The sequence below is a fragment of the Dyella sp. C9 genome (assembly GCF_003332825.1).
Lineage (GTDB): Bacteria > Pseudomonadota > Gammaproteobacteria > Xanthomonadales > Rhodanobacteraceae > Dyella.
Window position 1 is genome coordinate 57,672 of record NZ_QIRF01000009.1, and the last position, 96,100, is coordinate 153,771.

At 66.1% G+C, this 96,100-nt stretch carries 77 protein-coding genes and 1 riboswitch (1 of these 78 running past the window's edge); of the genes, 49 read left to right on the plus strand and 28 right to left on the minus strand.

Features of this window, described 5'->3' with window-relative positions; translation table 11 throughout:
• Together DVU99_RS12120 and DVU99_RS12125 are read left to right on the plus strand one after the other, a co-directional pair.
• A protein-coding gene (locus DVU99_RS12120; protein ID WP_114240475.1) for a methyltransferase domain-containing protein crosses the window boundary here: on the plus strand, nt 1-435 show its 3' portion. The gene continues 309 nt to the left of window position 1, outside the view; 435 of the gene's 744 nt are visible here — the last part of the coding sequence; the start codon falls outside the window, past its left edge; the stop codon is at nt 433-435.
• A gap of 97 nt (nt 436-532) precedes the next feature.
• Entirely contained in the window at nt 533-1,786 is a 1,254-nt protein-coding gene (locus tag DVU99_RS12125) for a polyhydroxyalkanoate depolymerase (RefSeq protein WP_114240476.1), read from the plus strand.
• A 124-nt stretch (nt 1,787-1,910) separates the two neighbouring features.
• Here DVU99_RS12125 and ltaE read toward each other — a convergent pair whose 3' ends face one another.
• Nucleotides 1,911-2,930: a low-specificity L-threonine aldolase gene (gene ltaE / locus DVU99_RS12130; RefSeq protein ID WP_114240551.1), complete on the minus strand. Its 1,020-nt coding sequence runs from the start codon at nt 2,928-2,930 to the stop codon at nt 1,911-1,913.
• A 150-nt stretch (nt 2,931-3,080) separates the two neighbouring features.
• On the opposite strand from ltaE, the gene DVU99_RS12135 reads away from it, so the two are divergent.
• Nucleotides 3,081-4,829, plus strand: a complete 1,749-nt coding sequence (locus DVU99_RS12135; protein ID WP_114240477.1) for a glucan ABC transporter ATP-binding protein/ permease — start codon at nt 3,081-3,083, stop codon at nt 4,827-4,829.
• Between the two features lie 465 nt (nt 4,830-5,294).
• On the opposite strand, the gene lptG is transcribed toward DVU99_RS12135, so the two are convergent.
• Together lptG and lptF are read right to left on the minus strand one after the other, a co-directional pair.
• A complete protein-coding gene (gene lptG, locus DVU99_RS12140) occupies nt 5,295-6,395 on the minus strand; it encodes an LPS export ABC transporter permease LptG (protein ID WP_114240552.1) in 1,101 nt (366 codons plus the stop codon).
• Nucleotides 6,395-7,495 carry an LPS export ABC transporter permease LptF gene (gene lptF, locus DVU99_RS12145; protein WP_232823588.1) on the minus strand — a complete coding sequence of 367 codons (1,101 nt, stop codon included), beginning with the start codon at nt 7,493-7,495 and terminating at the stop codon, nt 6,395-6,397. Before lptF ends, lptG begins: the two co-directional genes overlap by 1 nt.
• Nucleotides 7,496-7,710: 215 nt before the next feature.
• On the opposite strand from lptF, the gene DVU99_RS12150 reads away from it, so the two are divergent.
• Both DVU99_RS12150 and DVU99_RS12155 read left to right on the plus strand, forming a co-directional pair.
• Nucleotides 7,711-9,198, plus strand: coding sequence for a leucyl aminopeptidase (locus tag DVU99_RS12150; protein ID WP_114240553.1), 1,488 nt, complete (start codon nt 7,711-7,713; stop codon nt 9,196-9,198).
• Nucleotides 9,199-9,366: 168 nt separating this feature from the next.
• Complete coding sequence (locus DVU99_RS12155) at nt 9,367-9,789, plus strand: DNA polymerase III subunit chi (RefSeq protein ID WP_114240479.1); 423 nt, start codon at nt 9,367-9,369, stop codon at nt 9,787-9,789.
• 72 nt (nt 9,790-9,861) lie between these two features.
• On the opposite strand, the gene DVU99_RS12160 is transcribed toward DVU99_RS12155, so the two are convergent.
• Nucleotides 9,862-13,422 (minus strand): hybrid sensor histidine kinase/response regulator, encoded by a 3,561-nt coding sequence (locus DVU99_RS12160; protein WP_114240480.1) that lies wholly within the window; start codon nt 13,420-13,422, stop codon nt 9,862-9,864.
• A gap of 243 nt (nt 13,423-13,665) precedes the next feature.
• Here DVU99_RS12160 and DVU99_RS12165 point away from each other — a divergent pair, with 243 nt between their 5' ends.
• The 3 genes from DVU99_RS12165 to DVU99_RS12175 are packed head-to-tail and all read left to right on the plus strand — an operon-like array spanning nt 13,666 to nt 15,364.
• Entirely contained in the window at nt 13,666-14,226 is a 561-nt protein-coding gene (locus tag DVU99_RS12165) for a YceI family protein (protein WP_343126327.1), read from the plus strand.
• Nucleotides 14,223-14,801: a cytochrome b gene (locus DVU99_RS12170; protein ID WP_114240482.1), complete on the plus strand. Its 579-nt coding sequence runs from the start codon at nt 14,223-14,225 to the stop codon at nt 14,799-14,801. Before DVU99_RS12165 ends, DVU99_RS12170 begins: the two co-directional genes overlap by 4 nt.
• Nucleotides 14,801-15,364, plus strand: a complete 564-nt coding sequence (locus tag DVU99_RS12175) for a YceI family protein (RefSeq protein WP_198670294.1) — start codon at nt 14,801-14,803, stop codon at nt 15,362-15,364. The genes DVU99_RS12170 and DVU99_RS12175 overlap by 1 nt, the downstream gene beginning before the upstream one ends.
• Before the next feature lie 70 nt (nt 15,365-15,434).
• Here the strand turns inward: DVU99_RS12175 and DVU99_RS12180 are convergent, their stop codons facing one another.
• Nucleotides 15,435-15,674 carry a glutaredoxin family protein gene (locus DVU99_RS12180; protein ID WP_114240555.1) on the minus strand — a complete coding sequence of 80 codons (240 nt, stop codon included), beginning with the start codon at nt 15,672-15,674 and terminating at the stop codon, nt 15,435-15,437.
• Between the two features lie 217 nt (nt 15,675-15,891).
• On the opposite strand from DVU99_RS12180, the gene DVU99_RS12185 reads away from it, so the two are divergent.
• Together DVU99_RS12185 and DVU99_RS12190 are read left to right on the plus strand one after the other, a co-directional pair.
• On the plus strand, nt 15,892-18,300 hold the full coding sequence (locus DVU99_RS12185) for a TonB-dependent siderophore receptor (protein WP_114240483.1): 2,409 nt from the start codon (nt 15,892-15,894) through the stop codon (nt 18,298-18,300).
• Nucleotides 18,301-18,535: 235 nt separating this feature from the next.
• Nucleotides 18,536-19,918 carry an L-serine ammonia-lyase gene (locus DVU99_RS12190; RefSeq protein WP_114240484.1) on the plus strand — a complete coding sequence of 461 codons (1,383 nt, stop codon included), beginning with the start codon at nt 18,536-18,538 and terminating at the stop codon, nt 19,916-19,918.
• 185 nt (nt 19,919-20,103) lie between these two features.
• On the opposite strand, the gene DVU99_RS12195 is transcribed toward DVU99_RS12190, so the two are convergent.
• Nucleotides 20,104-21,096, minus strand: a complete 993-nt coding sequence (locus DVU99_RS12195; protein ID WP_198670295.1) for a tetratricopeptide repeat protein — start codon at nt 21,094-21,096, stop codon at nt 20,104-20,106.
• Nucleotides 21,097-21,325: 229 nt separating this feature from the next.
• Here DVU99_RS12195 and DVU99_RS12200 point away from each other — a divergent pair, with 229 nt between their 5' ends.
• Entirely contained in the window at nt 21,326-22,933 is a 1,608-nt protein-coding gene (locus tag DVU99_RS12200) for an APC family permease (RefSeq protein WP_114240486.1), read from the plus strand.
• A gap of 120 nt (nt 22,934-23,053) precedes the next feature.
• Here DVU99_RS12200 and DVU99_RS12205 read toward each other — a convergent pair whose 3' ends face one another.
• The 4 genes from DVU99_RS12205 to DVU99_RS12220 form a co-directional block, all read right to left on the minus strand.
• Entirely contained in the window at nt 23,054-24,127 is a 1,074-nt protein-coding gene (locus tag DVU99_RS12205; protein ID WP_114240487.1) for a homoserine dehydrogenase, read from the minus strand.
• Nucleotides 24,124-25,314: a cystathionine gamma-synthase gene (gene metB / locus DVU99_RS12210; protein ID WP_114240488.1), complete on the minus strand. Its 1,191-nt coding sequence runs from the start codon at nt 25,312-25,314 to the stop codon at nt 24,124-24,126. Before metB ends, DVU99_RS12205 begins: the two co-directional genes overlap by 4 nt.
• 37 nt (nt 25,315-25,351) lie before the next feature.
• A complete protein-coding gene (locus DVU99_RS12215) occupies nt 25,352-26,380 on the minus strand; it encodes a homoserine O-succinyltransferase (RefSeq protein ID WP_114240489.1) in 1,029 nt (342 codons plus the stop codon).
• Nucleotides 26,381-26,466: 86 nt separating this feature from the next.
• Nucleotides 26,467-26,584, minus strand: a riboswitch (SAM riboswitch).
• Nucleotides 26,585-26,734: 150 nt separating this feature from the next.
• A complete protein-coding gene (locus DVU99_RS12220) occupies nt 26,735-27,529 on the minus strand; it encodes a hypothetical protein (protein WP_114240490.1) in 795 nt (264 codons plus the stop codon).
• A gap of 218 nt (nt 27,530-27,747) precedes the next feature.
• Here DVU99_RS12220 and DVU99_RS12225 point away from each other — a divergent pair, with 218 nt between their 5' ends.
• From DVU99_RS12225 to DVU99_RS12265, 9 genes are all read left to right on the plus strand, one after another.
• A complete protein-coding gene (locus tag DVU99_RS12225) occupies nt 27,748-28,104 on the plus strand; it encodes a DUF1304 domain-containing protein (RefSeq protein ID WP_114240491.1) in 357 nt (118 codons plus the stop codon).
• 75 nt (nt 28,105-28,179) lie between these two features.
• Complete coding sequence (locus DVU99_RS12230; RefSeq protein ID WP_114240492.1) at nt 28,180-28,842, plus strand: M24 family metallopeptidase; 663 nt, start codon at nt 28,180-28,182, stop codon at nt 28,840-28,842.
• A gap of 11 nt (nt 28,843-28,853) precedes the next feature.
• Entirely contained in the window at nt 28,854-29,354 is a 501-nt protein-coding gene (locus DVU99_RS12235) for a GFA family protein (RefSeq protein WP_114240493.1), read from the plus strand.
• 181 nt (nt 29,355-29,535) lie between these two features.
• The gene (locus tag DVU99_RS12240) at nt 29,536-31,137 is read left to right on the plus strand and encodes a peptide chain release factor 3 (protein WP_114240494.1); all 1,602 of its coding nucleotides are present in this window, start codon (nt 29,536-29,538) and stop codon (nt 31,135-31,137) included.
• Between the two features lie 108 nt (nt 31,138-31,245).
• Nucleotides 31,246-32,157, plus strand: a complete 912-nt coding sequence (locus DVU99_RS12245; RefSeq protein ID WP_232823583.1) for a CPBP family intramembrane glutamic endopeptidase — start codon at nt 31,246-31,248, stop codon at nt 32,155-32,157.
• A 93-nt stretch (nt 32,158-32,250) separates the two neighbouring features.
• Nucleotides 32,251-35,904 (plus strand): response regulator, encoded by a 3,654-nt coding sequence (locus DVU99_RS12250; RefSeq protein ID WP_114240556.1) that lies wholly within the window; start codon nt 32,251-32,253, stop codon nt 35,902-35,904.
• Nucleotides 35,905-35,930: 26 nt separating this feature from the next.
• On the plus strand, nt 35,931-36,770 hold the full coding sequence (locus DVU99_RS12255) for a protein-glutamate O-methyltransferase CheR (protein ID WP_232823584.1): 840 nt from the start codon (nt 35,931-35,933) through the stop codon (nt 36,768-36,770).
• A 1-nt stretch (nt 36,771) separates the two neighbouring features.
• Nucleotides 36,772-37,341, plus strand: coding sequence for a chemotaxis protein CheB (locus DVU99_RS12260; protein WP_114240497.1), 570 nt, complete (start codon nt 36,772-36,774; stop codon nt 37,339-37,341).
• Nucleotides 37,338-38,312 carry a diguanylate cyclase gene (locus tag DVU99_RS12265; protein ID WP_114240498.1) on the plus strand — a complete coding sequence of 325 codons (975 nt, stop codon included), beginning with the start codon at nt 37,338-37,340 and terminating at the stop codon, nt 38,310-38,312. The genes DVU99_RS12260 and DVU99_RS12265 overlap by 4 nt, the downstream gene beginning before the upstream one ends.
• 3 nt (nt 38,313-38,315) lie before the next feature.
• Here DVU99_RS12265 and DVU99_RS12270 read toward each other — a convergent pair whose 3' ends face one another.
• From DVU99_RS12270 to DVU99_RS12280, 3 genes are all read right to left on the minus strand, one after another.
• On the minus strand, nt 38,316-38,786 hold the full coding sequence (locus tag DVU99_RS12270; RefSeq protein WP_114240499.1) for a hotdog fold domain-containing protein: 471 nt from the start codon (nt 38,784-38,786) through the stop codon (nt 38,316-38,318).
• Between the two features lie 104 nt (nt 38,787-38,890).
• Nucleotides 38,891-41,362, minus strand: coding sequence for an acyl-CoA dehydrogenase (locus tag DVU99_RS12275; protein ID WP_114240500.1), 2,472 nt, complete (start codon nt 41,360-41,362; stop codon nt 38,891-38,893).
• Nucleotides 41,363-41,405: 43 nt separating this feature from the next.
• The gene (locus DVU99_RS12280) at nt 41,406-42,299 is read right to left on the minus strand and encodes an alpha/beta fold hydrolase (RefSeq protein ID WP_114240501.1); all 894 of its coding nucleotides are present in this window, start codon (nt 42,297-42,299) and stop codon (nt 41,406-41,408) included.
• A gap of 126 nt (nt 42,300-42,425) precedes the next feature.
• On the opposite strand from DVU99_RS12280, the gene DVU99_RS12285 reads away from it, so the two are divergent.
• The 5 genes from DVU99_RS12285 to DVU99_RS12305 all read left to right on the plus strand — a co-directional run bounded on the left by DVU99_RS12285 (nt 42,426) and on the right by DVU99_RS12305 (nt 47,050).
• Nucleotides 42,426-43,004: a TetR/AcrR family transcriptional regulator gene (locus DVU99_RS12285; RefSeq protein ID WP_114240502.1), complete on the plus strand. Its 579-nt coding sequence runs from the start codon at nt 42,426-42,428 to the stop codon at nt 43,002-43,004.
• Between the two features lie 243 nt (nt 43,005-43,247).
• Entirely contained in the window at nt 43,248-45,011 is a 1,764-nt protein-coding gene (locus DVU99_RS12290; protein WP_114240503.1) for a phosphoenolpyruvate carboxykinase (GTP), read from the plus strand.
• Nucleotides 45,012-45,137: 126 nt separating this feature from the next.
• Nucleotides 45,138-45,686, plus strand: a complete 549-nt coding sequence (locus tag DVU99_RS12295; RefSeq protein ID WP_114240504.1) for an RNA polymerase sigma factor — start codon at nt 45,138-45,140, stop codon at nt 45,684-45,686.
• The gene (locus DVU99_RS12300) at nt 45,683-46,129 is read left to right on the plus strand and encodes a hypothetical protein (RefSeq protein WP_114240505.1); all 447 of its coding nucleotides are present in this window, start codon (nt 45,683-45,685) and stop codon (nt 46,127-46,129) included. Before DVU99_RS12295 ends, DVU99_RS12300 begins: the two co-directional genes overlap by 4 nt.
• A gap of 18 nt (nt 46,130-46,147) precedes the next feature.
• The gene (locus tag DVU99_RS12305) at nt 46,148-47,050 is read left to right on the plus strand and encodes a DUF4097 family beta strand repeat-containing protein (protein WP_114240506.1); all 903 of its coding nucleotides are present in this window, start codon (nt 46,148-46,150) and stop codon (nt 47,048-47,050) included.
• Nucleotides 47,051-47,115: 65 nt separating this feature from the next.
• On the opposite strand, the gene DVU99_RS12310 is transcribed toward DVU99_RS12305, so the two are convergent.
• A complete protein-coding gene (locus DVU99_RS12310; protein WP_114240507.1) occupies nt 47,116-48,036 on the minus strand; it encodes a hypothetical protein in 921 nt (306 codons plus the stop codon).
• Nucleotides 48,037-48,294: 258 nt separating this feature from the next.
• Between DVU99_RS12310 and DVU99_RS12315 the strand changes: the two genes are divergently transcribed.
• Entirely contained in the window at nt 48,295-51,192 is a 2,898-nt protein-coding gene (locus tag DVU99_RS12315) for an EAL domain-containing protein (RefSeq protein ID WP_114240508.1), read from the plus strand.
• Nucleotides 51,193-51,290: 98 nt separating this feature from the next.
• Here DVU99_RS12315 and DVU99_RS12320 read toward each other — a convergent pair whose 3' ends face one another.
• Nucleotides 51,291-52,190, minus strand: a complete 900-nt coding sequence (locus tag DVU99_RS12320) for an Hsp33 family molecular chaperone HslO (RefSeq protein ID WP_114240509.1) — start codon at nt 52,188-52,190, stop codon at nt 51,291-51,293.
• 118 nt (nt 52,191-52,308) lie between these two features.
• Here DVU99_RS12320 and mtgA point away from each other — a divergent pair, with 118 nt between their 5' ends.
• The 3 genes from mtgA (at nt 52,309) to DVU99_RS12335 (ending at nt 54,709) form a co-directional block, all read left to right on the plus strand.
• The gene (gene mtgA, locus DVU99_RS12325) at nt 52,309-53,049 is read left to right on the plus strand and encodes a monofunctional biosynthetic peptidoglycan transglycosylase (RefSeq protein ID WP_114240510.1); all 741 of its coding nucleotides are present in this window, start codon (nt 52,309-52,311) and stop codon (nt 53,047-53,049) included.
• A 64-nt stretch (nt 53,050-53,113) separates the two neighbouring features.
• Complete coding sequence (locus tag DVU99_RS12330; RefSeq protein ID WP_198670296.1) at nt 53,114-54,055, plus strand: glycosyltransferase family 2 protein; 942 nt, start codon at nt 53,114-53,116, stop codon at nt 54,053-54,055.
• Nucleotides 54,056-54,280: 225 nt separating this feature from the next.
• Entirely contained in the window at nt 54,281-54,709 is a 429-nt protein-coding gene (locus DVU99_RS12335) for a CBS domain-containing protein (protein WP_114240512.1), read from the plus strand.
• A 10-nt stretch (nt 54,710-54,719) separates the two neighbouring features.
• On the opposite strand, the gene DVU99_RS12340 is transcribed toward DVU99_RS12335, so the two are convergent.
• Complete coding sequence (locus DVU99_RS12340; protein WP_232823585.1) at nt 54,720-56,036, minus strand: NTP/NDP exchange transporter; 1,317 nt, start codon at nt 56,034-56,036, stop codon at nt 54,720-54,722.
• Nucleotides 56,037-56,104: 68 nt separating this feature from the next.
• Here DVU99_RS12340 and DVU99_RS12345 point away from each other — a divergent pair, with 68 nt between their 5' ends.
• Nucleotides 56,105-57,703, plus strand: a complete 1,599-nt coding sequence (locus tag DVU99_RS12345) for a GMC family oxidoreductase (protein WP_114240514.1) — start codon at nt 56,105-56,107, stop codon at nt 57,701-57,703.
• A gap of 172 nt (nt 57,704-57,875) precedes the next feature.
• A complete protein-coding gene (locus DVU99_RS12350; protein ID WP_114240515.1) occupies nt 57,876-59,189 on the plus strand; it encodes a serine hydrolase in 1,314 nt (437 codons plus the stop codon).
• Between the two features lie 99 nt (nt 59,190-59,288).
• On the opposite strand, the gene DVU99_RS12355 is transcribed toward DVU99_RS12350, so the two are convergent.
• The 6 genes from DVU99_RS12355 to cysD form a co-directional block, all read right to left on the minus strand.
• On the minus strand, nt 59,289-60,332 hold the full coding sequence (locus tag DVU99_RS12355; RefSeq protein WP_114240516.1) for an energy transducer TonB: 1,044 nt from the start codon (nt 60,330-60,332) through the stop codon (nt 59,289-59,291).
• Nucleotides 60,333-60,671: 339 nt separating this feature from the next.
• Nucleotides 60,672-61,238, minus strand: a complete 567-nt coding sequence (gene metJ / locus DVU99_RS20235; RefSeq protein WP_114240517.1) for a met regulon transcriptional regulator MetJ — start codon at nt 61,236-61,238, stop codon at nt 60,672-60,674.
• A gap of 599 nt (nt 61,239-61,837) precedes the next feature.
• Nucleotides 61,838-62,233, minus strand: a complete 396-nt coding sequence (gene gcvH, locus DVU99_RS12365; RefSeq protein ID WP_114240518.1) for a glycine cleavage system protein GcvH — start codon at nt 62,231-62,233, stop codon at nt 61,838-61,840.
• Between the two features lie 102 nt (nt 62,234-62,335).
• Nucleotides 62,336-63,436 carry a glycine cleavage system aminomethyltransferase GcvT gene (gene gcvT, locus DVU99_RS12370; RefSeq protein ID WP_114240519.1) on the minus strand — a complete coding sequence of 367 codons (1,101 nt, stop codon included), beginning with the start codon at nt 63,434-63,436 and terminating at the stop codon, nt 62,336-62,338.
• Between the two features lie 405 nt (nt 63,437-63,841).
• Nucleotides 63,842-65,731 carry a sulfate adenylyltransferase subunit CysN gene (cysN, locus tag DVU99_RS12375; RefSeq protein WP_114240520.1) on the minus strand — a complete coding sequence of 630 codons (1,890 nt, stop codon included), beginning with the start codon at nt 65,729-65,731 and terminating at the stop codon, nt 63,842-63,844.
• Nucleotides 65,731-66,645, minus strand: a complete 915-nt coding sequence (cysD, locus tag DVU99_RS12380) for a sulfate adenylyltransferase subunit CysD (protein ID WP_255412915.1) — start codon at nt 66,643-66,645, stop codon at nt 65,731-65,733. Before cysD ends, cysN begins: the two co-directional genes overlap by 1 nt.
• 178 nt (nt 66,646-66,823) lie before the next feature.
• Between cysD and DVU99_RS12385 the strand changes: the two genes are divergently transcribed.
• Genes DVU99_RS12385 through DVU99_RS12400 form a run of 4 tightly spaced genes read left to right on the plus strand, consistent with a single transcriptional unit; the run spans nt 66,824 to nt 70,341 of the window.
• Entirely contained in the window at nt 66,824-67,969 is a 1,146-nt protein-coding gene (locus tag DVU99_RS12385; protein ID WP_114240522.1) for an ABC transporter permease, read from the plus strand.
• Entirely contained in the window at nt 67,966-68,781 is an 816-nt protein-coding gene (locus tag DVU99_RS12390; RefSeq protein WP_255412914.1) for an ABC transporter ATP-binding protein, read from the plus strand. Before DVU99_RS12385 ends, DVU99_RS12390 begins: the two co-directional genes overlap by 4 nt.
• Nucleotide 68,782: 1 nt before the next feature.
• A complete protein-coding gene (locus DVU99_RS12395) occupies nt 68,783-69,721 on the plus strand; it encodes an MlaD family protein (RefSeq protein ID WP_114240523.1) in 939 nt (312 codons plus the stop codon).
• Nucleotides 69,718-70,341, plus strand: a complete 624-nt coding sequence (locus DVU99_RS12400; RefSeq protein WP_114240524.1) for an ABC-type transport auxiliary lipoprotein family protein — start codon at nt 69,718-69,720, stop codon at nt 70,339-70,341. The genes DVU99_RS12395 and DVU99_RS12400 overlap by 4 nt, the downstream gene beginning before the upstream one ends.
• A 6-nt stretch (nt 70,342-70,347) precedes the next feature.
• Here the strand turns inward: DVU99_RS12400 and DVU99_RS12405 are convergent, their stop codons facing one another.
• Both DVU99_RS12405 and DVU99_RS12410 read right to left on the minus strand, forming a co-directional pair.
• The gene (locus tag DVU99_RS12405) at nt 70,348-70,971 is read right to left on the minus strand and encodes an alpha-ketoglutarate-dependent dioxygenase AlkB (protein ID WP_232823589.1); all 624 of its coding nucleotides are present in this window, start codon (nt 70,969-70,971) and stop codon (nt 70,348-70,350) included.
• A gap of 47 nt (nt 70,972-71,018) precedes the next feature.
• Nucleotides 71,019-72,416: an amidase gene (locus DVU99_RS12410; protein ID WP_114240525.1), complete on the minus strand. Its 1,398-nt coding sequence runs from the start codon at nt 72,414-72,416 to the stop codon at nt 71,019-71,021.
• 166 nt (nt 72,417-72,582) lie between these two features.
• Here DVU99_RS12410 and DVU99_RS12415 point away from each other — a divergent pair, with 166 nt between their 5' ends.
• The 14 genes from DVU99_RS12415 to DVU99_RS12480 all read left to right on the plus strand — a co-directional run bounded on the left by DVU99_RS12415 (nt 72,583) and on the right by DVU99_RS12480 (nt 91,280).
• Nucleotides 72,583-74,202 carry an electron transfer flavoprotein-ubiquinone oxidoreductase gene (locus DVU99_RS12415; RefSeq protein WP_114240526.1) on the plus strand — a complete coding sequence of 540 codons (1,620 nt, stop codon included), beginning with the start codon at nt 72,583-72,585 and terminating at the stop codon, nt 74,200-74,202.
• Nucleotides 74,199-75,494, plus strand: a complete 1,296-nt coding sequence (locus tag DVU99_RS12420; protein ID WP_114240527.1) for a glycosyltransferase — start codon at nt 74,199-74,201, stop codon at nt 75,492-75,494. Before DVU99_RS12415 ends, DVU99_RS12420 begins: the two co-directional genes overlap by 4 nt.
• Before the next feature lies 1 nt (nt 75,495).
• Nucleotides 75,496-75,723: a hypothetical protein gene (locus tag DVU99_RS12425; RefSeq protein ID WP_114240528.1), complete on the plus strand. Its 228-nt coding sequence runs from the start codon at nt 75,496-75,498 to the stop codon at nt 75,721-75,723.
• Nucleotides 75,720-78,701, plus strand: coding sequence for a glycosyltransferase family 1 protein (locus tag DVU99_RS12430; protein WP_114240529.1), 2,982 nt, complete (start codon nt 75,720-75,722; stop codon nt 78,699-78,701). The genes DVU99_RS12425 and DVU99_RS12430 overlap by 4 nt, the downstream gene beginning before the upstream one ends.
• A gap of 75 nt (nt 78,702-78,776) precedes the next feature.
• On the plus strand, nt 78,777-79,523 hold the full coding sequence (locus tag DVU99_RS12435) for an electron transfer flavoprotein subunit beta/FixA family protein (RefSeq protein WP_114240530.1): 747 nt from the start codon (nt 78,777-78,779) through the stop codon (nt 79,521-79,523).
• Nucleotides 79,524-79,603: 80 nt separating this feature from the next.
• Nucleotides 79,604-80,548: an electron transfer flavoprotein subunit alpha/FixB family protein gene (locus DVU99_RS12440; RefSeq protein WP_114240531.1), complete on the plus strand. Its 945-nt coding sequence runs from the start codon at nt 79,604-79,606 to the stop codon at nt 80,546-80,548.
• A gap of 216 nt (nt 80,549-80,764) precedes the next feature.
• Nucleotides 80,765-82,225, plus strand: a complete 1,461-nt coding sequence (locus DVU99_RS12445; RefSeq protein ID WP_114240532.1) for a UbiA family prenyltransferase — start codon at nt 80,765-80,767, stop codon at nt 82,223-82,225.
• On the plus strand, nt 82,222-83,526 hold the full coding sequence (locus DVU99_RS12450) for an FAD-binding oxidoreductase (RefSeq protein WP_114240533.1): 1,305 nt from the start codon (nt 82,222-82,224) through the stop codon (nt 83,524-83,526). Before DVU99_RS12445 ends, DVU99_RS12450 begins: the two co-directional genes overlap by 4 nt.
• A 2-nt stretch (nt 83,527-83,528) precedes the next feature.
• Nucleotides 83,529-84,266 (plus strand): SDR family oxidoreductase, encoded by a 738-nt coding sequence (locus DVU99_RS12455; protein ID WP_114240534.1) that lies wholly within the window; start codon nt 83,529-83,531, stop codon nt 84,264-84,266.
• Nucleotides 84,267-84,277: 11 nt separating this feature from the next.
• The gene (locus DVU99_RS12460; RefSeq protein ID WP_114240535.1) at nt 84,278-85,222 is read left to right on the plus strand and encodes an NAD(P)-dependent oxidoreductase; all 945 of its coding nucleotides are present in this window, start codon (nt 84,278-84,280) and stop codon (nt 85,220-85,222) included.
• A gap of 22 nt (nt 85,223-85,244) precedes the next feature.
• Nucleotides 85,245-86,546, plus strand: a complete 1,302-nt coding sequence (locus tag DVU99_RS12465) for an NAD(P)/FAD-dependent oxidoreductase (RefSeq protein ID WP_198670300.1) — start codon at nt 85,245-85,247, stop codon at nt 86,544-86,546.
• A complete protein-coding gene (locus DVU99_RS12470) occupies nt 86,536-86,967 on the plus strand; it encodes a GtrA family protein (RefSeq protein ID WP_232823586.1) in 432 nt (143 codons plus the stop codon). The genes DVU99_RS12465 and DVU99_RS12470 overlap by 11 nt, the downstream gene beginning before the upstream one ends.
• 74 nt (nt 86,968-87,041) lie before the next feature.
• Nucleotides 87,042-89,066, plus strand: a complete 2,025-nt coding sequence (locus DVU99_RS12475; RefSeq protein WP_114240538.1) for a hypothetical protein — start codon at nt 87,042-87,044, stop codon at nt 89,064-89,066.
• A 225-nt stretch (nt 89,067-89,291) separates the two neighbouring features.
• Entirely contained in the window at nt 89,292-91,280 is a 1,989-nt protein-coding gene (locus DVU99_RS12480) for a hypothetical protein (RefSeq protein ID WP_114240539.1), read from the plus strand.
• A 169-nt stretch (nt 91,281-91,449) separates the two neighbouring features.
• On the opposite strand, the gene DVU99_RS12485 is transcribed toward DVU99_RS12480, so the two are convergent.
• From DVU99_RS12485 to gmd, 4 genes are all read right to left on the minus strand, one after another.
• Nucleotides 91,450-92,235: a methyltransferase domain-containing protein gene (locus DVU99_RS12485; protein WP_114240540.1), complete on the minus strand. Its 786-nt coding sequence runs from the start codon at nt 92,233-92,235 to the stop codon at nt 91,450-91,452.
• Nucleotides 92,236-92,635: 400 nt separating this feature from the next.
• The gene (locus tag DVU99_RS12490; protein ID WP_114240541.1) at nt 92,636-93,979 is read right to left on the minus strand and encodes a phosphomannomutase; all 1,344 of its coding nucleotides are present in this window, start codon (nt 93,977-93,979) and stop codon (nt 92,636-92,638) included.
• A 33-nt stretch (nt 93,980-94,012) separates the two neighbouring features.
• On the minus strand, nt 94,013-94,888 hold the full coding sequence (locus DVU99_RS12495) for an NAD-dependent epimerase/dehydratase family protein (RefSeq protein WP_232823587.1): 876 nt from the start codon (nt 94,886-94,888) through the stop codon (nt 94,013-94,015).
• A gap of 13 nt (nt 94,889-94,901) precedes the next feature.
• Entirely contained in the window at nt 94,902-95,936 is a 1,035-nt protein-coding gene (gmd, locus tag DVU99_RS12500) for a GDP-mannose 4,6-dehydratase (protein WP_114240543.1), read from the minus strand.
• Between the last annotated feature and the right edge of the window lie 164 nt (nt 95,937-96,100).

Sequence of the window (96,100 nt, forward strand, 5' to 3'; positions counted from 1 at the left end):
TTCGACCTGATCTGCGCGCTGGACATCGTGGAGCACGTGGCGGACGACGACCGGGCCCTGCGCGAGCTGTCGCGCGTCGCCGCACCCGAGGCGCGACTGCTGCTGTCGGTGCCATTGCACCCCGAGGCCTGGACCGCGTTCGACGACTTCGTTGGGCACTATCGCCGCTATCCACCCGAGCAGATCGCCGCCCGGCTGGCCGCCAACGGCTGGACCATCGAACGCAGCGCCGTCTACGGCATGCAGCCCTCGTCGCGCACCCTGCTGAGCCTGGGCCAGTGGTATCTCACCAACCAGCGCGACCGCGCGCTGTGGTGGTACAACCGCGTGGTGATGCCGCTGGGACTGCGCCTGCAAAAGCCGTTGCACTGGTATGCCGGACTGGGCCCCACTGAGGGTGTGGATGAAATCATCCTGCTTTGCCGGCGCCTGTAAGCAACTGATTCAACAGGCCTGAGATCCATGCGGCATTGCAGCACGCCTGCGCCAAACCGGGTAAGATGCGACCTTCTGACGCCTCCGGTTGCACCGCATGCTTTACCAGATCCATGAGTGGCAACGCGCCATCCTCGGCCCGTTGAGCCACTACGCCGAAGCCAGCGCGAAGATGTTCAGCGACCTCACCAGCCCGCTGTCTCACCTGCCGGGGGCGCCGCGGCTGGCGGCCGGCTATGAGCTGCTGCACCGACTGGGCAAGGAATACGAGAAGCCCGCCTTCAACCTGCCCCAGGTCACCGCCCATGGCGAGGAAATCGCCGTGATCGAGCGGGTGGTGCTGGACAAGCCGTTCTGCCAGCTCAAGCGGTTCAAGCGCTTCAGCGACGATCCGGTGATCATCGAGAAGCTCAAGAACGATCCGGTGGTGCTGGTGGTGGCGCCGCTGTCGGGCCATCACGCGACCCTGCTGCGCGACACGGTGCGCACGTTGCTGCACGACCACAAGGTGTACATCACCGACTGGGTCGACGCGCGCATGGTGCCGGCCAGCGAAGGCCCGTTCCATCTGGACGACTACGTCGCCTACATCCAGGAATTTATCCGGCACATCGGCGCCGAACGCCTGCACGTGATCTCGGTGTGCCAGCCCACCGTGCCGGTACTGGCCGCCGTGTCGCTGATGGCCGCGCGCGGCGAGCGCACCCCGCTCAGCATGACCATGATGGGTGGCCCGATCGAACCGCGCAGCAACCCCACCGGCGTCAACAACCTGGCGACCACGCGCCCGCTGAGCTGGTTCAAGGGCAACGTGATCCACACCGTGCCGCCGAACTATCCCGGCAGCGGCCGCGAGGTGTATCCCGGCTTCCTGCAACACGCGGGCTTCATCGCTATGAACCCGGGCCGCCACGTGAACTCGCACTGGGACTTCTACGAAAACCTGCTGCGCGGCGACCAGGACGACGCCGAGGCGCACCGCAAGTTCTACGACGAATACAACGCCGTGCTGGACATGCCGGCCGAGTACTACCTGGACACCATCTCCACCGTGTTCCAGCAATTCCTGCTGCCGCGCGGCCTGTGGGACGTGGCGGGCGAACGGGTGAAGCCCGAGGCCATCACCGACACCGCGCTGTTCACCGTCGAGGGCGAACTGGACGACATCGCCGGCCTGGGCCAGACCGAAGCCGCCCATGACCTGTGCAGCGGCATCCCAGCCGACCATCGCGCCCATCGCGTGGTCGAGGGCGCGGGCCACTACGGCATCTTCAGCGGCCGCCGCTGGCGGCAGACGGTGTACCCGCAGGTGCGCGACTTCATCCGCAAGTTCGACACGCAGAAGGCCTAACCGGCACGCAGCAGCGTGCCCATGCAGGAGTGCACCCTGTGCGCCATGGACCGGGGCGAACGGCCGTCGCGTACAGGGGGCGCGGCTGCAGCGCCTCCCATGGCCGTTGCCAGGCAAGAGGCCGTTAGCGCCTGGCAAAGAATCCCTTGAACGCCTCGATCACGCGCGCGACGCCATCGTCGTTCACGTCCAGGTGCGTCACCAACCGCAGCGTGGGCAGATAACCGATGCTGATGCGCACGCCTGCCGCGCGCAAATGGACGTCCAGATCACGCAGCCGATCGGCTGGCACGTCGATGAACACCATGTTGGTGTAGTGGCCCAACAGCTTCACGCCGGAAATGCCGGAAAGCCCCATCGCCAGCGTCGCCGCACGGGAATGGTCGTCGGCCAGGCGCGCCACGTGGTGATCCAGCGCGTACTGTCCCGCCGCCGCAAGCATGCCGGCCTGGCGCCAGCCGCCACCGGCCACCTTGCGCCAGCGGCGCGCCTTGTCGACCAGCGCGGCCGAGCCCACCAACACCGAACCTACCGGCGCACCCAGGCCCTTGGACAGGCACACCGACACGCTGTCGAAATGCCGGGCGATCTCGCGCGCCGGCACACCGCTGGCCACTGCTGCGTTGTAGAGACGGGCGCCGTCCAGGTGCAGGCCCAGCCCACGCTCGCTGGCGAAGTCGCGCGCCGCCTTGAGATAGTCCAGCGGCAGCACGCGCCCGTGCCATGTGTTTTCCAGCGCCAGCAGGCGCGTGCGGGCGAAATGCGGATCCACCGGCTTGATCGCCGCCGCCACCTTGTCCAGTGGCAGGCTGCCGTCGGCCTCTTGCGGGATGGGCTGGGGCTGGATGGAGCCGAGCACTGCCGCGCCGCCGCCCTCGAACTTGTAGGTATGGGCGTCGGCACCGACCAGGTATTCGTCGCCACGCTCGCAATGCGACATCAGCGCGAGCAGGTTCGACTGCGTGCCGGTGGGCACGAACAGCGCGGCCTCGAAACCCAGGTCATCGGCCACGCGGCGCTGCAGGGCATTGACCGTGGGATCCTCGCCGTAGACATCGTCGCCTACCGGGGCATCCAGCATGGCGGCGCGCATGGCCGGGGTGGGACGGGTGACGGTATCGCTGCGCAGGTCGATGGGTTCCACGGTGTTCGCTCGCTGGAAGAACAAAGACCCAGCTTGATCGCTGGGCGCCGCCGGGGCAAGCCTCCATGCACTGCACGACGACATGGGCATCGGCTAGCCTCTGTCGCAGGGCTGGCCGTCGAGACGGCCGCGCGCCATGAGGGCCACGGCATGTCGTTCCTGCGTCTGTACCTGCGCGTCATCGGGCTGCTCGCCCCCGAGCGGAAGCTGGCCATCACGCTGGCGCTGGCCAATCTCGCGCTGGCCGGCGTGTTTTTCCTGGAACCGGTGCTGTTCGGCAAGGTGGTGGACGCACTGGCCGGCAACGGTGGCGCGGCGCCACGCCTGATCGCCCTATGGGCCGGCGTGGGCTTTGCCGGCGTGCTGGCCAACGTGTGGGTATCGCTGCATGCCGATCGCCTTGCGCATCGCCGGCGCCTGGCGGCCATCGCACTGTTCTTCGAACATGCCGCGTCCATGCCGCTGTCGTTCCACGGCGAGTACCACACGGGACGCCTGTCGCGCATCATGAACGTGGGCGTGAGCAACCTGTTCAACCTGTGGCTGAGCTTCTTCCGCGAGCACCTGGCCACGTTGCTGTCGATCATCGTGATGGTGCCGGTGGCGCTGTGGCTGAACTGGAAGCTGGCGCTGCTGATGATCGCCTTGCTGGTGTGCTTCTCGGTATTCAACGCGATCGCCGTGCAACGCACGCACAAGGCCCAGGGCGAAGTGGAGGAACTGCACCACGAGATCGCCACCCGCGCCGGCGACGTGTTCGGCAATGTCACCGTGGTGCAGAGCTTCACGCGACTGGCGGCCGAGTCACGCGCGCTGCGCGAGCTGATGTCGCGCACGCTCAATGCACAGTATCCCGTGCTGCGCGGCTGGGCGATCCTGTCCGTGCTCAACCGCGCGGCCAGCACGCTGACCATCGTGGCGATCTTTGCGGTGGGCGCTGCGCTGCACGCACGCGGCGAAATCAGTGTCGGCGGCATCGTCAGTTTCGTGGGCTTCTCGATGCTGCTGATCGGGCGACTGGAACAATTCGCCACCTTCCTCTCCAACCTGTTCTTCCAGTCGCAGTCGCTACGTGATTTCTTCACGGTGCTGGACCGCACCTCGGAGATCGCGGATAAACCCGGCGCGATGGTCCTGCCGCGCGTGCGCGGCGAGGTGGTGTTCGACCATGTGAGCTTCGGCTACGACCCGGTGCAGCCCGCGCTGCACGACCTGAGCTTTCGCGCCGCACCCGGCAGCACCATCGCGCTGGTCGGCCCGACCGGTGCCGGCAAGAGCACCGCCCTCAGCCTGCTCTATCGCGCCTACGACCCGAGTGCGGGCCGCGTGACCATCGATGGCCACGACGTGCGTGACGTGACGCTGGAATCACTGCGGCAGAACATCGGCGTGGTGTTCCAGGACGCGGGCATGTTCTACCGCTCGATCCTGGACAACCTGCGCGTGGGCAACCCGGCGGCCGACGATGCCGCCATCGCGTCTGCGGTAGCCGCGGCCGAGGCGGCCACCTTCATCGCGCGCAAACCCGAAGGCCTGGAGACCATGGTGGCCGAACGCGGCCGCTCCCTCTCCGGCGGTGAGCGCCAGCGCCTCGCGATTGCCCGCGCCATGCTCAAGGATGCTCCGATACTCATCCTGGACGAAGCCACCAGCGCACTGGACAACGCCACCGAGGCACGCATCCAGCGCGCGCTGGACCGGCTGACCATCGACCGCACCACCTTCGTCATCGCGCACCGTCTTTCCACCGTGCGCGATGCCGACCTCATCCTGGTGCTGGACCAGGGGCGACTGGTGGAACAGGGCCGCTTCCACGAACTGCTCGCCCGCGGCGGCCTGTTCGCGCGCCTGGCCGAGGAAGGAAAGTTCGTGGCCGATGCGCAGGCCCCGACGGCGTGATGAAGCGATGGCTGCGTTGGTACGCGGCGGCTTGATGATGCCCGCCCCACTCATCGCCTGACGGCACGGGTAACGCCACCGCGAGCACCCGCCCCTCACCCCAACCCTCTCCCCGGAGGGGCGAGGGAGTGAAGAGCACGCCGCTCCCAGGCCTCAAGTGTTCAGCGCCACGCCGCGCTGCGGTGTAGCCACAGTCCTCGGGATAGTACCCAGCCGAGCCGGCTGGCACCGTTCAACAGGCTCATATCCATCGTATTGCTGCCTGCTCTTGAAGCCAGTCCCCCTGGGATCTTTGGCCCAGCACGGAAAAGTGGCTTGGCATCCCACGAGGATTAGCTTTGCGTCGCCGGCAGGACGTCGAAACGTCCGGCACGCTGGCGGTACGGCAGCAAAAGGCGGTCGCGCACAGGGTGCGCTCCTACAGCGTAAGTGAAGGCCCTCTCCCATCCGGGAGAGGGCCAACCGCTAGCCGTGCTTGCGGAAATACAGCCAGGCGATCAGCGCCAGCACCAGCGCCGGCAACAGGTTCGCCAGCAGCGGCGGCACGCCGTAAACGGTGCCGAAGTTCACCATCGCCTTCTGCAGGAAGTACCAGCCGATCGCCAGCAGCATGCCGATGAACATGCGTTTGCCCAGGCCACCCGAGCGCAGCGTGCCGAACGAGAACGGCATGGCGCACAACACCAGCACCAGCACGTTCAGCGGGTACAGCGCGCGGGTCCAGAACGCCGAGGCGTACACGCCCGGGTTCTGCCCGTTCTGCTCCAGGTACGCGATGTTGCGGCGCAGGTCGCGCATCGGCAGGTACTGCGGCTGGATCACCGACTGCTCCAGCACCTGCGGGTTGAGGCGGGAATCCCAGCGCTTGGTATCGGTGGTGATCGAATGCGTGCCCGCATCGTCGAGCGTGGTGCTGCGCACCTTGCTCATCACCCACTGGCGTCCATCATGCTCGGCCGTCTGCGCCCAGTCGAAGCGGCTCACCTGGCCGTCGGGCGTGAGCGTGAACACGCGCACATCGTGCAGCTGCACGGTGCTGTGGGTGCCGGTGTGCTTGGCCGTCCAGCCCTTGGCGTTGATGACCAGGTTGCCGTCGCGCGCCCACAGGCCCGAGGCACCGCCGAGGCCCACGTTGTTGGACTTCAGGCGCAACTGCATGGCCTGGGCCTGCTGGTCGCCCCACGGTGCCGCGGTTTCGCCCAGGATCACCACGCCCACGATCAGGATCGCCACCACGCCCACCGCCGATGCGGCGATGCGCAGCTTGGACAGGCCGCAGGCGCGTAGTGCAGTCAGCTCGTTGGTGGCGGCCAGGCCGCCCAGGCCGAGCAGGCCGCCGATCAGCGCGGCATTGCCGAACATCTCGTAGAGGCGGCGCGGGAAGGTCACCAGCACGTAGACCACGGCATTGGTGACGGTATAGCCGTTCTTGCCGACATTGCCGAGCTGGCGCAGGAACTGGAACACCGCATCGAGGCCGGTGATGACCAGCCACACCATGAGCATGGCGCCCAGCACGGTGGTGCCGACCAGCCAGTCGACGCGACGGATGCGCAACGAGGCCATCATGCGTCCGCCTTGCGCGGTTTGCGCTCTGCATACTGGTTCTGGAACATCCGGACGGCCACCGCGAACACGAGGAAGGTCACGATCCACATGGGGAACGAATGGTGCCAGTGGCCCTTGATGATCTGGCCGCGGCAGATCGCCAGCAGCAGGTAGTAGAAGTAGAAGCTCAGCACGGCCAGGAACAGGCGGCCGAAGCGCGGCTCACGCGGACTCTGGCGCGACAGCGGCAAGGCCAGCGCCAGCAGCACGACGGTCATGAACGGGGAAATCGTGCGCCAGGCGAACTCGGCGCGCGTATCCGGGTTGTCCGTTTTCAGCAGCTGGGCCAGGGTCAGCGAGTGCGCGGGATCCTCCTCGTCGTCCTCGTCGGACTGGATGCTGTCCAGCGAGGCATCGTTGCGCTCGTACTTCATGCGGCGCCAGTTGTCCGCACCGAGCGGGATGTCGTACTGCCAGCCGTCCCAGATCGCCAGGTAGCGGCCGCTGCCATCGGTTTCCTGGTACAGCTGGCCGTGCTTGCCGGTGACCAGCTTGAGGTGCGGCACGTTGTCGTGGCCGGTGCGCTCGGTGGCGATGAAGGTATTGCCCAGCGTGCTGCCGTCGCGGCTGAGCTCATCCACGAAGATGATGCCGCCCTTGCCCGGCAGTTCGGTAAAGCGGCCGGCATCGAGGCCCGCGGCGATCACCGAGCGGTTGGCCGCCGCCACCAACTGGTCGGAGGTGCGGGCCGCCCACGGGCCCAACCACAGCGACACCACGCCCACCAGGATGGCCACGCCCAGGGCAAGCAGGGACACCGGGCGCAGCAGGCCGGAGGCACCCATGCCGGACGAGGCCAGCACGTGCATCTCGCTTTCGCGGTACATGCGGCCCAGCGCCTGCAGCACACCCAGGAAGGCCGCCAGCGGGACCAGGGTCGACAGGCCGTCGAGCATGTTCAGGCCCAGCACCTGGAACATCACGCTGGCCGGGAAACTGCCGTTGGCCACCTGCTGCAGCACGTGCGCAAACGAGGTGCCGGCCATGATGGCCAGCAGCACGATGGCGGTGGCGGCTACGGTCTGTGCCAGCTCACGCAGGAAATAACGATCGAGGATGCTCAGAACAGGTCCTCACGCACGCAAGAGCCCGCACGGCGAGTAAGCGCGCGGAGCGAGAAACAACGGTGAAGTGTACGGTCTAACACCCCGCTCATGGGGACAGTTTCTCGACATGCGATAAGATGAAGGGCTTGGCGCCGCCCTTTTTGGGGCCGGCAAACCCCAAGTCTAGCCTGTCCGGACCTTTCCGGACCTTTCCGCAGGACATGTTCATGACTCTCCAGTTCAGCCTTGGCTCCGCCGCTCCCGAAACCGCCGAGACCCCCTGCGTGGTGGTCGGCGTCTATGAGAACGGGGTGCTCACCAGCGCCGCCGCCCGCGTGGACACCGCCGCGCACGGCGCCATCAAGCGCCAGGTGGAGAGCGGCGACATCACCGGCAAGGCCGGCACCACCGCGCTGCTGTTCGGCCCGGAGGGCGTCGCCGCCAAGCGCGTGCTGGTGGTGGGACTGGGAACGCAGAAGACCTTTGATGGTGCACGCTACCAGAAGGTGGCCCTCGAAGCGGCCCGCGCCCTGGGCCGCCTGCCGATCGACAGCGCGGTGTCCTACCTGACCGAAGTGGATGTCCCCGGCCATGACCAGGCCTGGCGCGTGCGCACCGCGGCCCTGGCCGCCGACTACGCCGCCTACCGCTACACCGCCACCTTCAAGCCGCGTGAAAAGGCCGCCCAGCCCGAGCTGGCCCACGTCACCTTTGCCGCCGGCGACGACGCCCAGGCCGCCCTGGCCCAGGCCGCGGCCATCGCCGAAGGCGTGCGTTTTGCCCGAGAGCTGGCCAACCTGCCGCCGAACATCTGCAACCCGGCCTACATCGCCGCGCAGGCCGAGCAGTTCGCCGACGCGAACGACAAGGTGAGCTGCAGCGTGCTCGACCACGAGAAGATGGGCGAGCTGGGCTTCGGCTCGCTGCTGGCCGTGGGCCGCGGCTCGGCCAACAAGCCCAAGCTGGTGGTGCTGGAGTACAAGGGCGGCGCCGAGGGCGACAAGCCCTACGCCTTTGTCGGCAAGGGCATCACCTTCGACACCGGCGGCATCAGCCTCAAGCCCGGCCCCGGCATGGAAGAAATGAAGTTCGACATGGGCGGCGCCGCCGGCGTGCTCGGCAGCTTCGTGGCCACGGTGAAGCTGGGCCTGCCGGTGAACCTGGTGTGCGTGGTCCCGGCCGTCGAAAACATGCCCGACGGCGACAGCTACCGCCCGAGCGACGTGCTGACCAGTTTGTCCGGCCTCACCATCGAGGTGCTCAACACTGACGCCGAAGGCCGCCTGATCCTGTGCGATGCGCTGACCTACACCGCGCAGACGTTCCAGCCGAAGGTGTTGATCGACGCCGCCACCCTGACCGGTGCCTGCGTGATCGCGCTGGGCAAGCACGCCAGCGGCCTGATGAGCAAGCACGACGACCTGGCTGCCGAACTGATCGCCGCCGGCGAACAGACGCTGGACCGCGCGTGGCGCCTGCCGCTGTGGGACGACTACCAGGTGCAGCTGGAATCGGGTTTTGCCGACGTGGCCAACATCGGCGGCAAGAACGCCGGTGCCATCACGGCTGGCTGCTTCCTGGCGCGCTTCACCGAGGGCCAGCGCTGGGCGCACCTGGACATCGCCGGCACCGCGTGGGACGAAGGCCGCAAGGGCCTGGCGACCGGTCGCCCGGTGCCGCTGCTGGTGCAGTGGCTGATCGACCGCGCTGCGTAACCACACGGCGCGTCATCCCCCAGCCGTCGTTCCGGCGCTGGCCGGAATCCGCTGAAACGGTGGGCTTTTGCGATACAGCCAGGCAGCATGGCCATCCATCGCGAAAACCCTATGCTTCCGTCACCGGATTCCGGCCAACGCAATGACGAGAACAGAAAGGCCCCTGCCATGCCTCGTGCCGACTTTTACCTGATCGACAAGCCGCGTTTCCGCGAGCAGCCACTGCTGCTGGTGTGCGAGCTGGCCAAGCGCGCCTTTGCCGCGCAACAGCCCACGCTGGTGCTGGCGCGCGATTTCGCGCAGGCCGAGGCCATCGAGGAGCTGCTGTGGGATTTCGATCCCGACGGTTTCGTCACCCACCAGCTGGCGGGCGACGACGACGACCAGCACACCGCGGTGCTGATCGTGCCGCCCGGCATCGACACGCCGGACCGCCCCATGGTGATCAACCTGCGCGAAGACTGCGCGCCCGGCCAGTACGAGCGCGTGCTGGAAGTGGTCGCCGCCGATCCCGACGAACGCACCGGCTCGCGCACGCGCTGGGCCGAATACAAGCGCCGCGGTTTCGACGTCAACAAGTTCGACATGTAACCCAGCCCCTGTGCTGGAGCAATCTGCGGCACGATGAAACCCCGACAGCGCGGCCGTGCACGGGATGCGCGGCTACAGCTGGGGCTCCAGTAGCGGCGGTGCCAGCTGCGCGTTGATCGCATCCAGCAACTGCTCGCCGCTCAGCGGCTTGCGCAGGAATCCATCCATGCCGGATTCGCGCGCCCGTGCCTCCTCGTCGCCGCCCGAGCGCGCCGTGATGGCGATGATCGGCACGCGGCTGCCGACCTCCTCGCGCTGGCGCACCAGTCGCGCGATCTGGAAACCGTCGATGCCAGGCAGGTCCAGGTCGAGCAGGATCACATCGCATGGGGCCTGTGCCAGCTCGGCCAACGCGGCCAGTCCGTTGCCGACGTAACGCACCTCATGGCCAGCGCGTTCAAGCAAGCCGCGGATCACCGCCGCCACGATGGCATCGTCTTCCACCAGCAACACATGCAATCTGCGTGTGATGACATCGCCCGCGCGCACTGCCACGACGGCCGGAGGCTCCTGCGCCACGGTCAGCGGCAGGCGCACGTGGAAGCTGCTGCCGAACGCCACGCGCGATTCCAGTTCGATGCTGCCGCCCATCATCGCCACCAGCTCGCGGCAGATCGCCAGGCCCAAGCCGCTGCCTGAGCGTCGTTGCGGACCGGTGGCCTGCTCGAATCGCTGGAACAGGCGCGCCTGGCTGGCTTCGGGAATGCCCGGGCCGGTATCGATGATGCTGAAGCGCAGGCCATCGTCGGTACGCTGCGCACACAGCGTCACGCTGCCGCGCTCGGTGAACTTCAACGCGTTGTTGGCGAGATTGAGCAGCACCTGCTTGATGCGCACGGCGTCGCCGATCATGCGATGCGGCAGGTCTGGCGCCAGCTCCACGTTGAAACGAAGCCCCTTGGCACGCGCCTGCCCCAGCTCCAGCTGAGCGACGTCGTTGACCAGCGAACACGGATCGAACGGTGCGTACTCGAGCTCCAGCCTGCCCGCCTCGATGCGGGCGAGGTCCAGTGCGTCGTTGAGCAGCTTGAGCAGCATCCCGCCGGATCGCTGCATGGCCTCGGCGTAGTCGCGCTGGATGTCACTGAGCGGCGTGCTCAACAGCAGTTCGGCCATGCCCAACACGCCAGTCATCGGCGTGCGGATCTCATGACTCAGCGTGGCGAGGAACTGGGTCTTGGCCGCGCTGGCCTGCTCGGCAAGGCGGCTGCGCTGTTCCGCCAGCTGGATCTGGTGGCGCTGGGCCAGGCGCCGGCGCCAGGCCTGCAGTCCCAGCCACACCAACAGCGCCGCCAGCAACACATAACCACACCAGGCCCACCAGCGCGCCCACGGTGGCGCCTGCACGTGGATCTGCAGCGGCTGCGCCAGATGCGCCCAGGTGCCATCGGCACCCGCGCCCATCACGTCCAGCGTGTAGTCACCCGTGCCCAGGCCAGCAAACTCGCGGTCGCCGCGGCCGCCGTTGTCCACCCAGGCCGTGTCCAGCCCATCCAGGCGGAAGCGATAGCGATTGGCGGCGGGGTCGACGTAGGAGAACACCCTGGACTCGACGTCCAGCCCGGTGTCCTTCCAGCCGAGGAACAGCTCGCCCGACGCAGGCACCGGCACCTCCTCGATGCTGCCGTTGCGACGCACGCTCACGCGGGTGATCGCGACCTGCGGCGGGCTGACCTGCTCGTTGATACCGTCGGGGTTGAAGCCCATCACGCCACCCAGCGTAGGCGCATAGATGGTGCCGTCATGGGTGCGGCCAAAGCCGCGCAGGAATTCGCCGTTGCTGAGGCCATCCTGCAGCCCCAGTTCGCGGAAGCGCTCACTGGCCGGATCGAAACGCCACAGGCCATCGCGACCGAAGATCCACACGCGGTGACGCCGGTCCACCGCCAGGTCCACCACATTCACCGACGGCCAGCCATGCGCGGCATCGACCTTGCGATCCAGTACCAGGGTGTCCGCCAGGTACCGGTAATGCTCCAGGCCATCCGGCCGCGCCAGCCACAGGCCATCCTCGGCGAAGTCGAATGCGTCGACCGCCTGGTCGCCCTTCACGCCCGGCACCGGTTCGAAATGGTCGAAGTTACGACTCAGGCGCATCAGGCCGTCATCGCTGGCGTAATAGAACGTGCCGTCCTTGAGCGTGAGCTGGCTGCCCCAGCGCGCCTTTTCATCGCTCGGCAAGAACGGCACCGGCGTCACCGACAAGGTGTCCTGGTCGATCCGGAACAGCCCCTCGCCGAAGGTGCGTGCGTACAGCTTGTCGTCCGGACCCAGCTCCACTTCGAGCGGATGCTTCATGACCTGCGCCGCCGGATCCACCTGGTCCAGCTTGCCGTTGGTGCCGTAGCGGAACAGTGCGCCCTGCACGGTGATCCACAGGCGACCTTGCTTGTCCTCGGTCATGCCGAGCACGTCGCCACGCAGGCCCGACAGTACGTGCTCGACCTCTCCCGTGGTCGGCCACAGGCGGTCCACGCGACCCTTGCGCTCACCGACCCAGATGCTGCCGCCACTGCCACGCGCCACAGCGTAGGCCACCGAGTCGCGCAGGCTGCCTTCATCATCGGGCACATGAGTGAAGCGGCTGACGTTGTTCCAGCCCGGCGCCAGATAAGCCACGCCACCATCGAACAGCGCGATCCACAAGCCTCCCTCGTTGTCGGCCTGGATCTGCCATACCCAGGTGCCCGGCAGGTTGCCGTACAGCACCGGCTGGTCCGCCACCGGACTGATCGGCTTGCCCGGGCCGTCCTGGAAAAACAGTCCCCGCTGGGTGCCGACCCACAGGCGCCCGGCGCGGTCGAACACCGAACTGAGCACATTGATCTCGGGCAGCTGCCCACGCCCGACCGGGCGGGCGATGTCGTCGGTACCGACCGCGTACAGGCCATGCGTCGATGCCACCCGCACCTGGCCACCGCCACCCTCGATGCGCCAGGCGTCGAGTACCTGCCCGGGCGTCTCGGTGCGGATCGGATGGAAATGGCCGGCCTCGTCGCGCCGAAAAATGCCGTTGTCACTGCCCACCCACAGCTGGCCCTGCTCATCCACGAACAGCGAACCCACCGTGCCCAGCGCAGCGGGATCCTTGCCGGTCACCTCGATATGGTCGAAGCCGCGCCCGTCCTGGCGCATGCGGTCCAGGCCCGCCGCGGTACCCACCCAGATCACGCCATCACCGGTGTGCGCAATCGACCAGGCCTTGTCGCTGCTCAGGCTGGTGGGATCATTCGGATCGTGTCCCCAGTGGCGGAAGCTGTTGGAACGTTCGTCGTAGCGGTTGAGCCCGGCCTCCAGGCCGGCCGCCCACAGGCGACCGCCGCGATCGAACATCAAGGCCGAGATGCCATTGTTGAACAGTGACTGTGGATCGCCGGCGACGTGGCGGAACACCTTGAACGCCACGCCGTCATAACGTGCGATGCCGCTCTTGGTACCGAACCACATGGCGCCATCCGGCGCCTGCACCACCGTGTACACGCTGCTGCTGGGCAGTCCTTCGGCCGTGCCGAAACGACGAAACTGCGGCGTCGGCAGGGCAGCCGTGGTCGTCGCTGCCACCGGTGGAGGCAGTGCCGCGGGCGCCTGAAGGCTGGCAAACAGGAAAGCGCTGAGCAGCAAGGACGGCAGCATGGTCTCCCCCAAGACGCAAGATCATGCCAGAGCCAGGCCCGCAGAACGAGCACGACCACGCCCATGACCCGTGCCACCGCTGCGGCACAATCGCCATCAACGACCGGTGAAGGCATCTTCGGGAAACAATCCGTTCCTGCTCCGGCCGCTGGCGCCACCCGGGCGGATCATCCAGACTTGCGACCCATGTCCACGTCACGCCTCACAAGCCGGCTTCTGTTTGCGATGGCGGCCGTGCTGCCCGTGACGGCAGTGCGTGCGGCAGCGGACAACTACCGCTTCGATACCACGCACAGCCAGATCGTCTTCAGCATCGACCACAACGGTTTTTCGCGGCCGTTCGGACGCCTGCACATCGCGCAGGGCTGGCTGCATTTCGACCCAGCCGACTGGAGCCAGTCAGCCACTGAACTGGACATCGACCTCACCAGCCTGGACATGGGCGACGCGGAGTGGAACGCAGCCGTGCTCAAGCCGGCCTTCCTCGACGCGCAGGCATCGCGCTACGCGCATTTCGCCAGCACCTCGGTGGAGCGCAGGGACGACACGCACGGCGTGCTGCACGGCAACCTCACCCTGCGCGGCGTGACTCGGCCGGTGTCGCTGGACTTCACCTTCAATCGCCGTGGCTCGACCATCTACGGCATGCATACGGTGGCCGGCTTTTCTGCCAACACCCTGCTCAACCGCGACGATTTCGGCATCACCTCCAACGCCAGCTCGATCGGCCACAGCGTCAGCGTGTGGCTCGAGCTGGAAGCGATCCAAGACGACAAAGCCCAATCGAACAAGGAGTCTCCATGAGCCTGCGCAGCAACGACCGCCAGTGGGGATCGGTCGCGAAGTTCTTTCACTGGATCATGGCCCTGGCCATCATCGGCAACGGCATCTTCGGCCTGATGATGGACCTGGCCAGCTCGCCCATGCAGAAGATCAACTGGCTGGCGCTGCACAAGTCGATCGGCCTCACCGTGCTCGCGCTGTTCGTGCTGCGCCTGCTGTGGCGCGCGGTGGACAAGCGCCCCCGCGAAGAGCCCGCACCGCGCTGGCAGCAGCTGGCCGCGCATGTGGTGCACGGCATGCTTTACCTGCTGATTCTCGCGCTGCCGCTCAGCGGCTGGTGGTTCAACTCCATCACCGGCAAGCCGCTGCAGTTCTTCAAGCTGTTCAACCTGCCCGCGCTCAGCGCGGCCAATCCCGACCTGCGCCACTTCTCGCACGAGCTGCACGAATACCTGTACTGGATCCTCCTGCTGGTGCTGATTCCCCACGTCGGCGGCGCGCTCAAGCACCACCTGTTCGACCGCGACAACGTGCTACGTCGCATGCTGCCGTTCGGCCGTGCCCGTTCCGGCTCCGTTCCCCAAGGAGAACACTGATGAATCGCCTTACCCTCCTGCGCTTCACCCCGCTGCTGCTCGCGCTGGCATTGCCCGGCCTGGCCAGCGCCGCCGACTATGCCGTGCAGCCCGGTGCCAGCAAGCTGGGTTTCACCAGCAGCTTCCAGGGCCAGTCCTTCGACGGTACGTTCGGTTCGTGGACGGCAGCCATCAGCTATGACGCCGCCAAGCTCGCCAGCTCCAAGTTCGACGTGGAAGTGGACCTGGCCAGCGCCAAGACCGGCGACAGCGACCGCGACGGCGCGCTGCCGGGCGCGGATTTCTTCAATGTGGCGAAATTCCCCAAGGCCCATTTCGTCACCACCGGCTTCCGCCAGAACGGCGCGCAGGTGATCGCCGACGGCAACCTTACCCTGCGCGGCGTGACCAAGCCAGTGAGCCTCAATGTCACCTTCAAGCCGCAGGGCAATGGCGCCACGCTCGACGTGACCGGCAGCGTGAAGCGCCTGGACTTCGGCGTGGGCGGCGGCGAATACGCCGATACCTCGGTGATCGGCGCCGACGTGAAGGTCACCGCCCACCTGGTTCTTACCGCCAAGTAGGCATATAGGAGCGCACCTTGTGCGCGATCGCGCGACCGGGTCCCGGGCCGGTCGCGCACAAGGTGCGCTCCTACAGAGTCTCTGCCAGAAACTGGCGCACCGCGGCCGCATCGAACGGCCAGTCGATCTCCCGGCCGTCCTGGCTGTCGCGCAGCACCGGCACGCGCGTCCCGTAGCGGACTTCCAGCGCGGCGTCGTCATCCACCCACAGGCTGTCGAAATCGGGCGCCCGGGCCTCGGCCATGACGGCCAGCGCCTGGTCGCACAGGTGGCAGTAGTCGCGTTGGAACAGCACAAATCGCATCGGCATGGCCGCCGAACCATACGCGATCGCCCCCTTGGCCGGCGAGCCCAGGCTGCCGCCCTGCCCGCCCCAACCCTTCTCGCCAGGGCATCGCGCCATCTCGCCGCACGTTAAATAACTGGAAAGAACAAATGATAATTACTATCATTTGCATGCTTGCCGCGACAGCGATTGCTGGGCGCGGCCCCGATTTCCAATAAAAACTTGTCCAAGGCTCCCCCCGATGCACCACCCAGCTCCGTCTTCGCGCCTGCGCCGCCAGGCGTATCGCGGCCTCGCCGTTGCACTCGCCCTCGCCCTCGCCACGCCGGCCATCCAGGCGCAACAGGTCCCGACGGCCAGCCAGCAGGCGCACCGTTACGACATCCCGGCAGGCTCTCTGGCCCAGGCGCTGGCCGCCTACACCACGCAGAGCGGCGTGGCGGTAGATCACGGCAGCCTGTCGCTGGAAGGCAAGCACAGCAACGGCCTCAAGGGCAGCCATGGTGACGCGGAGGCGCTGGACGCCCTGCTCGCCGGCAGCGGCGTGGCGGCCGTGGCCCAGGGCAATGGCGGCTACCGGCTGGTGGCCGGCAACGGCCCCTCGGGCGTGAAGAACCTGGAAGGCGTGCAGACCACGGCCAACGTGGTGGGCGACGGCGATTCCTACACCACCCGCTCCACCTCCAGCGCCACGCGCCTGCCGATGTCGCTGCGCGAGACGCCGCAGTCGGTGAGCGTGGTGACGCGCCAGCAGATGAACGACTTCGGCCTCAACAACATCAATGCCGTGCTGGACACCACCACCGGCGTGAATGTGGAGCGCGTGGAGACCGACCGCACCTACTACACCTCGCGCGGCTTCGACGTCACCAACTTCCTCGTCGACGGCATCGGCATGCCGTTCTGGACCGGCAACCAGCAGGGCGACCTCGACACTGCGGTGTACGAGCGCGTGGAAGTGCTGCGCGGCGCCAACGGTCTGCTCTCGTTCACCGGCAACCCGTCGGCCACCATCAACTTCGTGCGCAAGATGCCCACCGATGACTACCAGGGCAGCGTCGGCGTCACCGTCGGCAGCTGGGACGACCGCCGCGTCGACCTGGACCTGTCCGGCCCGCTCAACGACTCGCACAGCGTGCGTGGCCGCCTGGTGGTGGCCGACCAGGATACCGACAGCTACCTGGACCGCTACAACCTGCGCAAGCAGGTGGTGGACGGCGTGATCCAGGCCGACCTGACCTCCTCGACCGAACTGACCGCCGGCGTCACCTACCAGAAGGACAAGTCGCACGGCGGCATGTGGGGCGCGCTGCCGCTCTACTACACCGACGGCACGCCGACCGACTACAGCCGCTCCACCAGCACCTCGGCGGACTGGTCGTACTGGAACACCGCCGACACGCGCAGCTTCGTGCAGCTCAACCAGCAGTTGGGCAACGACTGGAGCATCAAGGGCGAGCTCGACTACCGCCGCGTCACCCAGGACAGCAACCTGTTCTACGTGTCCGGCACGCCCGATCCGGCCACCGGCCTGGGCCTGTACCCCTTCCCATCCGCCTACACCAGCAACGAGAAGCAGTACGTCGCCGACGTGTACGCCAGTGGCCCGTTCTCGCTGGCCGGCCGTACCCACCAGTTGGTGATCGGCGCCAATTGGGCCAAGGATGACGTGCGCCAGCTGTCCAGCTACGGCCAGGTCAACGGCACGGAACTGCCGTCGCCGCTCAACGACTGGACCGGCGACTATCCGGAACCGCCGTTCGACGCCTCCTACGGCAGCGGCGTGACCTCGACCAAGCGCAAGGCGCTGTACGCCACCGCGCGCTGGAGCCTGGCCGATCCGCTGACCCTGATCACCGGTGCCAGCACCGTGCACATCGAGCAGGACGGCGTGAGCTACGGCGTGCCCAGCAGCTTCGACAAGACCGAAACCACGCCGTTCGTGGGCCTGGTGTACGACTTCGCCAGGAACTACTCGGCCTACGCCAGCTACACCAAGCTGTTCAACCCGCAGACGCAGACCGACATCAACAACAAGATCCTCGATCCGGTCACCGGTGCGAACATCGAGCTGGGCGTGAAGGGCGAGTGGTACGACGGCCGCCTGAATGCCTCGTTCGCGCTGTTCCGCTCGCGTCAGGATGGCCTGGCCGAATATGCCGGCCACAGCCTGGTGACCAACCAGGACTACTACACCGGCATCGACGCCACCTCGAAGGGCTACGAGTTCGACGTGAGCGGCCAGATCACCGACAACTGGCAGGTGAGCGGCGGCTGGACCCAGCTGGGCATCGTCGATCCGCAGGGCAACAACGTGCGCACCTATGTGCCGCGCCGCATGTTCCGCCTCAACACCACCTACCGCATCGCCGCGCTGCCGGGCCTGCGCGTGGGCGGCACGTTGCGCTGGCAGGATCGCATCTACCTCGACCAGGATGCGGTCTCCACCAGCGGCAACGAGATCTACACCTACCAGGGTTCGTATGCGGTGCTCGGCCTGATGGCCGGCTACGACTTCGGCCAGCACTGGAGCACCACGCTCAACCTGGACAACGTAACCAACCGCAAGTACATCGCGAGCCTGTACTGGCAGCAGGGCTTCTACGCCGCGCCGCGCAGCTACATGTTGAACGTGAGGTACTCGTTCTGAGGCAACACCGGCCGGCATGACGGGCGAAGGCTTCGCCCTGTCATGCCGGCCGCCTGCGATGCCGTGGCCACGGCCTGGCAGGGGCGAAACGGCGAAACGGCCTTCATCCCTACCTTGGCGTTGCCTGCGCATGCACCATACGGCGGCGCACCGTAGATATCGCTGCGCCGCCGCAAACATCGCGCATCAGCCTGCGTAGAATAGGCAATTCTCCCCGCCCATTCCGCGTGTGTCCATGGCTGTCAGCGTATTCGACCTGTTCAAGATCGGCATTGGCCCTTCCTCCTCGCACACCGTCGGCCCCATGCGTGCCGCGGCGCGTTTTGCCGAGCGCTGGCTGGAAGAAAAAGGCGTACTCGATCGCGTGGTGCGCGTGCGTGCCGAGCTGTATGGCTCGCTGGCCATGACCGGCCGCGGCCACGGCACCGACAAGGCGGTGCTGCTGGGCTTCGAGGGTGCCCACCCGGATACGGTCGATCCCGATCTCATTCCCGAAACGCTTTCGCGCATCCGCAGCACGCATCGCCTGCGCGTGCTCGGCAAGCACGAGATCGAGTTCGAGGAAAAGCGCGACTTGGTGTTCAACAAGCGCCAAAAGCTGCCGTTCCACACCAATGGCATGCGTTTCTCCGCCTATGACGCCGAAGGCCATGAGCTGGCCACGCGCGACTACTACTCGGTGGGTGGCGGCTTCGTGGTCAATCACGACGAGGCCGCGGAAGACCGCATCGTCGCCGATACCACCGAGCAACCCTATCCGTTCTCCACCGGCGACCAGCTGCTGGAACTGTGCGAGAAGAACAAGCTCAGCATCGCCCAGCTGATGATGGAGAACGAGAAGGTGTGGCGCAGCGAAGCGGAAACGCGTGCCGGCCTGCTCACCATCTGGAAGGCTATGCAGGACTGCGTCAATCGCGGCCTGCGCTCGCCCGGCGTGCTGCCCGGCGGCCTCAAGGTGACGCGCCGTGCGCCGCAGATGGCCGAGGACCTGCGCTCGCAGCCGGAGGCCTCGCTCAAGGATCCGCTGACCATCCTCGACTGGGTGAACCTGTACGCACTGGCGGTGAACGAAGAGAACGCCGCCGGTGGCCGCGTGGTCACCGCGCCGACCAACGGCGCGGCCGGCATCGTGCCGGCGGTGCTGCACTATTACCACCGCTTCATCCCGAAGGCCGACGAGAACGGCATCGTGGACTTCATGCTCACGGCCGGCGCCATCGGCATCCTCTACAAGGAAAATGCCTCGATCTCCGGCGCCGAAGTGGGCTGCCAGGGCGAAGTGGGCGTGGCCTGTTCGATGGCCGCCGGCGGCCTCACCGCCGCACTGGGCGGCAACGTGCTGCAGGTGGAGAACGCCGCCGAGATCGGCATGGAGCACAACCTGGGACTCACCTGCGACCCCATCGGCGGCCTGGTGCAGATCCCCTGCATCGAACGCAACGCGATGGCCTCGGTCAAGGCCATCAATGCCAGCCGCATGGCACTCAAGAGCGACGGCAAGCACCGCGTGTCGCTGGACAAGGTGATCGCCACCATGCGCGACACCGGCCGCGACATGAAGGACAAGTACAAGGAAACCTCGCGCGGCGGCCTGGCGGTCAACGTCATCGAGTGCTGATGGCCTGACCAGGCCCAGGAATGACACGCCCGTCCGGACGAAGACGGGCGTGGATCTCATCCCCGCCCCTTAGGAGCGCACTCTGTGCGCGAAAATCCACGGCGCGGTCACGCCTTGGCCAGACGGTCGCGCACAGGGTGCGCTCCTGCAGAGGCTCTCCGTGAGCCACTGCCGCCCCTGTGGGGTCATCCCGTGCCCAGGCTGGCCACGGCGGCATCGACCCGCGCCTTCAGCTGCTGCAGTTGCGCGGGTGTCAGTTTCGCAGCCGCCTTGCTGAGGTAATCATGCGCGGTCTTCAGCTGCTGCTGGCTGTCCATGCGCTGGGCCAGCGAGATCTGGTACCAGCCTTCGGCGGGGTTTTCCGCCACGCCGGTGCCGGTGACATAGGCCACGCCCATCGCGTAGTGGCCGAGCATGTCGTTGCTGGCCATGGCCTTGCGCGCCAGCGCCACGCCGCGCGCGGCATCGACCGGCACGCCATCCTTGCCGGTGATGAGGAAATAAGCCAGCGTGCCGGCCGCGCGCGCACTGCCGCCGTCGACAGCGGCCTGCATCCAACGCACGGCGGCGGCAGGATCCTGGCGACCGAACAAGCCCGAGACATAGAACTGCCCGAGCGACAGCTGCGCGTCGGGGTCGCCTTTCTGCGCGGCGAGCAGCAGCCAGTGCTCGCCGGCGGCAACATCCTTGGGCAAGCCCATCTCGCCGGAGAGTCGGGCCATCGCCACCAGTTCCATGCCCTTGGGAGCGCCCTTGTCGGCGGCCTGCTGTGCCCACTGCAGGGCTTCCTGGGCGCCACCGGTGGCCAGCAGAGCCACCGCGAGCACCGCCATGTGGTCGGGGTTGTGGTCGCCATTGACGCTCTTGCGCATCCAGTCGATGGCCGTGGGCACATCGCGATTCACGCCGACGCCGGCCATGTAGGCGGAGCCCAGCATCCACGCGCCCTCGGCATCACCGGCCTGTGCCGCCTTGCGGTACCACTCGGCGCCGGTCGCCTTGTCTTCGGGCTTGCCATCGTCCTGCAGCAGCCGCCCCAGCGCGACCTGCGCCTTGGCGTCACCGGCGGTGGCGCGCCGCTGCAGGTCGGCACGGGAGGCCTCATCAGGGCCCGCTGCCAACGCGGGCAATGTGCCAACAGCGAGGGCGAGGGCCAGCAGCAGCGCGGCACGAACCATGGCGCGGGCACCTTCAAATGGGGGCCTGGCGATACTAGCGCCGCGGGGCAAGCGCGCGCCAATGCATCGACCGAACCGATTTTTCGGCCACGATTCAAGCACCTGCCTGCTGCGCCGCGCCATGGCCCCTGACTCTTGGCGGGCTGACAGGCCCGTGACCGGTCTGTCATCATCCGCCCCTTGTGTCGCCCAGGGAGGCGGCTTTCGGTTCAACGACCTGGGGACCTGCATGTCTCAATCTCCGATCCGCCGCGATGTCGGCCCATTCGCCCTCATGCTTACCGGCCTGGGCTCCATCATTGGCTCCGGCTGGCTGTTCGGCGCATGGAAGGCCGCCGGCCTCGCCGGCCCCGGCGCGGTCTGGGCGTGGGTGCTCGGCGCGGCCATCATCATGACCATCGCGCTCACCTACGCGGAGCTGGGCTCGATGTTCCCCGAGTCCGGCGGCATGGTCCGCTACAGCCACTACTCGCATGGTTCGCTGGTCGGCTTCATCGGCGCCTGGGCCAACTGGATCGCCATCGTCTCGGTGATCCCGGTGGAAGCCGAGGCCTCGGTGCAGTACATGGCCTCGTGGCCATGGCAGTGGGCGCAGGACCTGTACATGCACATGCCCGATGGCCACGGCGAGCTCTCGCACGCCGGCTTGGCCATCGCCGCCGTGCTGGTGATCATCTACTTCCTGCTCAACTTCTGGAGCGTGAAGCTGTTCGCCCGCTCCAACACGCTGATCACCGTGTTCAAGCTGGTGGTGCCGGCCGCCACCGGCCTGGCACTGATCGCCAGCGGCTTCCACAGTGACAACTTCTCGGTCGGCATCCATGGCGATGCGCACGCGATCGACCTCGCCGCCGTGCTCACGGCCGTGGCCACCGCCGGCATCGTGTTCAGCTTCAACGGCTTCCAGAGCCCGGTGAACCTCGCGGGTGAAGCGCGCAACCCGGGCAAGAGCATCCCGTTCGCGGTGATCGGTTCGATCCTGCTGGCCACGGTGGTCTACGTGATCCTGCAGGTGGCCTACCTCGGCGCGGTACCGCCGGAGATGCTGGCCAAGGCCGGCTGGCATGGCATTGATTTCCGCTCGCCGTTCGCCGAGCTCGCCATCATCGTCAACCTGCATTGGCTGGCGATGCTGCTGTATGTCGATGCCTTCATCAGCCCCAGCGGTACCGGCATGACCTACACCGCCACCACCGCGCGCATGATCTACGGCATGGAACGCAACGGCACCATGCCCAAGATCCTGGGCCGCATCCATCCGAAGTGGGGCGTGCCGCGCCCCGCCATGTGGTTGAACCTGGCGGTGTCGTTCCTGTTCCTGTTCTTCTTCCGCGGCTGGGGCACGCTGGCGGCGGTGATCTCGGTGGCCACCATCATCTCCTACCTCACCGGCCCGGTGAGCGCGATGACGCTGCGCCGCACTGCGCCGAACCTGCACCGACCGCTGCGCATCGCCGGCCTGCCGATCCTCGCCGGCGTGGCCTTCATCATGGCGACCGAGCTGCTGTACTGGGCGCGCTGGCCGCTCACCGGCGAGATCATCCTGCTGATGGTGGTGGCGCTGCCGGTGTACCTGTTCTACCAGTTCAAGGCGAACTGGAACGACTTCGGCCGCCAGCTGAAGGGCGCATGGTGGCTGATCTGCTACCTGCCCACGCTGGCGCTGGTGTCCTGGCTGGGCAGCACCGATTTCGGCGGCCAGGGCTACCTCACCTATGGCACCGATCTGGCCGTCGTCGCGGTGATCGGCCTGGTGTTCTACGTCTGGGGCGTGAAGTCGGGCTGGCGCACGCCGTCGGTGGAAGAAGCCGAAGCCAATCCGCACGTGCACGACTGAGCGACACGTACGGTGAAAACAGAAAACGCGCGGTGATGAGCCGCGCGTTTTTTTATGGGCCATGCGTTGAGTCAGCGTGGGTTGCGCACAGGGTGCGCTCCTACACTCCCTGGCCCTGCGTCATGCCAAGGCCAGCACGTCGCCCAGCAGAGCCTGCGCCGTCACCTCCGGCCCCGCGCCCGGCCCCTGGATCACCAGCGGCTGCGTGTTGTAGCGCGTGGTGCTCAGGGCGAACTGGTTGTCGGTGCCGTAGAGGCGCGTGGCCGGATGGTTGGCCGGCACCTCGACCAGGCCCACGCGGGCACGACCGCGCTGGTTGAGGCGGGCGAGGAAGCGCAGTGCACCGCCGCGGGCTGCAGCCTCCGCATGGCGCGCGGCCAGCGGTTCGTCGAGTTCTTCCAGGCGTGACAGGAAGCTCTCGACATCCACCCCGCGCAGCCCCTCCGGCACCAGGCTTTCCACTTCCACCTCGTCGGGGCGCAGCGCAAAGCCGGCGCAACGGGCGAGGATCAACAGCTTGCGCGCCACGTCCTCGCCGGAAAGATCGCTGCGCGGATCCGGTTCGGTGTAGCCCAGCTCGCGTGCGCGACGCAGCAGTGCCGAGAACGGCTGGCTGCCGTCGTACTGGTTGAACAGGTACGACAGCGAACCGGAGAACACGCCTTCCAGCGTAAGCAGCGAGTCGCCGCAATGACGCAGCCTGCGCAAGGTGGAGATCACCGGCAGGCCCGCGCCCACCGTGGCCGAATCGCCATAACGCCCACCGGTCGCCAACGCCGCCTGCAGCGTGCGCCAACCCGGCAGGTCGCCACCGGCCAGCGACTTGTTGGCGGTGACCACGTGGTAGCCGCGCGCGAGCCATTCGGCATGGCGCGAAGCCAGCACGCCGCAGGCCGTGGCGTCGACGATCACCTTGACCGACGCCTCGTCTGCATCGAGCGCCCCCAGCAAGGCGGTGTCGTTGCGCGGGTCGCCGTGGCTCCTCAGCTTGTCGCGCAGCGCCGGATCGGCCAGTTGCGCAGACTGGGTCTGCTGGCGACGCGAGTTCGCCGCACCCACCAGCCGGATCGACGAAGCGGCCGGCGTATTGAGCAGCTTGAGGAAGGCGCCACCCACCACGCCCGTGCCCAGCAGCACCGTTGCGATGGACGAGCCGGCACGCGTGCGGGCCTCGACCGAAAGCACCGCGCTCATGCGCTCACCCGGCGTTTGGCCTCGCCCGCCTTCTCCGCACGCTGCAGCGCGGCGTCGAGGTCGCGCAACAGGTCGTCGCCATCCTCGATGCCCACCGACAGGCGCAACAGGCTGTCGGCGATGCCGGCGGCGCGGCGCGCTTCCGGCGCCATCGACGCGTGGGTCATCGACGCGGGATGCGCCACCAGGCTCTCCACGCCGCCCAGCGATTCGGCCAGCGAGAAATAGCGCAGGCCGTCGACGAAGGCCTGGATGTGCGCCACGTCGCCTTCGACCTCGAAGCTAAGCATGGCACCGAAGCCCTGCTGCTGGCGCGCGGCCAGGGCGTGGCCGGCATGGTGCTCCAGGCCCGGGTAGTACACCTTGCGCACGGCCGCATGGCCGTCCAGAAGCTCGACGATGCGCGTGGCGTTTTCCTGGTGCTGGCGCAAGCGCACATTGAGCGTGCGCAGGCCACGCAGGGTGAGGAAGCTGTCGAACGGCGCGCCGGTGAGCCCATTGCAGTTGCCCCACCACTTCAGCTGCTCCGCCACCGCCGGATCACGGGCCACCACGGCGCCACCCACCACATCGCTGTGGCCGTTGATGTACTTGGTGGTGGAGTGCACCACCACGTCCGCGCCCAGTGCCAGCGGCTGCTGCAGCGCGGGCGAGAGGAAGGTGTTGTCCACTACTACCAGCGCGCCCACCGCATGCGCGGCCTGCGCCACGTGGCGGATGTCGGTGATGCGAAGCAGCGGGTTGGACGGCGTCTCCACCCACACCAGCGAAGGCTTGAGCGCCAGGCCGTCGGCCAGCGCGTGGCTGTTGGTGAGGTCGACGAACTTCACCTGGAAGCGGCCCTTCTTCGCCCAGGCATCCAGCAGGCGCCAGGTGCCGCCGTAGCAATCGTGGGCGGCCAGCACCAGCGAACCGGCCGGCACCAGCTCCAGCGCCAGTGCCACTGCCGCCATGCCGCTGGCGGTCACCACGGCGCCCGTGCCCTGCTCCAGCTCCGCCAGCGCTTCGCCCAGCAGGTCGCGCGTCGGATTGCCACTGCGCGAGTAGTCGTAGGCCCGCTTGTTGCCAAACCCGGCAAAAGCGTAGTTGGTGGACAGGTGCAACGGCGGCACCACGGCACCGTGCTGGGTATCCGATTCGATGCCGGCGCGCACGGCGCGGGTACAGGGGGCGGGGGTGTCGCTCATGGGTGGATCTCCGTGCGTATCGCGTCTTGGTATCGAATCAACAACCGGCCAGGGCTTCGCGCAGCAGCGGCGCGAGGCGGTCGGTTTCCTTGAGGAAGGCGTCGTGGCCGTAGGGTGACTCGACCACTTCCAGCGTGGCCGGGCCGTACAAGCGGCGCTGCAGTTCGCACAGATCGGCCAGCGGCACCAGGCGATCGGACGGGAAGCCGATCAGCGTGGCAGGCGCGGCGACCCGCTCGGGTGTCACGTCGTGCAGGTCGATGGATTCGGACAGCGCCAGGAAGCGCTCCACGTCGAAGCGTTCGACGAAGCGGCGGCCGGCATGCTCGAGGTAGTCCTCGACCGGGAAGTGGAAGCGACCGTCGCGGAATTCCGGCGCGGCATTGAACCGGCGCGCGAATTCCTCGCTGCCGCGATAGGTGGTCATGGCCAGCTGGCGAGCCAGCGCCAGCGCCTGGTCGGGCTGGCCGCAATCCAGGCCCAGCCGCACGATGCCGCGCTGCACCGAGCGCTGGGCAGTGGCCAGCGGATGCGGGCGATGGGCTCCCGCCAGCAGCACCAGGCGATCCAGCGCGTAGGGGTGGCGGGCGGCAAAGGCCAGCGCGGCCATGGCGCCGTAGGAGGAACCCACGAACGCATGCACGCGGCCAATGCCCAGCGCTTCCACCAGCGCGGCCAGCGCATCGGCCTGATCTTCGCTGGATACCGCCTGCACGCCGCTGAGATCGGCCGGAGTCAGCCAGTCGATCGAGAGCACGCGGTAGCGATCCAGGTCCACCGGCAGGCCCGCGCCCACCTGGGTCTGCCACCAGCCCGGCGCGGCCTCGCCGTCCAGCGCCACCACGTCACGGTTGGCGGAGATGCCGCCCTGAACGATCACGGTGGGCGCATCGGGTGCGCCGCACCACAGGTAGCGTACGTCCACCTCGCAAGGGGCACTGCCGTACTTGGGGGCGAGGGTCAGGCGGCGCGTGCTGCGCTGGGTGGTCAGGTCCGGCCGCATGATGCCGGCCACCGCTGCAGAAGCGGATGCGGCGGGGGCGAAGGTTTGCGGCTGGCTGCACATCTGGGCTCTTCTCCGGTCGGCATCGACCCGCGGACCGGAGGAAGAGAGCAAGGCACGGCCAGCGGACGCGTGGCGGTGCGGATCTGCCCTCATCTCGCGGCTTGCGCCCAGGGGCGCCTCCGCAGGAATTGGCACCGTCGCGGAACTGCTCCGCAGGTTGCCCCGGCTTCAAAGGGCCTGTCCCTCCGCCGGTCTCGATGAGTGTTCGGAGAATCTAACCACCATGAAACGCGATGTCAATAGACGTCTAAACGTCTATGCCTCTTCACGTCCCGTGTCTTCATTCAAGATAGCCCAAGCAAGACGCACCAAAGGTTGCGCCCGAAACCAGATGTCCCGGGCGCCAGTCCTTGCCTACTGCCTGGTGGCCACGAAGGACATCGTGCGATCGCGCAGCTTGTCGTCAAAGAGCACCTTCATGGTCTTTCCGTCCGCCGACACCGTGGAAGTGGCCACGGATACCACCCTGCCATCGCGCTTATCAGTCTCCACCAGCACGTTCTTGCCGTTCTGCCTGACGGTCACGCTGCTGATGCCCGGGTCGCCCTTGTAGGGCGCCTCGGTGCCGTCGGTCCTGGCCTGGTACGACTGGCCGGTGGGCGTGGTCATGCTCAACGTCCCGTTCGCTTCCTTGTAGGTGAAGAAGATGGCGTTATCGGACAGGTTGGCGAGGTTCGAGGTGACCCATGAGCCGGAGACGGCGTGGGAGCCCGCCGGACCAGGCGCCACCCTGGCCAGATCGCCACTGCCCGTCACCGGTGCACTGCTGGTGTTGCTGCTGTCGGAGAACTCGAAATGCGCTGTCTTGCCGTCGGGCGCCACGGTCGTGGTGGAGGTGGCCACCACCTTGCCGGCCTTCTTGTCGGTTTCCTTGATGGCATGCGCGTCGACCACCTCGATCGCGACGCTGTCGTAGTAGGGGTGGCCGGATACCGCATGGTCCTGCCCGTCCGCCTTGACCTGGAAGGCCGGCGCGCAGGTCTTGCAGTCGTACGTGCCGTTTTGCAGCACCAGCACATCGGGCTTCTTGGGCATCTGGACCTTGCTCATGTCGACCTTCCAGGTGCCATCGAAGGCACTCTGCGCCATGGCGCATGGCGGACACAGCAAGGCCACCAGCAACAGACCCGGATACAGTGGCTTTTTCATGGTTGCGACTCCCCGAAGATGGATGGAGCCAGGTAAGGCCCGTCGCCCCCGGATCGACCTCGCTGTCTTTCAGGCTCGCCTCCCTTCCAGACCCAGCCGCCTGAACCTACGCCCGCCTCCGAGGGCCATCCACTGGCCGAAAGTGTTAACGGACGGGGATTTGCGGACAGGCGGGCCGGCTGCAACACTGCGCGGCCCGTTTCCATCGTCCATTGCCGATGCCTCTCCTCGCCCAAGCCGTCGTCGTCCTGATCGCCCTGCTGCACCTGTGGTTCCTGGTGTTGGAGATGTTCCTGTGGACCCGCCCGTCGGGCCGCCGGGCCTTCGGCCTGACCGAGGAATTCGCCCACCAGTCCAAGGTGCTGGCCGCCAACCAGGGCCTGTACAACGGCTTCCTGGCCGCCGGCCTGCTGTGGGGCGCGGCGCTGGGGCATGACGGCCGGGCCATCCAGCTGTTCTTCCTGGCCTGCGTGCTGGTGGCTGGCCTGTTCGGCGGCCTCACGGCCACCCGCAAGGTCCTGTGGATCCAGGGCCTGCCCGCGCTGGTGGCCATCGTGCTGGTGCTGGCCAGCTGAACGGGGACCTGTGGCACCGGCCCGCGCGACGGGCCTGTGCGATGCTTGTCGCTCCGCCTCCATAACGGCCTGTCCATGACATCCACCCCTCAGGAAGCGGTCGGTGACCGCTTTGATCCCCAGTTGATGGCGCACGCGCGCGAGCGCAGCTGGGCGGCCCTGCAGGGCATTCGTGAGCGCATGCGCCCCGGCATGAACGAGGACGAAGCCAGGAGCATGGCCGCCGGGGTGTTCGCCGAGCTGGGCATGGAGCGCCTGTGGCACCCGGTGATCATCCGCATCGGGCCCAACACCACCAAGATCTACCGTGAGCGCTCCGACGCCGACGTGCGACTGGGCGAGAACGACATCTACTTCATCGACCTGGGCCTGGTGTTCGACGGGCACGAGGGCGATGTGGGCGACACCTTCGTCACCGGCCACGTCCCCGAGAAGCAGGCCTGCGCCGCCGCCGCGCGCGAACTGTTCCAGCGCGTGGCCAGCGCCTGGCGCAGCCAGGGCCTCAGCGGGGAGGCGCTCTATGGCTACGCCGAGCAGCAGGCCGAGGTGATGGGCTGGCGCCTCAACCATGAGATCAAGGGCCACCGGGTCAGCGATTTCCCACATGCCGTGCACAAGGCTGGCGACCTGGGCGAGCTGGGCGAACGTCCTTCCAGCGGGCTGTGGATCCTGGAGATCCAGATCGCCCATCCGACCGAGCCCTATGGGGCGTTTTACGAGGATCTGCTCACCGCCTGAGGAGGTGGCACATGATGACCGGCTACCCCGTGCTGGAAGGCGGCTGCGATTGCGGCCGGATCCGTTACCGGATGTTGGGGCCACCGCTCATCGTGCACTGTTGCCACTGCCGCTGGTGCCAGCGCGAGACCGGGGCCTCGTTCGCCCTCAACGCCATGATCGAAACCGACCGGATCACCCTGCTGCAGGGCATGCCCGAGGTGATCGTGACGCCTTCCCACAGCGGGCGCGACCAGAAGATCCTGCGCTGCCCCGATTGCCGACTGGCCCTGTGGAGCCATTACGCGGGCGGCGGCAACGACGTGGCCTTCGTACGCGTGGGCACACTGGATGAACCGGACCGGCTGAGCCCGGACATCCACATCTACGTGGAGTCCAAGCAGCCGTGGGTGGTGCTGCCCGAAGGCGCCCGCTGCACGGCGCAGTTCTACGACATCGACCAGGTCTGGTCGCCCGAAAGCCTGGTGCGTCGGCAGCACATCCGCGAGAAGCGGGCCCAGCACCCCGGCTGACCCACCTCCCCCTGTAGGAGCGCACCCTGTGCGCGACACGGGCGATACGGCACGCCCCATTCCTCGGGCTCCCTGCCGCACGGTCGCGCACAGGGTGCGCACCTACAGGGAGGGGAAGGACTTGGAAACGGCGACGGCCCGGCCTTGGTACAATGGCCGGTTCGCGAGCCCAGAAACCACCATGTCCACGCATCTCACCGAAACCCGCCGCCGCCGTACCTTCGCCATCGTCAGCCACCCTGACGCGGGCAAGACCACGCTGACCGAAAAGCTGCTGCTGTTCGGCGGCGCGATCCAGATGGCCGGCTCGGTGAAGGGCCGCAAGGCCGCCCGCCACGCCACTTCCGACTGGATGGCGCTGGAAAAGGAGCGCGGCATCTCGGTGACCTCCTCGGTGATGCAGTTCCCCTACGAGGGCCGCATCGTCAACCTGCTCGATACCCCTGGCCACGCGGACTTCTCCGAGGACACTTACCGCGTGCTCACCGCGGTGGACTCGGCGCTGATGGTGATCGACTGCGCCAAGGGCGTGGAGGAGCGCACCATCAAGCTGATGGAGGTGTGCCGCCTGCGCGACACGCCCATCATGACCTTCATCAACAAGCTCGACCGCGAGGGCCGCTCGCCGATCGAACTACTGGACGAAGTGGAGTCGGTGCTGGGCATCGCCTGCGCCCCGCTGACCTGGCCGATCGGCATGGGCAAGCGCCTGAAGGGCGTGTACCACCTGCTGCTCGACGAAGTGCACGTGTTCGAGCAGGGCAAGAACTTCACGCGCCAGGACTCCACCATCTTCAAGGGCCTGGATGCGCCGGGCCTCGAAGCCGCCATTGGCGCCGAAGCGCTGGCCGAGCTGCGCGACGAGCTGGAGCTGGTGCAGGGCGCCTCGCATCCGTTCGATGCGGAGCAATACCTGGCCGGCAAGCTCACCCCGGTGTTCTTCGGCTCGGCAGTGAACAACTTCGGTGTGCAACTGCTGCTGGACTTCTTCGTCGAGCACGCGCCTTCGCCGCGCTCGCGTGCCACGCTGACGCGCGAAGTGAAGCCGGAAGAGGAAGCGCTCACCGGCTTCGTGTTCAAGATCCAGGCGAACATGGACCCGGCGCACCGTGACCGCATCGCCTTCATGCGCGTCTGCTCGGGCACCTACAGCGCCGGCATGAAGATGATGCAGACGCGCACCGGCAAGGACGTGCGTATCGCCAACGCACTGACCTTCATGGCCAGCGATCGTGAAATCGTCGAGAACGCCTATCCGGGCGACGTGATCGGCCTGCACAACCACGGCACCATCGGCATCGGCGACACCTTCACCGAAGGCGAGATGGTCAGCTTCACCGGCATCCCCAACTTCGCGCCGGAACTGTTCCGCCGTGCGCGCCTGCGCGACCCGCTGAAGATGAAGGCGCTGCAGAAGGGCCTGGCCCAGCTGTCCGAGGAAGGCGCCACGCAGTTCTTCCGCCCGCTGATGAGCAACGATCTCATCCTGGGCGCGGTGGGCGTGCTGCAGTTCGACGTGGTGGCCTATCGCCTCAAGGACGAATACGGCGTGGATGCTACCTTCGAGCCGGTCACGGTGGCCACCGCGCGCTGGATCCATTGCGACGACGCCAAGAAGCTCGAGGAATTCCGCGAGAAGAACGCCAACAACCTGGCCATCGACGCGGCCGGCGAATTGGTCTACCTGGCGCCCTCGCGCGTGAACCTGCAGCTGGCGCAGGAGCGCTCTCCAGCGGTGCGCTTCTCGGCCACGCGCGAGCACGCCACGTCGGTCGATCTCTGACCCACGGCGGCGCCCTGGACTCCGGGCGCCGCTTGCCATGACTGCAGGCCCGTGTCGGGGCAGCGTGCACGCTGCTACCCTCCCCGCGTCCACAGGGAGTCCAACGACGTGCCAGCCGCCCCGATCGCCTTCACCACACCCATCACGGCATCCCCCTGGCAGCGCTGGATGGTGTTTTCGCCAGTGGCGCGACTGGCCTTCTTCACGGCCCTGTACATCCTGCTGTTCGTGCTCAGCTCGAAGGCGGCCGGCGCCCTGGGCTTCTTCGCCGACGGCACCTCGCGCCTTACGCATGCCATGGGCAATCTGGGCGTGCAGCTGGCCTCCTCGATTCCGGCCTACCTGATCCTGGTGCAGGCTGTCGAGCGCCGCCGCGTCGACGAACTGGCCGCCAAGGACGCGCTCACGCTGCTGCCCGCGGGCCTGCTGGGTGGCGCCCTGCTGTTCAGCCTGGTCGTGCTCGTGCTCTGGCTGGCCGGCAGTTACCACGTCACGGGCACGGACCTTGGTGCGGACTGGCTGCCCGGCGTGCTCACCGCCGGCGTCGGCGCCGGCATCGCCGAAGAGATCATCACGCGCGGCGCACTGTTCCGCATCGTCGAAGAGGGCCTGGGCACCTGGTGGGCACTGGCCATCTCTGCCCTGTTCTTCGGCATGGCCCACATCTTCAACCCCGGCGCCACGCTGTGGAGCTCGCTGGCCATTGCCATCGAGGCCGGCGTGCTGCTCGCGCTGCTGTACCACGTGACGCGCTCGCTGTGGCCCTGCATCGGCCTGCACGCGGCGTGGAACATCATGCAGGGTACGGTCTATGGCATTCCCGTCTCGGGCACCTCCGCCCGGGGCGTGCTGGTGTCCACCCGTACAGGCCCCGACTGGCTGAGCGGCGGCGTGTTCGGCGCCGAAGCCTCGGTGGTGGCGCTGGTGCTGTGCTCGTGCTGCTCGGCGCTGCTGCTGGTGATTGCACTGCGTCGCGGCACCATCGTGCCGCCGGCATGGCGTCGCGCGCCGCGCGGCTGAGGACTGCTGTCGCCTTCACAAAGTCACGAATACGCTGACTCGGCCGTTCCGGCACGGCAGAATGCCTGTGCCACCCCGATGGACGACCGACGCATGGCTTCATCCCGCCCCCGCCCGCGCTACAACTGGCTGGCCCACCAGCCGATGCAGCAGAAGATCCTGCTGGCCATCGGCACCCTGCTGTCGCTGTTCGTGATTTCGGGCACGGTGACCCTGCTGTCGCTGTCGCGGCAAAACACCAGCTGGGAATGGGTGCGCCACTCCCATGCCGTCCAGCGGAAGCTGGACGACGTGACGCAATCCCTCGAGGAGAGCCAGATCGGGGCGCGCGGCTTTGCCCTGAGCCAAGGCCAGGGCGAGCTCGACGCCTTCCATGCCTCGACCCGTGCCTTCGGCGACAACATCCGTGACCTGCGCCAGCTGACCTCGGACAACCCGTTGCAGCAGGCTCGCATCGACCAGCTTCAGTCGCTGGGCACCCGCTGGGAGCAGGAGGTAAGCAGCAAGGTCATCGATGCGGTCAAGGACATCCCGCGCAACGACCCGGTGGCCGCAGCCGCCGCGCTCGAACGCGTCCAGGCCGGTTACGTGAGCAGCCTGACCGTCTCCGCCAATGACCTGCATGCCCTGATCCGTAAGATGAACGACACCGAGCAGCAACTGCTCGACCAGCGCGATGCCACCCAGCATCGCGACGTGGAGATGGTGCGCATCGTGACCTGGGCCACCTTGCTGCTCAGCCTGATCATGGGCGCATCGGTGATCGGCTGGACCTTCCGCCTGATCACCCGCCCGATCCGCCGCATGACGGACCTGATGACCCGACTGGCCAGTCACGACCACGGCGTGGAGATCCGCCAACTGGAGCGCCGCGACGAGATCGGCGAAATGGCGCGGGCGCTGCAGGTGTTCAAGCAGATGTCGATCGAGACCAGCGAACTGACCTGGGTAAAGAGCCAGGTGTCGCGGATCTCCAGCGAATTGCAGGCCGTCACCGATCCCCATGAGTTCGCCGACCGCCTCACCGGCATCCTGGTGCCGCTGCTCAAGGGTGGCCTCGGCGTGTTCTATCGCTACGACGAGAATGGCGGACGGCTGCGCCTGCTGGGCAGCTATGGCTTCCCGCAGGCAGAGGCCGCCGACACGGACTACGCGCCGGGCCAGGGCCTGGTCGGCCAATGCGCGCTGGAACGCAAGACCATCACGCTGCGGGATATCCCGGGGGACTATGCGCGCATCCGCTCCGGCACCGGCGACGCCGTGCCGCGCACCGTGACAGTGCTGCCGCTGCTGCTGCGCGACAAATTGCTGGGCGTGCTCGAGCTGGCCAGTTTCCAGGACCTCAGCGAGCCGCAACAACGCCTGCTGGAAGAGCTGCTTCCGATCGCCGCCTTGTCGCTGGAAAACCTGCAGCGCGCACAACGCACCCAGGACCTGCTGCGCCGTACCAGCGAGCAGGCCGACGAGCTGCGCGCCTCGGAAGACATCCTGCGGCGCCAGCAGCAGGACCTGCAGGTCACCAACGAGGAACTCAACGAAAAGACCCACGCACTGCAGGAGCAGTCGCAACGCCTGCTCGCCTCGGAGGAGGAGCTGCGCGTGCAGACCGAGGAGTTGCAAGCCTCCAACGAGGAACTGCGGCAGAAGACCGACACGCTCAACCAGCAGAAGCAGATACTGGAGGCGTTGCAGCGGGAAACCGAGGAGAAGGCAGAGGAGCTGGCACGCGCCAGCCAGTACAAGTCCGAATTCCTCGCCAACATGTCGCACGAGCTGCGCACGCCGCTCAACAGCCTGCTGATCCTGTCGCGCAGCCTGGCCGACAACCGCGAGGGCAACCTCGATGCCGAGCAGATCGAATCGGCGCGCATCATCCACGACTCCGGCAGCAACCTGCTGAGGCTGATCAACGACATCCTCGACCTGTCCAAGGTCGAGGCCGGCAAGATGGAAGTGACCTTCGAAGACTTCCCCCTGGCGGACCTGGAGCGTGCCCTTCGCCGCACCTTCGCCCATGTGGCCCAGGAGAAGCAGCTGGGCTTTCACGTCGAGATCGAGCCTGACCTGCCGCCTGCCATCCACACCGACGCGCCCAAGCTCGAGCAGGTGGCCAACAATCTCATCGGCAACGCGTTCAAGTTCACCCACCAGGGCACCGTCAGCGTGCGCATCGGCCGCCCCTCCCCGGCACTGGCGCTGCCACCAGCCCTGCAAGGCAGGGATGTCCTCGCGATCGCGGTAAGCGACACCGGCATCGGCATCCCCCCGGACAAGGTGCAGAAGATCTTCAAGGCGTTCGAACAGGTCGACGCCAGCACCAGCCGGCAGTACGGCGGCACCGGCCTGGGCCTGACCATCTCCAAGCGCATCGTCGAGCTGCTGGATGGCGACATCGTGTTGCACAGCGACGTTGGCCAGGGCAGCACCTTCACCATCCTGCTGCCCCTGCGCGGCCCGTCCTCGCCGGTCGCCACGCCGGGTGCAGCCTCCGCCGCGGCGCCGGCGCCGGCGCCGCGCGCCACCACCAGCGCCCTCCTGCCGGACAGCATCGAAGACGACCGCGACCAGGTCCAGGCCGGCGATACGAGCATCCTGATCATCGAGGACGATCCGGTGTTCGCGCGCATCCTTGCCGACATGGTGCGGCGCAAGGGCTACCGCGTGCTGGCCGCGGCCGACGGCGAGTCAGGCCTGCAACTGGCCCATCGCTATCGTCCCACCGGCATCCTGCTCGACGTGATGCTGCCGGGCATGGATGGCTGGACCGTGATCGAGCGGCTGAAGGACGATCCGGCTACGCGGCACGTGCCCGTGCATTTCATTTCGGCCGTGGATGAAGCCAATCGTGGCCGCGAACTGGGCGCCGTGGGCTTCCTCACCAAGCCGGTGAGCCGCGAGGCCATCAGCAGCGCCTTCGACCGGCTGCTGCACTTCGCCAACGGGCACACGCGCCAGTTGCTGATCGTGGATGACGATGCCGATTCGCGTGCCGCCCTGCGTACCCTGCTGCGGCATGACGACGTTGCCATCGACGACGCCGCGAGCGCGGAGGAGGCCCTGCAGCGCATGGACGGCACCCGCTACGACTGCATCGTGCTCGACCTGGGCCTGCCCGGCATGTCCGGCATGGAATTCCTCGAACGCCTCTCGGCCAGCGGGCAGATTCCACCGGTGGTGATCTACTCCGGTCGCGAACTGAGCCGGGAGGAAAGCCTCAAGCTACGCCAGTACACCGATAGCATCGTGATCAAGGGCGCACGCTCGCCGGAGCGCCTGATGGACGAGGTCAGCCTGTTCCTGCACAGCATCCGCTCGCAGGGCCACGCGCGAACTCCGGCTGCGGCCTCGTCCGGCCCGATCGACGCCGGCGAACTGCAGAACCGCAAGGTGCTGCTGGTGGATGACGACATGCGCAACCTGTTCGCGCTGTCCAAGGTGCTGCGCGGCTGGGGCGTACAGGTCACCATGGCGCAGGACGGACAGAAGGCGCTGAAGGTGCTGGCCGACCAGGACGACATCGAACTGGTGCTGATGGATGTGATGATGCCGGTGATGGATGGCTACGACACGATCCGCGCCATCCGCGCACAGCCGCAGATGACCCGGCTGCCGATCATCGCCCTCACCGCCAAGGCCATGCGCGGTGACCGCGAGCGCTGCCTGGAGGCGGGCGCGAACGATTACCTGTCCAAGCCGATCGACGTCGACAAGCTATCGTCGATGATGCACGTGTGGCTGCACCGATGAGCCCCTCCGCCGGACAGGCGCCCCCCGTGGATCACGCCCTTGAGGACATCGAGGTCGACCTGTTCGTGCGGGCGCTCAAGCTCCGCCATGGCTACGACTTCAGCCAGTACGCACCGGCGTCGCTGAAGCGCCGCGTGCTGCAGTTGGTGCACAGCCAGCACACCGGCACCATCAGCGGCCTCACCCACCGGGTACTGCATGAGCCCGCCTTCCTGCCGGAGGTGCTGGAGGGCCTGTCGGTGCCGGTGTCGGAAATGTTCCGTGACCCGGAGGTGTTCCGCGCCCTGCGCGAACAGGTCTTCCCCGTGCTTGCCTCCTATCCCCAGATCAATATCTGGCAGGCGGGCTGCGCACACGGCCAGGAGGTCTATTCGCTCGCCATCCTGCTGGAAGAGGCCGGCCTGTACGAGCGCACCCAGATCTACGCCACCGACTTCAACGAAGCCGCCCTGCGCCACGCCCAGGAAGGCATCTACCCGGCCCGCGAGGCGCAGCTGTGGTCGCGCAATTACCTGGCCGCGGGCGGCAGCCATACGCTGGCCGACTATTACAGCGCGCGCTACGAGTTGATCAAGCTCGACCAGCGACTGCGCCGCCACGTGATCTTCGCCAACCACAACCTGGTCACCGACGAGGTGTTCTGCGAAGCCCATCTGGTGCTCTGCCGCAACGTGCTGATCTATTTTTCCGATCCGCTGCAGGACCGCACGCTGGCGCTGTTCCGCGACAGCCTGGTGCGCGGCGGCTACCTCTGCCTGGGCACGCGCGAGAGCCTTGATTTCGCACCTTCCGCGATCGATTTCACCCCGGTCAACAGCGCACTGCGCATCTACCGGCTGGGTTCCCGCAGCGAAGGTGTCGACTGACGTGGATGCACCCCGGGCCATCGTGATCGGCTGCTCCGCGGGTGGACTGTCCGCCCTGGAGCAGCTGTTCGCGCAGCTCTTGCCCTCCCTGCCGCAGCCCATCGTGGTGTGCTGTCACACCGGTTCGTCCACGGTGGACCTGATGTGCGAGCTGCTCGCCCGGCACAGCACGCTGCCCGTGGTCGAGGCGACAGAGCGCTCCACGCCGCTGGGTGGCACCATCCATGTGGCGCCCAGCGGCTACCACCTGCTGGTGGAAGCCACCGGACGTTTTGCCTTGTCCGTGGACGAGCGTGTGAGTTTCGCGCGACCTTCCATCGACGTCCTGTTCGACTCGGCGGCCGAGGCCTACGGCGACGCCCTGATCGGGGTCGTGCTCACCGGTGCCAACCGCGACGGTGCCGAGGGCCTCGCATGCATCCGCCACCACGGCGGCCTGGCCGTCGTGCAGGATCCCGGCGATGCCGAAGCCCCGACCATGCCCCAGGCCGCACTGGAACTCGCCGGTGCCGACCACTGTCTCCCGCTGGCGGCCATCGGGCCGCTGCTCAACCGCTTGTGCCTGCCATGAATGTCCCTCTCCCCAAGATCCTCGTCGTCGATGACACCCCCGCCAACCTGGTGGCCATGCGCCACCTGCTTGCCGACAGCGGAGCCGACGTCCATGAAGCCAGCAGCGGCAATGAAGCGCTCGCACTGTGCCTGGACCACGAGTTCGCGCTGATCCTGCTCGATGTGAACATGCCCGACATGGACGGCTTCGAAGTGGCCTTCCTCATCGGCGAGGACGAACGACTGCGTGAGACCCCGATCATCTTCGTCACCGCGGCCTACGCCGATGACATCAATCGCGTGCGTGGTTACCACTTCGGCGCGGTGGACTACATCGCCAAACCGATCAACGACATGATCCTGCAGTCCAAGGTGCGCGTCTTCCTCGAGCTGTACCGTGCACGCGCCGAGCTCAAGGACACGCTGGCCGCCTTGCGCGCGGAGATCGCCGAACGTCAACGCATCGAGGCGCAGATCCGCTACCAGGCCACGCACGACATGCTCACCGGCCTGCCCAACCGCGTGCTGTTCCACGACCGCCTGGTCACGGCCATGCAGCGCGTGCCGCGCCATGGCCCGGGCTTTGCGCTGGCGCTGCTGGACATCGACGGCTTCAAGGGCGTGAACGATACCCATGGCCACCCGGCCGGTGACGCCTTGCTCAAGGAGATTGCCGTTCGCCTGACCGAAGGCGTACGCGCCAACGATACGGTGGCACGACTCGGCGGCGATGAGTTCGCCGTCATTCTCGAGGATGTGAGCGACGGCGACTCCCTGCTGCGCCGCTGCGAGGAGTTGTGCCAGGCGCTCTCACGCCCCTACGACCTGCATGGCAGCAAGGGCCGCTTTGAGGCCCGGGTCAGCGCCAGCATCGGCATCGCCTCGTGGCAGGGCGAAGCGCAGAGCGACGAGGCGCTGATCCAGGCTGCGGACCGCGCGCTCTACCGCGCCAAGGACGAAGGCAAGAATCGCTGCGTGCTGGCGATCTGAACGCTAGGCCGCCTTGCGCGGCGACACCCACATGTCGATGCGCGCACGAAACACTTCGTCGCCGGCATCGTTGCGCACGCTCACCCGCACCGGCCAGGCATAGCCACTGGCCTCCTCCACCGCCGGCTGCTCCGGCGTTGCCACCGCGTGCTGGGTACCCGTGGCCTTGGCCAGATACTCCACCGTCATGCCGCGGGGAATCCATCGCATGCTGGATGGAATGCTCACGTCGGTCATCATGCCCGCGGTGAGTTCGGCCACGTTGCACAGCGCGATCGCATGCACCGTGCCGATGTGGTTGTGCACGCGACGACGGTCACGGATATCCACCGCGCAGCGATTGGGCTCCAGCGCCACGAAACGCGGCGAGATGGTGGCGAAGTAAGGCGCCTTGAAGCAGATAAGGCGGCCGTACAACCAACGGCCGCCCGGCAGGGATACCAGCTTGCGATACAGGGACAGGGCTTGGCTCATGCAAAACTCCCATGCAGACCAGGCAGATGCCTCGCCTTGGATGTGCCAGCGGGCTCCTGGCTCCTGAGGCGTCATCCCGGCGCGAGCCGGGATGACGATCTCGATCAGGCCGCGTCGGCCAGCTTCTTCTTGCGATCGGCGCGCGTCACCGCCGCACCCAGCTCGGACGGATCGAAATCGTCCACCGAGATGAACTCGAACACGCCCTCGCGCACGCGCTTGAGCAGATCGAATTCGGCGGCATTGATCACGCCCGCCTGCAGCGCCTCGGCCAGCTGGCCGTTGTAGTCGTGCGACTTGAACTGGCCGGCCTTCTGCGCCTTGCCGAACTTGCGCTCCACCGGCTCGGCCGCGATCACGTCCGGCAGCAGCGCGTTCATGCGGCCGATGGTGTTGTTCGCGGTCGGGGTGAGGTAAGCCCACTCGGTGAGGCGATCGCGGGCTTCGCCCGGCGCGGTGATGATGGCGGCCACGCGGCGACCCAGGCGATCCGACGGCGGCACTTCGCGGCGACCGAACGGGAACACCAGCGCACGCAGCAGCCAGGACACCGGCTTCACCGGGAAATTGCGGATCGCGCCATCCAGCGCCATCTGGGTGCGCCACATGCACTCGTGGAAGGCCCAGGCCAACAGCGGACGGTCCGCTTCCGGTCGACCCGTGTCCTCGTAGCGCTTCAGCATCGCACTGGTGATGTACAGGTAGCTCAGCACGTCACCCAGGCGGGCGGACAGCTTTTCCTTGAACTTCAGCTTGCCACCCAGCACGCCCATGAAGGTGTCGGCGCACAGCGCCAGCGCCGCCGAGTAGCGGTTGAGCTTGCGGTAGTAACGGCGCGTGTAAGCGTCACCGGCGGTATCACCGATGCGCGAACCGGTGAGGCCCAGGGTGAACGCACGCACGGCATTGGAGATGCCGAAGCCGATATGGCCGAACAGCGCGCGGTCAAAGGTCCTCAGGCGATCGCCATAATCGGCGATCGACAACGACTGCATTTCCTTCAGCACGTAGGGATGGCAGCGGATGGCACCCTGGCCGAAGATCATCAGGCTGCGCGTCATGATGTTCGCGCCTTCCACCGTGATGGCAATCGGCACGCCCTGCCATGCACGACCGGCATAGTTCTTCGGACCCAGCTGCACGCCCTTGCCGCCGTGCACGTCCAGCGCGTCGCCCGCGATCACGCGGCCCCACTCGGTGGCGTGGTACTTGGCGATCGCCGACGGCACCGCCGGCTTCTCGCCACGATCGACCGCCGCCGCCGTGGCGCGCGACAGCGCGGCCGTCGCGTAGGTCAGGCCGCCGATGCGTGCCAGCGCTTCTTCCACGCCCTCGAAGCGGGCGATCGAAAGACCGAACTGCTTGCGCATGCGCGCATAGGCGCCGGTGGCAGCGACGGCGGCGCGCACGCCGCCGGTGGCGTTGGACGGCAGCGAGATCGCACGACCCACCGACAGGCATTCCACCAGCATGCGCCAGCCGTGGCCGGCCATGTGCGGACCGCCGATCAGTACCGACAGCGGCACGAATACGTCCTTGCCGTGCAGCGGACCGTTCTGGAACGGGATATTGAGCGGGAAGTGGCGGCGGCCGATTTCCAGGCCCGGGGTCGAACGCGGCAGCAGCGCCAGCGTGATGCCCAGATCTTCCTTGTCGCCCAGCAATTTCTCGGGGTCATACAGGCGGAAGGCCAGGCCCACCACCGTGGCGATCGGCGCCAGCGTGATGTAGCGCTTGTCGAAGGTGAGCTTCATGCCCAGCGTCTCGACGCCATCGACCACCTGCTTGCAGACGATGCCGAAGTCGGTGATCGAGGTCGCGTCGGAACCGGCGTACGGGCCGGTCAGCGCGAAACAGGGGATCTCTTCGCCAATGGCCAGGCGCGGCAGATAGTGGTTCTTCTGCTCGTCACTACCGTAATGCAGCAGCAATTCGGCCGGACCCAGCGAGTTGGGCACCGCAACGGTGGAGGCAACCGTCGCCGACATCGTCGCCAGCTTCTGCAGCACCGCTGAATGCGCCAGCGCGGAGAAGCCCAGGCCGCCGTACTGCTTCGGGATGATCATGCCGAAGAACTTGTGCTTCTTCACGAAGGCCCAGACTTCCGGCGGCAGGTCGGCCAGCTCGTGGGTGATCTGCCAGTCGTCGAGCATGCCGCAGAGTTCTTCCACCGGGCCATCCATGAAGGCCTGCTCTTCCACGCTCAGCACCGGCTTGGGCTGCTTGAGCAGCTCGTGCCAGTCGGGCTTGCCGGAGAACAGCTCGCCCTCGAAACCCACCGTGCCTGCTTCCAGTGCGGTCTGCTCGGTCTCGGACAGCTTCGGCGTCACTTTGGCGAACATCTTCAGCAGCGGCGCACTGATCTGCTTGCGGCGGAAGCCGTCCATCAGCAGCGGCACGGCGATGAGCAGCTCGATCACCAGCAGGATGAACATGGTCCAGGAAGCGCCCGTCAGCAGGCCGACCACGACGGTGATGACCACCGTGGCGATCGCCCATGTGCGCAGGCTGCTGCGGTGGTAGGCACAGGCGCCGGTGGCAATGAGCGCCGCCAGCAGGGTCAGGATCACGGACATCAGCACACCTCGTTACGAAGGACGACCAGGCAGTTCTTGGGGTTCATGCGGAAACCGCGTCACGGCGGTCGGGAGCGGCAAGCGTCTCCACGAATCGTGCGATCTCGCGGGTGAATGCGTCGTTGGCGTCACCCGCCACCATGTGGGTGGCGCGCGGCAGCTCCACGTGCTCGGCATGCGGCACCAGACGCAGGAATTCATCGACGTTGTCGCGCGACACCACGTCGCTGCGACCGCCGGACAACAACAGCACCGGCACGCGCACCTTGGCGGCGGCGGCCATCAGGCGCGGCTGGTAACGCTCGCTCTCGCGCACCAGGTCGCCGCCCAGCAGGGCCGGGTCCCAGTGCCAGCGCAAGCGTCCGTCGGCACCTTCGCGCAATAGCGGACGCAACTGGTCGGCGCTCTTGCGCTCGGCCCGATGCGGCAGGTACTTCGCGATCGCCTCGGCCGCTTCGTCGTAGCTGGCGAAGCCATCCGGATGGGCCTGCATGAAGGCCAGGATGCGCTCGACGCCTGCCGTCTCCCAACGCGGGGTGATGTCCACCAGCACCAGCGCGCGGAACGCGTCAGGGTCCACCTCGCCGGCGATCACCAGCCCGAGCAGGCCGCCCATCGATGCACCGACCAGGATCGGCTTGCGCAACTCGGCATGCGCCAGCAGGCGCAGGTCGCCGACGAACTGTTCCATGTGGTAGTCGCCGAGCGGGACGCGGCCGCTCTCGCCATGGCCGCGGCTGTCGAAACTCACGCAGCGGTACCCGGCCTGCGCCAGCGCCGCCGCCGTGCCACGCCAGGCGCCACGCGTCTGGCCAAAGCCATGCGCGAACAACAGCGTGGGCGAACCATCGGGGTTGCGCACCTCGACCGACAGCTCCAGGCCATCGGCCGCGCGGACCTGTTCGACACACTTTTTGATAGGGGGGTGCTGGACCATACGCATGAGTATGTAGGCCTGCCCCGACGCCGTCAATACGCACCGCAAGGCTTGCCGCCCCGCCGAATTTCAATGACTTGCGGGACCGGCGATTACAAAACAGCCAACTAGGGCTACCATACGTTTATGAATGTGAGCGCCAAACCCGAACGCACCCGCCTGTCTGCCGAGGACTGGGAAGACGCCGCCCTCAGGCTGATCGCCGACCAGGGCGTGGGCGCACTGGCCGTCGAGGCCCTTGCCCGCCAGCTCGGCGTCACCAAGGGAAGTTTCTACTGGCATTTCCGCACCCGGGAAGCCTTGCTGCAGGCTGCACTGGAACGCTGGGAGCAGTACGGCGAAAAGGAAGTCATCAGCCAGATCGAGGCCATGCCCGACCCGCGCGCGCGCCTGCCGGAGCTGTTCCGCCGTGTGGCGCACGAACTGGCGCCGCACCGCGTCTACGCCGCCCTGCTCAAGGCGCTGGACCACCCGCAGGTGGTGCCGGTGATGGCCCGCGTGTCGCAGCGGCGCATGGAGTTCCTCACCAACATCTATCGCGAGGCTGGCCTGCCCGCCGACGAAGCACTCAATCGCGCGCGCCTCACCTACGCCGCCTATGTCGGTTTCCTGCAGCTCAATTTCACCCTCGGCCTGCCGCGGATCAGCCATGAGGAGTTCGACGCCTACGTCGAACACATGATCCGCACCCTGACGCCGGCCTAAGCCCTCGTTACATCAAGGTTTTCGACTACAAAAAACGCCACCTTTGGGTGGCGTTTTTTGTGGCTCAACGCCTCTATCAGTCCACTTACAAAAGTGGTCTGCAACCACCTCTCTAACTGCCGGCCAGCGCGGTGTTTTGGGGTGCGCCCAGTTGTCTTTTGCTGCGCTCATCCTTGTCATGCCAGTCAGCGTAAGTTACCGTTTTCACTCTTTTTTGGCCTAAGACCAGAAGTGAGGAACGTGATGTCGAGCAAGCTGGAAGCCCTGCAGCGCTGGGTTGACGAAGTGGCGGCCCTGACCCGCCCTGCCAAGATCCACTGGTGCGATGGCTCCGATGCCGAATACCAGCAGCTGGTCCAGCAGATGTTGCAGTCAGGCGATCTGATCGAGCTCAATCAGGACACCCACCCGGGCTGCTACCTGCACCGCTCGAACCCGTCCGACGTGGCCCGCGTGGAGCACCTCACCTTCGTCTGCACCGAAACCCAGGATGCGGCAGGCCCCAACAACCACTGGATGGCCCCGGCCGAGGCGCACACCAAGATGGATGCGCTGTTCGACGGCTGCATGGAAGGCCGCACCATGTACGTGATCCCCTACTGCATGGGCCCGATCGATTCGCCGCTGGCCCGTTGCGGCGTGGAGATCACCGACAGCCCGTACGTAGTGGTCAACATGCGCACGATGACCCGCATGGGCGCCGCCGCACAGGCTCGCATCGAGCGCGAAGGCCGCTTCGTGAAGGGCCTGCACTCCACCGGCGAGCTGGATCCGGAGCGTCGCTTCATCATGCATTTCCCCGAGGAGCTGACCATCAAGTCGTATGGCTCCGGCTACGGCGGCAACGCGCTGCTGGGCAAGAAGTGCCACGCGCTGCGCATCGCCAGCTACCAGGCCCGTACCGAAGGCTGGCTGGCCGAGCACATGCTGATCGTGGGCATCGAGAACCCCAAGGGCGAAACGCATTACATCGCCGCCGCGTTCCCGTCGGCCTGCGGCAAGACCAATCTCGCCATGCTGATTCCGCCCGAAGGCTATCGCCAGGATGGCTGGAAGGTGTGGACGGTGGGCGACGACATCTGCTGGATGCGTCCGGGTGCGGATGGCCGCCTGTATGCCATCAACCCGGAGGCCGGCTATTTCGGCGTGGCGCCGGGCACCAGCGATGCCACCAACCCGAATGCACTGTCGACCATCGCGCGCGACACCATCTTCACCAACGTGGCCGTCACCGCCGACAACCAGCCGTGGTGGGAAGGCCTGCCCGGCACGCCCGTCACCGACTGGCAGGGTCGCCCGTATGACCCGGCCAATGGCCCGGCCGCACACCCTAACTCGCGCTTCACCGTGAGCGCGAAACAGTGCCCGACCTGGTCGCCGCGCGCCGAGGATGCGCAGGGCGTGCCGATCAGCGCCATCGTGTTCGGTGGCCGCCGTCCGTCGCTGATCCCGCTGGTGTTCGAGGCGAAGGACTGGAAGCACGGCGTGCTGGTCGGTGCCGCGATGGGTTCGGAAACCACCGCCGCCGCCACTGGCGCAGTCGGCGTGCTGCGTCGCGACTCGATGGCTATGAAGCCGTTCGCCGGCTATCACTACGGCGACTACTTCCGTCACTGGCTGTCGTTCGACCAGCCGGGCGCCAAGTTGCCGAAGATCTTCCACGTCAACTGGTTCCGCAAGGGCGAAGACGGCCGCTTCCTGTGGCCGGGCTTCGGCGACAACCTGCGCGTGCTGGAGTGGATGATCGACCGCGTCGATGGCCGCGCCGCCGGCAATGAAACGCCGATCGGCATCCTGCCGGCCAACGGCGAACTCCGCCTCGACGACCTGGCACTGGATCGCGCCACTGTCGATGCCCTGCTCGACGTTGACCACGCGGGCTGGACGGCCGAACTGGCCGCCATCGGCGAGTACCTGGACAGCTTCGGCGAACGCATGCCCGAGCAGTTGCACGTCGAGCAGCAGCGCGTCGCCAAGGCGCTGGACGCGGCCGCCGTCGCCTCCTGATCCACCGGCCCCGCCAGCCACGCGCTGGCGGGGCCATCTTGCAGCACGACCCTTCTAAACCTTGCCGCGCGCGGGCGCATCCAAGCTGGCAAGATGATTGCTGCCTGCCCCGCCACCGGAAACCTGATGCCGCCTGCGCCTGCCGCGGACTCCACCGACACGGACGACGTACGCGCGGCCGCGGCTGGTGACCGGCAAGCGTTCCAGCGGCTGTATCGACTGCATGTGGATCGCGTCTACGGCGCGGTCTACCGCCTGGCCGGCTACGACCATGCCCGCGCCGAGGACCTCACCCAGGATGCCTTCGTGCGCGCCTGGCAGAAGCTTTCCGGCTTTCGCGGCGAAAGCGCCTTCGGCACCTGGCTGTACCGGCTCGCCGTCAACGTCGCGCTGATGGATATCCGTTCACGCGGTGCCGATCCCGTCAACGTGATGGACGAGGACGACATCCCCGATCATGGTGAAACGCCGTTCTGCGCCGCCGAGCGCGACGAACTGGAACGCGCCATCGCCGGCCTGCCGCCGCGTGCACGCGCCGTGCTGGTGCTGCATGACATCGAAGGCTGGAGGCACGAGGAAATCGGCACCGAGCTGGGCATGGCCGTAGGCTCGTCGAAGGCACAGCTGCATCGCGCGCGTGGCCTGCTGCGCAAAGTTTTGGGAGAACGCTCATGAACGAATTCGAATGGCTCCGCCAGACCCGCGCACTGCGCGAACCGGTGTCGCCGCGCCGGGACCTGTGGTCCGGCATCGATGCCGCGCTTGGCCAGGCGGCCAACGGGACCACCGCACCGGCACCACGCCGCGCATCGCATCGCCTGCAGGGCTGGCTGGTCGCGGCAAGTTTCGCGGGACTCTCGCTGTTTGCGGGCAGCCTGGCCGTGCACCTGCGCGAACAGCCCGTCAACGACCAGATGGCAGCAAGCACGACGGGCGCGGCCCGCTGGCACCCCGCCGACCCGCGCCTTGCCGGCGCCGCGGTGGAACTGGACGCAGCCAGCATGGAACTGCACCAGGCCATGGAACAGGCCCCGCACTCACCCGCGCTGCAACGCCTGCTTGAACGCACCCACAAGCAACAGACGCAACTGCAACAGATGGAACACCAGGCTGGTTGAGTCCAGCGGAGCCTTCACATGAAAACCGCACGCATCATTCCACTCCTGCTCAGCCTGTCGATCGGCCAGGCCCTGGCCGACACGCCCATCAACCTCAGCCGCGACGCGGCGCCCAACGTGCACGTCAACATTGGCAACGTGAAGGGCTCGGTCACCATCACCGCCTGGGACCGCAACCAGGTGCAGGTGGCCGGCCGGCTTGGCGACGGCGCCAGGCCGCTGACCATCGATGGCAGCGCCAGCGACATGACCATCAAGGTGCAGTCCCAGGGCAAGTCCGGCTGGTTCAACTGGAACGCCGACACGTCCATGGGCGCGACCACCCTCGACGTCCGCGTGCCCAAGGGCGCCGCGCTGGACGTGGACGTGGTGAGCGCCCCGATCAGCATCGACGGCATCGACGGCGGCAAGATCAAGGTCAACACCGTCAGCGGCCGGGCCCGGGTCAATGCACGCACCCCGCTGGCCGAGATCGACAGCGTCAGCGGCAGCATCGAACTGGCCGGCAGCGCCGATCGCGTCGAACTGCAGACGGTAAGCGGCGACATCCTTGCGCCCAACGTGGGCAGCGACGCCGAGCTGCAGACCGTGTCCGGTCGCATCCGCGTCAACGGCGGGCCGTGGCGCAAGCTCAACCTGAGCACCGTCTCCGGCGACGTGCAGTTGTCCGGCGGGCTGGCCGCGGGGGGTACTTTCGATGTCGACAGCATGAGCGGCGACGTGCAGGTGCAGATGCCTTCCACTCTCTCGGCGGCCATCCACGCCAGCACCTTCAGCGGCGACCTACGCAGCGACTTCGGCGCGGTGTCGAAGGTGGAGCGCGGCCCCGGCAGCGAGCTGCGAGCGACAGCAGGCGCGGGCAACGGCAAGGTCAACATCGAAACCTTCAGCGGCGACCTGCGCATCCGCCAGCAGGACTGAAACCGACCTCAGGCACCAACGAAAACGCCGGGCGATGCCCGGCGTTCTGCTGTCTGGCGCAGCGCTTACAGATCCTGGTGATATTGCACGTAAGGCGTGCGGGACTGGTCGGGCTCGGGTCCCACCGGGGTATTCAGTCCATTGCCCGAGGTCCACACATTCTGCGCACCGATGCTCAGCTGGCCTTGCCATGGCAGGCGCCAGGTCACCCCGAGGTCGATACTGCTCCAGCGGCGGTCGGGGCTGTAACCACTACCCGGCAAGCCCGCTTCCGGCTGCATGGTGCGGCCGACGATGCTGCCGCTCAGCGCGCCACGATCAACGCCGAAGCTCAACGCCTTCTGGTCGAGCGTGCTGATGCCCAGCAGATTGCCCGGCAACAGCCGCACGCGCCCCACGCTGGCGCCAAGGTCGATGCCGCTCTTGTTGTCGAGCGCAAGCCGGCCGTTGGCATTGACCTGGGTGCTGCTGTCGAAGCCTGGCAAGCCGTTCACGCCAGGCATCGCGCCCGGCAGCAGGCGCGGCAGCGTGGCATTGTTGCCAGGCACGCTGTCGGTGCCGACGCTCAGGCCCACGCTGTAGCGACCCGCGTTGTAGGTGGCCCCCACTTCGCTGCCGACCACGCGTGGCGCCTGGTTGTTCGCCCAATTGTGCTCGGTGACCCCGACATGCGCCTGCAGGTTCGGGCCCATGCCGTATTGGATGGTGCTGGAAAGCACCGTGGCGGCATCGACGGCGCGGAACTGCAGTGGCGCATCGGCGCGCTGCGCGGCCGTGAGGCTGTCATCGTTGGCCTGCAAGGCAAGCCAATGGCCATCCGCCCCACGCCACAGCGGGACTGCGACACCAGGTGCCACCTGCGCAATCTCGTCGGGCTGCTGCAGGAGCATGCGACTGGCGGCGTCGTAGGAATCATTGGCCGCAGTCTGCCCTGCCGCGATAAACGGCATGCACAGCAATGGCAATGACAGCAACAGACGACGCATGTACGCGAAAACCCCCGCGGTACGTGAGCAGGAAAGGTCGCCCCCTCCCAGAGACGATTGCGGTTCACGATACCACGTTTTACTTTTTACTAACACCCTGGCCACGTCCCAAAATCGGTGTCCAGGACCCTGGAATCACATTTTTTTGACATCCCGAAAGGCCAAGGGTTCCCTCTTCAGTGAATCGGCCAGCGACAAAGCTGAACGGAGGCGCTATATAGTCCGCCTTGTCGACAACGCACGGATCCGCTGCGACCGATGACCTCGCCGTTTACCAGCAGTACGCCAGCGCCCTGGCCTGCAGGCAGCAACGTTGCTGCCCTGCACGCCGCCGTGGAACGCCTGTTCCGCGCGACGGATGCTGCCAGCGTGTTGGAGATCTGCGAGGGCATGCTGGTCGAGCTGGGCGTGCGCGGGCGCCTGCACTGGCGGTTGCTGGGCGATCCTCCGCCCGCGCACGGGGAGCGCTGCCTGGATCTCGCCGAGGATCCGCAGGGCCTGCGCTCGCTGGTGCTGGAACTGGCGGAGCTGGCGATACCGGCCAATGTGCAGGATCACCTGGCCTGGCTGGGCCGCCTGGCGGCCACGCGCCTGCGCCAGCTGGCGGAGACCTCCCGCCTGTACGAGGCGATCTCGCGCCTGGCGCTGGCCGAACGCCTGCAGCGCGCGCTCTACGCCATCGCCGACCAGGCGAGCGCCGAGCACAACATGACCGAGATGATGCATCAGCTGCACGCCATCCTTGGCAGCCTGATGTACGCCGAGAACTTCTACATCGCGCTGTACGACGCCGCCACCGACACGGTGCGCTTCCCGTACTACGTCGACACCATGGACAAGGACCCACCGCTGCCCGACGCGGCGGTGCCGCTGCAGGAGATGCGCCACAGCCTCACCTGGAACCTGCTGCAGTGCGGTCAGGCCATCATGGGCTCGGTGGCCGAGCTCACCGAGCAGTTCAAGGGCCGTTTCGTGCTGATGGGCCCCATCTGCGAGCACTGGCTGGGCGTGCCGCTGCTCCGCGACGGTCGCGTGGTGGGCGGCATCGTGATGCAGAGCTATCGCGAGGACACCCACTACACGCAGCATGATCGCGAGCTGCTCAGCTACGTGGCCAAGCACGTGCAGACCGCGCTGGAACGGCGCGAGGCGCACGAGGAGCTGGAGCGTCGCGTATCCAGCCGCACCGCGGCCCTGCGCGAGGCCAACCGCGTGCTGCGCCAGCAGGTGCTGCAGCGCCAGCGTGGCGAGCGCCTGCAGGCGGCGCTGTTCCGCATCGCCGAGCTGGCCAATGCCTCGGAGAGCCTGGACAACTTCTACGCCGCGGTGCATCGCGTGATCGGCGGCCTGCTGTACGCGCGGAACTTCTACATCGCGCTGCTCGACGAAGAGCAAAAGACGCTGAGCTTTCCCTATTCCGTCGACGAGTTCGACACCGTGCGCCTTCCGCGTGCGCATGGCCGCGGCGTCACCGAATACGTGCTGCGCCATGGCAAGCCGCTGCTGGCCGACCCGGAGGAGTTCGAACGCCTGCAGGGCCAGGGCGAGCTGACCCACCGCGGCTCACGCTCGGTCTGCTGGCTGGGCGTGCCACTGATCTGGGGCGACCGCGCCATGGGCGTACTGGCCGTGCAGAGCTATTCGCCCGAGCACACCTACGACGTGCGCGACCAGGAGCTGCTGACCTTCGTGGGTTACCACGTGGCCAATGCACTGCAGCGCAAGCACACCACCGAATCGTTGAAGCAGGCTTACGCCAGCCTGGAGCGCCGCGTCACCGAGCGTACCCGCGCGCTGGCCCTGGCCAACCGCGACCTGCGCGAGCAGATCGCCGAGCGCGAGCGCGTCGAGCGCCGCCTGAAGTACGAAACCCTGCACGACTCGCTCACTGGCCTGCCCAACCGCACGCTGCTGCTGCAGCGGCTGGAGCAGGCCCTGCAGCGCTACCACGGCGACACGCAGGAACTGTTCGCCGTGTTGTTCATCGACCTGGACCGCTTCAAGGTCATCAATGACTCGGTGGGCCATCTGGTCGGCGATGACCTGCTGTTCCAGGTCGGCGGCCGCATCCGCGCCTGCCTGAAGACGCGCGACGTGGTGGCGCGCCTGGGCGGCGACGAGTTCGCCGTGCTGGCCGAGGGCATCACCGACCCCAAGATGGCGCTGCTGATCGCGGAGCGCATCATCGACGAGCTGCAAACGCCGTTCCGCCTGGGCGCCAAGGAGATCTTCACCTCCGCATCCATCGGCATCGCCTTGCCCAGCCCGCACTACCAACGTCCGGAAGAACTGCTGCGCGATGCCGATGCGGCGATGTATCGCGCCAAGGACGAGGGCCGCCATCGCGCCGCGGTATTCGACGACCGCCTGCGCCGCGAGGCGCTGTCGCTGCTGGAAATGGAAGGCGACCTGCGCCGCGCACTGGGTCGCAACGAGTTCGTGCCCTTCTACCAGCCCATCGTCGCGCTGCAGACCGGCCGCACCGTGGGCTACGAGGCGCTGCTGCGCTGGCGCCACCCGGACCGCGGCCTGTTGACGCCGGCCGACTTCCTGGCGGTGGCCGAGGAAAGCGGGTGTGCCGAGAGCATCGACTGGCAGCTCTTCGACCAGGTCTGCGCCCAGGCCGAGGCCCTGGCCGGCGGCGACGGTTTCGTCAGCATCAACGTGTCCGGCCGCCATTTCCGCCAGCCCGATCTGGACAAGCGCCTGCTCGACCTGATCGAAGCGCATCGCCTCCCCGCCCGCTGCCTGCGCATCGAAGTGACCGAGCGCGCGCTGCTGGAGAACGCGATCCAGGTGAAGCGGATGCTCGACAACCTGCGCACGCACGGGGTCAGCATTGCCCTGGACGATTTCGGCACGGGCTATTCGTCGCTGAGCTATCTGCACCAGTACCCGATCGAGACGCTGAAGATCGACCGCTCCTTCATCGTGGAGCTGCCGCGCGAGGGCGGCCACGGCGCAGCCGTGGTGCGGGCGATCCAGGCCCTGGCCAATTCACTGCAGATGCAGGTGATCGCCGAAGGCATCGAGGACGAGGAGCAGCGCCAGGCCCTGCTGCGCATCGGCTGCCGCTACGGGCAGGGTTTCCTGTTCGCCACGCCGAAGATGGCCGAGGTTTGGCTGCAGCGCGAGCATCACTTCGCGCTGCCCTAGTCCATTCCCGGCCCCGCCGGCAGGTAGGCTCCCACACAGAGGGAAACCAAAGAAAACGGGCCGCAAGCGGCCCGTTTCTGCATGCCGAGGCAGCCGGACTATTGCGCCGTCGTCGGCGCGCTGGCTTGCGGACTCGCGCTAAGCAGGTGCTCGGCGTCGATGCGGTCGAAGGTGTAACGCTGCGCGCAGAACTCGCAGATCACCTCGATCTCGCCGTCGCGAGCCTCCAGCGCCGCCTCCACTTCGTTACGCCCCAGCGAACGCAGCACGTTCTCCACGCGTTCGCGCGTGCAGCTGCAGCCGAACGACAGCGGGCGCGGCTCGAACAGGCGCACCGACTCCTCATGGTACAGGCGGTACAGCAACTGCTCCGGCGGCGTGGCCAGCAGTTCCTCCTTGCCCAGCGTGGCGGTGAGATGCTGGATGCGGGTCCAGGCGTCCTCGTCTTCCACGGCATCGTGGCCACCTTCGTCAGGCAGCTTCTGCAGCATCAGGCCAACCGCATGCTCGCCATCGGCCGCCAGCAGGATGCGCGCCGGCAACTGCTCGGACTGGCCAAAATAGTTCTCCAGCGCGGACGCCAGGTCCGGATGCTGCAGGTCGACCAGGCCCTGGTAACGCTGGCCACGCTCGGCGTGGCCGATGGTGATAGCCATGATGGCGTTGGGCATCTCGGCCAGGTTGAGCGTCTCCGGCAGCGGGTCCGACCAGCGCGCGAGGCCGCGCAGGCGCCCCTGGTCGGTGCACTCGGCGAACAGCAGCCGCAGCGGACCGACGCTCTTGAGCTCCACCGAGAGCGCGCCCTCCAGCTTGATGTTACCGGTCAGCAATGCGCTGGCGGCCAAGGTCTGGCCCAGCACCGAACGCAGAATGCCTGGATAGGCCGAACGCCCGGCGACCTCGCGCCAGGCCGGGCCGAGCCGGACCAGCACGCCGCGCACGCCGGCGCGTTCGAGCATGAAGCGGTGCAGCACATCTTCAACAAGCACGGTTTCCACGGATCGGACCTCTCAAGAGCAATTACCTCATATGGGGTCGTCCTCGCCGGGGCTCAACGACCAGCGTCCGGACAGGTGGGCGACCCTATACTGCCGCCATCCCCGTCCAAGCGCCGCCATGACCACCCCCCGCCCGCCGTTCGTCCGACTGCTTCGCCTGTTCATCCTGCTCGCGGTTTCCTGGCTGGTCCTGACCTGGCTGGCGGTGCTGGTGCTGCGTTTCGTACCGCCGGTGACCTCGGCGGTGATGGTGGAGCGCAGGATCGGTGCGCTGCTCCACGGCGAGAAGGACTTCCACCTGCAGCATCGCTGGGTGCCGTGGGAACAGGTTTCGCCCTTCGTGCCGCTGGCGATGGTGGCCGGTGAGGACCAGAAATTCCCGTTCCACCACGGTTTCGACTTCGATTCGATCCACAACGCGATGGATGCCGCCGATGAGGGCAAGCGTCTGCGCGGCGCCAGCACCCTCAGCCAGCAGACGGCCAAGAACCTGTTCCTGTGGAACGGCCGTAGCTTCGTGCGGAAAGGGCTGGAAGCCTATTTCACCGTGCTGATCGAACTGACCTGGCCCAAGCAGCGCATCCTCGAGGTCTACATGAACATCGCGGAACTGGGCGACGGCATCTATGGCGTCGGTGCAGCCAGCGACGCGTTCTTCCACGTACCGCCGTACCGCCTGAGCGCGCCGCAGGCCGCGCGCCTGGCAGCCGTCCTGCCCAGCCCCCGCCGATTCCACGCCGACCACCCCAGCGCCTACGTGGAGAGCCGCGCCAACTGGATCCTGCGGCAAATGTCCCAGCTGGGCGGACCGGCCTACCTGCAAAGCCACACACCGCCACGCGACACAGTGCGACGCTGATCCTCGCGGCGTCGCGGCCCATGCACTAGCATGCGGCGACCTTCCGGGGAAACAACTGCTGCCCATGCCTCGCCTGACCGTCGTCGTGCCTGCCTACAACGAAGTTGCGGTGCTGGAGACCTTCCACGCCCGGCTTACCCAGGTCATGGGCCCCCTGCCATTGGAATGGAACGTGCTGTACGTCGATGACGGCAGCCGCGACGCCACCTGGGCACTGATCGAGGAACTGGTGGCGCGCGATCCGCGCACCACGGCGCTCAAGCTCTCGCGCAATTTCGGCAAGGAGGCCGCCCTCACCGCGGGGCTCGACCATGTCGACGCCGATGCCGCCGTGGTGATCGACGCCGACCTGCAGGATCCGCCCGAACTGATCCCCACCCTGATCGAGCGATGGCAGGAGGGATTCGACGTGGTCTACGCGACGCGCACTGCGCGCGCCGGCGAGACGCGCCTCAAGCGCCTCACGGCCGCCCTGTTCTACCGCAGCATGGAGCAGCTTTCCGACACCCGCGTGCCGCGCGATACTGGTGACTTCCGCCTGCTTTCCCGCCGCGCGCTTGACGCCCTGCGTCAGCTGCGCGAGCGCCAGCGCTTCATGAAGGGCCTGTTCACCTGGATCGGCTACCGCCAGACCGCCGTCTACTACCTGCGTGAGCCACGCCAGGCGGGCACCACCAAGTGGAATTACTGGCGCCTGATCAACCTGGCCATCGAGGGCATCACCTCGTTCTCCAATGCGCCCCTGAAGCTGGCCACCTGGATCGGCATCCTGTCATCCATCGCGGCTTTCCTGTTCGCCTTGTGGACTTTCGGCAAGGCCATCGTGTTCGGCAACCCGGTGCACGGTTACCCCTCGCTGATGGTGGTGATCCTGTTCCTCGGCGGCATCCAGCTGCTGGCCCTGGGCGTGATCGGCGAGTACCTCGGGCGCAGCTACACCGAAAGCAAGCAGCGGCCGCTGTATTTCGTCGAGGAGCAGCGGCCGCCTCGCCCCAGGGCGCCGTAAAGCCGGTTCAAAATCCCGTTCTACCGCCGCATGCCATGCAGGCTCGTGGTTGTCGTTCCGGCGAAGGCCGTGATGACTGCTTCGTCCGACGCGGCTTCTCGACGATTTTGAACAAGCCCCGGACCCGGATCATCGCAGCGCTTCACATCCGCCCAACACTGTGCGCGCGTGGCGGCGCTAGACTTCGGCCATGTGGCCGGTTCGCGGCCCCTGGGAGGTTCAAGCATGCGCCAGGTCAAGCATTTGCTGGAAGGCAAGGGCAACGACATCTTCAGCATCGCACCGGACGCGCCCGTACTCGAAGCGATCAAGCACATGGCAGAGCACCGCGTCGGCGCCCTGCTGGTGATGCGCGGCGAACGGTTGGTAGGCATCGTCTCCGAGCGTGACTACGCACGGAAGGTGATCCTGCAGGGCCGCTCCTCCGCCCAGACCGCCGTCTCGGAGATCATGAGCAGCCCGCCCCTCACGGTGGGGCCCGACACCGACGTGTTCGACTGCATGCGCCTGTGCACCGACAGCCGCATCCGCCACCTGCCGGTGGTAACGGGCGAGCGCGTGGTGGGCGTGATCTCGATCGGCGACCTGGTGAAGGAAGTGATCGACGCCCAGGCCGAACAGATCGAGCAGTTGCAGCGCTACATCACCAGCTGAGCCCGTCGTTTCAGGCCTGCGCGGCGCTTGCCCGGGTGGACTCGCCGGCCGGGCCGGACTGCTCGGGCGCCAGGTCAGGCGAGCGGCCCGCGCGCGCAGCCACCCAGGTGGCCAGCATCGAGACGCCCACGCCGATCGAGGCCATGCCCGCCACGGCGACACCAGCCTTACCCAGCAGGGTGACGCCACTGGTGACCAGCACGTCGCCGAAGCGCCAGATCGCCGTCTCGACGAAATTCTTGCCCTTGTAGCGAGTCTCGCGGGGCACGCGCGTATAGAGCGCATCTGCCGAAGGCTTGGTCATGCCGTAGGCGAAACCCCGCGTGCCGACCATCATCAGCGAAAGCATCGGCACCATCACCCCGAGCACCATCACGTTGCCCACGCCGAACAGCGCCACCAGGACCAGTAGCACCAGGTTCACCAGCGAAGGCACCACCAGGCCCCAGCCGGCGCCCTTGCGCATCAGCAGCCAGCGGGTGAACGTCAGCTGCAGCACCGCTCCCAGTACATTGGTGGCCAGGTCCAGGTCGTTGTAGAAGGCCGTGCGCGCGATCTTGTCGGTGAGGTGCACCTTGGCGTAGTCGGCAATCAGCGCGTAGGCCAGCGTGCCGATGCCGTCGCCCAGCACCATCAGGATAGCCATGTAGCGCAGGAACGGGCGCGTCCACAATTCCTTGATGCCGGCCCAAAGCGAGCCGCCGATGGCATCTTCGCTCCGGTCCGCGGTGCGGCAATCGTGCCGCTCGGACAGCAACAGCAGCAGTACCAGCGCCACCAGCAGCCCTGCCGCCGACACCATCAGCAGTGGCGCCACGCCGATGGCCTGTACCAGCAGCTTGGTCACCAGCGGCCCGAACACCGCGCCGGCCATGCCGCCCAGTGCGATCAGGGGAAACACGCGACGCGCCTGCCCGCTGTCGAAGATGTCCGCCATGAAACTCCAGAACAGCGACACCACGAACAGGTTGAACACGCTGGCCCAGATGAAAAAGACCACGCCCAGCTCTCGCGCGCCAATGCGCTCCTGCGCCACGAACGCCGGCACGAAGGCCAGCAAGCCGAGAATGAAGAAGCTGTAGCACCAGGCCAGCAGGCGCTTGCGCGAAAAGTGGGCGACCAATGCGCCGAAGGCCGGCGTCAGCAGCAGCATCACCACGAATGTACTGCCGTAGAACAACGGCAGCGATTGCGAGCCCACCGCGCCGCTGAGCTGGTCGCGCACGGGACGGATGATGTAGTAGGCCGTCATCACGAAGAAGAAGGCCAGGGCCGACAGGGTCGAGGCGAGGCCTTCGTTCGCTGCGGCGGTTCGGGAGGCGTTCACTGGTGTTTCCAGCGGGGGACGTGCAAAGACTACCATGCAGGCGTGACAGTCATGGACCAGGGGACAACGTGACGTACGACTTCATCATCGTGGGCGCCGGTTCGGCCGGCTGCGTGCTGGCCAATCGCCTCAGCGCCGACCCGGGCAAACGCGTGCTGCTGCTGGAGGCCGGCCCGCGCGACTGGAATCCGCTCATCCACATGCCTGCGGGCATTGCGCGCCTGGCCAACAACCGCCGCGTCAACTGGGGCTACCGCACCGAGCCCGAGGCGCAACTGCAGGGTCGCACGCTGTGGTGGCCGCGCGGCAAGACGCTGGGCGGCTCCAGCGCGATCAACGCGATGTGCTACATCCGCGGCGTGGCCGGCGACTACGATCGCTGGGCACAGGCCACCGGCGACGCGCGCTGGTCGTGGTCGCAGGTGCTGCCCTGGTTCCTCCGCAGCGAAGACAACAGCCGCGGCGCGAGCGCGCTGCATGGGGCCGGTGGTCTGCTCGGCGTCAGCGACCTGCGCTACCACAACGAACTGTCCGATGCCTTCATCGATGGCGCGACGAGCGCGGGCTTCGAGCGCAACGGCGATTTCAACGGTGCGCAGCAGGCCGGCTTTGGCCTGTACCAGGTCACGCAACGCGGAGGCCGGCGCTGCTCCACCGCTGTCGCCTACCTGCGTCCGGCCCGGGAACGCGCCAACCTGGAGGTGCGCACGGGCGCGGCCGTGGCCAACGTGGTCATTCGCGCGGGTCGCGCGGTGGGCGTCCAATTGCTGGGCAGCCGCACGACGATCGAAGCCGGTGAGGTGATCCTCGCCGGTGGCGCGGTGAACACTCCGCAGCTGCTGATGCTTTCCGGCGTGGGTCCGGCCGACCATCTGCGCGAACACGGCATCGCGGTGGCAGCCGACCATTCCGAGGTGGGCGCCAACCTGCAGGACCACCTGGACATCTGCACGCTCGACGGCAGCACGCGCAAGATCACCTACGACCACCTCAACGAGCTGGCCGCGGGCTGGCGCTTCCTGCGCCACCGCGATGGACCGGGCAGCTCCAACGTGGCCGAAGCCGGCGGCTTCGTGCGCAGCCGCCTGGCCACCGACGAGCGCTGCGACCTGCAATTCCACTTCGTGCCCGCCCTGCTCGACGACCACGGCCGCCATCGCCTGCCCGGCCATGGCTACACCGTGCATGCCTGCTACCTGCATCCGCACAGCCGCGGACAGCTGCGCCTGCGCTCGGCCGATCCGGCGCAACCGATCGCCATCCACGCCCACTACCTGGGCGATGCGGAAGGCCACGACCTCGCGCGCATGATCGAGGCCGCCCGCCTGTCGCGCGAGATTCTCGACCAGCCCGCCTTCGCCCCCTATCGCGGGGCGCCGGTCTTTCCCGAACAGCGACTGGCCAGCGATGCCGATTACGCCGCGTTCATCCGCCGCAAGGCGGAAACCATCTACCACCCGGCCGGCACCTGCCGCATGGGCAACGATGCATCGGCGCCGCTGGACAGCGAACTGCGCCTGCGCGGCGTGGATGGCCTGCGCGTGGTGGACGCCTCGGTGATGCCCAGCCTGCCCAGCGGCAATACCAATGCACCGGTGATCATGATCGCCGAGCGCGCCAGCGCACTGATCCTGAACGAAACTTCGCCCACCGCGGACCGGTCATAGGCCCTCGCGGCCTGCCCCTGCCCCTTCGCGAGGATTTTCCGGCCCGACTGGAGTACCCTCGCGCGGGCGTCATGGAAGGACCCGGCCCGCACTCCCAAGCCCGGCTCCACCTGTCTGGTGCCGGCCCCGTTACACGGGCGCCACCACGGTGCCCCGCACGCATTCGAACCGCATGACGTTTCGCACGATGTCACTGGTGATCAGCGCGGCACTGGCCCTGGCCAGTGGGCCCTCGATCGCCCGCACGGCGGCGCCTCCGCCCGACGCGGTCAGCGCCGCAACACCCGCCCAGCCGCTGCCGCCCGATCGCCTGAGGGATACGCTGAGCGCCTACCAGCAATGGCTGGCGCGACTGGACCAGCGCAACGCCGTCGCAGGCCTCGCCACCGCGGTGGTGCTGGACGACAAGGTGGTCTTCGAGGACACCATCGGCTACGCCGACGCGGCCACGCGCGAGCCGGTCACACCCGAGACGGTGTTTCGCCTGGCTTCACTGTCCAAGGCCTTCGCCACGGCGCTCACCGGCGTGCTCGTCAACGACGGCATGCTGAGCTGGGATACCCGCCTGGCGGCCGTGCTGCCGTTCTTCCACCTCAAGAGTGACAGCGCCGCCGAAGAGGCGACGGTACGCGACATTCTCGGGCAGCGCCTGGGCCTGCCCAAGAACACCTATGACGCCATGCTCGAGGAGAACGTCCCGTACGAGGAACTGGCGCGAAAGCTGGACGAAGTCAGCCTGACCTGCGACGTGGGCCAGTGCTATGGCTACCAGAACGTTGCCTTTAGCCTGATCGGCGACGTGGTCTACGCCCAGACCGGCGACTTCTTCAGTCGCCAGGTCGACAAGCGCATCTTCTTTCCGCTGGGCATGAAGACTGCCAGCTACGGCCGCGAAGGCCTGGAGGCGAGCAAGAGCTGGGCCCGCCCGCACCGGGCCAACGGCAACGCCTGGATTCCGTTCGAGCCCAAGGAGGCCTATTACCGCGTGGCCCCCGCGGCGGGTGTCAACGCCAGCCTGCGCGACATGGAGCAGTGGCTGATCGCACAGATGGGCGGCCGGCCGGACGTGCTGCCGGCACAACTGCTCGACACCCTGCATGCGCCCGAAGTCGATACGCCGGTGGAGCTGCGCTCCACGCCGTGGCGCAAGGCGCGCCTCAACGATGCGCATTACGCCCTCGGCTGGCGCGTGTTCGACTACAACGGCGAGACGCTGATCTTCCATGCCGGCGCGGTCGAGGGCTATCGAACCATGATCGCCTTCCTGCCCAAGTACCGAGTGGGCATGGTGACCATGTGGAACTCGTCCGGCCCGGAACCGACCGGATTGCTGCCCATGGTGTTCGACAGCTTGCTGGGGCTGCCGCATGTCGACTGGGCCGGCATCGAAAGCGATGCGCCGCCGCCCAAGGCGCCGGCTACGGCCAAGGGCAAGGCGCGCGGCAAGCCGAAGACGGCCGCAAGCACCACGGTCACCGACCGCTGACGCCATCGGCGGCTGCGCCGCTACGAAGCAAAAGGCGCCGCATGTCGCCATGCAGCGCCTTTGCTTCCTTCGCGGGCCACGCCTGCGCGTGGCTTGCGATCAGTTGAGCTTGAACACGATGCGGCGCTTGTCCTGCGAAGCGATGGGCGCGCCGTCCTGGGTGGCCGGCTGGTACTTCCAGCGACTCACCGCTTCGACCGCCGCACGATCGAACACATGGCGCGGCTCGGCATCCACCACCTTCACGTCATCCACGTTGCCTTCCGGCGTCACGGTGAAGGTCACCTCCACCCAACCTTCCTGGTTGGAACGCACCGCAGTGGTCGGATAGCGCGGACTGACGTTGCGCACCAGCACGGCGCCATGCGTACCACCGGAAGCGGTCGGCTGACTGGATGCTGCCGCGGTGGCTGGCTGCTGCTGGCGACTGGCTTCGGCCGCTGCCTGTTGCTGCTGTGCCAGGCGCGCCTGGGCCGCCTTTTGCTGCTGCTCGGCCAGGGCTTTCTGCTGTGCTTCGGCCGCCTGGCGATCGGCGTCGGCCTTGTCCGCCGCTGCCTTCTGCGCAGCCAACTGCGTCTGGCGCTCCTTGTCGGACGCCATCTGCTGTTCGCGATCCTGCAGTTTACGCTGGGCGTCGAGCTTGGAACGCAGGATGGTCAGCGTGTAGTTCGCCGGGTCTGCCTTGGCGAGCAGATCGATCTGGCGCTGCGCCTCGTTGAAGTCGCGCTGGTTGATGGTCTGCTCGGCCACGTTCGCGCCCACCGGGAAGGTTTCGCGCAAGGCATCGCTGGCCACCTGATTGCCGGGCTGCGTCTCCAGGACCTTGAGATAGAACTCGAACGCATTGTTGCCCGCAGGCGTGAGCAGGCGCTGCTCGTTCACCGCCTTGCGCGCCTCCGACAACAGCTGGTTGGTGCTCATCGCCGCCACGTTCGCCGGTGGCGGGCCGACCACCTTGTCCGCCGTCACGGGAGTCGACGGGTGTGCACCAGCCTCGGCATCCAGCAGGTCCTGGTGCGGCTTGAAGATGAGGAACCACGACGCCCCCGCCAGCACGGCGACGACGGCAACGATGGCGATGGCAGCGGGCCGAATGGCCCCACGCGCCCGGTGGCGCGCATGACGGATGTATCGGGTATCCATGGTCTCTCACCGAGTGGCATCAGATACCCGCGCTTTTTCCCCCTGTACATCCAGGAGCGGAGAACCTCCCCGGGCCCTCCGCGGCGCGGATGTGCGAAAGGTAACCGTAATGCAGCACTACGGCAAATCGCACGTAGCGTGCAGCGACTCACCGACGAAGAAACGCGGCAAGCGAGATGGCGCCACCACAACGATCCGATCGGCGATCCCGCTAGGAAATTTTCGTACCCCGGAAACGAAGCGTCCCGGCATGGGCCGGGACGAGTCGCTCTTTCGAATGACTCTCCCCGCGCTGGGCACCGCGGGGAGAAAAGTCGTCTTGCTTATTATTGGTAAGGCTTACTTCTTGGCAGCCTTGGTGGCCTTCGCGGCCTTGGGGGCCTTGGCAGCCTTGGTGGCCTTGACCACCTTGGCAGCAGCAGCCTTCTTCACGGTGCGCTTGGCGGCCTTCTTCGCCACCTTCTTGGTCGCAACCTTCTTCACGGCAGCCTTCTTGGCAGCCGCCGGACGCTTCTTAGCAACAGCCTTCTTGGCAACCTTCTTGACGGCAGCCTTCTTGGCGGCCGGCTTGCGGGCAACCGGCTTCTTCGCGGCGGCCTTCTTCACGGCGGTCTTCTTGGTCGCCTTCTTGGCGGCCGGCTTCTTTGCAGCGGCTTTCTTGGCAGTGGCCATAGTTCGTCTCAGCTCCTCATCAGTTGGCAGTGGTTGCCCAGTAAAAGCATGTAGGAACGCCTCCACCAGCAGGTCGCTGTTGGTGGCGTGCCGCAGATTGTTCACCTGACGACGGGTGCGTTCGTCAGATAGGGGCCTCAGGACGTGCAATGGAATCGAGACCGTGATCTTGCGTACTGCGCCGGCCTTTTCTCCATGCTCGACATAAGGCGGGATGAATTTCGATGTTGCCATGGCACCCGTTCTCCGTGTTCCGATGCGAAAGCTATTCCTGAAGATTTCAGCTGTCAATTGATTTTAGCCATGAAATCAATCCGTTTCATCCACCCCCAGGAGGGTCCAAACCCCCGCCGGACAAGGCCTTGAGGGGCTATAAGGGCATTTTCATATGGACGTCCATACCGCCAGACGAAAATACCCTAGGTCAAATAGAAAATGCCAAAAAAGCTCTAAAAACAAGGCATTTGAGACGATTAACTCCTTTACACCCACATAACCGCTAACTGACTGCCAGCACATGGATATCTCATCGCCGGCGAGCCTCTGAAAGACCCCCCGCGGATGAACAGAATGCGACTGAAATCTTTTTTCAGAAGCCGGACAGGATGTCGCCTCGCCCTGCCTTGGCCGCCCCGCCGATCCGTGCAGATGCCGTGTAGGAGGTGGCGATGTGCCCTTCAGCGGGATCCGCACGGCGTCGTTGGATGGCGCGAAGGGCGATCCAAGTGATCGCCGCTTCACGCCGGAAAACCGGTTTTGCACGGACGGCCATTCAAAAAGACGCCGGCCGCTGCGAGCGGCCGGCGTCGGGTAAAGCAGCGGGCGGCGAACGCTTAGTGGTCTTCGTTCTCGACCAGTTCGGCGTACGCGTCGGCATTGAGCAGCTCGTCGAGCTCGCCACGATCAGTGGCGCGGACCAGGAAGATCCAGCCATTGCCGAAGGCGTCTTCGTTGATGGTCTCGGGCTTGTCGTTGAGGGCCTCGTTGACCGCCACGATCTCGCCGGACACCGGGCTGTAGATGTCGGAGGCGGCCTTCACCGACTCGACCACGGCCACGCCATGGCCGGCCTGCACGCTGGCGCCGATTTCCGGCAGCTCCACGTACACCAGGTCGCCGAGCTGGCCCTGGGCGTGGTCAGAGATGCCCACGCGCACCAGGCCGTCGTCTTCGACGCGGGCCCATTCGTGGGACTTGAGGAATTTCAGATCGCCGGGAATCTCGCTCATGATCGAATCCAGTCTTTGATGTCGGGTCGTGGGTGGAGTGGCCATTCTAGCCGCTTCACCCGGATGGCAACACGGGCCACATGTCGCCCGTGTGCGGCGGAATCAGATGCCTTCCTGCGGCTTGCCGTCGCGCACGAAGGGATACTTCACCAGGCGCACCGGCACCTCACGGCCGCGGATGTCCACGCGCACGTCGCCCGCCTCGCCGGCGGGAATGCGCGCGAAAGCAACGGCCTTGTTGAGGGTAGGAGCGAAACTGCCGGACAGGATCTCGCCTTCGCCCTGGGCGGTGAGCACCTTCTGGCCGTGACGAAGCACGCCCTTCTCGTCGAGCACCAACCCCACCATCACGCGCTTCACCCCGGCGGCCTTCTGAGCTTCGAGCGCCTTGCGGCCAATGAAGTCACGCCCCTCGTCCAGCGCGATGGTCCAGCCAAGGTTGGCCTCCCACGGCGAGACGCTCTCGTCCATGTCCTGGCCGTAGAGATTCATGCCTGCTTCCAGGCGCAGCGTGTCGCGCGCACCCAGGCCCGCCGGCGCGACACCGGCGGCGGCCAGCGCCTGCCACAGTGCCACGGCGTGTTCCTCCGGCACGATGATCTCGAAGCCGTCCTCGCCGGTGTAGCCGGTGCGTGCCACGAACAGCGGCATGCCGTGCGGCCCCTGGGCGGCGGCCGCGGCGAACTTGCCGAGCTTGCCGATGCGCTCCTGGTCGATCCCGGCCAGCAGGCCGATCACCTTGGCGCGGGCCCCCGGGCCCTGCACGGCGATCATGGCGTACTCGGGACGCTCCTTGACCTGCACGTCGAAGGCCTTGGCCTGCTGCTCGATCCATGCAAGGTCCTTGGCGCGGGTGGCGGCATTCACCACCAGCCGGAAGAATTCCTCGCCCAGGAAGTACACGATCAGGTCGTCGATCACGCCGCCCTGTTCGTTGAGCATGCACGAGTACAGCGCCTTGCCCTGCACCTTGAGCTTGTCGACGCTGTTGGCCAGCAGGTGGCGCAGGAACTCGCGCGTACGCGCGCCATGCAGGTCGACCACGGTCATGTGCGAGACGTCGAACATGCCGGCGTCGCGGCGAACGGCGTGATGTTCCTCGATCTGCGAGCCGTAGTTGATCGGCATGTCCCAGCCGCCGAAATCGACCATGCGCGCACCGAGCGCGCGGTGGGTGTCATTGAGTACGGTCTTCTCGGTCATCGCAGTCGTGCTCTGGGGAAAACGACATTATCGCCGGGCGCATGGATACATTCCAAGCCGAATGGGCCGTGCGCGGACGTATCGCTGGCATCGTGCGGCGCAGCATGCACTCGACGCGATCGATATTCCCTGCGGCCGGAATGCGGCGCCCTGAATGTTTCGCGGAAGCAGAACCCAAGGCAAAGACGCTGGATTCCGGCTTTCGCCGGAATGGCGGTGAGGAAAGGCGATGCGCCGCGGGCGGCCAACCTCATACTGGTCATCCGTCGACCACCTTCATCCTCGTCATTCCGGCGAAAGCCGGAATCCAGTGCCTTCCCATGACGCCGGCAGTGTCGGAATCGCTGGACACCTGCGTTGCCTGGGATGAGCACGTCGGACGTCGTCGAAAACGCCCGAGGGCGATCAGGAAGGCACGTGCCCACCCTGCCCGCTCAGCAACTGCTCCACCACCTGTTCCGCCAGTTGCTCCGGCCGCAGCCCCGCCGTGCGCAGGTGCAGCTCGGCCTGTTCCGGCGCCTCGTAAGGCGAGTCGATGCCGGTGAAGTTGAGGATCTCGCCGGCGCGCGCCTTGCGATACAGCCCCTTCGGATCACGCCGCTCGCATTCCTCCAGCGTGGTGTCGACGAACACCTCCAGGAACTCGCCCTCTCCGAACAGGCCACGCGCGAAACGGCGCTCGCTCTGGAACGGCGAGATCACGCAGACCAGCACGATCAGGCCCGCATCCACCATCAGGTGCGCCACCTCGGCCACGCGGCGCACGTTCTCGACGCGCGCCTCCGCCGTGAAACCCAGGTCCTTGTTCAGGCCGTGGCGCAGGTTGTCGCCGTCGAGCATATAGGTGTGATAACCCAGTGCGTGCAGGCGCCGCTCGACCAGGTTGGCAACGGTGGACTTGCCCGCGCCCGACAGGCCAGTGAACCAGAGGCAGCGTGCCTGTTGGCCCTTGCTGGCGCTGCGGGCCTCCTTGTCCAGATCGGTGTGCTGCCAATGCACGTTGGCGGCACGGCGCAAGGCAAAGTCCAGCATGCCGCAGCCCACGGTGGCATTGGTCTGCCGGTCGATCAGGATGAAGCCGCCCAGGGTGCGGTCATCGGCGTAGGCCTCGAACGCGATGGCGTGGTCCAGGTCGACGTTGCAGTAGCCCACCTCGTTGAGCTCAAGCCGGCGCGCAGCCAGCTCGGCCTGCGTGTTCACGTCCACCTTGTGCTTGATGGTGGTGACGCGGGCATTGACCGTACGCGCACCGATCTTCAGCCAGTAGGCGCGATTGGGCAGCAGGGGCTCGTCCCCCATCCACAGCACGTGCGCCGCAAACTGGTCGGCCACCGGCGCCGGACGCGAGGCATCGGCGATCACGTCACCGCGGCTCACGTCGATTTCACGATCCAGCGTCAGCGTCACGGCCTGGCCTGCACGGGCTTCCGGCAGGTCGCCATCGGCGGTGACGATGCGCTCGATGCGGGCGCGCTTCATTGCCGGCTGCACCACCACTTCGCTGCCCACCGCAATGCAACCGCCACTGACCGTGCCGGCATAGCCACGGAAGGATGCATCAGGCCGGTTGACCCACTGCACCGGCAGGCGGAAGTCCGCAGCCTGGGTGGCCGCGGTGTCGGCGGTCTCGAGCAGCTCCAGCAGACAGGGCCCCTGATACCAGGAAAGACGTTCCGAGCGCCGCCCGACGTTATCACCACCCGGCGCCACCACCGGCAGGCAATGCACGCTGGCGATGCCGAGCTGGGTGGCGAGCTCGCGGTATTCGTGGGCGATCGCGGCGTAGATGTCCTCGCGGTAGTCCACCAGGTCCATCTTGTTCACCGCCAGCACCACCTGGCGAATGCCCATCAGTGCGCAGATGTAAGTATGCCGGCGCGTCTGCGGCAGCAGGCCCTTGCGGGCATCGACCAGCACCACCGCCAGCTCGGCGTTCGATGCTCCGGTGGCCATGTTGCGGGTGTACTGCTCGTGGCCCGGGCAGTCGGCCACGATGAAGCTGCGGCGCGGCGTGTGGAAGTAGCGGTAGGCCACGTCGATGGTGATGCCCTGCTGGCGCTCGGCGTCCAGGCCGTCGGTGAGCAGGGAGAAATCCAGCGCATCCGCATCGTCGGCATGCAGCTTGCGGCTGTCGCGGGCCAGGGCGGCCAGCTGGTCGTCCGGCACCATGCCGGCGTCATACAGCAAGCGGCCGAGCAAGGTGCGCTTGCCGTCATCGACGCTGCCGCAGGTGATGAAGCGCAACAGGTTGGTGGCGCCCTGAGCGGCGACGGGGGGGAGGTGCAGCGTCGTCATCAGAAGTAGCCCTCCTGCTTCTTGCGCTCCATCGAGGCGCTGCCGTCATGGTCGATTACCCGGCCCTGGCGCTCCGAGCTGCGCGAGGCGGCCATCTCCTTGATGATGGCGTCCAGCGTGGTCGCCGACGACTCCACCGCCCCGGTGAGCGGGTAGCAGCCCAGCGTGCGAAAGCGCACCTCCCGCATCTGCACCTGCTCGCCTTCGCGCAGGATGAAGCGCTCGTCGTCCACCATGATCAGCGCGCCGTCGCGTTCCACCACCGGCCGCGGCTGGGCAAAGTACAGCGGTACCACCGGGATGTTCTCGCGGCGGATGTAATGCCACACGTCCATCTCGGTCCAGTTCGAGAGCGGGAACACGCGCACGCTTTCGCCCTTGTGGATCCGGGTGTTGTAGGTGTGCCACAGCTCGGGTCGTTGGTGCTTCGGGTCCCATCGATGCTGGGCATTGCGGAAGGAGAACACGCGCTCCTTGGCACGCGACTTCTCCTCGTCACGGCGGGCACCGCCGATGGCAGCATCGAAACCGTATTTGTCCAGCGCCTGCTTCAGGGCCACCGTCTTCATCACGTCGGTGTGCACGGCCGAGCCGTGGGTCAGCGGCGAGATGCCCTGGCGCACGCCCTCCTCGTTGATGTGCACCAGCACTTCCACGTCGCCGGCAGCGGCGACCTGGTCGCGGAAGGCGATCATCTCGCGGAACTTCCAGGTGGTGTCCACGTGGAGCAAGGGCATCGGCGGGCGGGCCGGATAGAAGGCCTTGCGCAGCAGGTGCAGCAAAACCGAGGAGTCCTTGCCGATCGAGTAGAGCATCACCGGCCGCCCGAAGGCCGCCGCCGTTTCGCGGAAGATGTGGATGCTCTCGGCCTCGAGCGCGTCCAGGTGGGACATGGCAGACATACGTTGTTTCAGTGGCCTTTGGCTGGACGGCCGCCGGAGGCGGCCGGTCAAACGGTGAATCTAGCGGAAAACCGGCGAGGGAACAGCGTCGCTCGCCACGAGGGGGCAAGAACGCACGAGCGGGCCGCCCGCTGACCAGCACCCTCATTTCGTCACCCGGCCTGCGCAACACTCCACTAAGATCGACCCCATGAGTACATCGATGGCGACAGGAAGCGCACAACTCGATGCCACCGCCTCGCCGCCCCGCCCGCGCGGGGCGGGGGACTGGACCCTGGCCCACTTCGCCGCGCTGGAGCGCATCGTCGGCGCGCTGAAGGCCCCGTTGGCCACGGACACCACGGTCGATCTCAGCGGCCTGGGCGCACTGGACACCGCCGGAGCCTCGCTGCTGGTGGGCCTGCTGGGACCGGAGCGCCTGGCCAACCTGGCCAGCGCCGACCCGACCCTGCCCGCCGCGCAGCGCGCATTGCTGCAGACCGTGGGCACTGCCATGAGCGGCTACCACGAACCCCGCATCTCGCTGCGCAGCCACACCGTCACCGACGTGCTGGCCCGCATCGGCGCGGCGATGGAGAACATCTACCACCAGCAGGTGCGCCTGCTCGGCTTCATCGGCCTGACCCTGGAGACTTTCGCCCGCACGGTGTTCAAGCCGCGCAGCTGGCGCGTCACCTCGCTGGTGGCCCACGTGGAGGAAACCGGGCTCGATGCCGTGCCCATCGTGGCCCTGCTCACCTTCATGGTGGGCGCGGTGGTGGCCTTCCTAGGTTCCACCGTGCTGGCCGACTTCGGCGCCACCATCTATACGGTGGACCTGGTGGCCTATTCGTTCCTGCGCGAGTTCGGCGTGCTGCTCACCGCCATCCTGCTGGCTGGCCGCACCGCCAGCGCGTTCACCGCGCAGATCGGCTCGATGAAGGCCAACGAGGAGATCGACGCGATCCGTGCGCTCGGCCTGGACCCGATGGAGCTGCTGGTGCTGCCCCGGGTGCTGGCGATGCTGGCCGCGCTGCCCATGCTCACCTTCATCGCCATGATGTGCGGTCTCATCGGCGGCGGGCTGGTCTGCGCGCTGACGCTGGACATCCCGCCGGTGATGTTCATCAACCTGGTGAAATCGGATATCGCGGTACGGCACTTCCTGGTGGGCATCGCCAAGGCGCCGATCTTCGCCTTCCTGATCGCGGTCATCGGCTGCCTGGAAGGCTTCAAGGTTACCGGCAGCGCCGAGTCCGTGGGCGAGCACACCACCTCGGCCGTGGTGCAGTCGATCTTCGTGGTGATCCTGCTCGATGCGCTGGCCGCGCTGTTCTACATGGAGATGGGCTGGTGAACGCACGCCCCAAGCCTGCACCGCAGGAAGACGTGATCCAGGTGCGCAACCTGGTCAACCGTTTCGGCACGCAGACCGTGCACGAGCACCTGAACCTGGACGTTCGCCGCGGCGAGATCCTTGGCGTGGTCGGTGGCTCGGGCACCGGCAAGTCGGTGCTGTTGCGCAGCATCGTGGGGCTGCAACGCCCCACGTCTGGCCAGGTGCACGTGTTCGGCAAAGACCTGCTCAGCCTGTCGCCCGAACAGCGCTCGCTGGTGGAGCGGCGCTTCGGGGTGCTGTTCCAGAACGGTGCGCTGTTTTCCTCGCTCAACGTAGTGGAAAACGTGGCGATGCCGCTGATCGAGCACGCCGGCCTCACACGCCCCGATGCCCAGCGGCTGGGTGGCGTGAAGCTGGCCCTCGCCGGCCTGCCGGCGGGCACCGAGACCAAGTACCCCTCCGAACTGTCCGGCGGCATGGTCAAGCGCGCCGCGCTGGCCCGCGCGCTGGCGCTGGACCCGGAGATCCTGTTCCTGGACGAACCCACCGCCGGCCTGGATCCGATCAGCGCCGCGGCGTTCGACCAGTTGATCCTGACCCTGCGCGACGCGCTGGGCCTGACCGTGTTCCTGGTCACCCACGACCTGGACACGCTGTATACGATCTGCGACCGCGTGGCCGTGCTGTCGCAGAAGAAGGTGCTGGTGGTCGGCCCGCTCGACGAGGTCGCGCAGTTCAACGACCCCTGGGTGCAGTCGTATTTCCACGGCCCGCGCGGCCGCGCCGCCGAAGAGGCGCATGAGCGCGATCCATCCCCCGAGGTGAAGTGATATGGAAACACGAGCCCATCACGTGCTGATCGGCCTGTTCACGGTGATCGTGGTGGCCGCCGCGCTGCTGTTCGCGCTGTGGCTGGCCAAGTCCAGCAGCGACCGCCAGTTCTCCTACTACGAGGTGGTGTTCAATGAAGCCGTCACCGGCCTCTCGCAGGGCAGCGCCGTGCAATACAACGGCATCAAGGTCGGCGATGTCACCCAGCTGAAGCTGGACAAGCAGGATCCGCGCAAGGTGCTGGCATCGATTCGCCTCGGCGGTGACACGCCGGTGCGCCAGGACACGCATGCCAAGCTCGCCCTCACCGGCGTCACCGGGCTGGCCGTGATCCAGCTCAGCGGCGGCTCGCCGGAAAGCCCGCCGTTGCAGGGCAGGAATGGCGAACTGCCGGTGATCGTGGCGGACCCCTCGCCGCTCAGCCGCATCCTCGCCAACGGCGAGGACCTGATGGTCAACATCAACGAGGTGGTGGCACGCGCCAGTGCGCTGTTGTCGCCGGAGAACATGGACCGCATCAGCCGCACGCTGGATCATCTGGACAAGGCCACCGGCGCCATCGCCGACCAGCGAGACGACATCCGCACCCTGCTCAAGCAGCTGGCCGCGGCCAGCAAGCAGGCCAATGACACCCTGGCCCAGGCTCAGCAACTGGTGCAGAACACCAATGGGCTGGTCGACAACCAGGCGCGTGCCACGCTGGACAGCGCGAAGAACGCGCTGGCCTCGGTGGAGCGCGTCACCGCGAACATCGACCGCCTGGTCAACGACAACCGTGCCGCCATCAGCGGCGGCATGCAGGGCTTCAGCGAGCTGGGTCCGGCCGTGCGCGAGCTGCGCGACGCCGCCAGTTCATTGCGCGGCATCTCGCGCCGCCTCGACGACAACCCGGCCAGCTTCCTGCTGGGCCGCGACCGCAGCAAGGAGTTCGTGCCATGAAGCTGCCCTTCCGACCGTTCGCCGCCGGCGCCCTCCTTGCGCTGCTTGCCGCATGCTCGGTCTTGCCCAAGGCGGAGTCGCCCGACATCTACCGCCTGCCCGAAACACCGCTGCCCCGCGCGCAGGCGCCGGCCGTGGACTGGTCGCTGCGCGTGGATACGCCGCTGGCCGAACGCATGGTGGACAGTTCGCGCATCACCGTGCTGCCTGACGGCAACGTGGTGAGCGTGTACCAGGGCGCGCGCTGGAGCGACAACGGCACCACCCTGCTGCGCAACCGCCTGCTCGATGCGTTCCGCGACGACGGCCGTATCGCGGCCTTGAGCAGCGACGACAGCAGCCTGCAGGCCGATTACTCGCTGACCGGCGACCTGCGCGCATTCCAGTCCGAATACCAGGGCGGGCAACCGGTGGTGGTGATCCGCTTCGATGCGCGACTGGTGCAGAACAACGGCCTGCGCATCATCGCCACCCGGCGCTTCGAAGTGAGCCAGCCGGTGGGTGGCACGACGGTGCCGCAGGTGGTTGCGGCCTTCGGCCAGGCCAGCGATGCATTGGCGGGACAGCTGGTGAGCTGGACCATGCAACACTCGTTGCAGGCCCATCCACACATCGACTGAGCGGCATCAGCGGCCGGACGATGCAATCTGGCGGAAGGTGAGGTTGAGCCGCGGCCCGACCGCGGCGCTGGTCTTGGGCAGGTCGTGCACGTAGCGCTTCTGCGTGTCGCCCGCCATGCGCAGCAGGCTGCCGTGCCCCAGTTCGATCACGTGTAGCTGGGCGCTCTCCTGCCCGCGCCGCGACTTCATTCGAAAACGCCGCACCGCGCCCAGGCTCAGCGAGGCGATCACCGGGTGTTCGCCCAGCTCGTGCTCGTCGTCGCTGTGCCAGCTCATCGAGTCGCGGCCGTCACGGTACAGGTTGGCCAGCACGCTGTTGAAACGCGCGCCGCAGGCCTCCTGCACGCGCAGGCGCAAGGCGGACAGTTCCGGTATCCACGGTCGTGGCTCGAAACGGGTGCGCGAATACACATAGGTCGCATCGGGGTCACCGATCCAGCAGCTCAGGCGTGGCGAATCCACCTCTCGACCGTAGATGCGGATGCGATGGGTCTCCCACGGAATGGCCGCGGTCAGGCCCGCCAGCAGCCGGTCGGCCTCCGACGCATCGAGCCAGCCGGGCCACAGCGACAGCTCCGCGCCGGGCAGCGGCAGGGCCTGCCAGCCGGGTTCTGCCACGTGGTCGAACAGGCTCACTGCATTCGCCCTTTGCTCATGCCATCTGCCGCGTTGCGTCGTCAGCGGATCGCCGGGAAGGCCGGTTCCACGTCCAGCGTGGCGGCACACACGGAGGCCAGCTCCAGCAGGCGCAGGTCCGAGCCGCGCGCGCCCACCAGCTGCAGGCCGATCGGCATGCCGTCGGGCAGGTAGCCCATGGGAATGTTCACCGCCGGACAACCGGCAAGGCTGGCGAAACTGGTGAGGTCGGCCTGCGAATCGGGCACCGGGCAATCGAGCGGGAACGCGCCCTGCGGCGTGGTGGGCAGCACCAGCACGTCGATCTGCGCAAACAAGCGGCGCATCTTCAGGGTGGCGGCGTCGAGCACGCGATCGGCAGCCGCGTAGTCGGCCGCGCTCTTGCCTGCAGCGTAGCCGAGCAGTCGGCGGAAATGCTCCGACACCCGCTGCTCGGTGTTGGCGAGGTCATCGGCGAAGGTGCCGAGCATCTCCGCTTCCATCAGCAACAGGCCGGCGCGCCGGGTACGCGCGAAATCCCAGTCGGAGAAATCGACCGTGCGGCGTTCGCCCAGCTCGCGCGGCCACTGCGCCAGGGCGGCCTCGAATACCGCGATCACCTCCGGCTTCACGCCCACCGCGGCGAGGTCAGGCAGGAAGCCCGCGCGCAGGCGCCCCGGCTCCCAATCCGGCGGCGCCAGGGCCACGCGGCGACGGCGCGAACGCGCGTCATCGGCGTCGTACCCCGCCAGCACCTGCAGCAGCACGGTGAGGTCGTCGGCGCTGCGCGCCAGTAATCCGACCGTATCGAGGCGGCGGGCCGCGGCCACCATGCCACGGGTGGAAATCTCGCCGTGGGTCGGCTTGAGCGCATACAGGCCGCAATAACTGGCCGGGATGCGGATCGAGCCCAGGCTGTCGGACCCGATCGCGGCCACCGCCAGGCCAGCCGCCACGGCCGCGGCCGCGCCGCCGGAGGAGCCGCCCGCGGTATAGCCGGGGCGATGGGGATTCTGGGTCGGGCCATGATGGGGGTTGTCGGTGACCGCGCCCAGCGCGCCCTCGTCCATGTTGGTCTTGCCGATCAGCACCGCCCCGGAGGCGCGCAGCCGCGCCACCGCGTGGGCGTCCTCCACGGCTGGCTGGCGACGACCGGCCAGGCCGGCCGTGGTGGGCCAGCCGGCCACGTCGAAATTGTCCTTGAGCGCCACCGGAATGCCGTCAAGCCGCCCGATGACTCCGTCCCGCCGCCGGTGTTCGGCGGCCAGGGCCTGCTCCTGCATCAGCGCCGGACTCAGGCTCACATAGGCGTTGAGCTCGGGATTGAAGCGCTCGATCGCCTCCAGGTAGACCTCCGACAGGGCCTGGGGCCGTACGCGTTCCACCGCCAGCCAGTGCAGCAGCTGGCACATGGTGGCGCGGCGCAGGTCGATGTCGCTGATCGGTGGCTGTTGGCTCATGGCTTCTTCCCTGGACACACGCCCGGATTATCGCCACCGGGCATGAAGGGATTGCAAGGATGTCGCCACATTGCCCGATACCGCCCGAACCCGGACAATGCCGGTTTGCCCCGTGTCCATACGTGAGGGAACGGTACCGTGCCGCACTAGCCAGCTGGAGTCCGCCATGAGCGACCGCGAAACCATGGAATACGACGTCGTCGTCGTGGGGGCCGGCCCGTCCGGGCTTTCCTTTGCCATCCGTCTCAAGCAGCTCAAGCCCGAGCTGAGCGTGTGCGTGATCGAGAAGGCCTCGACCATCGGCGCGCAGATCCTGTCCGGCGCGGTGATCGAGCCGCAGCCGCTGGACGCGCTGCTGCCGGGCTGGCGCGACAACCCGCCGCCGATCTGCGTGCCGGCCACCGAAGACGAGTTCTGGCTGCTCAGCAAGACCGGCGCCCGCAAGCTGCCGGTGCCGCCGGGCATGAACAACCATGGCAACTTCATCGTGTCGCTGGGCGCGATGTGCGCGTGGCTGGCCCCGCAGGCCGAGGCGCTGGGCGTGGACGTGTTCCCGGGCTTCGCCGCCGCCGACACCGTCTACAACGAGGACGGCTCGGTCGCCGGCGTGCGCATCGGCGACATGGGCGTGGCCAAGGACGGTTCGCACAAGCCGGGCTACACCCAGGGCATCGACATCAAGGCCAAGGTCACCGTGCTGGCCGAGGGCGCGCGCGGCAGCCTCACCAAGCAGCTGATCAAGCGCTTCAAGCTGGACAAGGACAGCGACCCGCAGGGTTACTCCATCGGCATCAAGGAACTCTGGCAGGTGCCGGCGGGCCGCGTGCAGCCGGGCAAGATCGTGCACAGCTTCGGCTGGCCGGCCGACAGCCATACCTATGGCGGCAGCTTCCTCTATCACCTGGACAAGGACCGCATCGCGCTCGGCTACGTCAGCGGCCTGGACTACTCCGATCCCAACTACCAGCCGTGGGAAGCCTTCCAGCAGTGGAAGAACCACCCCTCGGTGAAATCGCTGCTGGAAGGCGGCAGCATCCTCTCGGCCGGTGCCCGCGCCATCGTCACCGGTGGCTACCAGTCGCTGCCCAAGGTGGAGATGCCCGGCGCCCTGCTGATCGGCGACACCGCCGGCCTGCTCAACGTGCCCAAGATCAAGGGCACCCACCAGGCCATCAAGAGCGGCATGCTGGCCGCCGAGCACCTGGTCGCCAACGACCTGAACCCCGCCGGCTTCGACGCCAAGCTGCGCGCCTCGGATGTGATGGCCGAGTTGAAGAAGGTGCGCAACGTGAAGCCGGGCTTCAAGAAGGGCCTGTGGTTCGGCATGCTGAACGCGGCCTGGGAAACCGCCGTCGGCGGCGCCTCGCCGTGGACGCTCAAGAACAAGGCCGACTGGTCGTCGCTGCACAAGCTGGGTGAGTGTGAAGAACCCAAGCGCGACTACGTGCAGCCGCGCGAGCTGCCGCCGCGCGACCGCCTCGCCGCCGTCTACTTCGCCGCCACCGAGCATGACGAAGACCAGCCCATCCATCTGCACGTGACCGATACCGACGTGTGCGTCACCAAGTGCACGGTGGAATTCGGCAACCCCTGCACCCGCTTCTGTCCGGCAGGGGTCTACGAAATCGTCGACGACACCAAGCCCGACGGGAGCAGCGGCAAGCGCCTGCAGATCAACGCCGCCAACTGCGTGCACTGCAAGACCTGCGACATCAAGGACCCCTACCAGATCATCAACTGGGTGACGCCGGAAGGCGGCTCGGGGCCGAACTACCAGAATCTGTGAACAACGTTTTCGCCTGGCGCCTGAGCCGCCTCATCTATTTCGTCCGCCGCGTGAAGGGCAGCATTGCCCAGCGCGGCTGGCACGGTGCGTTCAAGCGTCTCGTCCAGCAGCGGCAGGGCCTGCGCTCGATGCTTTGGCCCAGGGCGGAGGCCTCGGCCTTGCCGGTCCCCGCCATCACCGACCGGGAAGGCGCACGACGCCTGCTCGTCATCGAAAGCATGGTGCCGGACCCGGTCAGGGACTCCGGCTCCATGCGGCTGTCGCACATGCTGGGACTGCTCCACGAGGATGGCTGGCGCATCGACTTCATCGCCGCCGACGGATTCGCCACCCCTGACGACGTGGTGCGTCTGGCCGACCTGGGCGTGCATTACCAGCCGCAGAACCCGCTCGACTGGCTCCGCCGCGAAGGAGGCAAGCTCGACGCCGTCATGCTGAGCCGGCTGCCGGTGGCGGCACAGTACCTGGATGTCGTCCGGCAGCAGGCCCCGCGGGCCACCATCGTCTTCGACACGGTGGACCTGCACTTCGTGCGCGAGCAGCGCGCCGCGGCCCTGACCGGCAACGCCCGGCTGCTGCGCCACGCCGTGCAGTCGCGCAAGCACGAGATCGACGCGATTTCCCGCAGCGACGTCACCCTGGTGGTCAGCCCGGAAGAGCAGGCCACCCTGGCGCGCGAGTTGCCCGGCGCGCGCGTGGAGCTGGTGAGCAACATCCACGAGGTATACGGGCGCAAGCAGGGCTTCAAGGCCCGCAAGGACCTGCTCTTCGTCGGGGGTTTCGGCCATCCGCCGAATGCCGACGCCGTACGCTGGTTTGCCGACGAGATCCTGCCGCTGCTGCGCGCGCAGGAGCCGGCACTGGTGTTGCATGTGGCCGGCGACATCGACGATGCCTCTCGCCGCAGCCTTACCCGCGAGGGCCTTCGCATCCATGGGCGCGTGGGCGACATCGCCCCGCTGATGGAACAGTGCCGCGTGTCCGTGGCGCCACTGCGTTTCGGTGCGGGAGTGAAGGGCAAGGTCAACCTCGCCATGAGCTACGGCTTGCCGGTGGTGGTGACCTCCATTGCCGCCGAGGGCATGCACCTGGAGGATCGGGTCAACGCGATGATCGGCGACGGCGCGGAAGCTTTTGCGCAGGCCGTGCTGCAGGTGTACCGCGATGAGGGACTTTGGTCCCGCCTCTCCGACGCCTCGCTGCAAAACGTCCACGACCATTTCTCGGTGGAGCAGGCCCGCGCCAGTCTCAGGCGCGTATTCTCTGTCATCGACCCGACGCCGCGAGCCTGACGTGAAGCGCCTCCTGACGCCCCTGCGACGATGGCTGGCCGCCAGGCCCAGGCTGCGCCGGCAACTCACGCTGATCGTCTACCGTTTTCCCGCGCTCGACATGCGCCTGCGCGGGTTGCTGCATGCCAACGAGCGCAGCAGCGCCGACTGCCGCGTGGATGCGGCCCACCTGGGCGCTCCGGCGCGAGTGGTGCAGGCCCGGTTGCGCGCCCGGATGCCTAGTCGATGAAGATCGTCCTGGACATGCAAGGCGCCCAGTGCCAGAGCCGCCATCGCGGCATTGGCCGCTACAGCCTCGAGCTGGCCAAGGCGTTTGCTGCGCTCGCAGGCCAGCGGCATGACCTGCAGTTTGCGTTCAACGCGCAGCTCGACGAAGCGACCGATGCGTTGATAGCCGCCCTGCAGCCGCAGGCGGACAGGTCCCATCGCTTGATGATCAAGTCGTTGCCGCGCGTGGCCGCCCAGGGCGCGGAAAACACGGCGCGCAGGCAGGCCGCCGAGCAGGTGATGCGGCTCGCGCTCGACCAGCAGCATGCCGACGTCGTCTGGTACAGCAGCATGATCGAGGGCTACGTCGACGATGCGGTGATTCCGGAACTGCCGGTGCGGCGCGGCCTGTCGGTGGCGACGTTGTATGACCTGATACCGCTGCACGATCCGGACGCCTACCTTGGCCACCCGCGCGTGCGCGCCTGGTACGACGCCAAGGTGAAAGCCATGGCGCAATGCGACCTGTTGTTGGCGATCTCCGACTGGGTTCGCGACGATGCCCTCGCACGCCTGCAGCTGCCCGCGGAACGCGTGGTCACCGTCGGCGCCGGCGTCGACCCGCGCTTTGCGCGCCCCGCCGACATGCGCGGCCTGGCCGAACGTACCCGCCAGGCCCACGGCATTCATCGCCCCTATGTGCTGTACAACGGCGGCTTCGACCCGCGCAAGAACGTCGCCGGACTGATCGCGGCCTACGGCGCCCTGCCCCCTTCGTTGCGCGAGCAGTACCAGCTGGTGATCGTGGGACGCATCGGTACTGAGCCGATGTCGCTGCTTTCGGCAGCCATGCGTGAAGCGCGCCTGCCGGCCTCGTCGGTGGTCTTCACCGGCTACGTGCCGGACGGGGCACTGGTCAACCTGTACGCCTGCTGCGAGCTGTTCGTCTTCCCTTCCAGTATGGAGGGATTCGGGCTGCCGCCGCTGGAAGCCATGGCCTGCGGCGCACCGGTGATCGGCAGCCGCACCACCAGCCTGCCGGAAGTGATCGGCGAACCCTCGGCGATGTTCGATCCCTCCGACCGCGACGCGATCACCCGCATGATGCGCGAGGTGCTGGAGCAGCCCGCGCGCGCGCAGGCGCTGCGCGCGCACGGCGCACGCCAGGCCCGCAAGTTCAGCTGGCCGGCGGTCGCCGAGCGCGCCCTGCTGGCCATCGAGGCGCGTGCAAGCCAGCCTGCCCGGCCTCCGGCGCCGGCAGCACCAGGCAAGCCCCTGCTGTATTGCTTGCATGACACGCCATTGCCCGCATGGCTGAAGGATCTGGAACAGCACTACCGCATGGAGGTGACGGCGCTGCCCACCGCCATGCCTGAAGCGGGCGCGACCTTGTCCGCACGCCTGCGCACGGCCGATCGCATCCTCTACGTGGGGCATGCCGCAGGGGGCTCGCGACTTTCCGCGTGGATGCAAGTGTGGCCCGGCGCCCTGCTGGCGGCAGCGGGCTCCAACGCCCCGCCGCCCCCCATCGACCGCATCACCCGATCGCGCAGTGCCTATGCTTCGCACGGCTACGCCGCGCTGCTGGGCGACGTACCTCCCGCCTGTGACTCCCCCACGCCAGACAGCGGCTGCCTCGGCACCCTGGTTACGGATCCCGCCGAGCCCGAGCCGGCCGCGGCCTGCGCCCGCCAGTTGGAAGCCTGGTACGCGGCTTCGCCGCTGGCGGACCAGACGCGCGCGCTGGACGAACTCGCCCAGGGCGTCACCGCGTCGCTGGACGAGGATGACCTCGCCCGCGTCTGTGACGCCATCGCCGCCAGCATGCCGCCCTCTGGGCCGCGGCGATGGCTGGTCGACGTCACCCAGATCGCCCGGCACGATATCGGCACGGGGGTCCAGCGTGTCGTGCGATCGGTATTGCGGCAATGGCTACTGCAGCCGCCACGCGACGTGCGGATCGAACCGGTGGCGCTGGTCGACGGCCACTACCGCTACGCACGGCACTACGCGCTCGGCTTACTGGGCCTGGAAGCCGGGCTGCTGGACGATGACTTCGTCAGCATCCGCGCAAACGACACCTACGTCGGCCTGGACTGGAGCGCGGAGACGCTCGCCGCCGGTGAACCACTGCTGCGCGAATGGCACCGCGCCGGCGTGGACATGCACTTCGTGGTCCACGACCTGCTGCCGCTGACCCTGCCCGACGCGTTCCATCCGTTCGCCCGCGAACTGTTTGCCGGCTGGCTGCGCCGCGTGTGCACGCTGGCCGACCGGCTGCATTGCGTATCGCGCGCCACCGCCGATGAACTGGCGCGCTGGATGACCAGCACCGACCTGCCCTATCAATTTGGCCAGGCGCCCTCCATCGCCAGCTTCCATCTGGGCGTGGAACCCACGACGCCCCGTACCGACCCCGCGGCGCTGCCATCGCCGCTGGCACAGGCCGCCGCCCAGCGCCCGACGCTGTTGATGGTGGGCACACTGGAGCCGCGCAAGGCCCACGAGCTTGCGCTCGACGCGGTGGAACGCCTCTGGACCCGGCAGATCGACGCCAACCTGGTGATCGTCGGACACCACGGCTGGCTGGTCGAGAATCTCATCCGGCGACTGGAAGGACACACCGAACGCGATCGCCGGCTGTTCTGGCTGGCCGATGCCGACGACGCTACGCTGGAGGCGATCTACGCCGCGGCGACCGCCCTGCTCGCGCCATCGCTGGGCGAAGGCTTCGGCCTTCCGCTGATCGAGGCGGCGCACCACCAGCTGCCGGTGATCGCGCGCGACCTGCCGGTATTTCGCGAAATCATGGGGGACTACCCCCACTATTTTCGCGCCACCGACGCCGACGGACTCGCGCAGAGCCTGGCCCAATGGCTTGCCGAGCGCCCCCAGCCCGGGGCCCCCGCCCCCTGGCCCGATTGGGCCCGCAGCGCGGCCGCGCTGGCCGGGGCGGTCGGGCAAGTTCGCCAAGGCGAAGGGGTTCAAACGATCGTTTGAACCGCGCTACAATGCATAATCGACTTCTTTCAGATGTCTCCGCCCCGGTGGAAACGCAACTCTAAGGACCCGCACATGAAGATCCTTGTCGGCTACAAGCGCGTCGTGGACTACAACGTCCGCATCCAGGTGAAGCCCGATGGCACGGGCGTCGTGACCGACGGCGTGAAGCTCTCCGCCAACCCGTTCGACGACATCGCCCTCGAGGAAGCCCTGCGCCTGCGCGAGAAGGGCGTAGCCGAGGAAGTCGTGGTCGTGGGCATCGGCCCGGCCGACCTCACCGCACACCTGCGCAACGGCCTGGCCATGGGCGCCAACCGCGCCATCCACGTGGTGACCACCGATGCCGTGCAGCCGTTGACCGCCGCCCGCGTGTTCCAGAAGCTGATCGAGAAGGAACAGCCTGGCCTGGTCATCCTGGGCAAGCAGGCCATCGACGACGACGCCAACCAGACCGGCCAGATGCTGGCCGCACTGTGGGACCGCCCGCAGGCCACCTTCGCCAGCAAGGTCGAGATCGCCGACGGCAAGGCCACGGTGACCCGCGAGGTCGACGCCGGCCTGGAAGTGATCGAAGCCGAACTGCCGGCAGTGATCACCACCGACCTGCGCCTCAACGAGCCGCGCTTCATCAAGCTGCCGGACATCATGAAGGCCAAGTCCAAGCCGATCGACACCATCGAGCTCGGCTCGCTGGGCGTGGAAGCCAACGACCATCTCAAGACCACGCACTACGCCGCGCCGGCCAAGCGCAGCAAGGGCGTGATGGTGAAGGATGCGGCCGAACTGGTCGCGGCGCTGAAGCAGAAGGGCCTTTTGTGATCAAAAGCTGATCACAACCCGGCCATCCATGGCCGGACTCTTCAATAAAAGCCCCCTGTCCCACGTTTGAGGGAACACCCATGAGCAAGATCCTCGTCATCGCCGAACACCTGGACGGCAAGCTGAACCCCTCCACCGCACGCGCTGTGAGCGCGGCCGTGGCCATCAAGCCCCAAGCCATCGACGTACTGGTGCTGGCCGACAACGTCGACGCCATCGCCGCCGACGCCGCCAGGATCGAAGGCGTCAGCCGCGTACTGACCCTTGCCCGCGCCGAGAACGCGCACCCGCTGGCCGCCGTGCTGGCCCCGCAGATCGCCAAGGCCGCCGCCGGCTACAGCCACGTGTTCGCGCCGTCGACCACCTTCGGCAAGGACGTGCTCCCGCGGGTCGCCGCCCTGCTGGGCGTGGCGCAGGTCAGCGACGTGATGAGCGTGGAAGGTGCCCACACCTTCAAGCGCCCGATCTACGCCGGCAACGCCATCATCACCGTTGAAGCCGACCCGAATACCACCGTGGTGGCTACCATCCGCACGGCTTCGTGGCCGGCGGCCTCGAACGGCGCCGGCGGCGCGCCGGTCGAAGCCATCAGCGTGGACGCCGCCCTGCCCTCGCACACGCGCTTCGTCGAGCTGCAGTCGGGCAAGAGCGACCGTCCGGACCTGCAGAGCGCCAGCAAGGTGGTCTCCGGTGGCCGTGGCGTGGGCTCGAAGGAAAACTTCGAGATCATCTACAAGTTCGCCGACAAGATCGGTGCTGCCGTCGGCGCCTCGCGTGCCGCGGTCGACGCCGGCTACGTGCCGAGCGACCTGCAGGTGGGCCAGACTGGCAAGATCATCGCGCCCGAGCTGTACATGGCGATCGGCATCTCCGGTGCCATCCAGCACCTCACCGGCATCAAGGACGCCGGCACCATCGTCGCCATCAACAAGGACGGCGAGGCGCCCATCTTCGAGATCGCCGATATCGGCCTGGTGGGTGATCTGTTCAAGATCATCCCGGAACTCGAGCAGGCCCTAGGTTAAGATAGCGTTTCAAGCGGATGTCGGCTGGCCGCTGGCCAGCCGAGGATTCGTCAATAAGCACGGAATTTCTCGCGCGTTTCAAAAACGCCCGATAGGTTCTCATGCGCCCAAGCCCAGCCTGCAGTTACGCGTAGTAACATGCCGTTACGCATTGGTATGCGTAGATACCGGCCCTTTGTGGCGTAGGTCCGGTGGAATCTGGCTTTTGGGGCGCTCATGGATAGTCTGTCAATCAAACAAGGGGCTCCCGGCTCCGAATCGGTATGCGTGCCGCTTTGTGTGGATCTCGATGGCACGCTGATCCGATCAGACTTGCTGGTCGAATCGGCGCTGGCGCTGCTGGCGCGCAGCCCTTTAGCGCTTTTTTCCATGCTGGTGTGGTTGCTGCGTGGCAAAGCCCACCTCAAGCAGGAGATAGCCCGTCGAATCGAGCTTGACGCCCAGTACCTGCCCTATAACAACGATGTACTGGCGTGGGTGAAGGAACAGCAGCAGCAGAGGCTTGTTATCCTGTGCACTGCATCGGATCGACAACTGGCCCAGCGCGTGGCCGATCACGTCGGCGGTTTTGATGCCGTGCTGGCCAGTGACGGTGAACGCAATCTTTCCGGAACCCAGAAGGCACTCGCACTAGTAGGGCTCTATGGCGAGCGCGGCTTCGATTACGCCGGCAACGCCAAGGTCGACTTGAAGGTATGGAAATCGGCAAGGGCCGCCATCACCGTGGAGTCAGGCACCCGCCTGAGCGATGCCGCCGCCCGTACCACGCAGGTGGACCGGCGTTTCGAGTTGCCCAAGGCAGGCCCGCGTCACTGGCTCAAGGCCTTGCGCGTGCACCAGTGGATCAAGAATGCCCTCGTGTTCCTGCCGTTGCTTGCCGCGCACCGGATGTTAGAAATGCAGTCACTGGCCGCGACCGCGCTGGCCTTTTTCTGCTTCAGCCTCTGTGCGTCCAGCGTCTATATCACCAACGACCTGCTCGACCTGACCGCCGATCGCCAGCACCATCGCAAACGCAATCGTCCGTTCGCGGCGGGACACCTTCCGCTGATCGCCGGACCGACCGCGGCCGTTGCCTTGCTTGTTGCCGGGTTTGGCCTCGCCACCATGTTGCCGAACGAGTTCGTGCTCGTGCTCGCAGGCTATTACCTGCTCACCAGCGCGTACTCCTTCCGGTTCAAGCGCATCATGATGCTGGACGTGGTCGTCCTGGCATTGCTCTATACCAGCCGCATCGTCGCAGGTACCGCCGCCATCCAGGCCAGGCCATCCTTCTGGCTGCTCGCCTTCTCTATGTTCCTGTTCCTGAGCCTTGCCATGATCAAGCGCTATGTGGAACTGCTGACGGCACAAAAGGCCGGCAAGATCGGCGCCAGTGGCCGTGGCTACGACGTGGGCGACATATCGCTCATCCAGTCGCTCGGCGCATCGAGCGGCTACCTTTCCGTCCTCGTGCTCGCCTTGTACATCGACAGCCCCGATAGCCGGGTGCTCTACCAGCATCCGCACTACTTGTGGCTGCTCTGCCCCGTGCTTCTGTACTGGATCAGTCGCACCTGGGCCATCGCCCACCGCGGTGTCATGCACGATGACCCGGTGGTGTTCGCCGTCACCGACAGGGTCAGCCAGGCCCTCCTGCTCGCGGCGGCACTTGTCGTGATGTTCTCCATACGATGAGTGACGCCGGACAATCTTGGGGGCGCTACTCCCGGGCTCAACAGTCAGTCATCGCCATTTCCGACCGGCACTCGCTATTGCCACCCGCAAAGGGCTCGATGCTTCCCTATGGCAATGGGCGCAGCTACGGCGACAGCTGCCTCAATGACGGGGGTACTCTGCTGCATGCGCGATCACTTGACCGGTTCATACGTTTCGATGCAAGCACCGGGCTGCTCGAGTGCGAAGCGGGGGTGCTGTTCTCCGAGATCCTCGATCTGGTCGTGCCCCAGGGATGGTTCCTTCCGGTCACCCCCGGAACGAAGTTCGTGACGGTTGGCGGTGCGATCGCCAATGACGTGCACGGCAAGAACCATCATCGTGCTGGAACATTTGGCCGGCACGTAACCGAATTGGAACTGCTGCGCTCCGACGGTTCGCGCATGGTCTGCAGTGCTGATCTACACCCCGACTGGTTTGCGGCGACAGTGGGCGGGCTGGGCCTGACCGGGCTGATCACCCGTGCGCGGGTCCAGCTACGCAAGATCGCCGGTCCCTGGATGAGCTGCGAGGTTCACCGCTTTGAGGATCTGGCGGGCTTTTTTCGCCTGTCCGAGCAATCGGACCGCGACTACGAATACACCGTTGCCTGGGTGGATTGCGTAAGCAAGGGCAAGGGACTGGGCCGAGGCCTGTTCACGCGTGCGAATCACGCACCCGCGCACCCCGATGCGCGCCCGCCGTCACCGGGGCGCCGCCCCAATGTTCCGCTGACACCGCCCTTCTCGTTGATAAACCCGCTCAGCCTGCGGGTCTTCAACACGCTCTACTATCATCGCCAACGCAAAGAAGTCAGTCGCGCGACCACGCACTACGAACCGCATTTCTATCCGCTGGATGGCATCGGCAGCTGGAACCGGATATACGGCCCGCACGGCTTCATGCAGTACCAGTGCGTCGTGCCACCGCGTGAAGCGCAAGCGTGCACCGAGGCGTTGCTGGATGCGATTGCCGCCAGTGGCGAGGGCTCGTTTCTTGCCGTGCTGAAGCAGTTCGGAGATGTCAGGTCTCCTGGCTTGCTCTCGTTCCCGCGGCCGGGTACGACGCTGGCCCTGGATTTCCCCAATCGCGGGCACAGCACGCTGTCCCTGCTGAACAGGCTCGATGAGATCGTGGCGGCGGCGGGCGGCGCGGTCTATCCAGCCAAGGACGCGCGCATGTCGGCGGACAGCTTCAAGCGATACTTTCCCGACTGGGAATTCTTCAGCCACTACATCGACCCGGGCTTTTCCTCCAGCTTCTGGCGTCGGGTCACGGAGTAAGCATGCAAAAGGTCGTCATCATAGGCGCAACGTCCGCCATCGCCGAGGCAACGGCGCGCCGGTACGCCGCGCGTGGCGCACACCTGTTCCTGATCGCCAGGAACAGTGAACGGCTCAACGACATCGCACAAGACCTGCGAGTACGCGGAGCTGCGCAGGTAGGACATGCGGTGCTGGACGTTGCCGATCTTACCGCACATGCCCGCGTCGTCGATGATCTCTGGGGTCAACTCGGCCACGTGGATGTTGCCTTGATCGCCCACGGCACGCTGCCCGACCAGTCCGCCTGCGAAGCATCCGTCGAGGTGGCGCTGCATGAGTTCACCGTCAACGGCACATCGACGATCGCGCTGCTCACTGCCCTCGCGGCGCGCTTCGAGCCACAGGGAAGCGGCACCATCGCCGTGATCTCGTCCGTAGCGGGTGACAGGGGGCGGCAAAGCAATTACCTCTACGGCGCCGCCAAGGCCGCCGTCAGCACCTTTGCAAGCGGCCTGCGCCAACGCCTGTTCAAGGTTGGGGTCAACGTACTTACCGTAAAGCCAGGCTTCGTCGACACGCCGATGACCCGCAATTTCAAGAAGGGCGCGCTCTGGGCAAAACCCGATGCGATCGCCAAGGGCATCGTTCGCGCCACGGACCGCGGCCGCAGCGTGGTTTACCTGCCATGGTTCTGGCAACCCATCATGCTGATCATCAAGCATGTCCCTGAATTTGTCTTCAAGCGCATCAAGCTCTAACGCATATCACCATGATCGACAAGAACGCGAAGCTGGTTCTGACGGGTGCCGCCGGCCTGGTCGGACAAAATCTCATCGTCGAGCTCAAGGCACAGGGATATACCAATCTCGTTGCCATCGACAAGCACAAGTACAACCTGGGTGTCCTGCGCCAACTCCACCCGGACGTCCAGGCCATCGAGGCCGACCTGGCCGAACCGGGCGCTTGGGCCGATGCATTTGCGGGCGCTGCGTGCGTGATTCAGCTGCACGCACAGATCACCGGTAAATCCACGGGGCTCTTTACCCGCAACAACATCGACGCGACCAAGCTCGTGCTCGATGCGGCGCGCCGCCATGCCACACCCTACCTTGTACACATCAGCTCTTCGGTCGTCGTTTCCGTCGCGGACGACGACTACACGAACACCAAGAAGGCTCAGGAGAAGCTGGTGGTCGAAAGCGGGTTGACGCACTGCGTCCTTCGCCCGACCCTGATGTTTGGCTGGTTCGATCCCAAGCATCTCGGCTGGCTCTCCCGCTTCATGGCCAAGACGCCGGTCTTTCCGATTCCCGGCAATGGCCGCTACATGCGCCAGCCGCTGTACGAGCGGGATTTCTGCCGATGCATCGTGCGCTGCGTCGATGCACAGCCAGACGGCGACATTTACGACATCGTTGGCGATACACGTATCGACTACGTAGACATCATCAAGACGATAAAAAGAGCGAAAGGATTGCGCACATTGATCGTTCACATTCCCTACGGGCTGTTCTACCTGTTGCTGAAGACCTATGCACTCTTCAGCGGCAAACCACCTTTCACGGCTGACCAGTTGAAAGCGCTCACGGCTGGAGATGACTTCAAGGGCGTGGACACCGAGAAGACCTTTGGTGTCCGGCAGACCCCTTTCGCAGACGCAGTCAAAGAGAGCTACTGCGACCCTCGCTACAGCAAGATCGTTCTCCAGCGCTGATTCACGGAGCCGTTAGATGAGTATCAAGAAAATCGCGATCCTCGGGGCAGGCCCAATGGGCCTGATGTGCGCCATGGAACTGCTCAAGCAGGGCCATGAGGTCGATATCTACGAACGGGACAATCGCATCGGCGGCATGTCGGCCAGCTTCGATTTCGACGGGCTGGAAATCGAACGCTATTATCATTTCGTATGCAAGACCGACTATCCGCTTTTCCAGCTTCTCGAAGACCTCAAGATCTCATCGAAGCTGAAGTGGGCGGACACCAAGATGGGGTTCTTCTACAACGGCCGCCTCTACAAGTGGGGAACGCCCGCTGCCCTGCTTTCATTCAAGGGACTGGGCCTGATTAGCAAGTTCCGCTACGGCCTGCACGCAATGTACGCCAAGAGCATCAAGGACTGGCGTCCATTCGACGGCATCCGGGCGACCGCGTGGCTGCGCAAATGGATCGGCGAGCGGGCCTACAACGTGCTGTGGAAGAGCCTGTTCGAGTTGAAGCTGTTCGAATACAGCGACGAGATCTCCGCTGCCTGGATCGGCACCCGCATCAAGCGCGTGGCGCTCTCGCGCCGCAGCCTGATGCAGGAAACCATGGGCTACCTCGAAGGCGGGTCTGCCACGCTGCTGCGTGAAATGGAGCGCTTCATCCTGGCCAAGGGCGGCCGCATACATCTCAACGCCGGCATCGACCACGTCGATATCGACAACGCAAGGGTTCGGGGAATCGTCGTCAATGGCGAGCACAAGCCCTGCGATGCCGTCATGTCCACGGCCCCCATCCAATACCTGCCCAGGCTCGCTCCCGGGCTGCCTGCCGATTTCATCGCCAGCATCGAGGCGATCAAGAACATTCCTGTCGCCTGTGTGATCCTGAAGCTCAAACAGCCAATAAGCGAGAACTTCTGGATGAACATCAATGACCCGGGCATCGAAATACCTGGTGTCATTGAGTACTCCAACCTCAATCCCTCGCCGCAGCGCATTCTCTACGCCCCGTTCTACATGCCAAAGACCCACCCCAAGTGGGCCCTCCCCAACGAGGCGCTCATTGAAGAAGTCATCGGCTCCCTTCACAAGCTGAACCCGGCCTTCAGCGGCGATTGGGTGCTGGCCACCCACTGCCACCGCTACGAGTTCGCGCAGACCATTTGTCCAGCCGGCTTCCAGGCGATGCTGCCGCCCATGAAGACCCCCGTGCAGGGCTTGTATATGGCGGACACGTCCTACTACTACCCTGAGGATCGGTCCATATCCGAAAGCATCAACACGGCACTGATGCTGGTTTCAAGCGCACAGGGCGACCTTGCACATGCATCGTGACGATGCCGATACCGCCCCGATGCACACCGGGCCGGCACACCTGCGCTTTTTCAAGTTCCTCGCCGTCGGCGGCTTTGCCGCCGCGGTGAATTTTGGATCAAGAATCCTTTTCAGCCAGCACGTCTCCTACAGCACGGCCATCGTCCTTGCCTATCTTCTGGGCATGGCGACTGCGTTCGTACTCAACCGCCTGCTGGTCTTCAAGCGCACAAGCAACGCCCTGCTCCAGCAAATCGGCTGGTTCTCGGCCATCAATGCGATCGCCTTGTTGCAGACATTGCTGATAAGCCTGGCTCTAGCCGATTACATCCTTCCCTGGATGGGTTGGCACTGGCAGCCCGAACTGGTGGCCCACGCCTTTGGCGTCGCCGCCCCGGTAGTAACGAGTTACTTCGGCCACAAGCACTTTTCATTCAAATGACGTCGGCCCGGAACGGGCACTCAACCGCTCAACGGGTGGATTGAATCACGGCGATCCAAAGCAACGGAAAAGCGATGGAAAACATGACACGGCGCCAGTTCTGGACTTGCTTTGTTCTTCTCTGGGGCCTGATGACTGCGTATGCGCTGTACCAGGGACGCGCATTCATCTTCGGTCCGGCAATCCTGGAGACGGGCGATTTTGCGGCCAACGGCATGCAGATCTATGACGCCCGGTTCTTCGATGACATTTGGGGCAACTATTCGCGCTGGGGGTTCAGCCATCCGGGCCCCTTCTTCTTTTACATGTACAGCTTTGGCGAAAGGCTGTTCATGGATACGTTGCACCTGGTCGAATCGCCCCATCAGGCGCACGTCATCACTGGAACCTTGTTCCAGGCTGCCTGCATCGCTTTCGCCATTTGCCTGCTCACGCTCCTGACACGCAGAAGGCTCACCCTCGCGCTGTGCCTGGCGATGGCTGCATGGCTACTCCCGCGCACGCTGGCCGCCTTCACCAGCATCTGGCCACCGCATGTGCTGTTTGGGCCGTATGTCGTTCTCATCGTCAGCTGTGCCGCCATAAGCGTCGGCTACCGCAAGCTCATTCCCGTCGCCGTCTTCGTCACCTGCGTGCTTTGCCATGGACATGTGGCACAACCGCTGATGACGATACCCATGCTTGCCCTCGCGACTGCCCTGTTTCTGAGGCACGAGATGTCCAGGGGGGAGTCGCTACGTTCCATCATCGGCACCTCAAGGAACCTGATCTGGCTATCGTTCGCGATCATTGCCGTATTCCTGGCTCCCCTTGTGGTCGACCTGACGCGCTGCCCGAATTGCAATGCCAAGCGCATCGTCGACTATTTCAGGACTGACCATGGACCGCGCCCCAGGACAGGACAGGCGCTGAACTACGTGTTCTCGTACCTGCGCTTCGATCACAACCCGGAGTGGCTGGACAACCAGCGCGCGATTCATCGCCTGACTCATCGCGTTGAAATCGGCATCGCGAGCCTTGTCCTGCTGCTCGGTGCGCCCTGGCTGTTGAGGAAGCGAATGGAACGCGCCCAGTTCCTGGCGCTCGGCTCGCTCGCGCTGTTCACGACACTGGCGACCATCCTTTCGATTTTCTGGGCCAAGCGCATCACCGGGCCGCTCTACGAATTCAATGCCTTTTTTGTCTACGGCGTCGTATTCGTGGGGGCATGCACGCTCGTCTCCACTATCGCGATGGTGATCCGGAAGGGGTGCGTGTCAGGCGCCACGGCTGGCCTGGCTGCCGGAGCCACCGTGGCCCTGGTTGCCTGCGGACCAAGCCTGCCCATGTTCACTTCAACGGCAACACTCGCCATGCCCGACGCTGCCGGCGCGCGAGCACATTTACCGGCGCATCCCGTACTGCTCAATCAGGACAAGGACGAGGATTGGTCCGCCACAACGGCACTGGCGCTGTGGCTGACACGTAATGATGTAGATTTTCTTGTCCCACCCAGCTGGGCGTACGTGTACGGCTGGAAACACTCGCTGGAATTGCCGCGGGTACTGGCGCTCGATGATCGATTCGAGATCTGGGAACCGGGTGACGACAAGAAGATCCTCGACAACAAGACATTCGACATTACCCGCTTTTGCCACATCACCAGCGAAACGCCCGCGGTTGAGCTGGGCTCGGCACCCGTGTCCATCGACGACGCACGCGATCACTGCACCGTCGCGGCGTTCGGACTCAACAAGCCCCCCAGGGATCCGGCAAGCTGGAACACGGCCCCATTCATGGCGCTCCAGTTCGTGGGAAAGCACACCGACCAGCCTGTTACATTGAAGCTCGACGTCACGCCTTTCGTGGTCCCCGGCAAGATCGATGAACAAGTCATTGGCATTTACGTCAACGGAAAGTCCCTGGGCGATGTCCACCTGAAGGAAAGCCAGGTGGTTTCACTGATCGTTCCACCGGATGTATGGAATGCGACGAAAGTCGTCACGGTCGCTCTTGCGTTTCCTGATGCCGCATCACCTCTCTCGCTCGGTGCGTCCGTTGACAGTCGGGTACTTGCTTTAAGCTTCCACGGTATGGGTATCCAGTACAACGATCACTAGTCCCAACGTGCTTGCCCGTTCCATCGAGGCAGGGCTGGCACGGCCCTTCGAACTGCCGGCAGTCTCCGGGATCGCCTTCCGGACTGAACCGGGCACCTGCTGGCCGCCTCGGACATAAACGCCTATCTTTTCTTCGAAAGACCACGAGTACAGTTACCCATGCATAAGCTTGGCCCCTTCAAGGTACTGCCCGCCTCCTACGACGCGGGAGGCAGGCCTGGCCGAATGACCATGGTATGGGTCACCGCGCTACTGGTGCTCTACGGCATCATCCAGGGCTGGGCATACATCTTCGGCCCGGCTGTGATCGAGACGGGTGACTACGCGGCCAATGCGCTCCAGATCATCGATGCGGGGCATTTCAAGGACATCTACGGCAACTATTCGCGCTGGGGCTTCAATCATCCGGGCCCCTTTTTCTTTTATGCCTACAGCGCCGGGGAAGCGCTGTTCTTCAAGGGACTGAAACTCGTCAGCTCACCGGATCAGGCCCACGTTCTGACCGGAATACTCATTCAGTCGCTCTGCTTTGGCTGGGCCGCCTGGGAGTTCGCCCGCCTCACGCAACGCAGGGCGCTGGCAGTATTCATCGCCGCTGCCGCGATCGTGCTGCCCCATACCAGCGCGGCGCTTTCGAGCATCTGGCCGCCACATGTTCTGCTCGGCCCTTATTTTGCCCTCGTGGTCAGTTGCGCGTCGCTGAGCCTGGGCAACATTCGCTCGCTCAGCGTTGCCGTGCTCATGACCTGCATCCTTTGCCATGGCCATGTCGCCCAGCCGTTGATGACGATGCCGATGCTTGGCGTGGCTTTGATCTCCTTCCTTGTGCACCTGTATCGCAGCGGCCCGGAGCGGACCGCCACCATCCGGAGCCTGGCTGGCCCGATCCTGTTGAGCGCCCTCATCGTCGCCGTGTTTCTGCTGCCCATTGCCATCGACCTGACACGATGCCCCAACTGCAACGCGCAGCGCATACTTGATTATCTGCACAACACCACGGAAACCCGGCCAAGGTGGGGCCAGGCGGCCAACTACGTCGCGTCGTATTTCTTCTTTGATCACCATCCCGACTGGATAAGCAATCAGCCCAGGATTCATCGGCTCACATGGCGTTCCGCCGTGATGCTGCTGCTGGTCGGTGCCACGCTGATTCTTCCTTATGTGCTGCGTCGCTGGATGCCCGCACGCGATTCGCAGGCTCTGCGGGTTCTGGGCGCCTTTGTCGCCCTTGCGGCCGTGCTTGCACTGCTCTGGGCAAGGCGCATTACCGGCCCACTGTATGAGTTCAACTCGTTCTTCATCTATGCACTCGTCCTGTGGACGATGATGCTTATCGCTGCGGCCGCTGCCTTTTGCGTAAAGCTCAGGTACGCACCGGCGGTTACCCTGCTCCTCCTTATCGTCGCGGCCGCGTCTCTGGTCAGGGCGCCCGACCAGATTGTCGCCAGCGGGAGTTCCGCCCTGCAGGACACCATGGCGGCCCCTGAGAATCCTCACGAGCTCGCCATTCTGGTTCAGGACAACCGCGACGCCTGGCCAACCACGGTGACCTTGGCGCTATGGCTGGCACGCCACGGTGCGGAGTTCATGGTACCGAACGATTGGGCGTTTCTTTTTGGATGGGACCACGCGCTGGACACGGCGCGCATCGTTCACGCGGACAGGCCCATCCGGATATGGCGAACCACCTCGCCTTACAAGAACTTCGCCGGGGCAACGTTCGAGCCGGGACGTTTCTGCTGGATCGGCAATCACACGCCAGAATTGGGCTCGGACATGTCCGCGGCCAAGGTCGACGACGCACGCGCTTCCTGCACACTCAATACGCTCGGCATTCCCCAGTTCAACGGAGAGGACTGGACCTGGACCCAGGGTAATGTGGTCATACTCCAATTCAGGGGCCATCACGCCGACCATCCGGTGCAGGTTGACCTGGACGCTTTCCCGTACCTCGGTGATGGCAAGCTGGAGAAACAGCGGGTCACTATTTACATAAACCAGACCAGCATGGGGACGATTGACGTCACCGGCCAGCGCACCCTTTCGTTCAACGTTGATCCTGCCGTATGGAATTCGAGCGGTGTGGTAACGCTCACCGCCTACCTGCCCGATGCCAAGTCGCCAGCGGAGCTTGGGCTGTCCAATGACGCCCGCAAGCTTGGTCTCGGATTCCGTGGTTTCTCCGTGAAGTACGGCGAACAGGACGTACCTTGAGCGCGGCAGCCTGCTGAGGCCTGCGTCATATGCGGGCCGCTCGCAGGAGAGTCACGCGCAAGCGCCACGACGGCGAGGCAGTTCCGGCTCATTTCCCCGATGCAGGGACATGAGTCGGAGCTCAGCTTCCATGGGAACCCCCGCCACGTGAAAACACGCGGCACGACGACTAGGGACGCTTCCTGACGATCAGGCCAATGGACGTACACACATATCCGGCGAGCAGCAGCTTCAAATGCGGATTGTGCTTGTACGGAGGAACGTCGACGCAATAGTCGAGCGGGCTGGTGCCATAACTCCAGTCCATCTCCTCGACGAGATAGCCCTTGCTCGTGAGCTTGTCGATGAGGGCTTCGATATCACGCCGTCGGTAAATGACGGTATCACCGGACTCGATCGTGTCCTGGTTCGAGCAGACGTTGAACTCCGTGGTGTGGACGGCGACCCCGCCAGGCTTCAACGCCCTCATGGAGTTGCAGACGAAGTCGATCCCGTGCTGGATGCTGCCCAGATGCTCGAAGGCACAGGAAGACCAGTTGAAGTCGAACTTGCCGTCGAACTCCCGGGGAATCCTGTTCATGTCGACGGAGCGGAAATTGACGAGCCGGTTGAATTCGAGCTCATCACATAGCTTGCGCTCGTTCAACGCGGCCTTGTTCGCGGCATGCTCGTTGTTGTCGAGCCAGCCCTTCTGGGTGGCATGCGCCAACTCCAGGTCGGTGGCGAGGATCTGGGCACCTCTGCTCGCAAATACCGATGCAAGCGGCTCCTTGCCGACGGCAAATCCCAGGCCGACCTTCCCGGGCTTCAACATGCCGCTGCTGTGCAGCGCCTCGCAGATGAAGACCCACTCCCAAGTCTTCCTGTGTATGTGGTTGCCTAACCCGAAGACCCTTGCCCAGTCCTGATAGAGTCCCGATGTGAGCTTTTCCTGGGTACAAAGCTGCGACTGCATACCGTGCTCCTGGCGATCGATCGTTTGACGATTCGAAAGTGGGATAGATAAAGCAGGCTCATGACAATAACAGAACCACTCAGGTCCATTTCCACCCGTTGCCGCACTTGACTGCCCAGGGCAGGCTGAGGCCCTCTTCATGAACGTGAAGCGCCGTGGCTCGGCATTCATCGGCATTGCGCCCGCTCGATCCGGCCGCAACGCCTGCAGCCTGCCGACTCCCTCCCGGCTGGAACCCGACCCGCTGCGGTCGCCCGGGATCTTCCGCCATATCGATACCTTGGGACTTCGGACACTCGCGGCACGCCATGAATTTCCTCGCCCTGAAAAAGACAAAGGCCCCGCAGGGCCTTTGCTCAAGGAGATGGGTTGGCAGACAGCGTCTGCCATCACGCGCGTATCAACCGATCAGCGACGCGATCTCTTTCACCTTGGCCTCCATCAGGGCCGCATCCTGCCGGGCCTCGACGTTGAGGCGGAGCAAGGGTTCGGTATTGGACATGCGAAGGTTGAAACGCCACGCACCGAAGTCGGCACTGATGCCATCGGTGTGATCCAGCACGGGCTTGAGCGAGGCGTAGTGATCGAGCACGCGGGTCATGGACTGCCTGGCATCGGCCACGTGGAAATTGATCTCGCCGCTGCAAGGAAACGCGGCCATCTGCCGTTCGAGCATGGACCTCAACGACACGCCAGTCCGACTGATGCGCTCCACTAGCAAGAGCCAGGGAATCATCCCGGAGTCGCAGTATGCGAATTCGCGGAAGTAATGATGGGCGCTCATCTCGCCGCCGTAGACGGCGTCTTCGCTGCGCATACGCTCCTTGATGAAGGCATGCCCGGTCTTGCTCTGCACGGCCACGCCGCCGGCCTCGGCGACCATGTCGATGGTGTTCCAGGTCAGACGTGGATCATGAATGATCTTGGCTCCCGGGTGCTTCTCGAGCAGCTGCGCAGCCAGCAGGCCAACCACGTAATAGCCCTCGATGAATTCGCCGCCATCGTCGAAGAAAAAGCAGCGATCGAAGTCGCCATCCCAGGCGAGACCGAGGTCGGCCTTGTGAAGGCGCACGGCATCGGCGGTTGCCGAACGGTTTTCCGGCAGCAGTGGGTTGGGAATGCCATTGGGAAAATGCCCATCCGGCGAGTGGTTCACGCGGATGAACTCGAACGGAAGATGCTTCTCCAACAGGTCAATGATTGGACCCGCGCAACCATTGCCGCCATTGACGACGATCTTCAGTGGACGGAGTGCAGCCACGTCAATGTAGCTGAGCAGATGCTGGATGTAACCGCTCTTGTCGTGATCCGACTCGATGTTCCCGGGCGTGGCTGCATCGACGAACTGGTTGGCTTCCACCAGGCGTTCGATGTCGCGAAGACCGCTGTCGCCACTGATCGGCCGCGAACCTTCGCGCACCAATTTCATGCCGTTGTAGTCCATCGGATTATGGCTGGCGGTGACCATGATGCCGCCGATGACGCCACGTGCGAACGTCTGGTAGTAGACCTCCTCCGTTCCACACAGGCCGATGTCGATCACATCGCAGCCGGCACGATTGAGGCCCAGCGACAGGGCCGCGGCCAACGCCGGGCTGGCCAGGCGAATATCGTAGCCCACCACGACGGTGCCTTTGCCTACCACTTCTGCATAGGCGCGACCGATGCGCTCGGCGATATCTTCGTTCAGCTCGTCGGGCAGGCGGCCGCGAATGTCGTAGGCCTTGAAGCTCTTCAGTGCCACAGTTGTGTCCTCATCTTCTGGATCGCACGTGGCTTAGTCGTTTGCCGCGTACATCCACTGCAGCGTCTGCTGCAGCGGAATGATGTTGAGTGGTCCAATCAAGCCAGCCAGCCTGTGGTTGTCCCCGGTCAGTCGCCGGACTTCGTTGGCACGGACAAAGGCTGGGTTGACCCGCACCTCGATCGTGTACCCGGCCATCGCCTCCATCATATGAATGACGTCGGTCAGCGTATGGGCCTGCCCGGAACAGAGGTTGACGACCTGGCCGATCGCGTTCGCCTTCAGCAGGCGGACATAGGCCTGCGCGACGAAGCGAACATCCTGAAAGTCGCGCGCGACATCGATGTTTCCCAGCTCGATGAGCGGTGCCCGGCTGCGAAAGTGATTGACGATCTTGGGCAACAGGAACTTGTCCGACTGCCCCACGCCGGTGTAGTTGAACGGGCGGGCGAGGATGATCGGCAGGCGATCCATCCACAGCCTGGCCATGTACTCCATCGCCAGCTTACTTACCGCATAGTCATTGGCGGGGCGTGGCTCGACGTCCTCGGACAGCAGCTCGATGTCGCTGTTGCCATAAACGTTGGCGCTGCTCGCCAGCAACACGGCACGGGGAACGTGGCCGCAGGCGGCCAGGGCTTCCAGCAGGTTGCGCGTACCGACGACGTTGGTGCGGTAGATCGCATCGGTATCGCCATGTGCCACGAAGGCGATGGCCGCAAGATGCAACACGACGTCCGGCTGTACGTCGGCGACAGCCTTCAACATTGCCTGGCGGTCACAAAGATCCGCCTGCAACGCACCTGGCTCCGGCTGGCGCGAGAGGCTGACTACGTCATAGCCAGCCGCCTCGAGCTCTGCCACCACATAACGGCCGGTGAACCCTTCGCTACCCGTGACCAGCGCCACGGGGCGGGCACGATCAGAAGGAGTGGCCACGTTCGTTCCGGTGCAGGTCGGCGGCAACCATCATGCGGCAAAGCATTTCCAGATCGGTTTTCGGCTCCCAGCCCAGCTTGGCCCTGGCCTTGCTGGCGTCGCCGATGAGCAGATCCACTTCGGCCGGACGATGGAAGCGCGGGTTGATCACCACCATGGCACGACCGGTCTCGCGGCAGATGCCGCGCTCGGCTTCGCCCTGGCCCTTCCAGTCGATGGTGATGTCCACGGCCTTGAACGCCATGGTGACGAAATCGCGCACCGTTTCAGTGCGGCCGGTGGCCAACACGTAGGTGTCGGGCTCATCCGCCTGCAGCATGCGCCACATGCCTTCGACGTACTCCTTGGCAAAACCCCAGTCTCGCTTGGCGTCGAGATTGCCCAGCTCCAGGCGATCAGTGCGGCCGAGCTTGATCTTGGCCACGGTGTCGGTGATCTTGCGCGTCACGAACTCCCTGCCGCGCAGCGGCGATTCGTGATTGAAGAGCACGCCGCTGGAGCCGAAGATGCCGTACGACTCGCGGTAGTTGACCGTCATCCAGTGGGCGTAGAGCTTGGCCACGCCGTAGGGGCTGCGCGGATAGAAGGGCGTGTCCTCCTTCTGCGGCACCGCTTGCACCTTGCCGAACATTTCCGAAGTCGACGCCTGGTAGAAGCGGATCTTCGGATCGACGATGCGGATGGCTTCCAGCAGGTTCAACGCACCTACCGCGGTAATCTGCGCGGTCAGCACGGGCTGGTCGAACGACACGCCGACGAAGCTCTGTGCAGCGAGGTTGTAGACCTCGGTGGCACCGGTCGTCTGCAGCAGGCGGACCGCCGAGCCGAGGTCGGTCAGGTCAAACTCGACCAGGTGCAGGTTGGGCTGCTTGTCGATCCCCAGCTCTTCGATACGCCAGAAATTGACCGAGCTGGTGCGGCGATAGGTGCCGTAAACCGTGTATCCCTTCTCCAGCAGGAGTTCGGCGAGATAGGCGCCGTCCTGACCGGAGATGCCGGTGATGACCGCTGTCTTCATGATTCTTCCCTACATTTCGAAAATGTCGCTGCGCCTCCATCGAGCGGAGGTTTCCTAACCCCCGCCTGGGCACCGCACTAAACAGATACCTGCCTGACCAACTCAAAACCAATCAGCTCAAGCTGGGACTGGCCCGATGACCACACGCGGATTTCCAGATCCTT

What these genes read in the sequence shown, in the direction of transcription:
- DVU99_RS12450 (WP_114240533.1), top strand. Translation starts at nt 82,222, where the DNA reads ATGAGTGACGCCGGACAATCTTGGGGGCGCTACTCCCGGGCTCAACAG.
- DVU99_RS12225 (WP_114240491.1), top strand. Translation starts at nt 27,748, where the DNA reads ATGCCTCTCCTCGCCCAAGCCGTCGTCGTCCTGATCGCCCTGCTGCAC.
- DVU99_RS12200 (WP_114240486.1), top strand. Translation starts at nt 21,326, where the DNA reads ATGTCTCAATCTCCGATCCGCCGCGATGTCGGCCCATTCGCCCTCATG.
- DVU99_RS12135 (WP_114240477.1), top strand. Translation starts at nt 3,081, where the DNA reads ATGTCGTTCCTGCGTCTGTACCTGCGCGTCATCGGGCTGCTCGCCCCC.
- DVU99_RS12445 (WP_114240532.1), top strand. Translation starts at nt 80,765, where the DNA reads ATGGATAGTCTGTCAATCAAACAAGGGGCTCCCGGCTCCGAATCGGTA.
- DVU99_RS12315 (WP_114240508.1), top strand. Translation starts at nt 48,295, where the DNA reads ATGACCTCGCCGTTTACCAGCAGTACGCCAGCGCCCTGGCCTGCAGGC.
- mtgA (WP_114240510.1), top strand. Translation starts at nt 52,309, where the DNA reads ATGACCACCCCCCGCCCGCCGTTCGTCCGACTGCTTCGCCTGTTCATC.
- DVU99_RS12295 (WP_114240504.1), top strand. Translation starts at nt 45,138, where the DNA reads ATGCCGCCTGCGCCTGCCGCGGACTCCACCGACACGGACGACGTACGC.
- DVU99_RS12280 (WP_114240501.1), bottom strand. Translation starts at nt 42,299, where the DNA reads ATGGTCCAGCACCCCCCTATCAAAAAGTGTGTCGAACAGGTCCGCGCG.
- DVU99_RS12400 (WP_114240524.1), top strand. Translation starts at nt 69,718, where the DNA reads ATGAAGCTGCCCTTCCGACCGTTCGCCGCCGGCGCCCTCCTTGCGCTG.
- DVU99_RS12160 (WP_114240480.1), bottom strand. Translation starts at nt 13,422, where the DNA reads ATGCTGCCGTCCTTGCTGCTCAGCGCTTTCCTGTTTGCCAGCCTTCAG.
- DVU99_RS12170 (WP_114240482.1), top strand. Translation starts at nt 14,223, where the DNA reads ATGAGCCTGCGCAGCAACGACCGCCAGTGGGGATCGGTCGCGAAGTTC.
- DVU99_RS12410 (WP_114240525.1), bottom strand. Translation starts at nt 72,416, where the DNA reads ATGAGCCAACAGCCACCGATCAGCGACATCGACCTGCGCCGCGCCACC.
- DVU99_RS12180 (WP_114240555.1), bottom strand. Translation starts at nt 15,674, where the DNA reads ATGCCGATGCGATTTGTGCTGTTCCAACGCGACTACTGCCACCTGTGC.
- DVU99_RS12235 (WP_114240493.1), top strand. Translation starts at nt 28,854, where the DNA reads ATGATGACCGGCTACCCCGTGCTGGAAGGCGGCTGCGATTGCGGCCGG.
- DVU99_RS12475 (WP_114240538.1), top strand. Translation starts at nt 87,042, where the DNA reads ATGGAAAACATGACACGGCGCCAGTTCTGGACTTGCTTTGTTCTTCTC.
- DVU99_RS12240 (WP_114240494.1), top strand. Translation starts at nt 29,536, where the DNA reads ATGTCCACGCATCTCACCGAAACCCGCCGCCGCCGTACCTTCGCCATC.
- DVU99_RS12150 (WP_114240553.1), top strand. Translation starts at nt 7,711, where the DNA reads ATGACTCTCCAGTTCAGCCTTGGCTCCGCCGCTCCCGAAACCGCCGAG.
- DVU99_RS12215 (WP_114240489.1), bottom strand. Translation starts at nt 26,380, where the DNA reads ATGTGCAGCCAGCCGCAAACCTTCGCCCCCGCCGCATCCGCTTCTGCA.
- DVU99_RS12290 (WP_114240503.1), top strand. Translation starts at nt 43,248, where the DNA reads ATGTCGAGCAAGCTGGAAGCCCTGCAGCGCTGGGTTGACGAAGTGGCG.
- DVU99_RS12350 (WP_114240515.1), top strand. Translation starts at nt 57,876, where the DNA reads ATGACGTTTCGCACGATGTCACTGGTGATCAGCGCGGCACTGGCCCTG.
- DVU99_RS12415 (WP_114240526.1), top strand. Translation starts at nt 72,583, where the DNA reads ATGAGCGACCGCGAAACCATGGAATACGACGTCGTCGTCGTGGGGGCC.
- DVU99_RS12175 (WP_198670294.1), top strand. Translation starts at nt 14,801, where the DNA reads ATGAATCGCCTTACCCTCCTGCGCTTCACCCCGCTGCTGCTCGCGCTG.
- DVU99_RS12385 (WP_114240522.1), top strand. Translation starts at nt 66,824, where the DNA reads ATGAGTACATCGATGGCGACAGGAAGCGCACAACTCGATGCCACCGCC.
- DVU99_RS12355 (WP_114240516.1), bottom strand. Translation starts at nt 60,332, where the DNA reads ATGGATACCCGATACATCCGTCATGCGCGCCACCGGGCGCGTGGGGCC.
- DVU99_RS12300 (WP_114240505.1), top strand. Translation starts at nt 45,683, where the DNA reads ATGAACGAATTCGAATGGCTCCGCCAGACCCGCGCACTGCGCGAACCG.
- DVU99_RS12330 (WP_198670296.1), top strand. Translation starts at nt 53,114, where the DNA reads ATGCCTCGCCTGACCGTCGTCGTGCCTGCCTACAACGAAGTTGCGGTG.
- DVU99_RS12270 (WP_114240499.1), bottom strand. Translation starts at nt 38,786, where the DNA reads ATGAGCCAAGCCCTGTCCCTGTATCGCAAGCTGGTATCCCTGCCGGGC.
- DVU99_RS12305 (WP_114240506.1), top strand. Translation starts at nt 46,148, where the DNA reads ATGAAAACCGCACGCATCATTCCACTCCTGCTCAGCCTGTCGATCGGC.
- lptG (WP_114240552.1), bottom strand. Translation starts at nt 6,395, where the DNA reads ATGGCCTCGTTGCGCATCCGTCGCGTCGACTGGCTGGTCGGCACCACC.
- DVU99_RS12275 (WP_114240500.1), bottom strand. Translation starts at nt 41,362, where the DNA reads ATGTCCGTGATCCTGACCCTGCTGGCGGCGCTCATTGCCACCGGCGCC.
- DVU99_RS12195 (WP_198670295.1), bottom strand. Translation starts at nt 21,096, where the DNA reads ATGGTTCGTGCCGCGCTGCTGCTGGCCCTCGCCCTCGCTGTTGGCACA.
- DVU99_RS12455 (WP_114240534.1), top strand. Translation starts at nt 83,529, where the DNA reads ATGCAAAAGGTCGTCATCATAGGCGCAACGTCCGCCATCGCCGAGGCA.
- DVU99_RS12460 (WP_114240535.1), top strand. Translation starts at nt 84,278, where the DNA reads ATGATCGACAAGAACGCGAAGCTGGTTCTGACGGGTGCCGCCGGCCTG.
- DVU99_RS12335 (WP_114240512.1), top strand. Translation starts at nt 54,281, where the DNA reads ATGCGCCAGGTCAAGCATTTGCTGGAAGGCAAGGGCAACGACATCTTC.
- DVU99_RS12230 (WP_114240492.1), top strand. Translation starts at nt 28,180, where the DNA reads ATGACATCCACCCCTCAGGAAGCGGTCGGTGACCGCTTTGATCCCCAG.
- DVU99_RS12310 (WP_114240507.1), bottom strand. Translation starts at nt 48,036, where the DNA reads ATGCGTCGTCTGTTGCTGTCATTGCCATTGCTGTGCATGCCGTTTATC.
- DVU99_RS12185 (WP_114240483.1), top strand. Translation starts at nt 15,892, where the DNA reads ATGCACCACCCAGCTCCGTCTTCGCGCCTGCGCCGCCAGGCGTATCGC.
- DVU99_RS12470 (WP_232823586.1), top strand. Translation starts at nt 86,536, where the DNA reads ATGCATCGTGACGATGCCGATACCGCCCCGATGCACACCGGGCCGGCA.
- cysN (WP_114240520.1), bottom strand. Translation starts at nt 65,731, where the DNA reads ATGACGACGCTGCACCTCCCCCCCGTCGCCGCTCAGGGCGCCACCAAC.
- DVU99_RS12155 (WP_114240479.1), top strand. Translation starts at nt 9,367, where the DNA reads ATGCCTCGTGCCGACTTTTACCTGATCGACAAGCCGCGTTTCCGCGAG.
- metB (WP_114240488.1), bottom strand. Translation starts at nt 25,314, where the DNA reads ATGAGCGACACCCCCGCCCCCTGTACCCGCGCCGTGCGCGCCGGCATC.
- DVU99_RS12265 (WP_114240498.1), top strand. Translation starts at nt 37,338, where the DNA reads ATGAATGTCCCTCTCCCCAAGATCCTCGTCGTCGATGACACCCCCGCC.
- DVU99_RS12125 (WP_114240476.1), top strand. Translation starts at nt 533, where the DNA reads ATGCTTTACCAGATCCATGAGTGGCAACGCGCCATCCTCGGCCCGTTG.
- DVU99_RS12435 (WP_114240530.1), top strand. Translation starts at nt 78,777, where the DNA reads ATGAAGATCCTTGTCGGCTACAAGCGCGTCGTGGACTACAACGTCCGC.
- DVU99_RS12220 (WP_114240490.1), bottom strand. Translation starts at nt 27,529, where the DNA reads ATGAAAAAGCCACTGTATCCGGGTCTGTTGCTGGTGGCCTTGCTGTGT.
- DVU99_RS12440 (WP_114240531.1), top strand. Translation starts at nt 79,604, where the DNA reads ATGAGCAAGATCCTCGTCATCGCCGAACACCTGGACGGCAAGCTGAAC.
- DVU99_RS12480 (WP_114240539.1), top strand. Translation starts at nt 89,292, where the DNA reads ATGACCATGGTATGGGTCACCGCGCTACTGGTGCTCTACGGCATCATC.
- gcvT (WP_114240519.1), bottom strand. Translation starts at nt 63,436, where the DNA reads ATGACCGAGAAGACCGTACTCAATGACACCCACCGCGCGCTCGGTGCG.
- DVU99_RS12395 (WP_114240523.1), top strand. Translation starts at nt 68,783, where the DNA reads ATGGAAACACGAGCCCATCACGTGCTGATCGGCCTGTTCACGGTGATC.
- gcvH (WP_114240518.1), bottom strand. Translation starts at nt 62,233, where the DNA reads ATGAGCGAGATTCCCGGCGATCTGAAATTCCTCAAGTCCCACGAATGG.
- gmd (WP_114240543.1), bottom strand. Translation starts at nt 95,936, where the DNA reads ATGAAGACAGCGGTCATCACCGGCATCTCCGGTCAGGACGGCGCCTAT.
- DVU99_RS12205 (WP_114240487.1), bottom strand. Translation starts at nt 24,127, where the DNA reads ATGAGCGCGGTGCTTTCGGTCGAGGCCCGCACGCGTGCCGGCTCGTCC.
- DVU99_RS12190 (WP_114240484.1), top strand. Translation starts at nt 18,536, where the DNA reads ATGGCTGTCAGCGTATTCGACCTGTTCAAGATCGGCATTGGCCCTTCC.
- DVU99_RS12250 (WP_114240556.1), top strand. Translation starts at nt 32,251, where the DNA reads ATGGCTTCATCCCGCCCCCGCCCGCGCTACAACTGGCTGGCCCACCAG.
- DVU99_RS12285 (WP_114240502.1), top strand. Translation starts at nt 42,426, where the DNA reads ATGAATGTGAGCGCCAAACCCGAACGCACCCGCCTGTCTGCCGAGGAC.
- DVU99_RS12430 (WP_114240529.1), top strand. Translation starts at nt 75,720, where the DNA reads ATGAAGATCGTCCTGGACATGCAAGGCGCCCAGTGCCAGAGCCGCCAT.
- metJ (WP_114240517.1), bottom strand. Translation starts at nt 61,238, where the DNA reads ATGGCAACATCGAAATTCATCCCGCCTTATGTCGAGCATGGAGAAAAG.
- DVU99_RS12485 (WP_114240540.1), bottom strand. Translation starts at nt 92,235, where the DNA reads ATGCAGTCGCAGCTTTGTACCCAGGAAAAGCTCACATCGGGACTCTAT.